General features: G+C 68.2%; 100 protein-coding genes and 1 pseudogene (1 of these 101 running past the window's edge). 72 read left to right on the forward strand and 29 right to left on the reverse strand.

Translation table 11 applies throughout. The annotated features are described in order from the left end of the window. From kdpA to VF592_RS00830, 5 genes are all read left to right on the forward strand, one after another. Nucleotides 1–1,431: potassium-transporting ATPase subunit KdpA (kdpA, locus tag VF592_RS00810; RefSeq protein ID WP_331003694.1), on the forward strand; the 1,431-nt coding region annotated here is incomplete at its 5' end. 16 nt (nt 1,432–1,447) lie between these two features. Continuing rightward, entirely contained in the window at nt 1,448–3,475 is a 2,028-nt protein-coding gene (gene kdpB / locus VF592_RS00815; protein ID WP_331003695.1) for a potassium-transporting ATPase subunit KdpB, read from the forward strand. A 12-nt stretch (nt 3,476–3,487) separates the two neighbouring features. Next, entirely contained in the window at nt 3,488–4,093 is a 606-nt protein-coding gene (gene kdpC / locus VF592_RS00820) for a potassium-transporting ATPase subunit KdpC (RefSeq protein ID WP_331003696.1), read from the forward strand. Next, complete coding sequence (locus VF592_RS00825; protein ID WP_331003697.1) at nt 4,090–6,768, forward strand: sensor histidine kinase KdpD; 2,679 nt, start codon at nt 4,090–4,092, stop codon at nt 6,766–6,768. The genes kdpC and VF592_RS00825 overlap by 4 nt, the downstream gene beginning before the upstream one ends. Then, nucleotides 6,765–7,454, forward strand: coding sequence for a response regulator (locus VF592_RS00830; protein ID WP_331003698.1), 690 nt, complete (start codon nt 6,765–6,767; stop codon nt 7,452–7,454). The genes VF592_RS00825 and VF592_RS00830 overlap by 4 nt, the downstream gene beginning before the upstream one ends. Nucleotides 7,455–7,458: 4 nt before the next feature. Here the strand turns inward: VF592_RS00830 and VF592_RS00835 are convergent, their stop codons facing one another. The 3 genes from VF592_RS00835 to VF592_RS00845 form a co-directional block, all read right to left on the reverse strand. Then, the gene (locus tag VF592_RS00835) at nt 7,459–7,926 is read right to left on the reverse strand and encodes a hypothetical protein (RefSeq protein ID WP_331003699.1); all 468 of its coding nucleotides are present in this window, start codon (nt 7,924–7,926) and stop codon (nt 7,459–7,461) included. Nucleotides 7,927–8,545: 619 nt separating this feature from the next. Next, on the reverse strand, nt 8,546–9,808 hold the full coding sequence (locus tag VF592_RS00840) for an McrC family protein (protein ID WP_331003700.1): 1,263 nt from the start codon (nt 9,806–9,808) through the stop codon (nt 8,546–8,548). 7 nt (nt 9,809–9,815) lie between these two features. Then, on the reverse strand, nt 9,816–11,930 hold the full coding sequence (locus tag VF592_RS00845; protein ID WP_331003701.1) for an McrB family protein: 2,115 nt from the start codon (nt 11,928–11,930) through the stop codon (nt 9,816–9,818). A 336-nt stretch (nt 11,931–12,266) separates the two neighbouring features. Between VF592_RS00845 and VF592_RS00850 the strand changes: the two genes are divergently transcribed. Beyond that, nucleotides 12,267–13,433: a DNA cytosine methyltransferase gene (locus tag VF592_RS00850; RefSeq protein ID WP_331003702.1), complete on the forward strand. Its 1,167-nt coding sequence runs from the start codon at nt 12,267–12,269 to the stop codon at nt 13,431–13,433. Further along, the gene (locus VF592_RS00855) at nt 13,405–13,860 is read left to right on the forward strand and encodes a very short patch repair endonuclease (protein WP_331003703.1); all 456 of its coding nucleotides are present in this window, start codon (nt 13,405–13,407) and stop codon (nt 13,858–13,860) included. Before VF592_RS00850 ends, VF592_RS00855 begins: the two co-directional genes overlap by 29 nt. On the opposite strand, the gene VF592_RS00860 is transcribed toward VF592_RS00855, so the two are convergent. The 5 genes from VF592_RS00860 to VF592_RS00880 all read right to left on the reverse strand — a co-directional run bounded on the left by VF592_RS00860 (nt 13,857) and on the right by VF592_RS00880 (nt 19,326). Continuing rightward, a complete protein-coding gene (locus VF592_RS00860; RefSeq protein ID WP_331003704.1) occupies nt 13,857–14,810 on the reverse strand; it encodes an O-methyltransferase in 954 nt (317 codons plus the stop codon). The two genes, VF592_RS00855 and VF592_RS00860, sit on opposite strands and share 4 nt — an antisense overlap. Then, nucleotides 14,807–16,162 (reverse strand): ATP-binding protein, encoded by a 1,356-nt coding sequence (locus VF592_RS00865; RefSeq protein WP_331003705.1) that lies wholly within the window; start codon nt 16,160–16,162, stop codon nt 14,807–14,809. The genes VF592_RS00860 and VF592_RS00865 overlap by 4 nt, the downstream gene beginning before the upstream one ends. 35 nt (nt 16,163–16,197) lie before the next feature. Continuing rightward, entirely contained in the window at nt 16,198–16,719 is a 522-nt protein-coding gene (locus tag VF592_RS00870) for a hypothetical protein (RefSeq protein WP_331003706.1), read from the reverse strand. A gap of 127 nt (nt 16,720–16,846) precedes the next feature. Continuing rightward, complete coding sequence (locus VF592_RS00875; protein WP_331003707.1) at nt 16,847–18,049, reverse strand: site-specific integrase; 1,203 nt, start codon at nt 18,047–18,049, stop codon at nt 16,847–16,849. Beyond that, complete coding sequence (locus tag VF592_RS00880; protein ID WP_331003828.1) at nt 18,046–19,326, reverse strand: tyrosine-type recombinase/integrase; 1,281 nt, start codon at nt 19,324–19,326, stop codon at nt 18,046–18,048. The genes VF592_RS00875 and VF592_RS00880 overlap by 4 nt, the downstream gene beginning before the upstream one ends. Nucleotides 19,327–19,481: 155 nt before the next feature. Between VF592_RS00880 and VF592_RS00885 the strand changes: the two genes are divergently transcribed. From VF592_RS00885 to VF592_RS00970, 18 genes are all read left to right on the forward strand, one after another. Continuing rightward, the gene (locus VF592_RS00885; RefSeq protein WP_331003708.1) at nt 19,482–20,471 is read left to right on the forward strand and encodes a quinone oxidoreductase; all 990 of its coding nucleotides are present in this window, start codon (nt 19,482–19,484) and stop codon (nt 20,469–20,471) included. Nucleotides 20,472–20,607: 136 nt separating this feature from the next. After that, the gene (locus VF592_RS00890) at nt 20,608–21,600 is read left to right on the forward strand and encodes a LacI family DNA-binding transcriptional regulator (protein WP_331003709.1); all 993 of its coding nucleotides are present in this window, start codon (nt 20,608–20,610) and stop codon (nt 21,598–21,600) included. Nucleotides 21,601–21,677: 77 nt separating this feature from the next. After that, entirely contained in the window at nt 21,678–24,173 is a 2,496-nt protein-coding gene (locus tag VF592_RS00895; protein ID WP_331003710.1) for a glycoside hydrolase family 3 protein, read from the forward strand. A 29-nt stretch (nt 24,174–24,202) separates the two neighbouring features. Next, entirely contained in the window at nt 24,203–26,878 is a 2,676-nt protein-coding gene (locus VF592_RS00900) for a TonB-dependent receptor (protein WP_331003711.1), read from the forward strand. 148 nt (nt 26,879–27,026) lie between these two features. Beyond that, complete coding sequence (locus tag VF592_RS00905; protein ID WP_331003712.1) at nt 27,027–28,013, forward strand: glucokinase; 987 nt, start codon at nt 27,027–27,029, stop codon at nt 28,011–28,013. 246 nt (nt 28,014–28,259) lie between these two features. After that, nucleotides 28,260–30,140, forward strand: coding sequence for a TonB-dependent receptor plug domain-containing protein (locus VF592_RS00910; RefSeq protein WP_331003713.1), 1,881 nt, complete (start codon nt 28,260–28,262; stop codon nt 30,138–30,140). After that, the gene (locus tag VF592_RS00915; RefSeq protein WP_331003714.1) at nt 30,140–30,682 is read left to right on the forward strand and encodes a YfiR family protein; all 543 of its coding nucleotides are present in this window, start codon (nt 30,140–30,142) and stop codon (nt 30,680–30,682) included. The genes VF592_RS00910 and VF592_RS00915 overlap by 1 nt, the downstream gene beginning before the upstream one ends. A gap of 11 nt (nt 30,683–30,693) precedes the next feature. Beyond that, complete coding sequence (locus VF592_RS00920) at nt 30,694–32,436, forward strand: ATP-binding protein (protein ID WP_331003715.1); 1,743 nt, start codon at nt 30,694–30,696, stop codon at nt 32,434–32,436. 164 nt (nt 32,437–32,600) lie between these two features. Further along, nucleotides 32,601–34,112, forward strand: a complete 1,512-nt coding sequence (locus tag VF592_RS00925) for an EAL domain-containing protein (protein ID WP_331003716.1) — start codon at nt 32,601–32,603, stop codon at nt 34,110–34,112. Continuing rightward, nucleotides 34,109–34,876, forward strand: a complete 768-nt coding sequence (locus tag VF592_RS00930; RefSeq protein ID WP_331003717.1) for a LysM domain-containing protein — start codon at nt 34,109–34,111, stop codon at nt 34,874–34,876. The genes VF592_RS00925 and VF592_RS00930 overlap by 4 nt, the downstream gene beginning before the upstream one ends. A 62-nt stretch (nt 34,877–34,938) precedes the next feature. Next, nucleotides 34,939–36,615 carry a serine/threonine-protein kinase gene (locus tag VF592_RS00935; RefSeq protein ID WP_331003718.1) on the forward strand — a complete coding sequence of 559 codons (1,677 nt, stop codon included), beginning with the start codon at nt 34,939–34,941 and terminating at the stop codon, nt 36,613–36,615. A gap of 8 nt (nt 36,616–36,623) precedes the next feature. Next, nucleotides 36,624–37,634, forward strand: coding sequence for a type VI secretion system-associated FHA domain protein (locus VF592_RS00940; RefSeq protein ID WP_331003719.1), 1,011 nt, complete (start codon nt 36,624–36,626; stop codon nt 37,632–37,634). After that, nucleotides 37,631–38,404 (forward strand): PP2C family protein-serine/threonine phosphatase, encoded by a 774-nt coding sequence (locus VF592_RS00945; RefSeq protein WP_331003720.1) that lies wholly within the window; start codon nt 37,631–37,633, stop codon nt 38,402–38,404. The genes VF592_RS00940 and VF592_RS00945 overlap by 4 nt, the downstream gene beginning before the upstream one ends. 71 nt (nt 38,405–38,475) lie before the next feature. Beyond that, on the forward strand, nt 38,476–39,789 hold the full coding sequence (locus VF592_RS00950; protein WP_331003721.1) for a glycoside hydrolase family 172 protein: 1,314 nt from the start codon (nt 38,476–38,478) through the stop codon (nt 39,787–39,789). A gap of 177 nt (nt 39,790–39,966) precedes the next feature. Continuing rightward, nucleotides 39,967–41,763, forward strand: a complete 1,797-nt coding sequence (locus VF592_RS00955; RefSeq protein WP_331003722.1) for an IlvD/Edd family dehydratase — start codon at nt 39,967–39,969, stop codon at nt 41,761–41,763. Between the two features lie 49 nt (nt 41,764–41,812). Further along, nucleotides 41,813–42,949, forward strand: a complete 1,137-nt coding sequence (locus VF592_RS00960) for an aldose epimerase family protein (RefSeq protein WP_331003723.1) — start codon at nt 41,813–41,815, stop codon at nt 42,947–42,949. Nucleotides 42,950–42,978: 29 nt separating this feature from the next. Then, a complete protein-coding gene (locus VF592_RS00965; protein ID WP_331003724.1) occupies nt 42,979–44,142 on the forward strand; it encodes an endo-1,4-beta-xylanase in 1,164 nt (387 codons plus the stop codon). A gap of 171 nt (nt 44,143–44,313) precedes the next feature. Beyond that, entirely contained in the window at nt 44,314–45,855 is a 1,542-nt protein-coding gene (locus VF592_RS00970; RefSeq protein ID WP_331003725.1) for a serine hydrolase domain-containing protein, read from the forward strand. A gap of 35 nt (nt 45,856–45,890) precedes the next feature. Here VF592_RS00970 and VF592_RS00975 read toward each other — a convergent pair whose 3' ends face one another. Beyond that, entirely contained in the window at nt 45,891–46,628 is a 738-nt protein-coding gene (locus VF592_RS00975) for a FadR/GntR family transcriptional regulator (RefSeq protein WP_331003726.1), read from the reverse strand. A 140-nt stretch (nt 46,629–46,768) separates the two neighbouring features. On the opposite strand from VF592_RS00975, the gene VF592_RS00980 reads away from it, so the two are divergent. From VF592_RS00980 to VF592_RS00990, 3 genes are all read left to right on the forward strand, one after another. Continuing rightward, complete coding sequence (locus VF592_RS00980; protein WP_331003727.1) at nt 46,769–47,764, forward strand: family 43 glycosylhydrolase; 996 nt, start codon at nt 46,769–46,771, stop codon at nt 47,762–47,764. Nucleotides 47,765–47,915: 151 nt separating this feature from the next. Continuing rightward, complete coding sequence (locus VF592_RS00985; RefSeq protein ID WP_331003728.1) at nt 47,916–50,711, forward strand: TonB-dependent receptor; 2,796 nt, start codon at nt 47,916–47,918, stop codon at nt 50,709–50,711. A 3-nt stretch (nt 50,712–50,714) separates the two neighbouring features. Next, entirely contained in the window at nt 50,715–51,578 is an 864-nt protein-coding gene (locus tag VF592_RS00990) for an SMP-30/gluconolactonase/LRE family protein (protein WP_331003729.1), read from the forward strand. Here VF592_RS00990 and VF592_RS00995 read toward each other — a convergent pair. Then, a complete protein-coding gene (locus tag VF592_RS00995) occupies nt 51,575–53,983 on the reverse strand; it encodes a glycoside hydrolase family 127 protein (protein WP_331003730.1) in 2,409 nt (802 codons plus the stop codon). The two genes, VF592_RS00990 and VF592_RS00995, sit on opposite strands and share 4 nt — an antisense overlap. Nucleotides 53,984–54,128: 145 nt before the next feature. On the opposite strand from VF592_RS00995, the gene VF592_RS01000 reads away from it, so the two are divergent. From VF592_RS01000 to VF592_RS01020, 5 genes are all read left to right on the forward strand, one after another. Next, nucleotides 54,129–55,442, forward strand: coding sequence for a sugar MFS transporter (locus VF592_RS01000; RefSeq protein ID WP_331003731.1), 1,314 nt, complete (start codon nt 54,129–54,131; stop codon nt 55,440–55,442). Between the two features lie 77 nt (nt 55,443–55,519). Then, entirely contained in the window at nt 55,520–57,061 is a 1,542-nt protein-coding gene (locus VF592_RS01005; RefSeq protein WP_331003732.1) for an aldehyde dehydrogenase (NADP(+)), read from the forward strand. A gap of 48 nt (nt 57,062–57,109) precedes the next feature. Further along, entirely contained in the window at nt 57,110–58,102 is a 993-nt protein-coding gene (gene araD1 / locus VF592_RS01010) for an AraD1 family protein (RefSeq protein WP_331003733.1), read from the forward strand. Between the two features lie 24 nt (nt 58,103–58,126). Further along, a complete protein-coding gene (locus tag VF592_RS01015) occupies nt 58,127–59,683 on the forward strand; it encodes an alpha-N-arabinofuranosidase (RefSeq protein WP_331003829.1) in 1,557 nt (518 codons plus the stop codon). Next, nucleotides 59,683–60,702: an arabinan endo-1,5-alpha-L-arabinosidase gene (locus tag VF592_RS01020; protein WP_414714118.1), complete on the forward strand. Its 1,020-nt coding sequence runs from the start codon at nt 59,683–59,685 to the stop codon at nt 60,700–60,702. Before VF592_RS01015 ends, VF592_RS01020 begins: the two co-directional genes overlap by 1 nt. Nucleotides 60,703–60,755: 53 nt before the next feature. Here the strand turns inward: VF592_RS01020 and VF592_RS01025 are convergent, their stop codons facing one another. The 3 genes from VF592_RS01025 to VF592_RS01035 all read right to left on the reverse strand — a co-directional run bounded on the left by VF592_RS01025 (nt 60,756) and on the right by VF592_RS01035 (nt 63,749). Next, complete coding sequence (locus tag VF592_RS01025; RefSeq protein WP_331003734.1) at nt 60,756–61,100, reverse strand: hypothetical protein; 345 nt, start codon at nt 61,098–61,100, stop codon at nt 60,756–60,758. An 11-nt stretch (nt 61,101–61,111) separates the two neighbouring features. After that, nucleotides 61,112–62,539 (reverse strand): L,D-transpeptidase family protein, encoded by a 1,428-nt coding sequence (locus VF592_RS01030; protein ID WP_414714121.1) that lies wholly within the window; start codon nt 62,537–62,539, stop codon nt 61,112–61,114. 139 nt (nt 62,540–62,678) lie between these two features. Next, nucleotides 62,679–63,749 (reverse strand): serine hydrolase, encoded by a 1,071-nt coding sequence (locus tag VF592_RS01035; protein ID WP_331003736.1) that lies wholly within the window; start codon nt 63,747–63,749, stop codon nt 62,679–62,681. Between the two features lie 127 nt (nt 63,750–63,876). On the opposite strand from VF592_RS01035, the gene VF592_RS01040 reads away from it, so the two are divergent. Both VF592_RS01040 and VF592_RS01045 read left to right on the forward strand, forming a co-directional pair. Next, a complete protein-coding gene (locus VF592_RS01040) occupies nt 63,877–65,070 on the forward strand; it encodes a CoA transferase (protein ID WP_331003737.1) in 1,194 nt (397 codons plus the stop codon). After that, nucleotides 65,067–66,575 (forward strand): acetyl-CoA acetyltransferase, encoded by a 1,509-nt coding sequence (locus VF592_RS01045; RefSeq protein ID WP_331003738.1) that lies wholly within the window; start codon nt 65,067–65,069, stop codon nt 66,573–66,575. The genes VF592_RS01040 and VF592_RS01045 overlap by 4 nt, the downstream gene beginning before the upstream one ends. Before the next feature lie 33 nt (nt 66,576–66,608). Here the strand turns inward: VF592_RS01045 and VF592_RS01050 are convergent, their stop codons facing one another. From VF592_RS01050 to VF592_RS01065, 4 genes and pseudogenes are all read right to left on the reverse strand, one after another. Then, nucleotides 66,609–67,844, reverse strand: coding sequence for an NAD(P)/FAD-dependent oxidoreductase (locus tag VF592_RS01050; protein ID WP_331003739.1), 1,236 nt, complete (start codon nt 67,842–67,844; stop codon nt 66,609–66,611). Nucleotides 67,845–67,858: 14 nt separating this feature from the next. Then, nucleotides 67,859–67,999, reverse strand: a pseudogene (locus VF592_RS01055) (ferredoxin); the annotation flags it as partial. A gap of 19 nt (nt 68,000–68,018) precedes the next feature. Continuing rightward, nucleotides 68,019–69,128 (reverse strand): S-(hydroxymethyl)glutathione dehydrogenase/class III alcohol dehydrogenase, encoded by a 1,110-nt coding sequence (locus VF592_RS01060; protein WP_331003740.1) that lies wholly within the window; start codon nt 69,126–69,128, stop codon nt 68,019–68,021. A 549-nt stretch (nt 69,129–69,677) separates the two neighbouring features. After that, nucleotides 69,678–70,337: a TetR/AcrR family transcriptional regulator gene (locus tag VF592_RS01065; protein WP_331003741.1), complete on the reverse strand. Its 660-nt coding sequence runs from the start codon at nt 70,335–70,337 to the stop codon at nt 69,678–69,680. Nucleotides 70,338–70,575: 238 nt separating this feature from the next. Here VF592_RS01065 and VF592_RS01070 point away from each other — a divergent pair, with 238 nt between their 5' ends. Genes VF592_RS01070 through VF592_RS01085 form a run of 4 tightly spaced genes read left to right on the forward strand, consistent with a single transcriptional unit; the run spans nt 70,576 to nt 76,627 of the window. Then, the gene (locus VF592_RS01070; protein WP_414714122.1) at nt 70,576–71,649 is read left to right on the forward strand and encodes an efflux RND transporter periplasmic adaptor subunit; all 1,074 of its coding nucleotides are present in this window, start codon (nt 70,576–70,578) and stop codon (nt 71,647–71,649) included. A gap of 5 nt (nt 71,650–71,654) precedes the next feature. Next, nucleotides 71,655–74,825: an efflux RND transporter permease subunit gene (locus tag VF592_RS01075; protein WP_331003743.1), complete on the forward strand. Its 3,171-nt coding sequence runs from the start codon at nt 71,655–71,657 to the stop codon at nt 74,823–74,825. Nucleotides 74,826–74,829: 4 nt separating this feature from the next. Beyond that, a complete protein-coding gene (locus tag VF592_RS01080; protein ID WP_331003744.1) occupies nt 74,830–76,296 on the forward strand; it encodes an efflux transporter outer membrane subunit in 1,467 nt (488 codons plus the stop codon). Between the two features lie 58 nt (nt 76,297–76,354). Beyond that, nucleotides 76,355–76,627 carry a hypothetical protein gene (locus VF592_RS01085; protein WP_331003745.1) on the forward strand — a complete coding sequence of 91 codons (273 nt, stop codon included), beginning with the start codon at nt 76,355–76,357 and terminating at the stop codon, nt 76,625–76,627. 12 nt (nt 76,628–76,639) lie between these two features. Here VF592_RS01085 and VF592_RS01090 read toward each other — a convergent pair whose 3' ends face one another. From VF592_RS01090 to VF592_RS01105, 4 genes are all read right to left on the reverse strand, one after another. Next, nucleotides 76,640–77,392, reverse strand: coding sequence for a sulfite exporter TauE/SafE family protein (locus VF592_RS01090; protein ID WP_331003746.1), 753 nt, complete (start codon nt 77,390–77,392; stop codon nt 76,640–76,642). A 37-nt stretch (nt 77,393–77,429) separates the two neighbouring features. Further along, nucleotides 77,430–79,097 carry an MFS transporter gene (locus tag VF592_RS01095; protein ID WP_331003747.1) on the reverse strand — a complete coding sequence of 556 codons (1,668 nt, stop codon included), beginning with the start codon at nt 79,095–79,097 and terminating at the stop codon, nt 77,430–77,432. Nucleotides 79,098–79,151: 54 nt separating this feature from the next. Beyond that, complete coding sequence (locus VF592_RS01100) at nt 79,152–80,315, reverse strand: PHB depolymerase family esterase (protein WP_331003748.1); 1,164 nt, start codon at nt 80,313–80,315, stop codon at nt 79,152–79,154. Nucleotides 80,316–80,607: 292 nt separating this feature from the next. After that, the gene (locus VF592_RS01105) at nt 80,608–81,534 is read right to left on the reverse strand and encodes a Gfo/Idh/MocA family oxidoreductase (protein ID WP_331003749.1); all 927 of its coding nucleotides are present in this window, start codon (nt 81,532–81,534) and stop codon (nt 80,608–80,610) included. A 202-nt stretch (nt 81,535–81,736) separates the two neighbouring features. Here VF592_RS01105 and VF592_RS01110 point away from each other — a divergent pair, with 202 nt between their 5' ends. From VF592_RS01110 to VF592_RS01135, 6 genes are all read left to right on the forward strand, one after another. After that, entirely contained in the window at nt 81,737–82,606 is an 870-nt protein-coding gene (locus VF592_RS01110) for a 2-dehydro-3-deoxygalactonokinase (protein ID WP_331003750.1), read from the forward strand. Beyond that, nucleotides 82,603–83,244, forward strand: a complete 642-nt coding sequence (locus VF592_RS01115) for a 2-dehydro-3-deoxy-6-phosphogalactonate aldolase (protein WP_331003751.1) — start codon at nt 82,603–82,605, stop codon at nt 83,242–83,244. Before VF592_RS01110 ends, VF592_RS01115 begins: the two co-directional genes overlap by 4 nt. Nucleotides 83,245–83,386: 142 nt before the next feature. Continuing rightward, nucleotides 83,387–83,791: a YsnF/AvaK domain-containing protein gene (locus VF592_RS01120; protein ID WP_331003752.1), complete on the forward strand. Its 405-nt coding sequence runs from the start codon at nt 83,387–83,389 to the stop codon at nt 83,789–83,791. Beyond that, nucleotides 83,788–84,654, forward strand: coding sequence for a YsnF/AvaK domain-containing protein (locus VF592_RS01125; RefSeq protein ID WP_331003753.1), 867 nt, complete (start codon nt 83,788–83,790; stop codon nt 84,652–84,654). The genes VF592_RS01120 and VF592_RS01125 overlap by 4 nt, the downstream gene beginning before the upstream one ends. A gap of 80 nt (nt 84,655–84,734) precedes the next feature. Continuing rightward, nucleotides 84,735–85,406 carry an OmpA family protein gene (locus tag VF592_RS01130; RefSeq protein ID WP_331003754.1) on the forward strand — a complete coding sequence of 224 codons (672 nt, stop codon included), beginning with the start codon at nt 84,735–84,737 and terminating at the stop codon, nt 85,404–85,406. Between the two features lie 115 nt (nt 85,407–85,521). After that, nucleotides 85,522–86,079: a DNA-3-methyladenine glycosylase gene (locus VF592_RS01135; RefSeq protein WP_331003755.1), complete on the forward strand. Its 558-nt coding sequence runs from the start codon at nt 85,522–85,524 to the stop codon at nt 86,077–86,079. On the opposite strand, the gene VF592_RS01140 is transcribed toward VF592_RS01135, so the two are convergent. Further along, on the reverse strand, nt 86,054–87,124 hold the full coding sequence (locus tag VF592_RS01140; RefSeq protein ID WP_331003756.1) for a patatin-like phospholipase family protein: 1,071 nt from the start codon (nt 87,122–87,124) through the stop codon (nt 86,054–86,056). The genes VF592_RS01135 and VF592_RS01140 overlap by 26 nt on opposite strands. Before the next feature lie 137 nt (nt 87,125–87,261). Between VF592_RS01140 and VF592_RS01145 the strand changes: the two genes are divergently transcribed. The 13 genes from VF592_RS01145 (at nt 87,262) to VF592_RS01205 (ending at nt 100,431) form a co-directional block, all read left to right on the forward strand. Beyond that, nucleotides 87,262–87,705 (forward strand): HIT family protein, encoded by a 444-nt coding sequence (locus VF592_RS01145; protein ID WP_331003757.1) that lies wholly within the window; start codon nt 87,262–87,264, stop codon nt 87,703–87,705. Next, on the forward strand, nt 87,702–88,118 hold the full coding sequence (locus VF592_RS01150) for an adenylyltransferase/cytidyltransferase family protein (RefSeq protein ID WP_331003758.1): 417 nt from the start codon (nt 87,702–87,704) through the stop codon (nt 88,116–88,118). The genes VF592_RS01145 and VF592_RS01150 overlap by 4 nt, the downstream gene beginning before the upstream one ends. A gap of 59 nt (nt 88,119–88,177) precedes the next feature. Next, a complete protein-coding gene (locus VF592_RS01155) occupies nt 88,178–89,308 on the forward strand; it encodes a CDP-alcohol phosphatidyltransferase family protein (RefSeq protein WP_331003759.1) in 1,131 nt (376 codons plus the stop codon). A 42-nt stretch (nt 89,309–89,350) separates the two neighbouring features. Beyond that, the gene (locus VF592_RS01160; protein ID WP_331003760.1) at nt 89,351–90,676 is read left to right on the forward strand and encodes a lipopolysaccharide biosynthesis protein; all 1,326 of its coding nucleotides are present in this window, start codon (nt 89,351–89,353) and stop codon (nt 90,674–90,676) included. Nucleotides 90,677–90,715: 39 nt separating this feature from the next. After that, nucleotides 90,716–91,177 (forward strand): DUF2141 domain-containing protein, encoded by a 462-nt coding sequence (locus VF592_RS01165; protein WP_331003761.1) that lies wholly within the window; start codon nt 90,716–90,718, stop codon nt 91,175–91,177. Between the two features lie 92 nt (nt 91,178–91,269). Continuing rightward, the gene (locus VF592_RS01170) at nt 91,270–92,316 is read left to right on the forward strand and encodes a diacylglycerol/lipid kinase family protein (protein WP_331003762.1); all 1,047 of its coding nucleotides are present in this window, start codon (nt 91,270–91,272) and stop codon (nt 92,314–92,316) included. Continuing rightward, nucleotides 92,313–93,206, forward strand: coding sequence for a hypothetical protein (locus VF592_RS01175; RefSeq protein WP_331003763.1), 894 nt, complete (start codon nt 92,313–92,315; stop codon nt 93,204–93,206). Before VF592_RS01170 ends, VF592_RS01175 begins: the two co-directional genes overlap by 4 nt. Nucleotides 93,207–93,219: 13 nt before the next feature. Next, nucleotides 93,220–93,960, forward strand: a complete 741-nt coding sequence (locus tag VF592_RS01180) for a nucleotidyltransferase family protein (RefSeq protein ID WP_331003764.1) — start codon at nt 93,220–93,222, stop codon at nt 93,958–93,960. A 32-nt stretch (nt 93,961–93,992) separates the two neighbouring features. Continuing rightward, nucleotides 93,993–94,895 carry an alpha-L-glutamate ligase gene (locus tag VF592_RS01185; protein WP_331003765.1) on the forward strand — a complete coding sequence of 301 codons (903 nt, stop codon included), beginning with the start codon at nt 93,993–93,995 and terminating at the stop codon, nt 94,893–94,895. Beyond that, nucleotides 94,895–95,926, forward strand: a complete 1,032-nt coding sequence (locus tag VF592_RS01190) for an LLM class flavin-dependent oxidoreductase (protein WP_331003766.1) — start codon at nt 94,895–94,897, stop codon at nt 95,924–95,926. Before VF592_RS01185 ends, VF592_RS01190 begins: the two co-directional genes overlap by 1 nt. Nucleotides 95,927–96,220: 294 nt before the next feature. Further along, nucleotides 96,221–96,658 carry a hypothetical protein gene (locus VF592_RS01195; protein WP_331003767.1) on the forward strand — a complete coding sequence of 146 codons (438 nt, stop codon included), beginning with the start codon at nt 96,221–96,223 and terminating at the stop codon, nt 96,656–96,658. A 468-nt stretch (nt 96,659–97,126) separates the two neighbouring features. Next, complete coding sequence (locus tag VF592_RS01200) at nt 97,127–98,473, forward strand: alginate export family protein (protein WP_331003768.1); 1,347 nt, start codon at nt 97,127–97,129, stop codon at nt 98,471–98,473. A gap of 350 nt (nt 98,474–98,823) precedes the next feature. Then, nucleotides 98,824–100,431, forward strand: a complete 1,608-nt coding sequence (locus VF592_RS01205; RefSeq protein WP_331003769.1) for a choline dehydrogenase — start codon at nt 98,824–98,826, stop codon at nt 100,429–100,431. 25 nt (nt 100,432–100,456) lie between these two features. On the opposite strand, the gene VF592_RS01210 is transcribed toward VF592_RS01205, so the two are convergent. The 5 genes from VF592_RS01210 to VF592_RS01230 all read right to left on the reverse strand — a co-directional run bounded on the left by VF592_RS01210 (nt 100,457) and on the right by VF592_RS01230 (nt 105,045). Next, the gene (locus tag VF592_RS01210; protein ID WP_331003770.1) at nt 100,457–101,542 is read right to left on the reverse strand and encodes a 5-(carboxyamino)imidazole ribonucleotide synthase; all 1,086 of its coding nucleotides are present in this window, start codon (nt 101,540–101,542) and stop codon (nt 100,457–100,459) included. After that, nucleotides 101,539–102,015 carry a 5-(carboxyamino)imidazole ribonucleotide mutase gene (gene purE / locus VF592_RS01215; protein ID WP_331003771.1) on the reverse strand — a complete coding sequence of 159 codons (477 nt, stop codon included), beginning with the start codon at nt 102,013–102,015 and terminating at the stop codon, nt 101,539–101,541. Before purE ends, VF592_RS01210 begins: the two co-directional genes overlap by 4 nt. A gap of 264 nt (nt 102,016–102,279) precedes the next feature. Continuing rightward, the gene (gpmA, locus tag VF592_RS01220; RefSeq protein ID WP_331003772.1) at nt 102,280–102,966 is read right to left on the reverse strand and encodes a 2,3-diphosphoglycerate-dependent phosphoglycerate mutase; all 687 of its coding nucleotides are present in this window, start codon (nt 102,964–102,966) and stop codon (nt 102,280–102,282) included. Between the two features lie 340 nt (nt 102,967–103,306). Further along, a complete protein-coding gene (locus VF592_RS01225) occupies nt 103,307–104,425 on the reverse strand; it encodes a M14 family metallopeptidase (protein WP_331003773.1) in 1,119 nt (372 codons plus the stop codon). Next, nucleotides 104,422–105,045, reverse strand: coding sequence for a DUF4136 domain-containing protein (locus VF592_RS01230; protein WP_331003774.1), 624 nt, complete (start codon nt 105,043–105,045; stop codon nt 104,422–104,424). The genes VF592_RS01225 and VF592_RS01230 overlap by 4 nt, the downstream gene beginning before the upstream one ends. 145 nt (nt 105,046–105,190) lie before the next feature. Between VF592_RS01230 and ykgO the strand changes: the two genes are divergently transcribed. The 4 genes from ykgO to VF592_RS01250 are packed head-to-tail and all read left to right on the forward strand — an operon-like array spanning nt 105,191 to nt 106,685. Then, entirely contained in the window at nt 105,191–105,316 is a 126-nt protein-coding gene (ykgO, locus tag VF592_RS01235; protein WP_003046794.1) for a type B 50S ribosomal protein L36, read from the forward strand. Nucleotides 105,317–105,355: 39 nt separating this feature from the next. Continuing rightward, entirely contained in the window at nt 105,356–105,979 is a 624-nt protein-coding gene (locus VF592_RS01240; RefSeq protein WP_331003775.1) for an HAD family phosphatase, read from the forward strand. Nucleotides 105,980–106,017: 38 nt separating this feature from the next. Continuing rightward, nucleotides 106,018–106,299 carry a type II toxin-antitoxin system prevent-host-death family antitoxin gene (locus VF592_RS01245; RefSeq protein WP_331003776.1) on the forward strand — a complete coding sequence of 94 codons (282 nt, stop codon included), beginning with the start codon at nt 106,018–106,020 and terminating at the stop codon, nt 106,297–106,299. Continuing rightward, a complete protein-coding gene (locus VF592_RS01250) occupies nt 106,299–106,685 on the forward strand; it encodes a type II toxin-antitoxin system VapC family toxin (protein WP_331003777.1) in 387 nt (128 codons plus the stop codon). Before VF592_RS01245 ends, VF592_RS01250 begins: the two co-directional genes overlap by 1 nt. Here the strand turns inward: VF592_RS01250 and pyk are convergent. Then, nucleotides 106,661–108,130 carry a pyruvate kinase gene (pyk, locus tag VF592_RS01255; RefSeq protein WP_331003778.1) on the reverse strand — a complete coding sequence of 490 codons (1,470 nt, stop codon included), beginning with the start codon at nt 108,128–108,130 and terminating at the stop codon, nt 106,661–106,663. The two genes, VF592_RS01250 and pyk, sit on opposite strands and share 25 nt — an antisense overlap. A gap of 77 nt (nt 108,131–108,207) precedes the next feature. On the opposite strand from pyk, the gene VF592_RS01260 reads away from it, so the two are divergent. The 4 genes from VF592_RS01260 to VF592_RS01275 all read left to right on the forward strand — a co-directional run bounded on the left by VF592_RS01260 (nt 108,208) and on the right by VF592_RS01275 (nt 110,927). After that, on the forward strand, nt 108,208–108,501 hold the full coding sequence (locus VF592_RS01260; RefSeq protein ID WP_331003779.1) for a DUF1244 domain-containing protein: 294 nt from the start codon (nt 108,208–108,210) through the stop codon (nt 108,499–108,501). A gap of 50 nt (nt 108,502–108,551) precedes the next feature. Further along, nucleotides 108,552–109,895: a metal-dependent hydrolase family protein gene (locus tag VF592_RS01265; RefSeq protein WP_331003780.1), complete on the forward strand. Its 1,344-nt coding sequence runs from the start codon at nt 108,552–108,554 to the stop codon at nt 109,893–109,895. A 132-nt stretch (nt 109,896–110,027) separates the two neighbouring features. Continuing rightward, nucleotides 110,028–110,309 (forward strand): DUF2312 domain-containing protein, encoded by a 282-nt coding sequence (locus VF592_RS01270; protein ID WP_331003781.1) that lies wholly within the window; start codon nt 110,028–110,030, stop codon nt 110,307–110,309. A 204-nt stretch (nt 110,310–110,513) separates the two neighbouring features. Further along, on the forward strand, nt 110,514–110,927 hold the full coding sequence (locus tag VF592_RS01275) for a type II toxin-antitoxin system death-on-curing family toxin (RefSeq protein WP_331003782.1): 414 nt from the start codon (nt 110,514–110,516) through the stop codon (nt 110,925–110,927). Nucleotides 110,928–110,934: 7 nt separating this feature from the next. On the opposite strand, the gene VF592_RS01280 is transcribed toward VF592_RS01275, so the two are convergent. Continuing rightward, entirely contained in the window at nt 110,935–112,389 is a 1,455-nt protein-coding gene (locus VF592_RS01280) for an ATP-binding protein (RefSeq protein WP_331003783.1), read from the reverse strand. Nucleotides 112,390–112,482: 93 nt separating this feature from the next. Here VF592_RS01280 and VF592_RS01285 point away from each other — a divergent pair, with 93 nt between their 5' ends. The 6 genes from VF592_RS01285 to ruvB all read left to right on the forward strand — a co-directional run. Next, nucleotides 112,483–113,226, forward strand: a complete 744-nt coding sequence (locus VF592_RS01285; protein WP_331003784.1) for a YebC/PmpR family DNA-binding transcriptional regulator — start codon at nt 112,483–112,485, stop codon at nt 113,224–113,226. Between the two features lie 240 nt (nt 113,227–113,466). Beyond that, nucleotides 113,467–113,952 (forward strand): crossover junction endodeoxyribonuclease RuvC, encoded by a 486-nt coding sequence (ruvC, locus tag VF592_RS01290; RefSeq protein WP_331003785.1) that lies wholly within the window; start codon nt 113,467–113,469, stop codon nt 113,950–113,952. A gap of 31 nt (nt 113,953–113,983) precedes the next feature. Next, complete coding sequence (gene ruvA / locus VF592_RS01295) at nt 113,984–114,580, forward strand: Holliday junction branch migration protein RuvA (RefSeq protein ID WP_331003786.1); 597 nt, start codon at nt 113,984–113,986, stop codon at nt 114,578–114,580. Between the two features lie 21 nt (nt 114,581–114,601). Then, nucleotides 114,602–114,790, forward strand: a complete 189-nt coding sequence (locus tag VF592_RS01300; RefSeq protein ID WP_331003787.1) for a DUF5397 family protein — start codon at nt 114,602–114,604, stop codon at nt 114,788–114,790. After that, nucleotides 114,759–115,067, forward strand: coding sequence for a virulence factor (locus VF592_RS01305; RefSeq protein ID WP_331003788.1), 309 nt, complete (start codon nt 114,759–114,761; stop codon nt 115,065–115,067). The genes VF592_RS01300 and VF592_RS01305 overlap by 32 nt, the downstream gene beginning before the upstream one ends. 153 nt (nt 115,068–115,220) lie before the next feature. Beyond that, nucleotides 115,221–115,343, forward strand: the 5' end (the start) of a protein-coding gene (ruvB, locus tag VF592_RS01310) for a Holliday junction branch migration DNA helicase RuvB (RefSeq protein WP_331003789.1). The gene runs 900 nt beyond the window's last position; only the first 123 of its 1,023 coding nucleotides appear in the window; it begins with the start codon at nt 115,221–115,223; the stop codon falls past the right edge of the window.

Genomic DNA, 115,343 nt, shown 5'->3' on the forward strand with positions numbered 1-115,343 from the left:
CTGCCGTTCAACCCCGGCGGCGCGACGGGCCAGGACGCGCACCTCGCCTTCAACACGGCGGTGAGCTTTACGACGAACACCAACTGGCAGAGCTATTCGGGCGAGACGCTGTCGAACTTCGCGCAGATGTTCGGCCTCACCATCCACAACTTCCTGTCGTCGGCGACCGGGATCGCCATCGCGTTCGCGCTTTTCCGCGGGTTTTCGAGACGGCAGGTCGCAGGCATCGGCAACTTCTGGGCGGACGTGACCCGCGTCACCCTCTATCTGCTGCTTCCGATCTGCATCGTCTATGCGATGTTCCTGATCGCCAACGGCGTGCCGCAGACGCTCGCCGCTGCAGTCGACGTCCAGACGCTCGAAGGCGGCACCCAGTCGATCGGCCTCGGCCCGGTCGCTTCGCAGGAAGCGATCAAGATGCTGGGGACAAATGGCGGCGGCTTCTTCAATGCCAACTCCGCCCATCCGCTCGAAAATCCGAACGCGTTGACCAACTTCGTCCAGATGCTCTCGATCTTCCTGATCGGCGTCGGCTTGACCTGGACCTTCGGCAAGGCAGTGGGCGACACGCGTCAGGGCTGGGCGATCCTGGCCGCGATGGCGGTGCTGTTCCTCGCCGGGGTGGGAGTCACTTACTGGCAGGAGGCGGGCGGCAACCCGAACCTCGCCGCGCTCAGCGTCGAAGGCGCGAACATGGAGGGCAAGGAGGTGCGCTTCGGCGCTGCAGCCTCCGCCCTGTTCGCTGTCGTCACGACGGCGGCCTCTTGCGGTGCGGTCAACTCGATGCACGACAGCTTCACCGCGCTTGGCGGGATGATCCCGCTGTTCAATATTCAGTTGGGCGAGATCATCGTCGGCGGGGTCGGGGCCGGCATCTACGGCTTCCTGCTGTTCGCCATCCTCGCCGTGTTCGTCGCCGGGCTGATGGTCGGCCGCACCCCCGAATATGTCGGCAAGAAGATCGAGGCACGGGAGGTGAAGCTTGCCGTGCTTGCGATCGCCGTGCTGCCGCTGTGCATTCTGGGCTTCACGGCGCTGAGCGCGGTCACGGAAGCAGGCCTGGCGGGACCGCTTAACAAGGGCACGCACGGCTTTTCCGAAATCCTCTACGCATTCAGCTCGGGGACCGGAAACAACGGCTCGGCCTTTGCGGGCCTCACCGCCAACTCGCCCTGGTATAACGGCCTGCTCGGCGTGGCGATGTGGATCGGGCGGTTCTTCATCATCCTGCCCGTGCTGGCGATCGCCGGCAGCCTGGCGGCCAAGAAGTACACGCCGGCGACGTCGGGCTCGTTCCCGACCACGGGACCACTCTGGGTCGGCTTGCTCGTCGGGATCATCCTGATCCTGGGCGGACTGACTTTCCTGCCGAGCCTCGCGCTCGGTCCGATCGCTGATCATCTCGCGATGATCAACGGCCAGCTTTCCTGATCTCGGAGCGCCAATCATGGCCCAAGCCGCAAAGTCCCTGTTCACGGCCGCGCTGATCGGCCCCGCGATCGGCGACGCCTTCAAGAAGCTCGATCCGCGTCAGCTGATCCGCAATCCTGTCATGTTCGTGACCGCGGTGGTCGCGGTCCTGCTCACCGTCCTGCTGGTCGTCGGGCAAGATTCGCTCTCGACCGGATTCAAACTCCAGCTCGTCATCTGGCTGTGGCTGACCGTGCTGTTCGGTACGTTTGCCGAGGCGTTGGCCGAGGGTCGCGGCAAGGCGCAGGCGGCCTCGCTCCGCGCCACCAAGGCCGAGCTGACGGCCAAGCGCCTGAAGAATGGCAATACCGAGCAGGTCGCAGCAAGCCAGCTTCGGGCGGGGGACGTGGTGCTGGTGCAGACCGGCGAGCTGATTCCGGCCGACGGCGAGGTGGTCGAGGGTGTCGCCTCGGTCAACGAAGCGGCGATTACCGGCGAGTCCGCGCCGGTGATCCGCGAGGCGGGCGGCGACCGCTCGGCGGTGACGGCGGGCACGCGGGTCATTTCCGACGAGATCAAGGTGCGGGTGACGGCCGATCCCGGCCAAGGCTTTCTCGACCGGATGATCGCGCTCGTCGAAGGCGCCGAGCGGCAGAAGACGCCGAACGAGATCGCGCTGACCATATTGCTGGTCGGGCTGACGATCATCTTCCTGATCGCAGTCGCGACCGTTCCAGGGTTCGCCAGCTATGCCGGGGGCAGCATTCCGGTCGCTATTCTGGCGGCGCTGCTGATCACGCTCATTCCCACCACCATCGCGGCCTTGCTGTCGGCGATCGGGATTGCGGGCATGGACCGGCTGGTCCGGTTCAACGTGCTCGCCAAGTCGGGGCGCGCGGTCGAGGCGGCGGGCGATGTGGACGTGCTGCTGCTCGACAAGACGGGCACGATCACGATCGGCGACCGGCAGGCGAGCGAGTTCCGCGCGGTCGCGGGCGTGTCGCCCAACATGCTCGCCGAGGCGGCGCTGCTCGCCAGCCTCGCCGACGAGACGCCGGAGGGCCGCTCGATCGTGGTGCTGGCGCGGGAGAAGTTCGGGGTCGCCGCCTCCACGCTACCGGCGGATGCCGAAGTGGTCCCGTTCACCGCGCAGACCCGCATCTCGGGCGTGCGGACCGGCGGCGTGCTGATCCAGAAGGGCGCGGTCGACTCCGTCCTCCGCGCGCATCCCGGGCTGGGCGAGACGGCGGGTGCGACCGAACTCCGCCGCATCACCGACGAGATCGCGCGCGCGGGCGGCACCCCGCTGGCGGTCGCGCGCGACGGCCGGCTGCTCGGCGCCATCTTCCTGAAGGACGTGGTCAAGGCGGGCATCCGCGAACGCTTCGGCGAGCTCCGCCAGATGGGTATCCGCACGGTGATGATCACCGGCGACAACCCGCTGACCGCCGCCGCCATCGCCGCGGAAGCAGGCGTCGACGACTTCCTTGCCCAGGCCACCCCTGAGGACAAGCTGGCGCTGATCCGTAAGGAACAGGCGGGCGGCAAGCTGGTCGCGATGTGCGGCGACGGCACCAATGACGCGCCGGCGCTGGCGCAGGCGGACGTAGGCGTGGCGATGAACACCGGCACCCAGGCCGCGCGCGAAGCGGGGAACATGGTCGACCTCGACTCCGATCCGACCAAGCTGATCGAGGTCGTCGGGCTCGGCAAGCAGCTCCTGATGACGCGCGGGTCGCTCACCACTTTCTCGGTCGCAAACGACGTGGCCAAATATTTCGCGATCATCCCGGCGATGTTCGCGGCGCTTTATCCGTCGCTCGGTGTCCTCAACGTCATGGGGCTGGGCACGCCGGAGAGCGCGATCCTGTCGGCGATCATCTTCAACGCGCTGATCATCCCGCTGCTCGTGCCGCTGGCGCTCAAGGGCGTCGCATACAAGCCGATGGGGGCGGGGGCACTTCTTCGCCGCAACCTCACCGTCTACGGGCTGGGCGGGCTCGTGGCGCCGTTCGTCGGCATCAAACTGATCGACCTGGCCGTCAGCGGCTTCGGTCTTGCCTAAGGAATATCCGGCATGGGCAATGATTTCACGAGCGGCCTGCGTCCCGCATTGGTGCTCACCCTCCTGTTCGCCATCCTGCTCGGGATCGGCTATCCGTTGGCGATGACCGGCTTGGCGCAGGCGATCTTCCCGTCACAGGCGAGCGGCAGCCTCGTGCGCGAGAACGCCGATGGCACTGGGCGCGTGATCGGCTCGACCGTGCTGGGCCAGGCGTTCACGAGCGAGCGCTACTTCCAGACCCGACCGTCGGCGGCAGGCAAAGGCTATGACGCGCTCGCCTCGGCGGGGTCGAACCTTGGCCCGACCGACACGCGGCTTGTCGATCGGGTCAGGACCGATCTGGCGACCCGCCGCGCCGATGGTGTCACCGGCCCGGTCCCGGGCGACCTCGTCACCGCGTCGGGATCGGGGCTCGATCCCGACCTGTCCCCGGCGGCGGCGCTGGCCCAGGCACCGCGTATCGCGCGCGCGCGTGGGCTGCCCGAAGCGGCCGTCCGCGACCTCGTGACGCGCCACACCGACGCCCCCACGCTCGGCTTTCTCGGCGAGGCGCACGTCAACGTGCTGGCGTTGAACCGCGACCTCGACCGGCTTGGCGGCGGCACGGCCCCGCGTTGACGTCCGAGCGCGACCGCCCTTCGCCCGAGTCCTTCCTGCGCCAGGCGGCGCAGGAAGGCCGGGGCAGGCTCAAGATATTCCTCGGCGCGGCCCCCGGCGTCGGCAAGACGTTCGAAATGCTGTCGGAAGGCGCGGCGCGCACCAAGGCCGGGTTCGACGTCGTGGTGGGTGTGGTCGAGACGCACGGCCGCCGCGAGACGGAGGCACTCACCGCAGGCCTCGACCTCCTGCCCCGGCGCGAGGTCGAGTATCAGGGCCGGACCCTACGCGAGATGGACCTCGACGCGCTGTTGGAGCGACGCCCGCAACTCGCATTGGTCGACGAACTCGCCCACACCAACGCGCCCGGATCGCGCCACCCGAAGCGATGGCAGGACGTCGAGGAGCTGATCGCCGCCGGGATCGACGTCTATTCGACCGTCAACATCCAGCACGTCGAAAGCCTCAACGACGTGGTCGCTTCGTTCACGCGCGTTCGGGTGCGCGAAACGGTGCCCGACAGCGTCTTCGAATCCGCCGAGATCGAGGTCGTCGACATCCCGCCCGATGAGCTGATCGAGCGGCTGAAGGAAGGAAAGGTCTATGTTCCCGAGGAAGCGACACGGGCGCTCGGCAGTTTCTTCTCCAAATCCAACCTGTCGGCCCTCCGCGAGCTGGCGCTACGCCGTGCGGCGCAGGCGGTGGACGCGCAGATGCTGGAGCATCTGCGGGCGGGCGGCGTCGGCGGTACTTGGGCGGGCTCCGAACGCATCGTGGTCGCGGTCAGCGAGCTACCCGGCGCCGCCGGTCTGGTACGTGCGACCAAGCGCATCGCGGATGCACAGCACGCGCCCTGGACCGCCGTCCATATCGAAACGCCGCGGAGCCGCACCTTCGGCCCCGACGAGCACCGCCGTCTCTCCGACGTGCTGGCGCTCGCGACCCAGCTCGGCGCGCAGGTGGCGAGCGTTCCGGCGACGTCTGCGGTGGAGGGGTTGAAGCAGTTCACGGTCGACGCGCGCGCGACGCAGCTAGTCGTCGGCAAGTCCGCCCGGTCGCGCTGGTTCGAGCTGCGCCACGGCTCCGTCGTCGACCGGCTGGTGCGCGAGACGCCGGGTGTCGCGGTCCATGTCCTTCCCTTCGACGAAGTGACCCCCAACAGAAGCACCGCGCGGCCAAGAGCCGGCGCACGCCGGAACGAGGAGCCCTGGAGCGGTTACGCCTGGACCGCGCTCATGGTCGCAGGAATGACTGCGGGCGCTAGCGCACTGTTCCGAGTGATCGACCTCGGCAACGTCGCACTGCTCTTCCTCCTGCCCGTGATGGTGGCGGCCAGCCTGTTCGGGCTCAGGACCGGCCTGTTCGCGGGCGTGACCTCCAGCCTCGCCTATAACTTCTTCTTCATCCCGCCGACCGGCACGTTCACGATCCGCGATCCGGAGAACGTCGTCTCCTTCTTCGTACTGCTCGGCATCGCGGTCGCGACCAGCCAGCTCGCCTCACGTGTCCGCGCCCAGGCCGATCTGGCGGCGGCGAGCGCGCGCACCAACGCGACGCTGGCGGGGTTCCTGCGCCAGCTCACCGCGCTCGGCGACCGCGACGAGATCGCGAAGACGGTCGCCGGCGAGATCGCCCGATTGTTCGACCTGCGCGCCGTCGTGTTAAAACATGACGGCTCCAGGCTCACGACCCTCGCGGCGAGCGAACCCGGCGGTCGCCTCGATATAATGGAATGGGCGGCCGCACAGTGGGCGTTCGACACCGGCAAGCCCGCAGGCCGGGGATCGGGGACGCTCGCCGCTTCCGAATGGTATTTCCAGCCGCTCACCTCGGGCGAGCGGACGCTTGCGGTGCTCGGCCTGACGCGAGACGACGGCGGGGAGCCGGTGCGGTCCGACCAGTGGCCGCTCCTGATGAGCTTGGTCGACCAGGCGTCGCTGGCGCTCGAACGTATGCGCCTTCAAGACGACATGCGCGACGTCGACCGCCTGCGCGAGCGCGATCGCCTTAGAACCGCTCTGCTATCGTCGGTCAGCCACGACCTGCGCACGCCGCTAACCTCGGTGATGGCGGCCGCCGCCGAACTTCGGCGCGGCTGCACGCCCGAGCTGATCGACACGATCGAGGCCGAGGCGGCGCGACTGAACCGGTTCGTCGCCAACCTGCTCGACATGGCGCGCGTCGAGGCCGGGGCGCTCCGCCTGGCGATCGAGCCGGTCGACCTGACCGACGCGGTGGCCGGCGCCGTCCATGATACGCGCCGGTCGCTAGAGGGTCACCCGCTCCAGCTGGAGGTGCCTCCGAACCTGCCCCTGGTCCGCGTCGACCCGCAGCTTTTCCATCATTGTCTGCTCAACCTCCTCGACAATGCTGGCCGATACGGCACGCCCGGCACCCCGATCACGATACGGGGTGACCGTCGCCCGGGCTCGCTGGAGCTGTCGCTCCTGGATGAGGGGCCCGGGATCCCGCCCGGGCGGGAGGGCGAGGTGTTCGAGACGTTCAGACGGCTGGAAGGGTCAGACCGCGCGGTGGGCGGCACGGGGCTGGGGCTCGCGATCGTCAAGGGCTTTGCGGAAGCGATGGGGCTGACTATCGCCGCGTCGAACCGTGTCGACCGCGACGGCGCGTGCTTCAGCCTGACCTTTTCCGAAGACCTGCTGGTGAGGGACGTGGGTCAGGAGCGCGACCTGTGAACGAGCGGTCAGTGCTGATCGTCGACGACGAGCTGTACATCCGCCGGCTGCTCCACGGCACGTTGCAGCGCGCGGGTTACCGGACGCTGGAGGCGGGCACCGCGCGCGCGGCGTTGGATGCGGCGGCCGCGTCCGCTCCCGCGGCGATCTTGCTGGACCTGGGGCTGCCCGACCGCGACGGCTTGGAACTCGTCCCGCTGCTCAAGAAGTCGGGCAAGGCGGCGATCATCGTCGTGTCCGCGCGCGAGTCGACGGACGATAAGGTCGCCGCCCTCGATCTCGGCGCGGACGATTACGTCACCAAGCCGTTCGACACCGAAGAGCTGCTGGCCCGCCTCCGCGCGGCGCTGCGGCACAAGCTCGACGAGCGGGGCTCCACGCCGCTCGTCCGGGCTGGAGAGGTCGAAATCGACCTGGTCGACCGGCGGATCAGCAAGGCGGGGGAGGCGGTGCACCTCACCCGCAAGGAATATGAGGTGCTCGCGGTGCTGGCGGCGGCGCCGGGCCGTGTGGTCACGCACCAGACGATCCTCCAGGCCGCCTGGCCGTACGAGCACGACCGCCGGGTGGAGTATTTACGCATCGTGATCCGCAACCTTCGACAGAAGATCGAACCCTCGCCGGCCGCGCCATCGATCATCAGGAACGAGCTCGGCATCGGCTATCGCCTCATGGCCGACGCCTGATCGATCAGGCCATCTTCGCTGCCAGGATCCATCCCCACACGGCCAGCGTCGCGACACCACCCGCCAGGGTCCATTGGACGGCGCTGCGAACCAAGCGGCTTTGCGCATCGATCGACCGCACGAAGGCGGCGAACAGACGTTGGCGCAACGCGTCTTCGTCCTCCAAACCCTCGCTGTCGAACTCCTCGCCGATCAGGAGCGCTCGCAGACAGAACCAGCTTGAGATGATGACCGGCGCGATGCCGACCAGGCTCGCGACCGTCAGCAACGGCTGGCTCGCCGCGTCCAGGCTGAGCGGCGCGCCTGGCGACGCCGAGATCGGATGCGTGCCGATCGTGATCACCAGCGCGTTGAACGCCAGCATCGCGCCCAGCCGCACCGAAAGGTCGAGATCGCGATTCTCCAGAAACTCGAGATCGGCGACGAAGCCCCGGTCGGGCGGGTGGCCGCGCATGGCCTGGAACGCACGCAATCTTGTTCGGTAGGAGGCCTCTCTCATTCGGCCGAACTATCTTCCGATCGCGCCGCGCGCCATAGTCCGGCTACTCAACGCCCGGCGACCGGGCTTTCCCCGGTTTGGGATCATAAGGCCATCGTGCATAGCCGAACCGGGGTCGGAAGTCGTAGGAATCTGCGGATTTGTTGAGACCACATACCCATCAAGAGCGCCGGGGCCGCGAAGCGTGGCCAGCATCTTCTGCACTGATCTTACTGCACTTTCCCCATTCTTCTGCGGTCCGCCGCATAGGGTGTGCTTGGCAAGAGCTAAGATTCGGGATCGATGGCGTCGGGAAAGGATACAATCATCACGGATGTAAAACCGTTACCGGCGGGACACTTAGGCGCGATTGGACCGCGAAAGGGCATCGACTTTCCAGTCTGTCTGGCACCGTCGTGTTCACCCATTGGACCTGATTGGGGACCAACTAGCAAACTTGAAGGTGGCGTCTTAGACGTTGGTTACCGCCCCGCGTGCCGAACGAATGTGCGGGATGGCACGGCCCCACAAGCGCTCGTTGAGTCCACGATCTCCGACTTCTTCGGGTGCTAAATGGCTAAACGTATCGTTCTTGCGCTTCTCTGCCCCCGAGCTATCCCGCCTGCGGGAAGGTGCCATTCGAGAGAAACGAATAGTCGGCACTGCGTGTCGTGAGATCGAACGGCAAAACGTGAAGTTTCAGACCCTCGGATAGCGAAAACGGGGGAAGGGGTCCGCCGAACGCGGTCGTTTGCGGGTAGACAAGAAACATGTCTCCGGCGCCCTCAAGGTAGCTTTGGCCGTACGCATGCAACTGATAGAAGTCGGCCTGATTGAGGCCGTAGCCGGCGCTGCGATCGCCATTTAGCAGCTTCCACTTCGCGTCGATAATCCATCGGCATACACCATGTTGAACTAAGATATCGGGTCGCATCCGGAACCAGTTGCTGCCCTGGTGACGGCACAAATGAAGATCGCCGGCCTGCGCCCGAATCTCAAATCCGGGTGGGGCAACCCGGCGCAACGACGCCACCACGTATGTCTCAAATAGGCGTTCCATCGGGAACAGCATGCTCAAGCCGCTGTCTCGGCCGGCGATTGCGAAAGGAGCCTGTCGCAGAAGAAGCAGCTCGCATAGCGGCCTGATTGGCGCGTAATCGGCCATCAAGCGGTCTTCCCCCCAGCGGACGAAATCCGCGGCGATCTCTCGACTTTCAGGTACATCGTCTAGGATCGCCGACAGCTCGCGAGCGGCACGCCAGGTGTCGCTTGATCGGGTCGATCTTAGGACCAGCTCAACGGACGACCGGATCAAGCGGTTCTCCGGTCGGTTAAACGTGAAAACGTCCTGGCGGAAATTGAAAAGGTGCGCTGTGCCAGGGCCGGATCGGACTTGACGCGCTACATCAAGCGATCCGCGAAGAAACGGTTCGCGCGCATCAATTTGCCGGTAAGCCTGTCGGAGACCTCGCCTGATCAGTTCGGACGCTTCCTCCAGAAAGCGCGCTGCAAGCCATTCGGGGAGCGGTAACTTGAACCTCGCAATCTGGGAAATGGTGCCGGTTCGCGGCTTTAGCCGCAGCGCCTCTATGACCATGCTGACGAGGAGGCCGCGTGCGTCGCCTATGCTGCCGGCCTCCTCCGTGTGCTTCGGAAGAATCTCAATCCGAGTGCCGCAGGGCGTGTCAATAACGCCCACATAGTTGAGCACCCGAAGCACTCGTGAGGTCTCAAGGCTGATGATCGCGGCTCCGGCCTCGCGACGCGTGGCATGCTCCGCGAGCCAGTGAAATGCACTTGCCGAGATCGACGCCTGATCGAGAGACGGCGAGACTGGTTCGGTGGTTAACCTCCCGAACTCTCGGATGATCGGCACCCGTCGCCTAGCCGATAATCGCGCGGTAGGCAGACGGGCGGCTAAGTGCCTCCGGATTGAGGCGCCAGGCTTTGCTGGTCGGCACTTCCAAGTCACCGGAACCGAACAACTGCTCGACGCCTTCGGCACGCTCGATCACAAAGTGGTCTGCAACGTCGCTCTTCCGATGATCATTGAGGACGAGGCGCACGCGATTCCAGTCGTCGAAAAAGTATTCCTGCAGCAGCGGAATAACCTGGGTCGCGAACACCTGACGCAGGGGCTCAAGGTCGTCAGACGCCTCTAGGCGGAGGAAGTATGCATGACCCAGGCGATGGTCGCGATCAAGCAGCGCCTCGATCCGCGCGTTCATCGCTTCGAGCAGCTTTGCAAGGTCAACTCCAGCGACCTCCACGCCCTCAAGAGCGGAGGGATCCGGTTCGACTTCCTCGAACACGAAACGACGGCGAAGCGCCATATCAATCGTCGCCAACGAGCGGTCGGCCGTGTTCATCGTGCCAATGATGTGAAGCCCGCTCGGTACGCTGAACGGCTGTTTGGAATAGGGCAGGATGACACGCAGCGCCTCGCTGGCGCCCGCGCGTTTTGACGGCTCAATGAGCGTGATCAACTCGCCGAAAATCTTCGACACATTGCCCCGGTTGATCTCGTCGATGATCAAAACGCGTCGCGTGCTAGGTGGAAGCGGGTTAGCTTGCGCTGGGCCGATCGCGTCGAGGATCAGCGGTAAAACGTTGGCATAGCCATTGACGATGTATTTTTCCAAGCGGCTGTCTGGCACCTTCTCGAAGATCTTGCTGCGGCGTACATCATCGACGACAATCTTGCCGTCGGCGATCATCCCAGCGAGCGCGTCTATGATCGCCCAAGGCATAGGAAGGCTTGAGCCGTTAGGCTTGTCGAGCCAAAGAATTTCCGCGGTGGATCGGGTCACGACATAGCCGCTTCCAAGCCGCGTCCCGGCAACAAGACGGTAGCTGGGGAGCGACTCGATGCAGAACGATTTTAGTAGGCCGTCGGCCACATGATAGTGGATGGATCCGTCCGGTAGGGCCTCCGCTCGGAGTCCCTCTACGAAGTCCTCGTAGCTGAAACTTTGATGAAAAGTGACGAACCGGATCAACCCGGCTTCAGCCAGGTCGTCGAACCGACCTTTCATCGCTTCGCGGTCCCCGTCGTTCTCGCTGACGAACCGAGGGTCAAGGATCTGGAGAGCGCGGTCGATCGTGCGGTAAGTCTTGCCAGTTCCGGGTGGTCCATAAAGTATTTGGTTGAGGGGTTGAGCGCTAATTTCGCCGATGAAGGTGGATAGCTTCCCTCCGTCTTGCTCTACGGGTTCTCCGGCCTGTGGGGGATCGGCAGACCAAATCTTCTTGAATGCATGTTGATAGAAGTCGATCGGGCCGCCTTCTGTCGTTTCATGCCGATTCCGCAAAGCAAGCAACGCCCTATCCTGATCAACCTTGGGCAGTCGTTTGACCTGCTCTAAGGTAAGCCCGCCAAGCGTAGTGAGGATCCGCCGGATATCGCCGGGGCTCGCCATGCGTTCGAAATCGTCAGGAAACAGCAAGAAGGGCAGGATGTGCTTCAACTGCCTATATCCGTCATCGGGCACATCTTGAAGCCACTGGGCGAAAGCCCAAGCGTCGCCGCAAAGCGCTTTCCGCTCTTCTACTGGATACTCCTTAAGTGCTCGCGTGGCGTTGATGAGAAAGCGCAATTCGCGCTGTCGATGGGCAAGGAACCCGGGTCCCGCCGAGCCGACGCCGCGCAAGAGGCTTTGGTCGAGCATTGGGTGGTCCGAGGGTAATTGCGCTCCTGACCAGCTCCAAGCGGTCATCACCTGACGGCGCTTGGAGTCGGGTCCGATGTTGCTGGGGAATAGGCACATCGCCCATAGCATCTCTGCCACTAGCTGGCATGCGGGAGCCGACGCCTCCGCAAACTGGCGCTGCAACTTGTTCTGGAAGCTGTCCTTCCCGCTATCCGGGTGTCCGTTGAAACACCGGTCTACCTCGTCGATCGTTTCGTGCTTCCAAAGCGACCCCTCGCTGAGCACCGATCCATCATCGATCAAACACCTATCCTGCCACGTTTTTGCGGCTCTTAAGGTGACCTCCATGTTGTCGTGGTGGGGATTGTATCGCGACAATCGTGGTCCCTCGTTTCGAGTTTCAGCGGCCTTGGGCGCGATGGTAGCTGCGAGATCGGGGACGGCAAGCGTTAGAGTTAGAAGCGCGGCTGTTGCGCCCAGGTTGCGGGCTGAGGGAGGCGCAGGCCGGATCTCACCATCCGGCGATCGATCGAAAGCCCTTGAGGAGGCGGGTGGAACCAGTGTATCAGTGAGATCTCCCCGCCGGACCAGCTCCCTCGGTCTTCGGCGGCACCTCTTTTTGGGGTGTCTTCCCGCCTTGGTATGCTAGGGTCGCCGCGAAAGGTAGTGGGGGCCGGCAGTGCGATGACGTTGATCGAGTTGTTTTGCGGTACGGGTGGATTTTCCCGTGGCGCGCATGCGGCAGGATTTCAGGTCGCCGTTGCTTACGACATCGATAAGATTCTGACATCGTCCTATCGAAGAAATTTTCCTGCTACTCAGCTTTACCACCGCGATGTTGCTGCTCTGACCGGCCGCGAGATCCGTGCGCACGCTGGCGCAGAAATTGATGGCGTTTTCGGCGGCCCACCCTGTCAGGGATTCAGTGAGGTCGGCAAGCGCGACCCGTCTGATCCACGCCGGAGCCTCCTCGACCACTTCTTCCGTATTGTTGCTGAGATCCAGCCTAAGTTCTTCGTCATGGAGAACGTTCGAGGGCTCAACTTTCCCCGTAACCGGCCCGTTCTGGACGCGGCATTGTCCCGGGTTAACGACCAGTATGACGTGCTCACACCGCATATTCGCGATGCTGCGGAGTTTGGAGCGGCCACTAGCCGGCCCCGTCTTGTCGTCATCGGCATTCGCAAGAATTTGCGGCGCCCGCTGGCGATGAGCGATTTAGACGCAATGCGCTCGCCGGGCCGGGCTACCGTGCGGCAGGCTATAAACGATCTGTGGAAAGCGATAGCTATTGAAGACCACGCTGACCTCCCGGGCTTTGATCGGTGGAAGGCGGCCGGGCGAGGTCGGCCTACAAACTACGTTGCGCAACTCCGATCGAAGGATCGGTCTTTCACAGGCCATCGGGTCACTGTTCATACACCCGCCGTCATCGCGCGATTCGCGAAGGTCCCGCCTGGCAAAATGGAGAAAGTTGGCCGCCACCCCCGACTTAAGCTCGATGGACTATGCCCCACATTGCGCGCGGGAACCGGTTCCGAATTGGGCTCCTTTCAGTCAGTAAGACCAATCCATCCTTATCAAAACCGCGTCATCACCGTTCGCGAGGCCGCGAGACTACAAGGATTTCCAGACGAGCACGTCTTTCACCCGACCGTTTGGCATAGCTTCCGCATGATCGGGAACAGTGTGTCTCCTATGATGGCCCGAGGCATCTTCGAAGCAATTCGCGATCGTTTGTCTCGCCCGGAGGAGGCGACCATCGCCACGAGCAGCCCGGCGAAACAGGCCTTCGTCTCGGTAAAGCGAACTGCACGTGGAGATGCTCGCATGGCTGAAGCGGCGGAGTAAGCAGCTGGTCGACGGACTTACGCCTGAACGTCGCTCCTGGCTTATGTCCCAGGTGCGAGGAAAGAACACGACACCCGAGATGCGGGTCCGCCGGACTGCTCATGCTCTTGGCCTTCGCTTCAGGTTGCATCGTGGCGATCTGCCGGGAACGCCAGACCTCGTATTTCCAAAGCACCGCACCGCTCTGTTCGTTCATGGCTGCTTCTGGCACCGACATCAGAATTGCCCGAAATCATCTTTACCCAAGTCGCGAGTTGAATATTGGGAATGTAAGTTCCAAAGAAATGTATTGCGAGACTCAGAAGTTGAAGAGGCACTCCGCAAGGACGGCTGGCGTGTAGCTTTGGTTTGGGAATGCGAGACCAAGAATGCCGCTCAGCTGCGAGAGGCTTTGTTCAATATGTTCTGCATCGCTCCTGGCTCTTAGCTTACGATTTGCGCGTAGACAGGGTAATGGCGATAGAAGGTCTCGAAAGCTCGGATCTGCTCATCTTCAAGATCGAAACCAAGCTCCTGTACCGCATCACGGTTTAAGCCCGGACGTCGGGGTAAGTTCGCCTGAAGAACGGCGGCTTCAAGCAGGGTCAAATGCGGAGCGATAATCGGATCATCTACAAACCCGGGCCAGCGCGGTGATCGGACGGTGCTACGAACAAATGCGCGTAGTTCTTGAGATGGAAAGATTGCACCCACTGTAATCATCGTTGCCTTGTCGCGGTAGGAGATATTAAAAGCCGGAACGCAACTGTTTACCTTCCGAATCTTGGTGCTTGTTGATACCATCGCGTCCTGAACTAAGCCGGCCAACGTTTGAGCAAGTCCGAAGCCGCGTACTGATCTCCGCCGGAGCGTGTCTGGTGCCAACCTTCCGAATAGTGTCTTCACACGTTCTAGTCTCTGTGAATCGTCGGCACCATAATGCCGCTCTCCAGCATTGAGCGTTACGAGCAGCACGCTGTTCGGCGCCGCATTCTCCACGTTGAACCGAAGCTCGTCCAGTTTGTCCTCGTCAAGCCCTTCGTCGTAGTCCAACCACATAATCGACGGATGAGTTGGAAAGCGTGCCTCATCGTACAATGCCGGTATTACATCCGAGGAAACCCCCTGCTTCATTCTTATGAAGCGATATGGCTTGTTAAAAACTGCACGTCGATAGCCGACATCGTTGCTTTCGATAGAAACCATGCGTGAAATCCGAAGGATCTTGTGTGCTAAGAGGAAATCCGTGAACCAGATGGAGCCAAAACCCACATAAGAGGCCCTGCTCCAATCGAGCTGGTCTTGAAGTTGCCTTAGCCCCTCGAAGATAAGACCGCGCTGGATGGTTTTGCTAGGGCGAAGGCTGTAGTTCACCCCATTGAAGGACGCGTCGCTCATTCGCCTTGCACTAGCTCGTCGTAGGCATAATCGAAGGCCGCAATGCCGACGTCCTTATTGCTCATGTTCACGTTTCCGAGAGCCTTGGCCAGCTCAACGATCCGGGTCTTGAGTGCCATAAACTGAATGCTGGACTCTCGCTGCCTTGTTTTCTGAACCGACGGCAAGGCCACTTGAGCACGAGGCTTGATTGCAAATATCGACGTGCGTCCAGCCTCCTTTTCGACGCGATCAGCCGTCTGCTGGTCCGCTTTTCGTTCGTGAGTGTACGTAATCCACGCCCGAGTAGACTCTCTCATTTTGGCGCGCGCGCGGCGGTATACAACGGAAGACAAATCGACACTACGTTTCGTAGTTGTCAGTGGAAGAAGTTCTGTATCGTCCGCTGTGAAAACGATGAGTCCAAAAAAGCCCGTATATTGCGGATGCCAGGATGGGAAATCATCTCCCCATACTGATAGGTATGTTTTATCAGCCGCCATGACGATGCGGCCGTTGCACGCCACATACCACCCGGACCTGTCCTCTCGATTGCCCTTGTCGCTCGGTTCATTGTCTGATGGAGGCGGAAAAGCAAAGCCGGCGGCCATTTCCACGAAGACATCGCTCCCGCCCACCACTTCTTTCCACTTAAGGTACTGCGGAGCAAACTGGTCGCTTGCGATCAACTTGAAGTCCTCGCCGACGACCTTTTCACCGTTAACGCGTATCGTCAGACCGCGGCGAATATGTAATGCGTAGTCGCGACCTATTGTGCGCTTGAGACTTCGTTGAAACTCTGGGTCGGCAAACGTCAGGGCGGCCAGGTCCGTCAAACCTCCAACCTCGATCATGAGGCCATCTTCCCTCATCGGATCGGCAGACTCGATCGGGAAATCCCAGTTTGTACTTGTTCCTTCCACCCACCGCTTAACATTTATCGGGACAACAAAGGCGTCCCTAACGCCATCTGCCGTATGGGTGCTCCGAACACTTATCTTTGTGCCAATTTTGAATACCGCCCGTTTAAGTCCGATGCCGTAAACGCCAATGCTAAACTCGGCGTTGTCTTCTGGATCTCTTGCTTGCCTGCCGAAAGTGAAAGCATACTTAGTAGCGCTGTCGAGAGACATGCCGCCACCGTTGTCCACGATCTCGAAACTTTCGTCGTCGAATTTGAGATTGATCGCTGTCTTAGAGAAGTCCGGCCCGTCGCTTATCGTCAAGGGCTTCTTTCCTAAGGCCTTCCAAGCGCTATCGACGCTATTATCTACTAAGTCGAGGATGCAATCCTCAACGGAGATATCGCGCGTAAGCATTCGAACGAAAAACGCTCGGCTGGCATTTGCGTTGGCCTTACCGATATTAGACATGCATTCCCTTTCGGAAGAAAGCGGCGGCTACGGTACTAGAGGCGCTTCATCGACATATCGTCTGCCTGGACGCGGCCTGCGTTGGAGAAGCCGGCCCACGCCCCGTCCCCGTGCTTCAATCCGGCGTGAAGCTTAAGTTGAAAAACGCCGTAGTAGCCGCGGTTCTGGTCTTCGGGGTTGTACCATCGTCCAGTGAGATTCCTCTCGTGCAGCTTACCGATGAAGACGCAATCCTCGCGGTCTCCTCCTACCAGTGTTGCCGACGTCCGGAACGTGACGTTCGTGAACAAGCGGCGGACCTTTACCCGATCAACGTTTTGGGGCGGGAATCGCGTGCTTTGAACTTTCCAGACAACCTCCCATTCTCCGTGGAACGGCGACTGGGGCGATATCCACCAAAAGGCTCTGATGAACCGCGCATCGCGCCCGATTGCCTTTAGGGGCTCCCGCATGATCAGCCGCGCAGCAAGGCCAAGGGTGGCCAGAGCGGCTCCGGAGAGCAACGTCAGCCAATCGACCGCTAGCAACCAGCGCCAAATCTCCGCAACCACGTCCATGCAGCCCCCCCGTTTGAATGAGCCTAGTCAGGGCATGGATGGCGAGCAAGCGGCGCCTGAACCTCGCGGCGGAGGAGCCACTTTTTGGCGTGGTATCAAGCGGGTTGCTGATCGGGCGGGTTGGCTCTCAGGGGCAATCCAACATGGCGTAAATCGCTGATCCGATCTGCTCCGCAGCCTTCAGCACATGCTCGTCATCGAGGTGAGCATAGCGCGCGGTCGACGCCGTTTTCGCGTGCCCCAAGAGCCGGCCGATCATCGGCAGCGTTTCTTTGTTCATGGCCGCGTGACTCGCGAAGGTATGCCGCAGGTCGTGCAACCGCACGCCTGTTAAGGCTGCGTGCTCAAGGAGTCCGTACCATTGGTGATGGATGTTTCGGATCGGCTTGCGGAGCGCTGCATTCCAGAACAGCCAAGGCACGTCCTTGCGCTTGGGCAAGGTGGCAATGAGTGCTCGCGCCTCGTTGCCCAGCCAGACAGTCCGCGGCCCGGTCTTGCTGTCGCGCAGCAAGAGCCGATTGCCCTTTACGTCCTGCCATTGCAGCCCGAGCACCTCGCCCAATCGGCAGCCGGTGAGCAGCAGTAGGGTAACCGCTGTCGCTGCGCTGGCCCTCACGCTGTCCTCGGCGACGCGCTCCTCCGCCAGCACTTGCCCCAGCCGCTCCAACTCCGCGCGGCTGAGAAAACGCTCGCATTCCCTGCGGCGGTTCGGGCGTACCGAGCGGCAAGGATTGGTGTTCTCCAGGCGGTAGCCCCAGCTCTCCGCCTTGTTCAGCATTGCGGCGAGTATGCCGAGCGTCCGGTTGGCAGCGCCGGGGCCGGTGCGGTTGTTCAGGTCGGCGAACCAACTCGTGACGTGCGCCTCATTCAACTCGTCGATGAACACGCCGGAGAAGGCGCGATCGAGATAGAGCGCGCGGTACTGCGTCTGCGTCTCGTAGGTCGAAGGCTTCCACTTCGGCGACCAGCGATCCCAATATTCCTTGAGGAAGTCGTCGAAGCGCGGCGCGGACCGGATGCGCTTACGATCCGCGGCGGGATCGAGCCCTACCTGCGCGTAGGCGAGCACGCGCCGGGCGACCATCGTTGCCTGATGGCGCGTGATCACGGCGGCAGACCCGATCGTCACTGTCCGCATCCGCCCGGCCATCCGGGTCTGGACGATGTAGACGTTGCGGCCCGTAGCATAGTGACGGATGCCGAACCCGTGCTCGATGCCGAGCCAAGTCGTCGTGCGCGGCTTGCCTCGTGGCATTCGCAGGTGAACAACGCTGGCGCCTACCTCCGCGAGCGCGTCGGCAACGACCTGCCTGAGCGCAAGCGCGGTCACAGTCGCAGCCCTATCGCCTGAGCGAGCGAGCCTGATATCCTCTGTGCCGCGTCCCCGATCACGTCATCGGACAAGTGGGCATATTTGGCCGTGGTTTCCGGAAGCGCATGACCGAGCAGCTTGCCGATAGTGGCGAGCGGCACGTTGTCCATAATCGCCGTAGACGCGAAGCTGTGGCGCAGATCATGCACGCGCACGTCGGGTAAGGCGCAGGTGCGGCGGAACCGCTCCCACCAGCTTTGAAAGGCGAGTGACCCCGTGCCGCGCTTGTTCGGGAAGACGAGCGAGCAACCCTCGTGCCTTGGCACCGCTTCGAGCACCGCCAGCGCCTGGCTGTTCAACCAGACGGTTTTCTGCCCGGTCTTGCTGTCGGGGAGGGCGAGATGCGGCGGCTTGACCCATTCCCATCTGAGATCGCGTATCTCGCTGATCCGCGCGCCTGTGTAGAGCAGCAGCCGAACTATCGCGACCTCGCCGGGGCTGGACGCCTCCGCGTCGCGGAGCGCAGCTCCGACGCGGCGATACTCAAGCGGTGTCAGATAGCGTTCGCACGGCGGGCGCTTGTAACGCGACATGCCCCGGCAAGGGTTGGAGCCTTTGCGGCGAAGGCGAAGCTGTTCGGCATACTTCAATAGGGACGCCAGCACCGGGAGGGTCCGATTGAACGTGACTTCCCTTCCGCCCGCCAAGCTGTCTCGCCAGCGGAGCACGTCTGCCGGAATGATGTCGGCAACTCGGATCGCGCCGAAGATGGGCAGCAATTCGCGTTCCCAAGCGCCAAGGTTCCGCTTCTGCGTCGAAGGCTTCCAATAGCGGGCGATGTCTCCCCAGTAGGTTTCGACAAAGTCGCTGAGGATCGGCGTCGCCTTCACGACCGTTCGCTTCGGCAGGCCGTCGAGCGCTACCTCGGCTAGAAGCCGCCGCGCCTGCGTCCGCGCAAGCACGGCGTCGACATCGTCGGTGCAGCCGAGCGTGATCCGACGATGCTTCCCGCGATGCCGGAGGCGGACGAACCAATAGTAGCGCCCGGTCGGCCGCACTCTCAAGCCGAACCCTGGCAGCTCGGTATCCCAGATGCAGTATTCCGAGACCGCGAGCGGCAGCTTTCGCCGTGCGAAGTTTCCGTCAAGGAAGGCCCGGCGACCGGGCTTGTGCCGGCGGGGGACCATAAGGCCATCATCATTAGCAGGACTGGGACCGAAAGTTGCGGAATCCTGCTGATTTTGTGGGACCGGGTGGCCATCGGCAGCACGCGATCCGCTGAGCGTCGCCAGCATCTCACGCACTGATTTTACAGCACTTTTTCCCATAAACTGCGGCTTAGCCGCGTAAGGTGTGCTATGTGCTATGTTCCGCAGGCGCGGTTCGGCGGGAATAGCTTGGGGCGGCGGATCGACCTAAATTGCCGAGCACAGCGATCGAGGAGATCCGAGTGGCCGATTTCAGGATGATGATGCGGGCACCGGGTGGCCCGGAGGTGATCGAGCGGGAGGACATCTCGCCTTCCGCGCCGGGCGCCGGTCGAGTGTTGGTGCGCCACCGCGCGATCGGGCTGAACTTCATCGACACCTATCGGCGCTCCGGCCTTTACCCGGTGGATCTTCCCGCCGGTCTCGGCACCGAAGCGGCGGGCATCGTCGAGGCGGTCGGCGCCGATGTACACGACTTCGCGCCGGGCGACCGCGTGGCCTATGCGACCGGGCCGGTCGGCGCCTATGCGACGGCTCGCGACATCGCCGCCGAGCATCTTCTGCGGCTACCCGACGCCGTCGATGACGAGACGGCGGCGGCGGCCACGCTCAAGGGCATGACCGCTTGTTTCCTGATCGAGGATTGCGCCAAGATCCGGGCCGGACAGGCCGCCTTGGTGTTCGCGGCCGCGGGTGGCGTCGGCTCCATCATCGTCCAATGGCTGGCCCGGATCGGCGTCACGACGATCGCGCATACCGGGTCGCCCGAAAAGGCGGACCTGGCAGGGGCGCTGGGCGCCACCCACGCGCTTTCCTGCCCCATGGACGGACTTGCGGCGGCGGTACGCGACCTGACCGCCGGCCGCGGCGTGGATTGCGTGTTCGACGGCGTGGGCGCGGACAGCTGGCAAGCGTCGCTCGCATCGGTGGCGCGTCGCGGACTGTTGATCACCTATGGCAATGCGAGCGGCCCGGTGCCTGCCTTTGACGCATTGGCGTTGATGCGTGCGGGCTCGATCTTCGTCACGCGGCCGACGCTGGGCGATTATGCGGCGACCGCGGATGATCTGCGACGCCTCGCCGCGCGGCTTTACGGACATATCGAGAAACAGGGGCTCGTCGTTCCGATCGGACAACGTTTCGCGCTGGGCGACGCCGCCGAAGCGCATCGCCGCCTCGAAGCCCGCGCTACCCATGGTTCGTCCATCCTGACCGTTGCTTCGGGCGACTGACGACACCTTGACCCTCCCCCGTCGCGATCGGCATGGCCGCTTTCCACGGTGCAACTTGGCGGTGGCGAAGAACGGACGGACTCGCTAACCCGCCCGCAGCGTCCGCGCGTGATGGCACGACGGTGGAGAGCAGTTCTTGCGAACGACGATCAAGCAAGTATCCGCCGTGGCGGGGGTTTCGGTAACCACCGTATCGCGTGTTCTCAACAAAGAACCCTATGTGAAGGCGGACACGCGGCGCAAGGTCGAGGCCGCGGTGGCGGCGCTCAACTTTCGTCCCAGTACCGCCGCGCGGGCGCTGGCCGGGCAGCGTGCGCATCAGATCGCGCTGATCTACAACAATCCCAGTCCCTATTACATCTACAACATTCAGGCAGGCGCACGGGCGCATTGTCTGGAGCGCGGTTTTCGCGTGATTTTCCAGGAATGCGACGCGGCCGCGCCGGAACTGCTGGAAGATGTGCTGGGCCTTATCGAGGAGACGCATCTCGACGGGCTTATCCTCTCGCCGCCGGTGTCGGACGCGCGTGACGTGATCGCGGAACTCACGCGGCGTGGAGTCCCGTTCGTGCGGATCGCGCCGGGGCGCGATCTGTCCGTCTCGCCCTTTGTCCATATGGACGACATAGCGGCGGCGGAGCAGATGACCGATCATCTGGTCTCGCTGGGCCACCGCGACATCGGCTTCGTCATCGGCCATCCCGACCATGTCGCCAGCGCGCAACGCCTGAAAGGATATAGGCGATCGCTTCGGCGGCACGGGATCGCGGTCGATCCCGACCGCGTCGTGCAAGGTAGTTTCGATTTCCCGTCGGGGCAGAAGGCCGGACGCGCGATGTTGTCGGGCGCGGACCGGCCGAGCGCGATCTTCGCGAGTAACGACGACATGGCCGCGGGGGTGCTGGCGGCCGCGCACGAGCACGGACTGTCGGTGCCCGACGACGTGGCGATCGCCGGCTTCGACGATAGCGATCTGGCGCGCGCGGTCTGGCCGTCGCTCACCACCATCCGCCAGCCGGTCCGCGAGCTCGCCCATGCCGCCGCCAAGCTGCTGATCGACAAGGGCGGCCATACCGGCCAGCTCCTGCGCCATGAGCTGATCATACGGGGCTCGACCCAGAAGCGTTGAACGTCCGACTTGACAGAAGCCCGCTCTTTCTGGATGTTTCTGGAAACGCTTCCATAGACGGGGCGGATGGAGAGGGCATGAAAGTGGAACTGAACGCGCGCCGGCTATCGGTGCGCTGTATCGTCGCTGCGGCGGCGCTGCTGACCACGACGTCGCTGTCGGCGCAATCGGTCATGGGGCGCGGCCCGGGGGTGGCCACGCCGGGCTCCTGGCCCGCTGCGGTTGCGCCGACGGCGCGCGACGCCGGGGTCGAAGCGCGCATCGACGGACTGTTGCGGCGCATGTCCCCCGAGCAGAAGCTCGGCCAGATCGTCCAGGCCGACATCGCCAGCGTCACCCCCGACGATGTCCATCGTTATCATCTGGGATCGGTGCTGAACGGCGGCAATTCCGATCCGGGCGGCAGATATGATGCTCCGGCGCGCGACTGGCTGGCCGCGGCCGACGCCTTCCACGCGGCGTCGATGCGCCCGTCGGGCAGGCTGCCCCGCATCCCCGTGATCTGGGGTAGCGACGCGGTTCACGGCCACAACAATGTCGTCGGCGCGACGCTGTTTCCGCACAACATCGGCCTCGGCGCGACGCGGAACCCCGAACTGATCCGCCGCATCGGCGAGATCACCGCGATCGAACTGCGCGTCACCGGCCTCGACTGGACCTTCGCACCGACCTTGGCGGTGGTGCGCGACGACCGTTGGGGCCGGACCTATGAAGGATTCGGCGAGCATCCGGAGATCGCGACCGCCTATGCGGGGCCGCTGGTCGAGGGACTTCAGGGCAAGATCGGCGCCCGCGACTGGCTGCGCGGACCACACGTCATCGCCACCGCGAAGCATTTCCTGGGCGATGGGGGCACCTATGGCGGCAAGGACCAGGGCGACGCGCGCATCGACGAAGCGGGGCTGCGCGCCCTGTTCGGCGCCCCCTACATCCCCGCGCTCCGGGCCGGCGTCCAGTCGGTGATGGCATCCTTTTCGAGCTGGAACGGGTCCAAACTCCACGGCAACCGGTCGCTGCTGACGGGCGTGCTCAAGGAACGGATGGGGTTTGACGGCTTTCTGGTGGGGGATTGGAACGCGCACGGACAGGTGGACGGCTGCACCAACACCGATTGTCCCGCTTCGATCATCGCCGGGCTCGACATGTTCATGGCGCCCGATAGCTGGAAGGCGCTGTATGCGACGACGCTGGCCCATGTGAAGGCGGGGACGCTGCCGGTGGCGCGGCTCGACGATGCGGTCCGGCGCGTGCTCCGCGTCAAGCTGCGCGCCGGGCTGTTCGAGACCGGCAAGCCGTCGTCGCGACCGTTCGCCGGCCGCTATGATCTGCTGGGCTCGCCGGCGCACCGCGCGGTCGCGCGCCAGGCCGTGCGGGAGTCGCTGGTGCTGCTGAAGAACAGGGCCGGGCTGCTGCCGCTCAGGGCCGGCGCGCGGGTGCTGGTGGCGGGCGACGGCGCGGACAATATCGGCAAGCAGGCGGGCGGCTGGACGCTGAGCTGGCAAGGCACCGATACCAAGCCCGCCGACTTCCCCAACGCCCAATCGATCTGGGCGGGCATCGCGGAGGCGGTCGCGGCGGGAGGCGGCACCGCGTCGCTGTCGCCCGACGGCGCGTTCACCACAAAACCGGACGTGGCGATCGTCGTGTTCGGCGAGGATCCTTATGCCGAATTCCAAGGCGACCGGCCCGATATCGCCTTTGACGATGGCCGGAACTCGCTCGCGATCCTGCAACGCCTGAAAAAGGCGGACGTGCCCACCGTGGCGGTGTTCCTGTCGGGGCGGCCGATGTGGGTGAACCCCTATCTCAACGCCGCCGACGCCTTTGTCGCCGCCTGGCTGCCGGGATCGGAGGGCGGCGGGGTCGCCGACGTGCTGTTCGGCAAATCCGACTTCAAGGGCAAGCTGCCCTATAGCTGGCCGAAGCGCAGCGACCAGACCGCGGTCAATATCGGTGACGCCAATTATGATCCGCTCTTCGCTTATGGTCATGGCCTGACCTTCGCCGATCGAGGCGACGTGCCGCTCCTGTCCGAAGCGCGCGCGACCGGGCCGGCGGCGACGTCCGGCGTGCTGTTCGCGGCGGGCAAGGTGGTGGCGGGTGGAAAGCTGCTGCTCGGCTCGCCGGGCGCGCTGTCGACCAATCCGGGGCCCGACCTGATCGCCGCGCGCGCGGCCGATCGCCGGGCGCAGGAGGATTCGGTCCGTATCGCCTGGACCGGCCGCGCCGAGGCGGTGGCGGCGATCGCGACCGCGGAGCCGGCGGACCTGACCCGTCAATCCAATGGCGACCTGGTGCTCGAGATCGACCTGAAGGTCGACGGAGCGCCATCCGCGCCGGTGACGCTGGCGATGGACGGAGGTCGCTATCCCATCACCGCGCAACTGGCCGAGGCCGCGCGGGGACGGGACTGGACCCGCATCGCGGTGCCGCTGCGCTGCTTCGCCGGGGCGGGCGCGGATATGAGCCGCATCGGGACACCGCTGGCGATCACCACCGCCGGGACGCTCGACCTGACGATGTCGGGCGCGCGGATCGCCTCGGCGGCCGGTCCGAAATCGAACTGCAACTAGAACAAGACGAAATCCAGGGGAGAATGATCATGATCACGAGGACGTTCGCGGTTCGCGCCGTCGCCATGTTGCTCGCGGGGGCGGCTCTGCCTGCCGGGGCTCAGACCATCTCCGGATCGGATCGGCAGCCGGAGGAGGTGCGCGACGGCACCGACGAGGACATCGTCGTCACCGCCAATCGGCGCGAGGAGAATCTGCAGGACGTGTCCGGGGTCGTCCAGGCGTTCACCGCCGATTCGCTGCGCCAGGACGGCATCACCGAACTCCGCCAGCTCCAGATCGCGGTGCCCGGGCTCAGCATCGCCAACCAGGAAGGCAATGTCGAGATCTTCATCCGCGGCGTCGGGTCGGCGAACAACACCGAGCTGGGTGATCCGGGCGCGGCCCCGCATCTGAACGGCACCTATATCCCGCGTCCGCGCGGGTTGGGACTGATGTTCTACGATCTCGAGCGGGTGGAGGTGAACAAGGGACCGCAAGGCACCCTTTATGGCCGTAACGCGCTGGCGGGCACGCTCAACATCATCACCGCCAAGCCCCGGCTGGGGGAGTGGGGCGGCTATATCCAAGGCGAATATTCGAACCGCTCCTCCTATGCGGCCGAAGGCGCGATCAACATTCCGCTGGGCGAGACCGTCGCCGCACGCATCGCGGGTACATATGTCAATCGCGACTATGGCTTTCGCAACGTGTCGACGGATCCGCAGGCCCGCCGGCTCAAGCCCGCGGGATTGGAAGAGAATTACGCCGCTCGTGGTTCGCTGCTTTGGGAGCCCAGCGATCGGCTGACGATGTCGGTGATCGGCGATTACGGCAAGGAGACCGGCACCGGCTATCCCGGGTCGAGCATCTTCAACGCCGTGATCCAGTCGGGCCTGCGCGCCGAGGATCTGCCGCTGCGCGATGTCGCCTATCGCGGCGGGCAGGGCGACATGAGGAACGAGCTCTGGGGCGTCCAGGGCAAGATCAACTATGATTTCGGCACCTTCCAGGGCGAGGTGAGCGGCAGTTATCGGTCGATCGATTATTTTCAGGTCAATGCCAGCGCCGACGGAATCGACTTTCCCGGCCGCGACCTGAGCGCGATCCAGTACGACAATTTTTCGACCAATTTCTGGCAGACCCGCTCCAAGAGCCAGGTCTACGAAGCGCGGCTGTTCGCCAACAGCGATCAGGCGCTGCGTTGGAACGTGGGTGGCTTCTACTTCAAGGAGAAGCAGGGCGTCGGCTTCTTCGCGCTCGCCGATCGTGGCTATTGCTGCTATTCGGGAACCGAATTCACCATGCCCGATGTGCGGGGCGAGAGCTTCGCCTTTTATGCCGACGGCACTTACGACGTCACCGACCGGGTACGGGTGCTCGGTGGCATCCGCTATACCGAGGAAAAGAAGTCGCGCTTCGGCATCGGCGGCAATTGGGCGCTGACGCTTGGCGGGGCGGACTCCCTCTGCTGCTTCGCGACCCGGCTGGGAACGGAGGGTTTCCGTCCGGCCCTGCTCGGCCGCCCCAATTTCGACCTGTCGGAAAGCGAAGCGATCGGCGCCCGCATCCGCGCGGGCACCGCAACCCCGCAGGACTCGGCGCGGCTGACGCAGCTCAACGCCCAGTTCCTCATCCAAGGGATCGCGACGCCGGGTCTGCGCGACACCTTGGTGCAGCAGATCCAGACGATCGCCGGCGGCACCAACCCCAACGGCACCTGCATCGACCGGCCCGACATCGACAATGGCTTCGTCAACTGCCCCGCCAACGGGTCCTTCTCGTTCGCCAATGTCGGAGCACCGACGCAGCAGGTCGGCCGCTCGAAATTCGACTTCATCGATTGGCGCGCGGGCGCCGAGCTCGACATCACCGACGACAACATGCTCTACGCCAAGGCGTCGACCGGCCACAAATCGGGCGGGTTCAACGACAGCTTCAACGGGTCGACCATTCCGGAGGAGTTCAGTCCCGAGGACGTCCTCGTCTATGAGATCGGGACGCGCAACGTCTTCCAGTTCGGCGGTCGGCGCGCGGTCTTCAACCTGACCGGCTTCTATTATGACTATAATAATCAGGTTTTCCAGGACCTGACCTGCATCAATCTCGACCAGGCACAGACCCCGCCGGTCTGCAACGGCTTCTCGCTGGTCAACCGCAACATCGGTTCCTCGCGCATCTATGGCGCGGAGGCGGAAGCGAAGTTCCGCCTTCCCGGTAATTTCGGGCTCGACCTTAATATCGCCTATCTCGATACCAGGATCACCAGCGGGACCGTGGCCGATGCGCGGGCGCAGGATTTCGGCGCGGGCGGCAATTCGCCGCTGATCAGCCTGGTCGGCAACCGCTTGCCGCTCGCCTCCAAGTTCAACGTCGCGGCCCGGCTGAGCCAGGACTTCGCCGCTGGCCCGGGCCGGATCGACTGGCAGGCGCTGCTCAACTACCGCTCGTCCTTCTTCCTGTCCCAGTTCAACGAGGACGACATCGTCTTCCTCGACGGCGACAGCCAGAGCGCCCTGGAAGCGGGATTCCCGGATCGACAAAAGGGCTTCGTCACGCTCAATCTGGGAATCGGCTATACGCTGGGCAATTACCGTCTCGAAGCATGGGCGGCGAACTTCCTGGCGGAGGAGGCCTCGCAAAAGGCGCTGGTGGGCTCCTCGCTCAACATCCGCTTCCTCAACGACGCGCGCAGCTACGGCCTGCGCGCCCGCGTCAACTTCTAGGCGACACCGCGTGGCCGGAACCTCTCGGGGTTCCGGCCCGCCCCGGAGAATCCTGTCCAATGCCGACCGACCCCATCGTGCTCGCGCCGCGGGCGCCTTTGCCGCGTGCGCGTGACTTGATCCGCGGGCCCTTGCGGCCCGGCAAACGATGAACGCCGCGCCCGCCGACGAGCTGGTGGTGGCCGATATCGGCGGCACCCATGTCCGCTTCGCGGTCGCGCGGATGGACATGGACGTTCCGTGTCTCGACCGGGCCTTGGTCCTCCGCGTCGACGAGCATCCCGATCTGCACGATGCGTGGCGGCGATATCGCGACTGGGTGGGCGGGTCGTTGCCGCGCGATGCGGCGATCGCGGTCGCCGCGCCCGTCAACGCCGAACCGCTGGTCCTCGCCAACAACCCCTGGGTCATCCGTTCGTCGCGCCTGGCGGTCGAACTCGGGCTCGACCGGTTGGCGATCGTCAACGATTTCGGCGCGGTCGGCCATCTCGTTCCCGCGCTCGGTATCGATGCCTTTGCCCCGGTCGCGGGACCGAGGCACGACGCGCGGAGCGACGGGGTTACCACGATCATCGGGCTGGGCACCGGTCTGGGCGTCGCGCTGGTGCACCGCGCAGGCGACCGGATAACCGTCGTCGAGACCGAGGCGGGCCATGCCGGCTTCGCGCCGGTCGACGATCTCGACGATCGCATCTACCGGCTCGCGCGGCACGCGCACGGCCGGGCCTCGGCGGAGCGTGTTCTGTCCGGGCCCGGTTTGGGCTGCGTCCACCAGGCGGTCTGCGAGGCGGCGGGCGTAGCTCCGGCGTCCTTCACCGTGTCGGAACTCTGGACCGCGGCGATCGACGGCACGGACGCGAATGCTTCGGCGGCCCTCGACAAGCTGATCGGCTGCCTGGGCGTATTCGCGGGCGACATGGCGCTGGCGCATGGCGCGAGCCGGGTCGTCCTCTCGGGTACGCTCGTCGGGCGCATCGCGGACCGGCTCGCGACACCGCTCTTCGCCACGCCCTTCACCGCCAAAGGACGGTTCGCGGCTCATATGGGCACCGTCGCCGTGCAACGACTCTCGGTGTCGGAGCCCGGACTGGTCGGCGCCGCCCTGGCGTTTCGCAAGGTGATGAGCCGTAGATAGCCCAGGATTCCTTCACCTTCGCTCGAGCGGATTCGCCGGATGCAGCGGGCTGCCTCGACCCCGAGATGGCCGTCTCCTCGCTTCCCCTACTCAGGGTGACGGTCCGGTCCGGCGCATGGTCCTCGACCGGCCGAGCGAAAGCGGTTGCGTGATGGCGGTGGAGTCGTCAGTTCACCCGCTGTCGTAACGATCTACCGCCATTGAGGATTTGTCCGCGACACCGGCCCGAGGCAACAAGGCGAGTCGATGAGTACGGGGTGTTTCAGATCGGCCGTCGGCGCTGCCACCACGCTGGGGGCTTGCCTGCTTTCGGCGGCTGCCGCGGCGCAGTCGGTCGACGATCTGCGCAACCTGTCGATCGATCAGCTCGCCGAGATCGAGGTCACCTCCGCCTCCAAACGCCCCGAGCCGGTCAGCGCGGCGCCGGCCGCGATCTATGTGATCACGGGGGACGATGTCGTCCGTTCGGGCGCCCCCAGCCTGGCCGAGGCGCTGCGGCTGGCACCCAATCTGCAGGTGCAGCGCGTCGACGCGCGCCAATATGCGGTCAGCGCGCGCGGATTTGCGGGCTATGAAACGTCGAACAAGCTGCTGGTTCTGGTCGACGGGCGCAGCATCTATTCGACGCTGTTTTCCGGCGTGCTGTGGGACCTGCGCCAGATTCCGACCGAGGACCTGGACCGGATCGAGGTGATCAGCGGCCCGGGCGGATCCTTGTGGGGCGCGAATGCGGTCAACGGCGTCATCAACGTCACCAGCAAGTCGGCGCTCGACACGATGGGCGCGCGGGTCGCGGCCGCGGCGGGCCCGCTGGAGCGCAACGGCTATGCCCGGTTCGGCGGCGCGCTGGGCGAGGCCGGCGCCTACCGCGTCTATGCCGGCGGCTACGACCGGTCGGGGATGCCCGCCGGCAATGGCGGTCCGTTCGAGGATGGCGGGCGGGGATTGCGCGGCGGGTTCCGCACCGACTGGTCGGCGGGCGCCGGCAATATCACCGTCCAGGGCGACCTATTCCGGCAACGCGGCGATTCGGGCAGCCGCGACAAGGGTCACAACCTGCTCGCCCGCTGGACGACCCCCGTCGGCCAGGCTGGCGGGCTGCAGGTCCAGGCCTATTACGACAGGTTCAGCCGGGATTTCTCCGGAGTGTTCGATGCGCTCGCCACCTATGACTTGGCGGTCCAGCATGACTGGACGACCGGGCGGCACAAGATCGTCTGGGGCGGCGGCATCCGCGCGACCCGCGACAGGTTCGTCAACGGGGCGAACGCCTTCGGGCTCGATCCGATCAGCCGCACCCTGTGGATCGGCAACATATTCGCGCAGGACAGCATCGCGCTCACGCCGACCCTGACGGTGACTGCGGGCGCCAAGGCGGAACAGCAATCCTATACCGGCCTTCAGATCCTACCCAGCGTCCGCCTGGCCTGGCAGCCGGTGGAGGGGACGTTACTGTGGAGCGCGGTGTCGCGCGCGATCCGGGCGCCGTCGCGCATCGATCGCGAGCTCGTCTTCCCCGGCGTGCTGGAGGCGGGCGGATTCCGGTCGGAGAAGCTGACCGCGATCGAGGCGGGGTATCGCGGGCAACCGACCGCCGACACGTCGTTGTCGGTATCGGTCTTCTACAATCTGTACGACGACCTGCGCACGACGAGCACCGACCCTGTCACCGGCTTCCTGCCGGTGCGCCTGGCCAACGACCTGCGCGGCCATGAATATGGTGTCGAGGCCTGGGCCACCGCCGCGTTGACCCCGTGGTGGCGGCTGAGCGCGGGGCTGTCGACGCTTCACAAGGACTTCAGGCTCCGGCCGGGCGCGACCGATCTGGAGAACGGGATTTCGCTGGGGAACGACCCGGATTTCCAGCTGCTGCTGCGGTCGCGCTTCGACGTGACGCGCGACATCGATCTGGACGTGGCGCTGCGCGGGGTGGACAGCCTGCCCGACCCGCGCGTTCCGACCTATGTCGAGGCGAATGCGCGGATCGCCTGGCGGGCGCGGCCGGGAGTCGAGCTGTTCGCGGCGGGCGAGAACCTGCTCCACGACCGCCATGACGAAAGCGCCGATACCGACCGCGGGCAGCTGATCCGGCGCAGCGTCGTCGCCGGCGTCAGGCTGGACTTCTGATGCCCCCATCCTGGCCCATCATCCTGTCGCTGGTCGGCCTGGGCGCGTCGGCGGCCCGGGCCCAGTCGCCGCAGCTCGAACCGGCGGTGAAGGCGGCGTATCTGGCGAAGTTCGGCGCCTATGTCGCCTGGCCGCCCTCGGCGTTGCCGGGCGATGCCAGGCCGCTCCACCTGTGCATCCTGGGCCGCGATCCGTTCGGCGCGATGCTGGACAGGACCCTGTTCGGGCAGCGGATCGACCAGCATCCGATCCTGGTACGGCGCCTGTCGGCCGGGGCCGCGAGTTCGGGATGCCATATCGCCTATCTGGGCGGCCTGCCGGGCGCGCAGGTCGGCGCGGCGATGGCGCGGTTCGGCCCCGCGCCGGTGCTGACGGTCACCGATGCCCGGTCCTCCCCCGTGCGCGGCATCGTCCATTTCGCGGTCGCGAACGGGCGCGTGCGCTTCCATATCGATGAGGCGCTGGCGGCGCGCAGCAACATAGCGATCAGTTCCAAGCTGCTCGGCCTGGCCCTGTCGGTGAAGCAGCGGGGAAGCCCGTGACGGAGCCGATGATGAGACGGCGCTGGATCATCTTTCCGCGCGCCGCGGCGCTCGCGGTCGGCGTTCTGCTGCTGCTCGGGCTGCTCGTCGTCTCGCAGGCCGAGCGCAACTACCGCGAGCAGAAGAACGCGGAGATCGCCGTCCAGGCGCAGATATTGGCCGCCAACGTCACCGCGGCGCTCGATTTCGACGACCGCGCCGCCGGCCGCGAAGCGGTGCTGTCGCTTCGCGCCAATCCGCAGATACGAAGCGCGGTCGTGCGCGATCGGAACGGCGCCGTGTTCGCCGGATATGGTCAGGACGGCGCGGCGATCGCCTCCGCCCCGCCCGCGACCGGGAAATCCGGGCTGGTCGTGCAGATGGCCCCGGTGATGCGGCAGGCGGCGCAGATCGGGTCGGTTCGCCTGACCGCCGATGTCGAACCCTTCTCCCGCCGCCTCACCCGCTACGGGCTGATCGGGCTGCTCGCGACGATGGCGTCGCTGGCCGTCGCGGTTTTGGGCGTGACCCAGGGCGTCCTTCGCCGTGCCAACAAGGACCTGGCCGACAGCAATGCGGAGCTCAAGCGCCAGATCGAGGAGCGCGAGCGGGTCGAGGCACAGATGCGCCAGGTCCAGAAGATGGAGTCGATCGGGCAACTGACCGGCGGGATCGCGCACGACTTCAACAACATGCTGGCGATCGTCATCGGCAATCTGGAAATGGCCAGCCGCCGTTTCGACAATGCCCCCGAAAAGGCCAGGGCGGCGATCGGTCATGCGAACGAGGGCGCGACGCGCGCGGCCGCGCTGACGCGGCGCCTGCTCGCCTTTTCGCGCCAGCAGCCGCTCGAGCCGCGCATCGTCGATCTCAACAAACTGGTCGGCGGCATGTCCGACCTGCTCCGCCGTACGCTGGGGGAGCAAATCCGGATCGAGACGGTGCTGTCGGGCGGTTTGTGGCGGACCTTCGCCGATGTCAGTCAGGTCGAGAATGCGGTGCTCAACCTGTGCGTTAATGCGCGCGACGCGATGGAGGATGGCGGCAATCTGACGGTCGAGACGGCAAACGCCTATCTGGACGACGATTATTGCCGGGGAACCGACGGGGTCCGGCCGGGCCAATATGTCGCGATCGCGGTGTCGGACACGGGACCGGGGATGCCGCCCGAGGTGATCGAGCGCGCCTTTGATCCCTTTTTCACGACCAAGGATGTCGGCAAGGGCACGGGGCTGGGCCTCAGCCAGGTCTACGGCTTCATCCGTCAATCGGGCGGCCATGTGCGGATCTATTCGGAGATCGGCCAGGGCACGACCGTCAAGATCTACCTTCCCCGCCATGTGGGCGAGGACCAGGACGACGGCACGCCCGCCCCCGACGCCGCCACGCTCCCGCGTGCGCGCGGCGAGGAGACGATCCTGGTCGTCGAGGACGAGGCGGAGGTCCGTCGCATGTCGACCGATGCGCTCACCGAGCTGGGATATGGGGTGATCCAGGCCGCCAACGCCGCCGAGGCGCTGCAGGCTTTGTCCCGCCATCCGGAGATCGCGTTGCTGTTCACCGACGTCGTCATGCCCGACCTGAACGGGCGCCAACTGGCCGAGGTCGCGCGGCAGCAGCGTCCCGACCTGCCCGTCGTCTACACGACCGGCTATACCCGCAACGCCATCGTCCATAACGGCACGCTCGACCACGACGTAGCGCTCGTGCCCAAGCCGTTCACCATCGAGCAGCTCGCCCGCAAGATCCGCTCGGTGCTCGACGGCAAAGCGTGATCGAATGCTCTGACCCACAGGGGGTTCCGGTCGTCCGGCGGGATGCGCGGCTCCTGAACTTTCGGCCCTAAACTTTCAGCAAGGACTCGGCGCTAGAACGATGCGGTGAGCGCCCGCGCGTCCTTGCCGATGACCATGCCGACGGGCGGACGCCGGGGCCTGCCATGATGGTGGTGTTTCCCTGGGCGGTCGCGGTCGTCTGCCTGCTCGGCTGGGCGGCGAACGCGCTGGTCGTCAGGCGACGCATGGCGCAACTGGTCGGGGTCGCCGAGCGGACCACCGGCGGAGCCGTAGCGGGGTCGATGGCGCAGCGGCTGTCCAGGAGCGTGAAGGTCCTGGTCGATCGCAATTCCAGCTTCAGCCCGCGCCTGGCGCAGCTTCATTCGATCACGGGACTGCCGACGCGCGAGCCGCTCTTCGCGCGCATGGCGACGGACGGAGAAGGCCTGCTCGCCTTGCTCGCGTTCAAGGATTATGACCGGCTTTGCGGATTCGATCCACATCTGGGCGACCGTATGCTGGTCCGCCTCGTCGAGCGGGTCCAGGCGATGCTCTCCTCCGGGCGTTTCCTGGCGCATGTCGACCGGGCGCATCTGGCGATCTGGACGGCGGGGCCTCCCGTCGACGTAACCGGCGCCGAACTGGACGCACTTTTCTACGCGCTCGGCGATCGCCTGGTGGACGAGGGGTACGAAATCCTGCCCGAGATCGTGCTTCGCCGCATCGGCTTCGATGCGGGTGCGTCGACGCCGCCATCGGCGCTGACCCGCGCGCTGGCGTCGTTCGGCGCCGGCGAGCCCGATCTCGAGGCGGTCGACCCGCAGGCGGTCGCCCGTGACCGCTTCGCGCTCGAACAGGATCTGCGCCAGGCGGTAGCGCGTGGCGAACTGCTGCTCCACTTCCAGCCGCTGGTCGACGCATCGGAACATCGGGTCTGCGGCGCGGAGGCGCTGATCCGCTGGGAGCACCCGGCGCGCGGGCTGGTGCCGCCGTCGCGTTTCGTGCCGGTCATGGAAGAGGTCGGGCTGTCCGACGAGATCGGGCTGTGGACGCTCAACGCCGCGGTCCGCGAGACGCGCTTGTGGGCGAGCGCGGGGCTGGGTGCCCTGCGCGTCGCGGTGAACGTGTCGGGACACCAGCTCGAACGCCAGGATCTGGCGCTGCTGGTCGAGCGCACCCTGGCCCGTCACTCCGCGGGCGCCGACGCGCTGGAGATCGAACTGACCGAAAGCGTGGCGATGGGCGACGGCGCCAGCGCCGCGCGGCTGTTCGGCGCGCTGCACGAGCTGGGCGTGAAGATCGCGATCGACGATTTCGGCACGGGCTTCTCCAGCCTCAGCACGTTGCGCACCCTGTCGTTCGACAAGATCAAGATCGACCGCGAGTTCGTGACGGGCGTTCATGTCCGCCGCGACAGCCAGGCGATCTGCCAGAGCGTGCTCGCGCTCGGCCGGGGTCTGGGCATCCAGGTGCTGGCCGAAGGCGTCGAGCACCGCGCCGAATATGCCTGGCTGCGCCGCCACGGCTGCCATTTGTTTCAGGGCTTCTATTTCTCGCCGCCGCTTCCGCGCGGCGAGTTCACCGAGTTCCTCCGCGACGGGGAGCGGCTGGCCTGCCTGCTCGCCCTCGACCCGGACGATCCGGACCGGCGGTTCAACGAAAGGCGACAGGCGTGAACGACAGGACGAAACGGTGGCGGGCAGGCGGCTTTCTGGTCCTGGGATTGGGGCTGGCCGCGTGCGGCGGCAAGGGCGCTCCCCCGCCGCGCGCGATCGCGATTCCCGCGCCCTCCCCGGCGAGCGAGGTGGATGCGATCCTCGCGCTGCTCGACCAGGGCGACGGCGAGACGGCGCGCAAGCGGGTCGCGGCGGCGCTGAAGAGGGACCCGATGGATGCGTCGCTGCAGGTGCTGCGCGACTCGCTCGACCGCGATCCCGTCGACCTGCTCGGGCCGACCAACTATTCCTATACCGTGCGCCCCGGCGACACGATGACCGGGCTCGCCGAGCGGCTGCTGGGCAACAGGCTCAAATCCTATCAGCTCGCGCGGTATAACGGCGTCGAGAAGCCGGCGGAGCTCGCGCCCGGCCGGGTGCTGCGGATTCCCGGCAACGCGCCCGTCGCCCGGAAGGCGGACGCCGCCGAACCGCGCCGCGACGCGAAGCGGCGGCCCGACGCGCCGGCCAGGCCCGCGCTGGCGACCCCCAAGGCGCGGTCGACGCCCGGTCCGGCCGCGACCGTCGCGAAATCGCGCGCCGCCGATCCCGGTGGCGCCAGGGCCGCGCGCGCGGCGGGGCTGGCCGCGCTCAACCAGGGCCAGGTGAGCCGCGCGGTCGGGCTGCTCCGCCGCGCCGCGACGCTCGATCCCGCCAATCCGCTGGTCGGCCGCGATCTCGCCCGCGCGGAGCGGATCGCGTCCACCGTGCGTGCGCGGCGGTAAGGCGGTGGTTACGATCGCCGCCTATACCGTCCGACGATGACGATGCGGAGGATAGCCGGCGCATGACGATGATCGGCCGCTACGAGGTGCAGGGCCGCCTGGGCGAGGGCGCGATGGCCGACGTCTACCGCGCGCACGATCCCGGAATCGGGCGTGTGGTCGCGATCAAGGTGCTGAAACCCGAATATGCGCGCAATGCCGAGATCGGCCAGCGCTTCCTGCGCGAGGCGCGGGCGGCGGGGGCGCTCAACCATCCCAACATCGCCACTGTTCACGATGTCGGCGAGGCGGACGGCGTCGCCTATCTGGCGATGGAGCTGATCGAGGGGCGCCCGCTCGACACGGTCATCCAGGCGCAGGGGCGGCTACCCTATGAACGCGTGCTGCTGCTCGCCCGCCAGCTCGCCGACGCGCTCGCCTATGCCCACCGCGCGGGAGTGGTCCACCGCGACGTGAAACCGTCCAACATCCTGCTGTCGGAGGATGGTCGCACCGCCAAGCTGCTCGATTTCGGAGTCGCGCGGCTGGGCGGGGCCGGCGGTTGGGGCGATGCCGACGGCCTGGCCCGGACCCAGGTGGGCCAGTTGATCGGTACGCCGCGCTATATGAGTCCCGAACAGGCGCTGGGACTTCCGGTCGACGGGCGGGCGGACCTGTTCTCGCTGGGTGTCGTCCTGTACGAGATGGTGACGGGCAAGGTCGCCTTTCCGGGCACCAGCCTCGCCACGCTCGCGATCCAGATCGCGCAGGATCGGGTGGAGCCGATCGATCGGTCCGCGCTGGGCTGCCCGCCCGGCCTGCGGTTCATCATCGACAAGCTGCTCGCCAAAAAGCCCGACGCGCGCTTTGCCGACGGCGAGGCGCTGGTCGCGGCACTCGATCGCGAGATCGTCGCGGGCAAGGATGTCGAGCCCACCCGCCCCGGCCTCCCGCTCCGCCTGAAACTGCCGCTCGCGCTGATGGGCGTCACCGCGCTCGCGCTGTTCGGCAGCGTCTACTCGATCCAGGGGCGCGAACGCGTGGCGCTGGAACATATGGCGGTGCTGTCGGGGGAGACGATCGCCACCTTCGTCACCGGCAATGCCGCGGTGACGGCGGCCGACAATGCCAGTCTGCCTGCCGATCAGCAGGACTGGTCCGCGCTCCAGGCCTTCGCCGTCACCGCCGCCAGGGATCGCGGCGTCCGCGAGATCGTCGTCGCCGACGGGGCAGGCATCGTGCGCGCCTCGAACCGCCCCGCGCTGCTGGGTCGCCGCTATTCGCCGCCCGCGCGGGAGCGGCACGTGGAGGGCACGCAGGCGCCCGTCACGACCGCGCCCGACCGGGGCGAGGGCGCGGGGCTGCGTTTCGTGCGGCCGATCCGCTATGCCGGCGCGAATTTCGGCACGGTCGATCTGGTGCTCCGGCGCACGGCGCTCGATGCGGCACTCGCCAATTCGCGCGCGCTGCTTATCGCCCTGTCGGCCGCGGTGATGGGGGCGGTGATGCTGGTGGGTTATCTAAGCGGCGCCTTCGTCGCCCGCCCGCTCCGGCGGCTGCGCGAGGCGCTGGACGCGGCGCCGGAGGCGGGCTTCGCGCTGCGCATCTCGCACGGGCGGCGCGACGAGTTCGGCGCGGCGTTCGACGCCTTCAACCGCGCCGCCGCGGCTGTGGAGCCGCAGCTCGGTGGCGCCGGCGTCGAGGGGGAGGCGGCCGTGCTCGCCACCCGCATCGCGTCCGTCCCCAGATTGGCCGCCTGACCATGTACATGCTCCAGCTCTTCGACGCCGCCGACGCGATCCAGCCGCTCGACGCGCGCCTGATCCGCGACGGCGTGCTCAGGATCGGGCGCGATGCCGCCGCCGACTGGCCGATCGTCGACCCCGATTGCGCGCTGTCCCGCTCGCATCTGGAGATCAGCGCCGACGGGACGGGGCTTCGGCTCCGCTCGCTGGGCGCGAACGGGGTGTTCGACGACCTGTCCGGCGCGCGCTTCCCGGATGGCGAGGAAGTGGACGTGCCGTTGCCCGGCGCTTTCCGGCTCGGCCGCTTCCGCATCGTCGCCACCCATGCCCCGCATGGCGAGATCGACGTGACGGGTGGCCGCACCCTGATCCTGACCCCGCCTCTGGGGTCGTCGACCGAGGTGCCGAGCGACTGGACCGACGGCACGGGTCCCGTCGCCTTTGCGGAAGGATCGTTGCTGGAGGCCTTTTGCCAGGGCGCCGGCATCGACGCGTCGACGCTGTCGGGCGAGGACTCGGAGGAGGTCATGCGCCGGGCCGGCGCGGTGTATCGCCAGATGGTGCTCGGCGTCGGCGACCTGATGGCCGAGCGCGACCGGGCACGCGGGCGTTATCAGCTGACCCGCACCACCATCCGCAGCGCGAACAACAACCCGTTCAAATGGGCCCCCTCACAGCGGCTGGCGATCGACCTGCTGCTCGCGGGATCGTCGGGGTTCCTGTCGGGTCCGGCGGCGCTCCAGGCATCGTTCCGCGACCTGAAACGGCATCTGGTCGCGACCTTTGCCGGCCTGCAGGGCAGCCTGCGCTCGGCGGTCGACGCGTTCGATCCCGTCGGCATCGACGCGGCCATGGCCGACCGAAGCTCGCTGCTGAAGAGCCGCGCGGCGTTGCAGATGGCGGAGGTCGGCGAACGCCATGCCGACCTGAAGCGCCAGCTTGAACAGGGGATCGAGGGATCGCTCGATCGCGCCTTTGTCGGCGCCTATGACGTCACCGACGCGACGCTTCAGCGCGAAACCGGACGCGAGTGATCGCGCTGCTTCGACGGATGCGCCGCCGGGATGCAAGTCCCGGTCGCCCCGTGTCGGCGCGCACGGCCCCGGCCTCCGCGATCGCCGTCCGCTCGGTCCACCGGACGCATGTCGGGCGGGTGCGTCAGATCAACGAGGACCGGGTGCTCGACCGCCCCGACCGGATGCTGTGGGCGGTCGCCGACGGCATGGGTGGGCATAGCGCGGGCGACCGCGCCGCCACCGCCGCGATCGAAGCGCTTGACGCGCTGTCCGACCCTATCACTTCGTCCGCGATCCTGGGAGCGCTCGACGCGGCCAATCGTCGCATCGCCGCCCAGGCGGTACGCGGCGGCAGCGGCACCACGGTCGTCGTGGCCTGGCTCGACGGCCCACGTCTTCACCTGTTCTGGGTCGGCGACAGCCGCGCCTATCGCGTCCGGGCGGGAGCCAACATGCTGCTGACGCGCGATCACAGCCTGGTGCAGGAGATGGTCGATGCCGGTGTGCTGAGCCCGTCCGAAGCCGCGCGGCACCCCCAGGCCAACGTCATCACACGCGCGCTGGGCATCGCGCCCAGCGTCCAGATCGACACGGTCGTGGTCGACCTGGTCGCGGGCGACACCATCCTGCTTTGTACGGACGGCCTTTCGCGATCACTCGACGCGCGCGACTTCGCGCTGGGGCTGGAGTCGGACGAGCAGGCCGATCGCTTGCTCGGCAACGCGCTCCAGCGCGACGGCAGCGACAACAGCTCGCTGGTCCTGATCGCCGCCGGCGCCGCGGCCTGATCGGTCGGTGCGGCGGGCTGTCCCCGCCAAGTGCGAGCGTGTAGGCAGGTCTCGATATCAGGGAGGTCGGAATGGGCGTCGTCGCCGGGGTCATGCATGAACGCGCTTGGCTCACGGCCGCTATACTGGCGGTCGGGCTGGTCGCCGGCCCCGGAACGGCATCGGCGCAGTCGACCGAGCGCGGATCGCTGCACCGCTTCGACCCGTCGGGCCGTCCCGCCTGGACCAGCCCGGAAAACCCGACCGGCGCCAAGGGCGCGGGCGGGCGCGAGAACCGCGGCGGCAAGGGCCATGCCTTTGAAACGATCGCCGCCGGCGCGAGCCATGTCCTCGCCGACATCAGGGATGCGGGCATCATCGACCGGATGTGGATGACGATCGACGACCGTTCCCCCGAACGGCTGCGCGCCTTGGTCCTCGACATTTACTGGGATGGGGCCGCCACCCCCGCCGTGTCGGTCCCGCTCGGCGACTTCTTCCTCCACGGCGCGGGCGAGATGAGGCCGATGGAGACCGACCTGCTGTCGAGCGCCGAGGGCCGCTCCTTCATATCATACATCCCCATGCCGTTCCGGCGCGGCGCGCGGGTCGTGATGCGCAACGAGTCGGACAAGCAGCTCAACCTCCTGTTCTTCGACATCAACCACCGCCGGGTGGCGGTTCAGCCCGCCGACGCGATGTATTTCCACGCCTGGTGGACCCGCGACCGGGCGACCAGGATCGGCGATGCGCACGACGTGCTGCCGCGTCTGAGCGGGCGTGGGCGCTTCGTCGGCGCGAGTTTCACCGTGCTGACCAACCCCGTCTACGAGAAGAGCTGGTGGGGCGAGGGCGAGGTGAAGATCGCGCTCGACGGGGATGGCGATACCTCCTCGCTCATCGGCACGGGCGCGGAGGACTATATCGGGACGGCCTGGGGGCAGGGCGCCTTTATCAATCGCTATCAGGGCGCCCCCGTATCCGACGAAGCCGCAGGGCGCTGGACCTTCTACCGATTCCACGTCCCGGACCCGATCTTCTTCGACCGTGACGTGAAGGTCGAACTGCAACAGATCGGCGGCTGGCCCAAAGGGGAAGTGATGCGCCTGCAGCGTCAGGGGGCGCCGATGCTGCCGGTCACGATCGATCCGGGCTCGCGCGTCGACTTCCGGCGATTGCTCGACGGCGCGGCGCCGGTGCCGCTGACCACCCCCGGCCTGCCCGAGGGCTGGACCAACTTCTACCGAAGCGACGATGTGGCGTCCGTCGCCTATTTCTACCTCGACCGGCCGGAGAACGGCCTGCCGCGCATCGCGCCCGTCGCGCAACGGCTGGCCGGCCTCCGCAAACCCGCGCCTACCGGGGCGCCGACGGCGGTTCAGGCCTATACGCCGCCTGCACCTTGACCCTGCCGGCCGGTCGTCTCCTCCCTCGCGCGCCTTTTATGTGATATATAGGCTTTGTCTCGACGAGGGTGGCTGCTATCGTTGCCCCATGTTCGAGAATGACGGCCGGGATCACCGGCAGGGGAGCGATATGTCGGCGAAACTTCGGTGCGACGCGACGCGTCCGGGGCGTCACGCATGAGCGGCGAAACGCCGAGCGGCCTGCGTTCGCGGGCATGGTTCAACAACCCGCACAACACCGACATGACGGCGCTTTATCTCGAGCGCTATCTCAACTTCGGCTTGTCGCTGGAGGAGCTGCAGGGCGATCGCCCGATCATCGGCATCGCCCAGTCGGGCAGCGATCTGGTGCCGTGCAACCGCCATCACCTGGTCCTGTCCGAACGCGTCAAGGCGGGCATCATCGAAGCGGGCGGGGTCCCGATCGAGTTTCCGACGCATCCCCTTCAGGAAACGGGCAAGCGTCCCACCGCCGGCCTCGACCGCAATCTCGCCTATCTGGGGCTGGTCGAAGTGCTGTTCGGCTATCCGCTCGACGGGGTGGTGCTGACGATCGGCTGCGACAAGACGACCCCCTCGGCGCTGATGGCGGCCGCGACGGTCAATATCCCGGCGATCGCGCTGTCGGTCGGGCCGATGCTCAACGGCTGGCACAAGGGCGAGCGTACCGGGTCGGGCACCATCGTCTGGAAGGCGCGCGAGCTGCTCGCGGCGGGCGAGATCGATTACAAGGGCTTCATCGACCTGGTCGCGACCTCGTCGCCGTCCACCGGCTATTGCAACACCATGGGCACCGCGACGACGATGAACTCGCTTGCCGAGGCGCTGGGCATGTCGCTGCCCGGTTCGGCGGCCATCCCCGCGCCGTACCGCGACCGTCAACAGAATGCTTGGGAGACGGGACGCCGCATCGTCGAGATGGTGCGCGCCGACCGCAAGCCCTCCGACATCCTGACGCGCGAGGCGTTCCTGAACGCGGTGCGCGTCAACTCCGCGATCGGCGGATCGACCAACGCGCCCATCCACCTGAACGCCATGGCGCGGCACGTCGGCGTCGAACTGACGCTGGAGGATTGGGAAGGGCACGGCGCCGACGTGCCGCTGCTCGTCAATCTGCAGCCCGCGGGCAAGTATCTGGGCGAGGATTACTACCGCGCGGGCGGCGTTCCCGCCGTGATGGGCGCGCTGATCGACCAGGGGCTGATCTTCGGCGACGCGCTGACCGCCAACGGGCTGACCGTCGCCGAGAACTACACGGGCAAGCACAGCCTGGACGAGGACGTGATCCTGCCCTTCGACCGGCCGCTCAAGACGGGGGCGGGGCTCACCGTGCTGCGCGGCAATCTGTTCGACGCGGCGGTGATGAAGCTGAGCGTCGTCTCCCCCGAATTCCGCGCGCGTTATCTGTCCGATCCGGCCAGCCCCGACGCGTTCGAGGGCAAGGTCGTCGTGTTCGACGGCCCGGAGGACTATCATCACCGCATCGACAGCCCGGAACTGGGCATCGACGAGCGCACCATCCTGGTGATCCGCGGGGCCGGGCCGATCGGCTATCCGGGCGGCGCGGAGGTGGTCAACATGCGCCCGCCCGCCGCGCTGATCCAGGCGGGCGTCCATGCGCTGCCCTGCATCGGCGACGGACGCCAGTCGGGGACCAGCGGGTCGCCCTCCATCCTCAACGCCTCGCCCGAGGCGGCGGTCGATGGCGGCCTGGCGCTGCTGGTGACGGGCGACCGGGTGCGGATCGACCTGAATACGCGCCGGGTCGACCTGCTCGTCGACGATGCCGAGATCGCGCGTCGCCGCGCCGCGCTCAGCGAGGCGGGAGGCTACCGGTCGCCCGCGTCGCAGACGCCGTGGCAGGAGATCCAGCGATCGCTGGTCGGCCAGTTCGAGACGGGCGCCGTGCTCGAGAACGCGGTCAAATATCAGCGCATCGCCCAGACCAAGGGGCTACCGCGCGACAGTCATTGATGCGGCACGGGCGGATCACGCCCGGCCGAACGATTTGGGAGAGAATGGAATGGCGCGCAGGTTCCTGGGACTGCTGATGGGAGTGGGGGCGATGATCGCGACTCCGGTGATGGCGGCGACCGCCAAGAAGGGGAGCTTCGGCCGGCTGCCCGACGGGCGCGACGTGGCGTCGGTGACCCTGTCCAACGGTCGCGGCATGTCGGCGACGCTGATCGCGTACGGCGCGGCGATCCAGTCGGTCATGCTCCCCGACCGGAGCGGCAAGACCGCCGATATCGCGATCGGCCACCGGACGATCGGCGAATATGTCGCCAAGCCGCAATTCTTCGGCTCGACGGTCGGCCGCTTCGCCAACCGCCTCGCCAAGGGGCGGTTCACGCTCGACGGGCGCAGCTACCAGACGCCGATCAACAATGGCGAGAACGCGCTCCACGGCGGCACTCAGGGTTTCGACAAGGTGTTGTGGGAGGTCCGCGAGGTGAAGTCGGGGCCGACCGCTTCGGTCACGATGCGCTATGTCAGCCCGGACGGCGACCAGGGCTATCCCGGCCAGATGACGGTGGACGCGACCTACAGCCTGGACGAGCGGAACCAGCTCACCATCGAATATCGCGCGACCACGACCAAGCCGACCATCGCCAACATCACCAACCACGCTTATTGGAACCTGGCCGGCGAAGGCGCCGAGGCGGGCGCCATGGGGCATGTCGTGACTATTCCCGCCGACACCTTCCTCCCCACCGATGTGGGCGCGATCCCGACGGGCGAGCGCCGGTCGGTCGCGGGCACGGTGTTCGATTTCCGCCGGCCCACCGCGATCGGCGCGCGCGTGCGCGACGCGTCCGACCGGCAGATCGAATTCGGCCGCGGATACGACCATAATTGGATCATCGGCCGCGAGGTGACCCCCGGCCTGCACCTGATGGCCCGCGTCGCCGATCCCGTCTCGGGCCGCGCCTATGAGCTGCATTCCAATCAGCCCGGGCTGCAATTCTATTCGGGCAATTTCTTCGACGCGACGAGCATCGGCAAGAACGGGCGCATCCACCGCATGGGCGACGCGATCGTGATGGAGCCGCAGCTCTTTCCCGACACGCCCAACCAGAAGGGCTTCCCCTCCGCGCGGCTGGATCCGGGCCAGACCTATCGCAACATCATGGTCTATCGTTTCTCGACCGGCGGCTGAGCCGACCCGACCTTCAGGAGCCCGAGCGCATGACGTTCAAGCTGTCCATCCTTTTCGCCGCCTCCGCGCTGACGATCGTCGCCGCGCCGGCGCAGGCGCGCGAGCAATGGTCCAAGGCGTCCGCCAATGGCTGGTACGAGCGCCAGCCCTGGCTTGTCGGTGCCAACTACAACCCCGCCACCGCGATCAACCAGTTCGAGATGTGGCAGGCGGACAGCTTCGATCCGGTGACCATCGACCGCGAGCTGGCGCTGGCGCGGTCGATCGGCATGAACACCATGCGCGTCTACCTCCACAACATGCTGTGGGAGAATGACGCCGAAGGCCTCAAGCGTCGGATGGATCAGTTCCTGACGATCGCGGCAAAACACAATATCCGCCCGATGTTCGTGCTGTTCGACAGCTGCTGGGACCCGAACCCGGTCGCCGGCCCTCAGCGCCCGCCCATCCCAGGCGTCCATAATTCGGGCTGGGTGCAGGCGCCCGGTGCCGCACGCCTCGCCGATCGCAGCGGATACGCCAAGCTGGAGGCGTATGTGAAGGACGTGGTCGGCCATTTCCGCAACGACCGGCGGATCATCGCCTGGGACGTGTGGAACGAGCCCAACAACGAGGGCGGCGGCAACTACAAGCCGACCCCCGACAAGAAGCGTCTGGTCGCGGCGCTGCTCGGCCGCATGTTCGACGCGGCGCAGGGCGTCGACCCGATCCAGCCTCTGACCAGCGGCCTATGGATCGGCGAGACCTGGGACAAGCAGGCCAGCCTCGACGCCGTGGAGCGCATTCAGGTCGCGCGCTCCGACGTGATGTCGTTCCACGATTACAACTGGCCCGAACAGTTCGAGCGCCGCGCGCTCCAGATGCTCAGCTATGGCCGGCCCGTCCTGTGCACCGAATATATGGCGCGCGGCAACGGATCGACCTTCGACGGATCGCTCCCGATCGGCAAGCGGCTGAACATCGCGATGATCAACTGGGGGTTCGTCGACGGTAAGTCGCAGACCCGGATGCCCTGGGACAGCTGGGAAAAGCCCTATACCCTCAAGGAGCCGACCATCTGGTTCCACGAGGTCTTCCGCGCCGACGGAACCCCCTACCGCACCGCCGAAACCGACCTCATCCGCCGCCTGAGCGCCGCCCCCAAGGGGGTCGTGCCCCCGGCGCCGACGCTGGCCGTGGCGGCGCGGCGGTGAGCCGGAGCGGCGCTTAGGCGGTGCGGCGCGGCGTTCGGTCGCCGCGCTACCGTTGACGCCCATCTCCTGAATGCCGGCGATCCAGGCGGCCCTGGAAAGTGCGGACTCCGGGCGCCGTATACCGGCGAGCATTGTCCGCGGCACGTCCACCTGCTCGCCTGGGAGCCCTTGATGCTCATCAAAGCCGCACATCGCCGCGCGCTTGCCGGTTTCGCCGCTCTGGCGCTGTCGAGCCTTGCAGTATGGCCCGTCCGTGCCGCCGCGCAGCAGATGCCGCCGACGCTGGCCTCCACGACCTATGAACGGCTCGATCCGATCTTTGCGGAGTTCCAGCGCGAGAACCACATTCCCGGCCTCGTATACGGGATCGTGGCCGACGGGCGGCTGGTGCATGTGCGCGCGTTCGGCGTCCAGGATGTAAAGGCGCGGCGGCCGGTCACGCCCGACAGCCTGTTCCGCATCGCCTCGATGACCAAGGCGTTCACCGCGCTCGCGATATTGTCGCTGCGCGATCGGGGCCGGCTCTCGCTCGACATGCCGGTCGACGCCTATGTCCCCGAGCTGAAGGACTGGCGCTATCCGACGAGCGATTCGCCGCGGATCCGCGTACGCGATCTCCTCAACCACAGTGCCGGTTTCGTCACCGACGACCCCTGGGGTGACCGGCAGACCCCGATGCCCGAGGCCGCGTTCACGACGCTGCTCCGCACCGGCGTGCCGTTCACGCGCGCGCCGGGGCTGCAGATGGAATATAGCAATTTCGGCTATGCGCTGCTCGGCCGCGTCGTCGCCAATGTTTCCGGTCAGCCCTATCGCACCTATGTCGAGCGCACGCTGCTCCGGCCCCTGGATATGCGGTCGAGCGGGTTCGAAGTGACCGAATGGCCGATCGAGCGGCGCGCGATCGGTTATCGTTGGGAGAACGACGCCTGGACGGAAGAGCCGACCATGCGCCACGGCGCGTTCGGGGCGATGGGCGGGCTCCAGGTCAGCGCGAACGATTATGCCCGCTATGTCGCCTGGCTACTCTCCGCCTGGCCGTCGCGCGACGGGGCGGACGTCGGCCCCGTCAAGCGGGCGACCGTGCGCGAGCTGACTCAGGGCTCGAACTTCGCCGGACGGCAAGAACGCATCCTCGACGGGCGGCCGTGCCCGCAAGCCGTGGCCTATGGGATGGGCATGCGCGTGTTCACCGACTGCGAACTGGGCACCGCGCTCAATCACGGTGGGGGCTATCCGGGCTATGGGTCGGGCGTGCTGCTGCTGCCCGACCATGGCGTGGGTCTGTTCGTGTTCAGCAACCGCACCTATGCTGGTGGTAGCGACGCGCTGTGGCGCGCGGCGTCGATGCTGAACGAGGCGGGGCTGCTTCACGAGCGGGCGCTGCCGGTGAGCGCCGCGTTGAACGAGGCCTATGCCGCCGCCCGCGCCATATACCGGGACGGCGACGCGCTGGCGTTCCGGGAAAAGCTCGCGGGCAACTTCCTCCTGGACCGCTCGGCCGCGAACTGGCGCCGCGAGCTCGCGGCGATCAAGGGCCGGGTCGGCGCGTGCGAGCGTGACAGGCCGATCTACGCCCGCGGGGCGCTGTCGGCGAATTTCCGCTGGCTATGCGACCGCGGCATGGTCGACGGCTATCTCCTGCTCGCGCCGACCACGCCGATCACGATCCAGCAGCTTCGACTGACGGTCGCACCGCCACCGCCGAGCTGATCCGACGATCCAGCCCGGTCGTCGAGCCTGCTCGGCTAGCCTATCGCCTCCGCGCGTTCCATCAGGACCAGCACGTCGCCGATGATCTTGCGCATCGCCCGGCGCGCGGCGTCGGGGTCGCGGGCGGCGATGGCGTCGAGGACCGCCTTGTGGTCGGCGATGCTCGCGGAATGGCCGATCAGCCGGTTGGTGAAGCGGATCGAGGTGCGCAGCGCCGTCGTCACCACGTCGCGGAACTGGACATAGAAGGGGTTGCGCGACGCGCGCAGGATGGCGACGTGGAAGTCGATATCGGCCTCCAATATGTCGTCCTGCCCCTGGTCGGCGGCGGTCATCCGCTCCAGCCCGCCCCCGATATCGGCGAGATCGCCCGCATCGGCATGGCGCGCGGCGAGCGCCGCGGCCTCGGGTTCGATGGCGATGCGCAATTCGTTGAAATGCTGGAGCAACTCGAGCGAGAATTTCCGCTCCAGCAGCCAGCGCAGCACATCGGTGTCGAACAGGTTCCACGAGGTCCGCGCCTGAACGACGGTGCCCTGGCGCGGTCGCGCGCTGAGCAGGCCCTTGGCGGTCAACATCTTAACCGCCTCGCGCGTGACGGAGCGGCTGACGCCGTGCTGCCGCGACAGCTCGCCCTCGGTCAGGAAACCCCGCCCGTCGAAGCGGCCATGGACGATCGCGCGGCCCAGGCTGTCGAGCAGCCCGTAAGTCAGGTTGCGCCCGAGCTGGGTGCGCACCCCGTCGGGATCGGCCCGATATTCTTCCTCGCCCATGGTCCTCCGATTAGATGGTCAAGCGTCGGGGCGCGTGGAAGGCGTGTACCACGCGCCGTCGGTCCGGCAAGCCGCCTGGCGCGCGGGCGGTTGCGCGGCGTCGATCGGTCGGGCTAGCGCGAGCCCCGGAGGACCCGTCCATGATCGCGCGCACCCTGCTTCTCCTGTCCGCCCTGCCGTTGCTCGCCGCCCGGCCGCAGGTCGAGCCCGAACCGCGCAATCCGGTGATCGTCGGCGCCGACCCGCATCTGGCGGTCGTGTGCGACCGGTACTGGCTGTACCCGACCAACGCGACCGATCCGGCCGACGGGTTCCAGGCGATACGCTTTTATGGCTATTCCTCCCCCGACCTGCGCCGTTGGACGCGCTCGGCGCCGCTCCTCGACATGGCCGCGATCGACTGGATCGACGATGACGGCGCGGACAAGCATTATCTCTGGGCGCCTGCGCTCGCCCGGGCGAACGGGCGCTTCTACCTTTATTATTCGGTCGGACCGCAGAATCCGACGCCCAGCCGTATCGGCGTGGCGGTGTCCGACCGCCCCGGCGGCCCGTTTCGCGACACCGGACGGCCGCTTCTGACGGGCGGGCAGGGGTTCGAGGCGATCGATCCGATGGTGTTCGTCGACCCGGCTACGGCCAAGCCCTATCTCTACGCCGGCGGCAGCGCGGGCGCGACGCTGCGCGTGTTCGAACTGAAGCCGACCATGACGGAGATCGCGCGCGAGATACGCGTGGCGACGCCCCCGCTGTTCACCGAGGGGCCGTTCGTGCACCGGCGCGACGGCATCTATTACCTGTCCTACAGCCATGGTCGGTGGGACGGGCCGAGCTATTCGGTGCATTACGCGACCGGTCGCTCGCCCGAGGGGCCCTGGACCTATCGCGGGCGCATCCTGAGCAGCGACGGCAGCCGCAAGGGTCCCGGCCACCATTCGATCGCGCGCAATCCGACCACGGGCGAATGGTTCATCGCCTATCATCGCTGGGACCGGACCGACGCGACGCGACCGTTCAGGGGCGTGCGCGTGACGGCGATCCAGCCGCTGGTCCATGACCGGCATGGTCGGCTTCGTACCATTCGCATGACGAACGCAGCCCCGCCCGCCGCACCGATCGACGCGCCGTCCTGCTGACGCGCGGAGCGTTGCGGGAAGGTTACACTTCCCGCAATTGTGCGATAAATAATTCGTCTTCGCTTGCCGCCGCCGTCCGAGCGGCCCTACACCGCCCGCCATTATGGCGAGCGGGGGTTCGACCCCGTCGCCGATCAGCAGGGGGGATGACATGAACGCCAAGACGCAGCTCCGCGCCACTACCTCGGTCGTGGCCTTGCTCCTGAGCGCCACGCCGGCCTTTGCACAGACTACCACGGCCCCGACGGACACCCAGGCAGCGGGTGCGGTCGACGGCGATATACCGGTTGCGGACCCGGCCGTAACGGCGGAGACGCCGGCGGCCCAGGCCGGTACCCCGGTCGCGGCCGGTGAGGAAGAGGCCGTCACCGGCGACGATATCGTCGTCACCGGCCTGCGCCGCAGCCTTGAATCGGCGCAGAACATCAAGCGTAATTCCGAGCAGTTCGTGGACGCGATCGTCGCCCAGGATATCGGCAAGTTGCCCGACATCACGGCGTCCGCGGCGCTGGCGCGCGTGACCGGCGTTCAGGTCAACCGCGCGGCCGGCGAAGCGGCCCAGGTCCAGATTCGCGGCCTGCCCGACATTTCGACCACCTATAACGGTCGCGAGATTTTCACCGCCGAGACCCGCAATGTCGCGATCCAGGATTTCCCCGCCGGCGCGGTCGGCGCGCTGGAGGTGTTCAAGTCCAGCACCGCCAATCTGATCGAGAGCGGCATCGGCGGCCAGGTCAATGTCCGCTCGCGGCGCCCGTTCGACTTCACGGGCTTTCACCTGTCCGGTTCGGCCAACGGCGTGCATTTCGAGCAGAGCCAGGACGTGACCTGGAACGGTAACCTGCTCATCAGCAATCGCTGGGACACGGGCATCGGCGAGATCGGCATCCTCGTGAACGCCGCCATGACCAACATCCAGTATCTCGACGCGACCCGCGAGAATGATCGCTTCATCACGCCCGACCCCAACGTAACGCCTGGTGCGGGTGATTTCGTACGCCCGAACGGGCAGGGTGTCTTCTACAGCCGCGGCGATCGCTGGCGTCCTTCGGTCAACGGCGCCATCCAGTGGCGCCCGACTCCGGATCTCGAATTCTATGCCGAAGGGCTGTTTCAGGGTTATCGGGGAAAAGACAGCAATCATTGGCTGTTCGTGCCGACATTCGGGGCCAGCCAGTTCAGCAACGTCGTGCTGCGTGATGGCAGCAATTCGGTCGAGAGCTTCACGGTCGCCAACGCTGCGAATCCCGACGGTTATGACGAGTTCCGCGACTCCAAGACCGATACCTATCAGGCCGCGGCCGGGTTCAACTACACGGGCGGTTCTCTGAAGGTCAGTGGCGACGTTGCCTATACCGACAGCACCTTTACCGAGAACCAGGCCAATATCGACTATGCGTTCAGGAGCTCGCCGGTTCGCAACGTCAATTTTGATGTGCAGCAGGGACGTGGCGGCGGCACGTTCGACTTCCTGAACTTCAACGCGGCGGATCCCGCTAATTATCTGTGGCGCGGCCTGTTCGATCGCTCGTTCCGGGCGTCGGGCGACGACATCCAGGGGCGGATCGACGCGCAGTACGAGACGGGCTTTGAATTCCTGTCGCGCATCGACCTGGGCGTGCGATACAATGATCGCAATGCGACGCGGAGCAATGGCGGGCGTTATATCCCGACCCTCGATCGCGGTATCGGCATCGCCGAGCTGCCCGTGGATATCAGGCAATATCCGCGCGGTTTCCGTTTCGACGACCTCCAGGCCGAAACCCAGTTTCCCGCGCCGACATTCGGCAGCGTGTTCCGCAACATCAACACGCTACGCACGCTCACCGGCTTTCCGACCGGGCCGACGCCGTTCAACCCGGACGAGACGTTCACGGCGAACGAGAAGGCCTATGCCGGCTACGCGCAGGTCCGGTACGGCTTCGACATCGGCATCCCCGTCGACGGCACGATCGGTCTCCGCGCGGTCCATACCGAGACCACGCTGAACGGAACCTCGCGACAGAATCCGGGTACCGGAGGGGAAGTCACGTCGCCGATCGTCCGCACGAACAAATATTGGGATTACCTGCCGAATGCGAGCATCCGCTTCGCGCTCACCGATCAGCTTCAGCTTCGCCTCGCTTATACCGAGACTCGCACCCGGCCCAATTTCGACCAGTTGAACCCCGGTGGTTTCCTGGGAACGCCGCCCGCCATCTGCAGCACCAACGTCGATGCGCAGAACTGCTTTGTGGATTATGGTGGGGGCAACGCCGATCTCCAGCCGCTGGAGTCCACGAACTACGACGTTTCGCTCGAATATTATTTCTCGCGGACGGGCCTCTTAGCCCTGTCGGGTTTCCGCCGTGACACGAGCAACTTCATCTTCCGCGACACGACGACCCTGGTCATCCCCAACGCGCCCGACGTCAGGGGCAATTTGCCCGTCAATGGCGGCGAAGGCCGCATTCAGGGTATCGAGGCCCAGTTCACCTCGTTCCTGGACGTCGACTTCGTGCCCGAATGGGCGCGGGGCTTCGGGCTGCAGGCGAATTACACCTATATCGACGGCGGCACGGAGCTTTCGCCCACCCAGGCCCTGCAATTGCCCGGGCAGCAGCTGGTGCCGTTCGTGTCCAAGCACGCCTATAACTTGGTCGGCATCTATGAGCGCGGCCCGATTTCGGCGCGGCTCGCCTATAACTGGCGGTCCGACTTCGTGGTCGAGTATCAGAACCTCCAGGCGAATTTCCTGGCGCCGCTCTTTCAGGACTCGATCGGTACGTTGGACCTTTCGCTGTCGGTGAATCCCACCGATAACATCACGGTGGCGTTCGACATGCTCAACATCCTGGCCGAGCCGGTCGAGACCTACCGTGTCTATAACAGCGCCGGTGACACCTATCGTTTCCAGACCAGATATATCGAGCGCGTCTACTCGCTGGGCGTGCGCTTCCGGTTCTGACCGGTGACGGCGCAGGTCCGCATCGTTCCCCGCGGCGGCCAGCGCGACCAGCTGGGCGAGGGGCTGTTCTGGTCGGCGCGCGAGGGGGCGATCTATTGGACCGACATCCTCGCGCCCGCGCTCAACCGGCTGTCGCTCGCCGACGGGCGGGTGACGCGGTGGCCGATGCCCGAGATGATCGGCTGGGTGATCGAGCGCCGCGACGCACCCGGCTTCGTCGCCGGCTTCCGGAGCGGGTTCGCCGAGCTGACGCTCGACCCCGTGCGGGTCGTGCCGATCGCCGATCCCGAGCCCGACCTGCCCGACAACCGCCTGAACGACGCCAAGGCGGACCGCCGGGGGCGGATCTGGGCGGGCACGATGCCGATCACCGCCGATCGCCCGAGCGGCAGCCTCTACCGGCTCGATCCCGACCGCCGGGTCGCGCGGGTCGACACCGGCTATACCGTCGCCAACGGCCCCGCGATCAGCCCCGGGGGCGAATGGCTCTACCACACCGACACCGTGCCCGGCCGCGTGTACCGCTTCGCACTTGACGAGGACGGGATACGCGACCGTGGCCTGTTCATCCAGTTCCAGCCCGGCTGGGGCAAGCCCGACGGCATGACCGTCGACGCCGAGGGCGGGTTGTGGATCGCGCATTGGGGCGGGGGGCGCATCAGCCGCTTCACCCCCGACGGCGCGCTCGACCGGTCGATCGCGCTGCCGGCGTCGCAGATCACCAATATCTGCTTCGCGGGCGAGGCGCTCGACCGCATGTTCGTCACCTCGGCCGCGACCGGGCTGGAGGGCGAGGCGGAAGCGGGGGCGCTGTTCGAGGTCGATGCCGGCGTGCGCGGGCTGCCGCCGGGACGGTTCGCGGGCTAGACCGCCCGGCCCGGCCGCTCGCCCGACAGCGTCCGCACCTCATAGATGAAGGCGTCGGTGCCGCGGGTCTCGAACCGCACCCGCACCGACTTCCTGCCCGCGACCAGGGCAGGGGGAAGCGGATAGTCGATTCCGACGAAGCGCTTTTCCGGTTCGGTCGCGCGGCGCTCGGTCGCGACGCGTACGCCCTCGACGATCACGTCGAACCGCTTGTCCACCTCCTCGCCCCAATAAAGTACGCGCAGCGCGGTCGCGTCCTCGCGCACCGCCAGCGTGACCTCCAGCCAATGCCCCTCGCCCCAAGGTAGCTGGCGCGCGCTGCGCCCGGCGAAGGAGAACAGGTCCGAATGATTCGCGGCGAAGCGGTGGTCCTGTTCGGGCTGCTGCTCGCCCAGCGCGACCACGTCGATCGTGCGCGCGGCGAGCGCCGCCTGTTCGGCCGCGACCGCCAGATAGGCGGCCTCCTCGGTCCGCCACCGCTCGGGCGTGAACAGCGGGAAGTAGACGGCGGTGCGCCGGTCATATTGGGTGAAGAAAGGCCGTAGCGTCAGCGCCCCCGGCGCGGCATCGGCCATGCGGAACAGGTGCGCGCGGGCGTCGACCGGCGTCAGTGCGCCCGTCGCGTTCGCCGCGATCAGCGCGGGCGGCGGTCCGGCGAAGCGGGTATCCGCCGGCCCCAGATCAGCGGCGAGCACCACCGGCCCATGGACGAAGGCGGTCAGGCGGGGATCGTCGGGCGTCGGCTCCGCGCGCACCGTCATGGGCAGGGTCAGCGCGATGCGGTCCCCCGGGCGCCAGCGCCGCGTCACGACCGCATAGCCGCGCCGCCGCTCGAACGCCGCCGGCTGGCCGTTGACGCGCAGCGACGGCGCGTCGCACCAGCCGGGCAGCCGCATGGCGATCGCCAGTTTCCTGGCCCCGGTCGCACGGACCGTCACCGTCACCTCGTCGCCGAACGGATAATCGGTGTCGAGGTCGAGCCTGAGCCCGCGCCAGTCGAGCGTCGACGGAATGAACAGCGCGACGTGCAGCGTGTCCGCCCCGCCCTCATTCCCGTCCCCATTCTCGCCGACCCACCAGATCGAATCGCCATGCTTGCTGTGGCTTTCCAGCCCCGACCCGACGCAGCACCAGAAACTGTCCTCGGCGGTCGAATAGGTCCGGCGCGCGCCCGAGCTCAGCGGCATGAAATACACGAACCGCCCGGTTTTCGGGTGCTGGTGCGCCATGATGTGGTTCAGATGGGTGCGCTCATAATCGTCGAACAGCGCGCCGTCGGGCTCCCAGCCATGGAGATGGCGGGTGAGCTTGAGCATGTTGTAGCTGTTGCACGCCTCGCAGGTCCGCTCGCTGATCGCGCCCGCGATACGGCCCGGCCGGCCGAAATGCTCGCGCTCCGAATTGCCGCCGATCACATAGCTGTGCCGCTCCGTCACGGTGCGGTGGAAAAAGCGCGCGGCGGCCGCGTGGCGCGGATCGCCCGTCAGCTCGTGAAGCCGGGCCAGCCCGATCACCGTCGGAATCTGCGTGTTGGCGTGAAGCCCGGGCAGGATGTCGCGCCCCTGCGACAGCGGGTCGAGCACGCGGCGGTGGCGGATACGCTCCGCCACGCGCAGCCAGCGCGGGTCGCCGGTCAGCGCATGGGTCTCGGCATAGCTGTCGTTCAGCCCGCCATGCTCGGCGGCGAGCAGCAGCTGCAGCTTCGCGTCGTCCAGCCCCTCGACGATGTCGGCCAGATAGCCGGCCATCGGGAGCATCACGGGCAGCGCGTCGGGTATGTCGGCCAGTCGGTACGCGTCGATCAGCCCCGCATGGACCTTGTGCCAGACATAGAGCGGCACCCAGCCGCCATTGACGTCGAAGCCCCCGCTGCGGACCTCGCCGCGCCTCAGTTCCTCGAAGACGATCTTGCCGTCGACGGGCCTGCCGTCGCGCTCGACGGTGGTGCCACCCACATAGCCGTCGCCCTGCGCGCGCTGGATGCGCGCCAGTTCCGCGACGGTATAGGCCAGCCGTTCGCGAACACCCGCGTCGCCCGTCTGCGCCCACATGAGCGCGCAGGCGGACAGGAAATGACCGAGCGTGTGACCCGCGATGCCCCGCGCTTCCCAACCGCCGTAGATCTTGCCCTTCACCGGTAATCCGGCGCTCAGGTGGAAATTGTGCAGCAACCGGTCGGGATCGAGCGCGAGGAGCGCGCGGCGATTGGTCTCCACCGCGTCGGCATAGAAGGAAGGTTTCAGGCGGACCGCGGAGAGCGGCGCGGGGCTGGTCCTGATCCGCGCGCCCGGTGCCGGCGCGAAGGCGAGGCCGGGGCTCGCGAACAGCAGCGTGCTCGCCGAGGCGAGGAACGTGCGGCGCCCCATGTTCCCGGCCATGTTCCCGGCCATGTTCCCGGCCATCATCTCGACCTCTCGACCCGTGCGCGTCGCGACGCCGTTGACGCGCGATATCGGGCTACGTAGTCTGACAAATCAGGCAAGGGCAAGCCCGGCGGTCCGATACGCATCGGCCGCGACGAAGCGGTGCCCGGCAAGGGAGATGGACTATATGGCGACCCCGATCCGAACGGCGGCCCCCACTGTTGGCGACAGTTCGGCCTCGGTCGCGGGCAGTTATCGCCCCGCGCTCACGCTGCTCGCCAGCCTGTTCTTCATGTGGGGTTTCATCACCGTCATCAACAACACGCTGCTGCCGCATCTGCGCAGCGTGTTCGAGCTGAACTACACCCAGACGACCCTGATCGAGTCGGTCTGGTTCATCGCCTATTTCTTCGCGTCCATCCCCTCGGCCAAGCTGATCGAGCGGATCGGCTATCAGCGGTCGCTGGTGGTGGGGCTGACGGTCATGGCGGTCGGCGCGGTGATGATGGTGCCCGCCGCGCGCCTCCCCTCCTACGTCGTCACGCTGGTCGCCTTGTTCGTGATCGCCAGCGGCATCACGCTGCTCCAGGTCGCGGCCAACCCCTATGTCGCCGTGGTCGGTCCGCCCGAGACATCATCGGCGCGGCTCAACCTCGTTCAGGCTTTCAACTCGCTCGGCACGATGCTGGCACCTGCCTTCGGGGCCTATCTGATCCTCGGCCGGTCGGTCGGCGGCACCTCCAAGGCGGGAACGGTGCTGACCCCGGCCGAGCGGCTGGCGGACGCGCAGTCTGTGGTGCTGCCTTATGTATTGGTCGCGATCGTGCTCGTCGTGCTGGCCGTGATCATCGCGCGTTTCCCGCTGCCCGCCATGGGATCGGCCACCAACCGGCTGGCGCGCGAGGACCGCAAGCGGCTGTCGCTTTGGAACCATCGCAACCTCGTGTTCGGCATTCCGGCGATCTTCATCTACCTGATCGCGGAGATCGGCGTCGCCAATTTGTTCGTCAACTTCGTCACCCAGCCCGACATCGCCGATCTGACGCCCGAAGCGGCGGGCCATTACCTGACCTTCCTGTGGGCGGGAATGATGATCGGCCGCTTCGCGGGCGCGTTCGTGATGCAGCGGATCGCGCCGGAGAAGGTGCTGGCCTGGTTCTCGATCGGGGCGTTCGTCGTGATGATGGTGACGACCTTCGCCAGCGGGCCGCTCGCCATGTGGTCGCTGATCCTCGTGGGGCTGTTCCACTCGATCATGTTCCCGACCATCTTCACCCTGGGCATTCGCGGCCTGGGACCCTTGACGGAGGAAGGGTCCGGGCTGCTGATCATGGCGATCGCGGGCGGCGCGTTGGTCGTGGCGCAGGGCTGGCTCGCCGACCGCTACGGCCTGCAATGGTCGTTTCTGCTCACCGCGGCTTGCGAAGTGTATATCCTGTTCTACGCGGTATGGGGATCGCGTCCGACCCACGCGCTGCCCGATCCGGAGGTCGTCGGCTGAGCCGCCGCCGGCCGGGCGCGATCGATGTTGCTCTATGGGCCTAGTCTGAATATGTCGGACTAATAGGAGCAATCACGATGACCGACGACATGGCGACCTTCCGCTCGATCACCGCCGCCACGGGCGAGGCGGTCGGTGGGCCTTTCGCGACGCACGGGGCCGCTGATGTGGAGGCGGCTTGCTTTGCCGCTGCGGCTGCGTTCGACGCGTACCGCGCGACGGACAACGAGGCGCGCGCGGCCTTTCTGGAGCGTATAGGCGAGGAGATCGTCGCGATCGGGGACGATCTGATCGCGACCGCCTGCCGCGAGAGCGGGCTGCCGCGCGCGCGGATCGAGGGCGAGCGCGGGCGCACCGTGGGCCAGCTCAAGCTGTTCGCGGGCGTCGTGCGCCGGGGCGGCTGGATGGGGTTGCGGGTCGACCCGGCCCAGCCCGACCGCGCGCCACTGCCGCGCCCCGACCTCCGGCTGCGCACCGTTCCGCTGGGACCGGTCGCGGTGTTCGGCGCGTCCAACTTCCCGCTCGCCTTCTCGACGGCGGGGGGCGACACCGCGTCCGCGCTCGCGGCGGGGTGCCCGGTGGTGGTCAAGGGTCATCCCGCCCATCCCGCGACCGGCGCGCTGGTCGCGGGCGCGATCCGCGCGGCCGTGTCGGCGTGCGGGATGCCCGAGGGGGTGTTCGGTCACCTGGTCGGCCCGGGCAACGAGCTCGGCTCCGCCCTGGTCCGGGACCCGCGCATCGCGGCGGTCGGCTTCACCGGGTCGCGGGCGGGCGGGCTGGCGCTGGTTCGGCTGGCCCAGGCGCGCGAGGTGCCCGTGCCCGTCTATGCCGAGATGTCGAGCATCAACCCCGTGCTGCTCCTGCCCGAAGCGCTCGCCGCGCGCGGCGCCGCGCTCGGCACCGCGTTCGTCGGGTCGCTGACCATGGGGGCGGGGCAGTTCTGCACCAACCCCGGACTGGTGCTCGCGATCGAAGGCGAGGGGCTGGACGCGTTCGTCGAGGCGGCGAGTACGGCGATGCGCGCCGCGGCGCCCGCGACCATGCTGACCGGCGGCATCCACGCGGCCTATGAGCAGGGCGTGGCGGCGCTCGACGCGCACCAGGACGTCGAGCCGATCGCGCGGGGCTGCGCGGGCGAGGGCGTGGCGCAGGGCCAGGCGGCGCTGTTCGCGACCACCGCCGGGCGTTTCCTCGCCGACCGCGCGCTCGGGCACGAGATCTTCGGGGCGGCGTCGCTGTTGGTCCGCTGCCGCGACGAGGCGGAGATGCGCGCCGTGCTGCTCGCCGCCGAGGGGCAGCTGACCGCGACGATCCAGATGGACGCGGGCGACACCGCGCTCGCCGCGCGGCTGGTGCCGCTGCTCGAGCGCAAGGCGGGCCGCATTCTGGCAAACGGCTGGCCGACGGGGGTCGAGGTCGCCCATGCCATGGTCCATGGCGGTCCCTATCCGGCGACGTCGGACGGGCGCACCACCTCGGTCGGGAGCCTCGCGATCGATCGGTTCCTGCGGCCCGTGTCGTACCAGAACCTGCCCGCCGAGCTGTTGCCGCCCGTTCTGCGCGACGGCGGCGCGGGCGACGCGCCGGTGCTGCTCGACGGGGCGATCGTCACGCATTGAGTTGATGCGACGACCGCCGGAGCGGCGTCGGGATTTGGGAGAAACGGATTGACCCTGCGCCTGCTGCAGCACCGCGATGACCATGGAGCGCGATCGGTGATCGCCGCCGACGAGCATGGGGCCGCTTTCGTCATGGCCATCGAGAGCGTCCGCGAGCTCGCCATGCGCGCGATCGCGGGCGGCACCGACCTGGCCGGGGTGGTCGCGGCGTGCGGGCGCGGCGCGGCGGTCGACCTCGCGGCCGAGCTCGCCGCCGGTCGCCTGCTCTCGCCGATCGACCATGACGACCCTGCGCATCTGATCATGACGGGCACCGGGCTGACGCATCTCGGATCGGCGGAGGGGCGCGACAAGATGCACCGCGACGCGGCGGCCGCGGCGACCCAGACCGATTCGATGCGCATGTTCCTGGAGGGGGTCGAGGGCGGCAAGCCCGCGCCCGGCGCGACGGGGCAGCAGCCCGAATGGTTCTACAAGGGCGACGGCACCGGGCTGGTCGCGCCGGGCGCCCCGCTGACGATGCCGCATTTCGCGCGGGACGGCGGCGAGGAGCCCGAGCTGGCGGGCGTGTACCTGATCGGCCCCGACGGAACGCCGTTCCGGCTGGGCCTGTGCCTCGCCAACGAGTTCAGCGACCATGTGACCGAGCGGCACAATTATCTGTGGCTCGCCCATTCCAAGCTGCGCGAGGCCGCGCTCGGCCCCGAGCTGCTGGTCGGGCCGCCCCCCGCGCATGTCGAGGGCGCGAGCCGGATCCTGCGGGACGGCGCGACCTTGTGGGAGAAACCCTTTCTGTCGGGGGAGGCGAACATGTCGCACAGCCTCGCCAATCTGGAGGCGCACCACTTCAAATATCCGCAGTTCCGCCGGCCCGGCGACGTCCATGTCCATTTCTTCGGCACCGCGACCCTGTCCTTCGCCGACGGGGTGCGGACCGAGCCCGGCGACGTGTTCGAGATCGAGGCCGCGCCCTTCACCTTGCCGCTCCGCAACCCGCTCGCGCGCGCCGAAACGGACGCGGTCGTCGTCCACACGCTCTGACCAGAGACCGACCGGGGAACCATGATGCTCAAATCACTTCAAGCCGCGGCCGCGCTCCTCCTGGCCGCCGCGACCGGAGCAGGCGCGCAGACCGGTCCCGCCCCCCAGACCGCCGAGATCGCGATCCGCGCCGATCGGCCGGGCCCGACCTATGACCGGCGCATCTTCACCCAGTTCGCCGAGCATCTGGGCACCGGCATCTATGGCGGGCTGTGGGTCGGGAACGACAAGCGCATCCCCAACACGCGCGGCTTTCGCAACGACGTGATCGCAGCGCTCAAGGGGCTGGCCGTGCCAGTGGTCCGCTGGCCGGGCGGTTGCTTCGCCGACGAATATCACTGGCGCGAGGGCATCGGCCCTCGCGCCAAGCGTCCCACCAAGATCAACACCCATTGGGGCGGCGTCACCGAGCCCAATATCGTGGGCACGCACGAATTCTTCGACTTGGTCGGCCAGCTGGGCGCCGAGGCCTATGTCGCGGGCAATGTGGGGAACGGCACCCCGCAGGAGATGGCGGAGTGGGTCGAGTATATGACTGCGCCTGCCGGCACGCTCGCCGAGGAGCGTGCGCGCAACGGACGCAAGGAGCCCTGGGCGGTTCCCTATTTCGGGGTGGGTAACGAGTTGTGGGGCTGTGGCGGTAACATGCGTGCCGAATATGCCGCTGACCTGACGCGTCGCTACGCGACCTTCATCAAGGCGCCGGCGGGCACGCGCATCCTGAAGATCGCGGCCGGTGCCAATGTCGACGACTATAAATGGACGGAGACGCTGATCCGGGAAGCCGCCGGCCAGATCGACGCCATGTCGCTGCATTACTACACGGTGCCGGGCGGGTGGCCGCCGCGCGCCCCCTCTACCGAGTTCGACGAGGCGGGCTGGGCGGAGACGCTGTCCGAGACACTTCGCATGGACGATCTGATCACCCGCCACACCGCGGTCATGGACAAATACGACCCGCAGAAGCGCATCTGGCTGGCGGTGGACGAATGGGGCACCTGGTATGCGGGCGATCCGGGCACCAATCCGGGTTTCCTGCGCCAGGGCAATACGTTGCGCGACGCGCTGGTCGCCGCGGTCAACCTCAACATCTTCGCGCGCCATGCCGACCGGGTGAAGATGACCGCGATCGCGCAGATGGTGAACGTGCTCCAGGCGATGGTGCTGACCGACGGGCCGCGCATGGTGCTGACGCCGACCTATCACGTGTTCGAGATGTACAAGCCCTATATGGACGGGACCGTCCTGCCGGTGGAGATCAAGTCGCCCTGGTACAATAAGGACCGCTGGGTGATGCCCGCCGTAAGCGCCTCGGCGGTGCGCGGCAAGGACGGGCGGGTCCATGTCGGGCTCGCCAATCTCGACCCTAACCGCGCCGTCACCGTGTCGACGACGGTGACGGGCGCGATGGCGACCGGGGTGACGGGCCGCGTCCTGACCGGGGCGGCGATCAACGCCCGCAACGATTTCGGCGCGGCGCCCGCGGTTGCGCCGGCCGCGTTCACCGGCGCGAGCATCGCCGGCGGGCGGCTGACCGTGACACTGCCCGCCAAATCCGTCGTCATGCTGGAGCTGCGCTGATGATCACCCGTTCGGTGCTGACGCTGGTCGCGGCGACGCTCGCCACCGCGGCGATTGCCCAGTCCACCCCGCCCACGACCGAAAAGGGCGCGCTCAACGCCAGGCTGACCGGCGATTTGACCCCGACCCACGACCCGGTGATCGCGCGCGAGGGCGACACCTTCTACGTATTCCACACCGGCACTCCCGTCCGGCTCCGCACCTCCAGGGACCTGGTGACCTGGAAGGATGCGGGCCCGTTGCCCGTGACCCTGCCCGGCTGGGCGAACAAGGCGGTGCCGGGGTCGGAGGGCATGTGGGCGCCCGACATCTCCTTCGTGAACGGGCGCTGGCGGTTATATTATTCGGTGTCGACCTTCGGGTCGAACCGGTCGGCGATCGGGCTGTTCACCAGTCCGACGCTCGATCCCAAGGCGCCCGGCTATGGGTGGCGGGACGAGGGGCTGGTCGTCGCCTCGACCGAGCGCGACGACTTCAACGCGATCGATCCCAACTTCGTGCGCGACCGAGACGGCCGGCATTGGCTGGCGCTGGGCAGCTTCTGGACGGGGATCAAGCTGTTCGCGCTCGACCCCAGGACAGGCAAGGTCGCCGACCTCAAGGCGCGGCCCCATGCGATCGCGCGCCGTCCCGCGCCCGCCGGCGGTCCGGCGCCGGTCGAGGCGCCGTTCATCGTCGATCACGGCGGCTATTACTACCAATTCGTTTCGTACGACTATTGCTGCAAGGGCGCGAACAGCACCTATTACACCGTCGTCGGCCGGTCCAAGGCGATCACCGGGCCGTATCTCGGCAAGGACGGCAGCACGCTGATGAACGGGGGCGGAAGCATCTTCCTGCGCGCCGACCTGCAAGAAAAGCAGCGCTTCCGGGGTCCCGGCCATCCCGGCTTCCTGCGCGACGGAGGCAAGGATTACGTCGTCTATCACGCATACGATAAGCAGAACCGGGGCGTCCCCACGTTGCGCGTCGCGCCGGTGAGCTGGGGCGCGGATGGCTGGCCCGTGGCGGATTACTGACGCCGACGCGTGACCGGTCAGCGACGGCGCGCTGACCGGCCGATCGGTTCACCTCACTCGGCTTCGGCGTTGGCGACCGGGGCTTCGTCGGGCGCGGCCTCCTCGCCGCGCGACGCGCGCGCCGTCATGCCGGTCGCGGACGCGTCGTCGAGCATCTGTTCGTCGGGCAAGGTGGCCGTCTCGGGCGGAACTTCGGCCGCGGCATTGCCGTCCGTCTCGGCGGGCAGCGGAGTCGCGGGAGCGGACGGTTCCACGCCGGGCAGATTCATGGTCACGCCCGAGTCACGTTCGGTCTCGGGAGCGAATTCAGGTTCGGGCTCCGATCGCGAGCAGGCACCGAGTCCCCCGATCGCGAGCATGGCGGCGAGTATCAGGCGGGGCGGATAATTGTTCTTCATCGTCATTCCCTTCACTTGACGGCGACCAGCTGGCGCGCGGATCGCGCCTCGACCTTGCTCGCCAGCGTTTCGTCCCAGCGATACGGATCGTCGCGGAAACCGACCTGCCCGTTCGCCCCCGCAAAGGCGGTCCAGTAGAGCAGATAAACCGCGACCGGGTCGGCCAGCTTGGCACGCACCGTCTTGCCCGCCGCCACGGTCGCGTCGATCGCCTCGGGCGTCCATTCCGGCGTGGTCTTCATGAGCAGCTTGGCGAGGTCGCCGGGCTTTTCCAGCCGGACGCAGCCATGGCTGGCAAGCCGGTCGAAGCGCGAAAAGCCGGCCTGGGCGGGCGTGTCGTGGAGATAGACGGCGAAGTCGTTGGCGAAATCGAACTTGTACCGGCCCAGCGCGCTGCGTTCGGATGATTGCTGGAGCCGCTTGCCGCCACCACCAGTGTCGATCACGCGGAATCCGTTGCGTTTCAGATAGCCCGGGCTGGCGCGCTCCTTGGGCCAGAGCTCGCCATTGGCGATCGAGGAGGGGACGTTCCAGGGCGGGTTCAGGACGACGCTGTGGATGCTCGACACCAGCATCGGCGTCTCGTTGGCGGGACGGCCGGTCACCGCCTTCATCGACATGACGGGGGCGTCGCCGTCGAACACCGTCAGCACGGCGGCGGCGATGTTCACCTGGACGCGCCGCTGTTCCAGCCGCGCGGGCAGCCAGCGCCAGCGCTCCATATTGGCCATGATCTGGCGGACGCGCGCGCCGACCGGCACATTGAGCGCGGCGGCGGTCTGCGGGCCGACCAGGCCGGTGGGGTTGAGGCCGTAGCGGCGTTGCGCGCGGCGTACCGCCTCGACGAGCGCCAGGTCGTAGCGATCGCCGGGGGCGACTTGCGCGTCCTCGATCGCCAGCCGTCGGCGTATCGCCGCCACCGCGGGGCCGCTCGCGCCGAATTTGAGCTCCCCGGCGCCCGACAGCGTCGGCCATCCGCCCGCCGTCGCGATCGTGCGATAGCGGGCGAGCCCGGCGACGAGCGCGTCATAGCCCGCATAGGGCGGCGGCAGCGAGGCGGCCCAGGCGGTCAGCCGGTCGCGCTTCACCGCGTCAGCAAAGGCGGGAAGGGGGTCATAGGGCTGCGGCTTGATGCCCCAGCCGCGCTGGAAATCGGCGACGTCCAGCCGCCCGGCATGAACCGCATGCGCATGGTCGAGCGCCGCGCGGACCAGCGCGTCATTGTCGAGAATCGCCGGCTGCGGAGCGGCATCCTCGCGCAACCCTTGGGTCAGCGCGTCGGCGGCGAGCAGGTCGGCCAATTGCCGGGCCTGCGCCTCGGACAGGCGCGGCAGGGCGACCGGCGGCGCGAGCCTGGGCTCCGCGACCGGCGCGACGGCGGGCGCCGGGACGAACTGCTGCGCCCCCGCCGGAGCGCCGATCAACAACGCGCCCAGCATCCAAGGGGCCACGCGATAACGGGTCGGATTGCGCCGGTGGTCGGTGGTCTTCATTCGATGGGGCCCTGTTCGCGCGTGAGATCGCTTCCTGCCTTACCCGATCCTGCCCCAGGATGAACGGGCTATCGTAGTCGCCGCGTTATCGAGGAGCGGGCGGCCCGCCCTTTTTCGCCGCGGGGACGATCCCGTCGGCCAGCAACGCGTGGAGCGCGGCGATGTGGCCCGTGTCGCGCGCGCCGGTCGCGTCGGAGGTCATCACCACGGTGAGGCGAAGATCGGGAACGACATAGAGCATCTGTCCGCCATAGCCCCAGGCGAAACGCACCGGATGCCCGCGCGCGTCGCCGATGAACCAGCCATAGCCGTAATTGCCCCCGCTCCAGGACGATACGGTGCGCGGCGTCCAGCTGGCCGCGATCCACGACGCCGGCAATATGCGCCGACCGTCCACGACGCCGCCCGACCGGTAGAGCTCGCCGAACCGGGCGAGCGCGCGCGGGCTCATCAGCATGTCGTTGCCGCCGAAATACACGCCCTGCGGATCGCGCGGCCAAGGCGGAATGGCGATGCCCAGCGGCTGCGCCAGCCAGTCCTGCGCCAGCGCATGGGTGCTCCGCCCCGACGCGCGGGTCAGCATCGCCGACAACAGATGCGTGCTGCCGGTCGAATAGAGCATCGCCCCGCCGGGCTCGCTGGCAAAAGGACGCGACAGGGCGAAGCGGACCCAATTGGGGCTCGACACCCAGCGCCCGTAATTCTCGCCCGATGTCCGCTCCAGCCCAGCCTGCATCGACAGCAGATTGCCCACCGTGACCCGCGCCAGCCGCGGATCGGCGCGCGCGGGCGCGTCCGGGCCGAGCACCGACAGGATCGGCTGGTCGACACCCTTCAGCACTCCGCGTTCGATGGCGATGCCGACCAGAGCGGAGATGACGGATTTCGACGCGGACTTGATGTTCACCGGCCGGTCGAGCGCGGGCCCGCCGTTGAAGCGATGTTCGGCCAGGGTCCGGCCGTCGCGCATTACCACCAGCGAGCGCAGGCGCGGGAGCCGCGACGCGGCGGCGACGGTGCCCGCCATGGCCGCCGAATTCAGCCCGGTCGTCGCGACGGGTGTCTGGGCTCCGACTTGGGTGGCCTCCCGCCCGGCGGGTGCCTGACCGCAGGCGAGCAGCGCGAAGGGAAGGATGAGCAGGCCGCGCGATGTCATGCGCCCGATATGGGCGCGCGCTTGCCCAGACCAAGCGCGGCGGGGCGCACCGACCCTGTACAGCGCGGTCGCGGCACGGCTAACAGGACGCGACCGGCATCATCGCCGCGCAGGGGACAGGAACGGCATGAAGCCACTCGACGGCGTCCGCGTGCTCGATTTCGGGCGCTACATCGCCGGCCCGTACTGCGCCGCCCTGCTCGGCGATTACGGCGCGGAGGTGATCCGGGTGGAGCGGATCGGCGGCAACGAGGATCGGTTCCCGGTGCCCGTCGCGGAGGACGGCGCGGGTGCCGGGTTCCTGCAGATGAACCGCAACAAGAAGTCGCTGGCCTTGTCGCTGGGGAGCGAGGGCGGCCGCGCAATCGTTCGCCGGCTGGTCGCGACCGCCGATATCGTCGTCGCCAACATGCCCGCCGACGCGCTCGCCAAGGCGGGGCTCGACTTGGCCTCGCTGCGGGCGATCAAGCCCAACATCATCCTGGTCACGGCGACCGCGTTCGGCGAGGCGGGGCCGATGGCGGGGCGGGTCGGCTTCGACGCGGTGGGGCAGGCGATGTCGGGTGTTCCGTGGCTGACGGGCACGCCCGACCAGCCCTATCGCGCGCAGGTCAATTACGTCGATTTCGGCACCGCGCTTCACTGCGCGTTTGGGGCGATGCTGGCGCTGCGCGAACGCGACCGGACGGGGCGGGGGCAGCAGGTGTCGGGATCGCTGCTGGGCACCGCGACCGCGATGGCGAACGCCTTGAGCATCGATCACGCGCTCAACGGCGTGGAACGGACGCCGATGGGCAATCGCAGCTTCGGCTCCGGCCCGACCGACATGTTCCGCACCAGCGATGGGTGGATCATCACCCAGATCGTCAGCAATCCGATCTTCGCGCGCTGGGCGAAGCTGGTGGGCGCCCCTGAGTTGATCGACGATCCGCTTTACGCCGACGACATGGCGCGCGGCGACAATGGCGTGGCGCTGAGCGAGCGGATGGCGGCCTGGTGCCTGGGTCGCACGACAGAGGCGGCGATGGAGGCGCTGGGCGCGGCGCGGATACCGGCGGGGCCGGTGCTCGCGCCGTCACAGGTCATGGCGCATCCCCAGGTCCAGGCGTCGGGCTTTGTCGAGCAGGTGCGCTATCCCGGCACCGCCGCGCCCGCGCCGATTGTCGGGGCGCCGCTGACCCTGAGCGACAGCCCGCGCGACCCGATGGTCCGCGCGCCCCAGGCGGGCGAGCACAGCGCGTCGATCCTGGCGGGGATAGGCTTTGCGGCCGACGAGATCGCCGCGCTGGTCGCGGCGGGCGCGATGCAGACGGGCGAATGACGGACCCCGCGCGCACGCCCGTTATCATCGGGGTGGGTCAGGTCGAGGACCGGACGGCGGACCCGTTCGCCGCGCTCGACCCGGTGGCGCTGATGGCGGACGCCCTGCGCGCGGCCGACGCCGATGGCGGGGGCGGATGGCTAGGCGCGCTCGACTCGCTGGCGGTCGTTGACCAGCTGTCGTTCCGCGCGCTCAATCCCGTGGTCGACGCGCTGGCGGCGATGCTCGGCACCGCGCCCGCGCACCGGTTCCAGACCGCGATGCCGATGGGCGACAGCCCGGTGCTGCTGCTGAACCAGGCCGCCAACCGCATCGGCGCGGGCGAGTCGGCCGTCGCGGCGGTGGTCGGCGGCGAAGCGCTCCGCACTGCCGCCAGGCGTGCGGCGGCGGGCGCGGGCGGAGGCGAGGCGGATCACAATGCGATGCGCACGCGCCACCGCGGGCGCGCGCCGGACTACCGCCAGCGTTACGGGCTGACCGCGCCGGTGGACGTGTATCCGCTCTACGAGAATGCGACGCGCGCGGCCTGGGGCCAGACGCTCGCCGACGCGCAAGGAGAGAGCGGCCGCATCTGGTCGCTCTTCTCCGAGGTGGCGGCCGACAATCCGAACGCCTGGCTCCGCACGCCGCGCAGCCCCGCCGAGATCGTCACACCGTCGGCGGACAACCGGCCGATCGCCTTTCCCTACACCAAGCTGATGGTCGCCAATTCCTCCGTCAACCAGGGCGCGGGGTTTATCGTCACCAGCCTCGAGCGCGCGCGGGCGCGACGCATGATGGCGGAGGACCGGATGGTCTTCGTCGGCCATGGCGCGGCGGCGCACGAGCCCGACGACGTGTTGGCGCGCGACGGCTATACCGCCTCGGCCGGGATGCGCGTGTCGCTCGAGCGGACGCTCGCGGGTAACGGGCTGACGGTGGAGGATCTGGACTGGGCCGAGCTCTACTCCTGCTTTCCCTGCGTGCCCAAAATGGCACGGCGGGTGATCGGCTGGCCGGAGGATCGCGCGGCGAGCGTCGTCGGCGGGCTGACCTTCGGGGGCGGGCCGATCGGCAATTATATGAGCCACGCGGTCGCCGCGATGGTGGAGCGGCTGCGTGGGGGCGGGGGGCACGGGCTGTTGTTCGGCAATGGCGGCTTCGCGACGCATAATCACGCCATCATCCTGTCGCGCGCGCCGCTGCCGGGCACGGGTTTCCCGCGCACCTTCGACGTCCAGGCGCGGGCCGACGCGCTGCGCGGGCCGGTGCCGCCCGTCGACGAGGATTATGCAGGACCGGGGACGATCGAAACCTATACCGTCCTCTACGACCGGACGGGTGCGCCCAGCGCGGGCGCGATCGTCGCGCGCAATCCGGCCGGCGCCCGCTTTCTGGCGCGGGTGCCGCCCGAGGACGCGGCCACGATCGCTTGGCTGACCGACGGGCGGAGTGAGCCGGTCGGCTCGGCCGGAACGGGAAGGCGGGGCGAGGGCGGCCTGCTGGTCTGGCACCCCGAAAGCTGAACGCGCGGGCGGCGGTGAACGGCCGCCGCTTCTTCAGCCCGCCGCCACTTCCTTGAGCGGCACCGACGCGTCGGCGAGCCGGGCGGGATCGAGGACGCGGCGGCCGACCACGAGCGCGCGGCCTTGGACATAGTCGCGCGTCGCGTTGACGCAGTCGAGCGCGCGCACGGCGCCGTCCTTCAGGTACAGGACCGAAAAGCTGCGCGTCGCGGGATCGCCGCGCAGGACGATCCGATCATGGCCGGTGGACAGCCCGACCGTCTGGAGCTTCAGGTCATATTGGTTCGACCAGAACCAGGGCACCGCGTCATAGGGCTCGGGCGTGCCGGTCAGCGCCTTGGCGACGACATTGGCCTGGTCGTTGGCGTTCTGCACGGATTCCAGGCGAATGGTCGCGCCATCGGCGAAGGCGTTGACGTGCGCGGCGCAGTCACCGATCGCATAGATGTCGGGCAGGCTGGTCCGGCACAGCGCATCGACCGCGACGCCGTTGCCCCCCGCCGCCCCCGCCGTGATCAGCGGATCGGTGGCGGGGATGATGCCGATGCCGACGATCACCATCTCGCACGGCAGCACGCCGCCATCCGCCAGGCGTACGCCGCATGCCGCGCCGTCGCGCGCCTCGATGCACTCGACCGCCACCCCGGTGCGCAGGTCGACTCCCCGCGCCCGGTGTTCGCCTTCGAAGAAGCGCGACAGCGGCTCGCCCGCGACGCGCGCGAGGACGCGGTCCTGTGCCTCCAGCACCGTCACCGCCTTGCCGAGCTTCGTCAGCACTGCCGCCGCCTCCAGCCCGATATAGCCGCCGCCGATCACGACCACGCGGGTGACGCCCGGCAGTTCGGCGATCATGCGATCGACATCGGCGCGGTTGCGGACGCCGTGGACCCCGCGCAGGTCGTGCCCCGAACAGGCGAGCCGCCGGGGGCTGCCGCCCGTCGCCCAGACCAGCGCGCCATAGCCGATGCGATCGCCGTCAAGGTGCGTCACGGCGCGACCGGCGGGATCGACCGCGACCACCGTGCGTCCGGGCAGGAGCGCGATGTCGCGGTCCGTCCAGAAGCTGGGCGGACGGATCAGCAGCCGCTCGAACGGCTTGTCGCCCGCCAGATATTCCTTGGAAAGGGGCGGGCGTTCATAGGGCAGCTCGGCTTCGTCGCCGAGCAGCGCGATGCTGCCCGCATGACCACGCTGGCGCAGCGCCACCGCCGCCTGCGCGCCGGCATGGCCGGCGCCGACGATCAGGATGTCATATCGTGCTTCGGTCATGCCGTTGTTTCCGCCTAGTCCTCGGGCGCGATCGTCACGCGCAGGCCGTCGCTAGCAGCTCCGGCCGCCAATTGGCACGACAGCCTGGATGTCGCGGTGCGATGGCCGGAGCCGCCGGGCAGGTCGTTCTCGTCGAACGATAATCGGGGCAGGGCGCCACCACGATCCGCGCCATCAATAGACCACGACGCTGCGGATGCTCTCACCGGCGTGCATCAGGTCGAAGCCTTTGTTGATCTCGTCGAGCGAGAGGACATGGGTGATCATCGGGTCGATCTCGATTTTGCCGGTCATGTACCAGTCCACGATCTTCGGCACGTCGGTGCGGCCCTTGGCGCCCCCGAACGCGGTGCCGCGCCAGTTGCGCCCGGTGACGAGCTGGAACGGGCGCGTCGCGATCTCCCGGCCCGCTTCGGCGACGCCGATGATGATCGACGTGCCCCAGCCCCGGTGGCAGGCCTCCAGCGCTTGGCGCATCACGTCGGTGTTGCCGGTGCAGTCGAACGTATAGTCCGCGCCGCCATCGGTCAGCGCCACCAGATGCTCGACGATGTCGCCGGCGACGGTCTTGGGATCGACGAAGTGCGTCATCCCGAAACGCTTGCCCCATACCTCGCGGTCGGGATTGATGTCGACGCCCACGATCATACCCGCGCCCGCCAGCCGCGCGCCCTGGAGGACGTTCAGGCCAATGCCGCCCAGTCCGAACACGATCACCGTGTCGCCGACCGCGACCTTAGCGGTGTTGACCACCGCGCCGACCCCCGTCGTCACCCCGCAACCGATATAGCAGCTCGTCTTGAACGGCGCGTCGGGGCGGATCTTCGCCACCGCGATCTCGGGGAGGACGGTGAAGTTCGAGAAGGTCGAGCAGCCCATATAATGGAAGATCGGCTGACCCTTGTGGCTGAACCGCGTGGTGCCGTCGGGCATCAGCCCTTTCCCCTGCGTCGCGCGGATCGCGGTGCACAGGTTCGTCTTGCCGCTCAGGCACGACCTGCATTGGCGGCATTCTGGGGTGTAGAGCGGGATCACATGGTCGCCGACCGCGACCGAGGTCACGCCCGTGCCGACCTCCCGCACCACGCCGGCGCCTTCATGGCCCAGGACGCTGGGGAACAGCCCCTCGGAGTCGAGCCCGTCCAGCGTGTACGCGTCCGTATGGCAGATGCCCGTCGCCATGATCTCGACGAGCACCTCGCCTGCCCGCGGGCCCTCCAAGTCGAGCTCGACGACCTCCAGCGGGCGCTTGGCCTCGAACGCGACGGCGGCGCGGGTCTTCATGAACGGGGCTCCAGCGAATCAGATAGTGGCGGGGCGGGCTGCGACACGTCGCTACCCCGGTATATGCGTTTCGCGGACGCGCAAAAGGACCATGCGTCGCAATTCCCGCCTGCCTATGCCCATCGGCCGGATCTCCTGGCTGTCGTGGGTACGCGCGACGGAGCCCGCCAGGTCCGGCGCGATCCCGTCCGCGACAACGATAGGGAGATGGTTTTGCGGCGTCCGGTCGGCCAGCGCCCGCCATCATGCTAAGAAGCCTGCGACCATGCGTCGGACCCGGTTTAGGGAAAAGAACGACCCGCAAATCCTGCGAGATGATGAGCAATTCGGTCGCCGAGGCGGGGTATAGGCACTCGGTTATGCCTTCGCGAAACGACCGGGTGAGCGCGGCGGCGGTCGTGTCCACCGCGCGGCTGATCGTGAAGGCACCGAACCCCTGGATCGCCTATGTCCCGACCAGCCGGGCGACACTGGACGGGTCGCGCGCGACCGCACGGCGCTCGATCGGGCGAAAGGTCGGGGCGCCGCGACGAAGAAGCCCTCCGCCGTTCAGCCGATCCGGTCGCCGGGGACAATGGCGGCCGGGTCTTCCGCGGCGTTGAGCGCGGCGATCTGCTCGTCGATGATGTTGCGCAGGGCCAGGATGAGCGGGGCGAGGTCCATGTCGGGTCGCATCAACTGATGATGAAGCATTCCGAGCGAGACGGTCATGATCCCGTCCGCCACCACCGCTCGCCGTTCGGCCCGTGCCTCGCCGGGCGCGAGCAGCGTGAGCGCGACCAGCAGGTTCGCGCGCAATCGGTCGTGGATCGACGCGAAGATCGCCGCGACCCGCTCGTTGCGCGACGACTCGGCGACAATCTCGGCGAATAATCGGCCCCCGCTCGGATCGTCGTCGGGTTCGACGAAATGGTGGAGCCACGCGAAGACCCGCTCCCGGTCGCCGTCGCGAATCGCCGCGTCCAGCGCCTCGGCGGCCATGAAATGCCTGCAATCCTCCTCGACCAGAGCCGCGACGATTTCTTCCTTGGAGGAGAAATCGCGATAGATTTGCCCCACCGCGATGCCGGATTCACGCGCGATCTGGGCGATGCCGGTCGCGTGAAAACCATTTTCCACGAACAGTTTACGCGCGGTCTCGATCAGCTTGCGCCGCCGCAGATCGGCGCGACTGGGCGGTTCGGCGCCGCATTTCTCGTCCTGCTTCATTCAGTGTTCCCTGACGGACAACGCTTGACGATGCTCCTCACTTCGCAGTAGCAGCAATTGTGAGTGATCGTTCACTCACAATTCTCGCTTATCGGAAGCAGGCATGACGTTCAAGAGATTGGGCAAGGGACCGGGCAAACGGGTCGGCACGCGCGCGGGCTTGGCCTTGCTCCTGCTGGCGCTCGCCGCCTGCGGCCAGGGTAGCGAGCAGGCGCAGCAGAAAGGACCGCCCGGGCCGATGCCCGTCGGTTTCGTGACCTTGCGCGAGGAGCCGGTCACGCTGACGACCGAGCTGCCCGGCCGCACCGCCGCGTTCGAGACGTCGGAGGTGCGCCCGCAGGTCAACGGGCTGGTCCGCGCGCGCTTGTTTACCGAGGGCGATTTCGTGCGCCAGGGCCAGCCGCTCTACCGCATCGACCCCGCGCCGTACGAGGCGCAGGTGGCGAGCGCGCGCGCCGCGCTCGCGCGTGCCCGCGCCGGCATCGCGTCCAACGCGGCGCTGGCGCGGCGTTATGGCGAGCTCGTAAAGCTGAACGCCATCTCGCGTCAGGAATATGAGAACGCGCTCACCGCGTCGAATCAGGCGCAGGCCGATGTCGCGGCCCAGAATGCGGCGCTGCGGACCGCGCAGATCGACCTCGCCCGCACCACCGTCACCGCGCCCATCTCCGGGCGGATCGGGCGATCCACCTTCACCACCGGCGCGCTCGTCAGCGCCGCGCAGGCCGAGCCGCTGGCGACGATCCAGCGCCTCGACCCGGTCTATGTCGACATCCAGCAGTCTAGCGCCGACCTGCTGCGCCTCCGCGAGCAGATCGTGGCGGGTAGCCTGTCGCGCGGCGGCGGCGCGGCGCGCGTTCGGCTGCGGCTCGAGACCGGTTCCGTCTACCCCCAGGAAGGAATGCTCCGCTTCGCCGACGTGACGGTCGACCCCGCGACGGGATCGCAGACGATCCGCGCGCTGTTCACCAATCCCAACGGCCTGTTGCTGCCCGGCATGTTCGTCCGTGCCGAGCTGGTCGAGGGCGTCCAGGGTCGCGCCATCCTGGTGCCGCAACGTGCGGTGACCCGCGACGAGCGCGGGCGCGCGACCGTGATGGTGATCGGCCGGGGCGATCGGGCCGAGCCGCGCGTGATCCAGACGAACCGCACCCAAGGCGCGAACTGGATCGTGACCGGGGGGGTACTGCCCGGCGACCGCGTGATCGTCGAAGGCGCGATGATGCTGCGCCCGGGAATGCCCGTGCGCGGTCGGCCCTGGTCGGACAAGCCCGCGGCCACGGCTCCGGCCCCCGCCGGCCAGGCGAAGTAACCCCCATGGCCCGCTATTTCATCGACCGTCCGATCTTCGCCTGGGTGCTGGCGATCTTCCTGATGCTGGCCGGCGTGCTGGCGATCCGGTCGCTGCCGATCGCGCAGTTCCCCGCCATCGCCTCGCCCGCCGTCGCGATCACCGCCACCTATCCGGGCGCCGACGCCGAGACGCTGGCGACCACGACGACGCAGATCATCGAGCAGCAGCTCAAGGGCATCGACAACCTTCGCTATTTCTCGTCCTCGTCCAGCTCGGCGGGACAGGTGACGATCACCGTCACCTTCGAACAGGGCACCGATCCCGACATTGCCCAGGTGCAGGTGCAGAACAAGCTGCAGGCGGCGACCCCGCTGCTTCCCCAGGAAGTGCAGCAGCAGGGGCTGCTGGTCACCAAATCCTCGGCCAATTTTCTGGTGATCGTGGGCCTGTACTCCGAGGACGGCAGCCACGACGGCACCGACCTGGCCGATTATGTCGCGTCGCGGCTCCAGGACCCGCTCAGCCGCGTCAATGGCGTGGGCAACATCCAGCTCTTCGGCGCGCAATATGCCATGCGCATCTGGGTCGATCCGGTGAAGCTGAGCAGCTTCCAGCTCGCCATGTCGGATATCAGCGGGGCGGTGCTCGCGCAGAATGCACAGGTCTCCGCGGGCCAGCTTGGCGCGCTGCCCGCGCCCGGCGAGCAGATGCTCAACGCCACCGTATCGGTCCAGTCGCGGCTGCAGACGCCCGAGCAGTTCGGCGCGATCCGGCTGAAATCCGCGGCCGACGGCTCGATCGTCCGCCTGCGCGACGTCGCGCGCGTCGAGATCGGCGCGGAGAATTACGGCTCCGAATCGCGCTGGAACGGCAAGCCCGCCAGCGGCATCGCGCTCTACCTCGCACCGGGCGCCAACGCGCTGACGACCGTAGAGGCGGTCAAGGCACGCGTCGACCAGATCGCCGCCACCTTTCCCCCCGATGTGAAGGTCGTCTACCCCTACGACACCGCGCCCTTCGTGCGGCTGTCGGTCGAACAGGTGGTGGAGACGCTGGTCGAGGCGGTGATCCTCGTCTTCCTGGTGATGTTCCTGTTCCTCCAGAATTGGCGCGCGACGCTGATTCCGACGATCGCGGTGCCCGTCGTCATCCTGGGCACCTTCGCGATCCTGTCGATGGCCGGTTTCTCGATCAACACGCTGACCCTGTTCGGGCTGGTGCTGGCGATCGGGCTGCTCGTCGACGATGCGATCGTGGTGGTCGAGAATGTCGAGCGGCTGATCGTCACCGAGGGACTCAGTCCCAAGGACGCGGCGCGCAAGTCGATGGACGAGATCACCGGCGCCCTGATCGGCATCGCGGTGGTGCTGATCGCGGTGTTCCTGCCCATGGCCTTCTTCGCCGGGTCGACCGGGGTCATCTATCGCCAATTCTCGATCACCATCGCATCGGCCATGGCGCTGTCGGTCGCGGTGGCGATCATCCTGACGCCGGCCCTGTGCGCGACGATCCTGAAACCGCACCGGGCCGACAAGCCCGAGGGCACCGGCCCGCTCGCGCGGTTCTTTCGCTGGTTCAACCGCAAGTTCGACGCCGGCCAGCGTCGCTACGAGCGCGGCGTACGGGCGACCGCGCGCAACTGGAAACGGTCGCTGGTACTCTACGCGCTGATCGTGGGCGTCATGGGCGTGATGTTCTACCGCCTGCCGTCCAGCTTCCTGCCCGACGAGGATCAGGGCTATGTGATCGCGCTCGTCCAGGGCCCGTCGGGCTCGACCGCCACCCGCACCGAGCGCGGTTTGCAGATCGTCCGCGACCATTTCCTGAAGACCGAGGCGGCCAATGTCCGCGGCGTGTTCACCGTCAACGGCTTCAGCTTCGCGGGCCAGGGGCAGAATAGCGGCATCGCCTTCGTGCCCCTCAAGGACTGGGAGGAACGCGACGGCGCCGAGAACCGCGCGCCCGGCATCGTCGGCCGCGCCATGGGGGTGTTCAGCCAATATACCGACGGGCTGATCTTCGCGATCGTGCCGCCGGCCGTCGCCGAGCTGGGCAACGCCACCGGCTTCGACCTCCAGATCGTCGACGAGACCGGGATCGGCTATCAGCGACTGCTCGCCGCGCGCAACCAGATGCTCGGCATGTCGCAGGGCGAGCCGCGCGTGGCGCAGGTCCGGCCCAACGCGCTCGACGACGCGCCCCAGCTCAAGGTCGAGATTGACCAGGACAAGGCGCGCGCGCTCGGGGTCGATCTGGCCCAGGTGAACCAGACCATCTCCACCGCCTGGGGCGGCGCGTACGTCAACGACTTCATCGACCGGGGTCGCGTGAAGCGCGTCTATCTCCAGGCGGACCAGTCCTATCGCCAGAAACCCGAGGATATCGGCAGCCTGTTCGTGCGCGGCCAGGGCGGCGCGATGGTGCCCTTCACCGCCTTCGCCACGATGCGCTGGGAGAATGCGCCAGTGCAGATCACGCGCTATAACGGCTCGCCCGCGATGGAGCTGCTCGGCATCCCCGGACCCGGCTATTCGTCGGGCGACGCGCTGCGCGCGATGGAGGAGCTTCACACCAAGCTGCCGCCGGGCACGAACCTGGAATGGACCGGGCTCAGTTTCGAGGAAGTATTGTCGGGCGGGCAGGCGCCGGCGCTCTATGCCCTGTCGCTGGTGCTCGTGTTCCTCTGCCTGGCCGCGCTGTACGAGAGCTGGTCGGTGCCCGTGTCGGTGCTGCTGGTGGTGCCGCTGGGCATCCTCGGCGCGGTGCTCGCGGCGACGCTGACGGGGCTCAACAACGACATCTACCTCCAGGTCGGGCTCATCACGACGATCGGCGTGTCCGCCAAGAACGCGATCCTGATCGTCGAATTCGCCGAGGAGCGGATGCGCGAAGGCATGAACGCCTTTGACGCCGCGGTGGAGGCCGCCAAGCTCCGGCTCCGGCCGATCCTGATGACCAGCCTCGCCTTCGTTTTCGGGGTGCTGCCGCTCGCGCTCTCGACGGGCGCCGGCGCGGGCGGGCAGAACGCCATCGGCCGCGCGGTCGTGGGCGGGATGCTGTCCGCGACCGTGCTCGCCATCTTCTTCGTGCCGATGTTCTTCGTGGTGGTGATGCGGCTGTTCGGCCGGGGCGGAAAGGCCGATCCCGCGCTGCCCGACGATCCGCATGGGCGCCCCGCGCCGCAAGGGGCCTGATCCGATGACCCGTTCCTCCCTCCTCCTCGCGCTGGCAGGCACGACCCTGCTCGCCGGCTGCAACCTAGCGCCCACCTATGTCCGTCCGGCGGGCGCGGTGCCCGCGACGCTGCCCCAAGGCGGCATCTATCCGCCGGCCGCGACCGACGCGCCCGACGTGTCGGCGATCGGCTGGCGCGACTTCTTCACCGAGGATCGTCTGCGCCAGGTGATCGCGCGCGGGCTGGAGAATAATCGCGACTTGCGGGTCGCCGCCGCCAACGTCCTCCAGGCCCGCGAACGCTATCGCATCCAGCGTGCCGAGCAGGTGCCCAGCACCGGGCTGAGCGGATCGGCGACCTACACCAACAACGCGTTCGGCGCCGGCGGCGCGGGGGGCGCCGGGGGAGCGGCCGGTGGGGTCGGGACCGGGGTAGGTGCCGGCGTCGGAACCACGTCCTCCAACCTCGAATTCTATTCGCTGACCGCGGGCTTCTCGGCGTTCGAACTCGACCTGTTCGGCCGCGTCCGCAATCTGAGCCGCGCCGCGCTCCAGCAATATTTCGCCACGGAGGAGGCCCGCCGCGCCACCCGCATCAGCCTGATCGCCGAGATCGCGACCGCCTGGCTGACGCTCGCCTCCGACCAGGACCAGCTCCGCCTGTCGCGCGACACGCTCCGCGCCTTCGAGCAGACGCGCACCCTGACCCAGGCGCAGTTCCGCGTCGGCGTCGCGTCCGAGCTGGAGGCCCGCCAAGCCGATACCAACTACCAGGCGGCCCGCAACGACATCGCGGTGGCGGAGACGCGGATCGCGCGGGACCGCAACGCGCTGGACCTGCTGGTCGGGGCGCCGGTCCCGGTCGAACTGCTGCCGGCCGGACTGGGCGAAGGACAGGCCACGCTGACGGCGCTTCCGACGGGGCTCTCATCGGCGGTGCTGCTGCGCCGTCCCGACGTGCTCCAGGCGGAGCATCGGCTGATCGCGGAAAACGCCAATATCGGCGCGGCACGCGCGGCATTGTTTCCCAACATCTCGCTCACCGCCAGCCTGGGTACGATCAGCAGCGCGCTGACCGGGCTGTTCGGCGCGGGCGGGTTCATCTATTCGGCGGCGCCCGGCATCACGCTGCCCTTGTTCGACGGCGGCGCGGCCCGCTCCAACGTGCGTTTGTCCGAGGCGACGCGCCAAGGCGCCGTGGCCACCTATGAACGCACGATCCAGGTGGCCTTTCGCGAGGTCGCCGACGCGCTCGCCCAGCGCGGCACGATCGCGGAGCAGGTGGCGGCCCAGTCCGCGCGCGCCGAATCCGCGCTGGTCGCGTCGCGGCTGTCGGACGCGCGCTACCGCGTCGGCGTTACCAACTTCATTACCGCGCTCGACGCGCAGCGGACGGCTTATGCGGCGCAGCAGCAGCTCGTCACCACCAGGCTGACGCGCGCCAACAATCTGGTCGAGCTCTACCGCTCGCTGGGAGGCGGGTTGAACTGACGGCTTGCGGACGCCGCGAATCGGCGTAGTTTCTCCTTAAGATATAAGGAGAGCGATCATGGCATCCGCCCACCAACCCGCCGTCGACTCCGGCGACGAGAGCCTCATCATCCTGCAGAGCCTGCTCTGCCTGCTGCGCGAGAAGAACGTGCTCAGCCGCGCCGATCTCGAGGAGTTGAGCCGCAAGGTCGAGCTGCGCGCGACCGGCGCGGCCGACGGCCCGCTGCCCTGCTGCCCCGACACCGCGCTCGCGGCGTCGCAAGACATGCAGCGCGTCACCAGCTATCTGGGCCGGCTCTACGGTGGAAAGCATGCCCGCACCGCCTCCTGATCCGCTCGCGACTCAGGCCAGCCCGTCATAGGTCAGCTTGAGGCCGATCAGCAGCATCAGCACGTAGATCGCCGTGTAGAAGCGCGCGGGGTCGACGCGGCGGACCAGCCACACCCCGGCGAAGGTGGCGGCCACCGCCAGCGGCAGCAGCACCAGGCTGGCCGTCAGATGCGCAGGCGTGAACTGGCCCAGCGCGAGATAGGCCGGCAGCTTGATCCAGTTGAGCGACGCGAAATAGATGGCGGTCGTGCCCACCAGCGTGTCGCGCGGCAGTCGCTTGGGGAGCACGTAAATCTGGAAGGGCGGCTGGCCCGCATGGGCGATCTGGCTCGTCACCCCCGACGCGACACCCATCACGAAGCCGAAGCCGCGCGGCGGATCGGCGGGGGCGGGCACCCGTCCGCCGCGCTGTATCCACAGGCTGCGCGCGGCGAAGGTGACGGAGATCAGCCCCAGCATCAGCCGCATCGCCGATTCGGGCAGCTCGGCGGCGAACCACCAGGCGATCAAGATGCCGATCGCCGCGCCGGGCACCATCAGCGCGATGATGCCCCGATCCCAGCTGTGCCGGAACGCCCAGACGCTCACCATGTCCTGGACGACCAGGATCGGCAGGACGATCGCCGCCGCTTCGACAGGGCCGATCACCAGCGCGAGCAGCGGGGTGGCGAGCGCCCCCACGCCGACGAAGCCGCCCTTGCTCAACCCCAGGATGATCACCGCCACGCAGCCGACCAGCAGGAACAAGGGGTCGAACCCAAACATCAGCCGCCCGTCCGCGCAGTTTCGCGAAGCGCCGCCGTCACGACTGGCGCAACGGGTCGGTCAACGGCTGCCCAAAGGCCGCGACGCCGTCATCCTCGTCGAGCACGGTATCCAGATCGCGCACGATCATGCGGCGGACATGCAGGCGCTCGTCGCGGTTCAACGCGCGCAGCCGGTCGCCGATATCCGCCTCCGCCTTGGTGGCGCGTTCGTTATGGCGGACATTCTCCGTCCAGGTCGGCGTGTCGTAGCGCTCGACCCAGAGATCGGGTTCGGCGAGATCGCGGAGCAGCGACCAGTGTCGCGCGCCGTCGCGCCGCCGGATCCGCCGCCGCTCGGTCATCAGCTTCAGGAATTCGGGCAGGCGGTCCTCGGCGATGCGATATTCGATGGTCGTGACCACGGGGCCGCTGCGTCCCTCGATCGCCAGCGCCAGCTTGGGCTCCTTCCACCGGCCGAGCGGATCGAGGTCGAGCTTCTCGGCGGCGGGCAGCGGAAAGCGCAGGCCGAGGAGCAGGCAGGCGACCAGCACCCCCGTCGATCCCAGCAGCGCGGCCGACACGTCGAAGCGCTCGGTCGCCCAACCCCACAGCCAGCTCCCCAGCGCCATGCCGCCGAACGCGGCCATCTGGTACAGGGCCAGCGCGCGCCCGACGACCCAGCGCGGCGTCGCCATCTGCACCGTGACGTTGAAGGTCGACAGAGCGAGGACCCAGCCCGCGCCGCCCACGAGCAGCGCGATCATGGTCAGCGCGGTCGAGCCGCTGACCGCGGTGGCCGCCGCCGCCGCGGCGAGCGCGACCATCGACCCGCGCACGAACAGCTCGGCCGACAGTCGCCGGCGCCAGCCGCTCGCGAAATAGGCGCCCGCCACCGCGCCGACGCCGAACGCGCCGAGCAGCAGCCCGAAGGTGAGGGGGCCGCCGTCGACGAGATCGCGCGCGACGAGCGGCATCAGCGCCGGGATCGCGCTCGCCCCCACCCCGAACACCAGGCTGCGCACCAGCACCGCGACGATGCGCGGGGACAGCGCGGCATAGCGTATCCCGGCGATCATCGCGCGGCCCAGCGTCTCGCGCTCCAGCCGCTCGCCTCGCACGGGAGAGCGCCAGCGCAGCAACACGACCAGCAACCCCAGATAGCTGACCGTGTTGACCGCGAACGCCGCCGCCGCGCCCGCCCCCGCGACGATCAGCCCGCCCACCGCCGGGCCGGTGCTGCGCGCGACGTTGAATCCCATGCCGTTCAGCGCGACCGCCGCGGGGAGTTCGGCGCGGGGCACCATGTCGCCGACCGACGCCTGCCAGGCCGGCCCGTTGAGCGCCGCCCCCGCCCCGATCAGGAAGGTGAACAGCAGCAGCAGCCAGGGCGTCAGCACGTCGAACCACGCGGCGGCGGACAGCAGCACCGATACCAGGATCATGAACAACTGCGCGACCAGCATCAGCATCCGGCGGTCGAACGTGTCCGCCAGGGCGCCCGCGATCAGCGAGAAGAGCATCACGGGCAGCGTGGTCGACGCCTGGACCAGCGTCACCATCATCGCCGACGCGCCCAGCGAGATCATCAGCCATGATGCCCCGACCGACTGGATCAACCCCCCGAACCGCGTCACCAGCGTGGCGATCCACACGTCGCGGAACACGGGATAGCGGAACGGCGACAGGGGCGACGTGCGCGCGGCGGGATCGGCTGGGGTAGTCATGGCGTCGCTCATGCGGGCCTATGCCGGTTCCGACGCATGCGCTTCAAGGGCGGATCACCGCATCAGGCCGGCCGATCGGAGCGCGGCCTCGATCGTGTCCTGGACCGCGCTCGCGCGGCCGGGAGGAGGCGGCGGCATCGTCCAGCCCTGCTTCGCGGGCCCGGCCTGGCGCGGCGCCGCGGGCGGAACCGGCGCGAGCCGCGGCGTTGCAGCCTCTTCCGCCGCGTCCTGCCGCTTCGTCATCAGCCCCCAGGAATGCGCGATCGCGGCGGTGCTCGAAAGACCGACGTCGAGCATGTAGGCGCCCGCCTGTCCCAGGCGCGCGGGCCCGGAGGGGTCGATCGGCACGCCGTGACCCATGCCCGTCACGCTCCATTCCTCGACGACGTCGCGCCCGTCCGCATCGCGCCACACGCTATGGGTCCAATTGGGCCCGGCCTCGACGGCCGGGACGCTCGCCTCTACGCCGTGAACGCCGCGCCATTGGCGTCCAAGGCCGTCCATGTTGGCGGCGGCGACGGTCGCGTCCGCGCTGCCATGCCATATGGACACGCTGGGCCAGCGTCCGCGGTGCTGGAACGAACCATGCCGGACCGCACTCGCCAGTCCGGCGTCGTCGGCCCCGCCCTGGCCGCGCATCCGAGTCAGCGCCTCAGACACGGTCGACGCCGAGCCATAGGGAAGGCCGCCGATGATCGCGCCGCCCGCGAACAATTCGGGATAGGCGGCGAGCATCACCGCCGTCATCGCCCCGCCCGCCGACAGCCCGGTGACGAAGACGCGTGCGGGATCCAGGTGGTGCGCCGCGATCATCGCCGTCGTCATCCGCGCGATCGACTCGGCCTCGCCGCCGGTGCGGCCGATATCGGCGGGCTCGAACCAGTTGAAGCAGAGATTGGCGTTGTTGCCGCGCACCTGTTCCGGAAAGAGCAGCGCGAAGCCTTGTTCGTCCGCCAGGGTCGACCAGCCCGTACCGGCGTCATAGCCGGCCGCGGTCTGCGTGCAGCCATGGAGCACGACCACCAGCGGCGCCCCCGGCGCGAGCCCGGCCGGAAGGTGGCTCCACCCTCGCAAGGCGCCGGGATTGGGCGACGGGGCAGGCACTTCGGTCAAACGGGTCGCGGTGGTCCGGGACGTGGGCATGGCGCCCTTCATGGCGGCGAGCTGGGCGATGGTCTTCGACAGGGATGTCACGGGCGCGGCCTTCCATTCGGTCATCAGCAACGCGGGCCGATCGCGTCAAAGAACGCAAACGGCCGGGATTCGTTGCTGCACTGCACAAATATGCGTTCGGTTTCGGTTCGGCGCAACCGGCGCTGGACGCGGCCGATCGACGGACGACAGCAAGGCGCCGTTCAGCCGATCATGCTAGAAGGGAGCATGGGCATCGACACCAAAAGCCGCCTCGGCCTCGCCGCGGTGATCATCTTCGCGCCGGGCGGGTTCATCCTGGGCGCGGCGCTGGGTTTGGACTATCGCGCCGCCGCTACGCCGCGAGCCGCGCCCGCCTCTAAAAGGCGAACGCCTCGGCGCGCTCGTGCCGGGCGATGAGCATCGCGTCGGCGACCAGCTGGAGCGGCCGGACATCCACGTCCGACGTCCTGCCCGCGACCAGTTCGGCGAAGCGGGCATAAAGGTTGGGATATTCGCGGTTGGCGCCCACATCGGGCGTCTCATGCGGAAGCTCGAGCCGGCTGCCGCCGTCGTGAAGCTTGAGCGTGCCTCCATCGGTGTCGACGATGATGTCCCAGCTCTGCGGGCCGGTCTGGAGGAAGTCCAGCTCCGCCGATCCCGCCGCCTCGCCCGTGCGCAGGTTCAGCGACGCGGCGATCGGCGCGTCGCGATTCTCGGGAACGCGCAGCGTCGCCGCCTCGACGAACAGGCGCTGGGGCAGGATCGCGGTCACGATCGACAGGGCATTGATTCCCGGGTCGAACACGCCGAAGCCGCCGGGACCCAGGACCCACTCCTGCCCCGGATGCCAGCGGCGTATGTCCTCCTTCCAGATGATCCGCAGGCCGGTGACGCGCTTGTCGGCGAGCCAGGCGCGGGCGGGTTCGACCCCGGCGGCGGCGCGCGAATGCCAGCTCGTGAACAGGGTCACCCCCGCCGCCTTCGCGCGCGCGGCGAGGTCGTCGATCTCGGACAAGGTGGCCGCGGGCGGCTTTTCCAGCATGACGTGCAGCCCCGCCGCGATCGCGTTGGCGGCCAATGCGCGGCGCCCCGCCGGCGGGGTCGACAGCGACACCGCCTCGACGCCCAGCCCCGCCGCGACGAGCGCGTCGATCGTGGGAAATACCGGCAGCCTCTCGACCCCGCCCTTGCGGTCGACACTGGCCACCAGGGCGAAGCGATCGTCGCCGGCGATCGCGGGCAGATGCTGGTCGCGCGCGATCTTGCCGATTCCCACCTGAGCCAGCCGGATTGGTTGCGTCACCTTTTTTCTCCTCGCGACATCGACGAACGGCGTTCGCGCGTCTCCTGACGGGCGGCGGCGGACATGGCAAGCGGTGGACAGCGCCGCCGAACCGCAGCATTCAGGCGGGCACCGAATAGTTGCGAGGTCGATAAGTGTCGAAGCCGATGAACCCCGTCGCGGAGAGCCCGGTCCGCGTCCGCGCGATGGCTGGAGCCCGGCAGTGAGCGACGCCTTCATCGCGATCGACTGGGGCACCAGCAACCGCCGCGAATACCGGATCGAGGACGGCGTCGTGCGCGCCACCGGGCGCGACGATCGCGGCATCCTGGAGATGGCGGGGGCCGGCTACGAAGACGCGATCGCGGGGATACGGGCCGCGCTCGGCGACCTGCCGGTGCTGATCGCCGGGATGGCGGGATCGAACCGCGGCTGGCGCGAGGCACCCTATGTCGATGCGCCCGCCCGCGCCGAGGATCTAGCCCAGCGCCTTCTCTGGATCGAACCCGCGCGAACCGCCATCGTTCCCGGCATCGCCTGGCGCGACCCGGCGGCGCCCAGCGTCATGCGGGGCGAGGAGGTGCAATTGTTCGGCGCGGTCGCGGCAGGGCTCGTGCCGCCGACCGCGCTGCTCGCGCAGCCGGGCACGCATAATAAATGGGTCGAGATGGAGGACGGCGCGATCGGCCGATTCTCGACCGCGATGACCGGCGAGCTGTTCGCCCTCCTGCGCGACCACAGCATCCTGTCTTCCCAGCTCGGCGGGGAAATCGCGGATGGTCCCGCGTTCCGCGAGGGGGTACGCGACGCGCAATCCCGGCCCCTGCTGTCCGCGCTGTTCGGCACGCGCGCGGCGGGGCTCCTCGGCTACCGGGCCGATGCGGACGGGGCCGATTACGTCAGCGGGCTGCTGATCGGCGCCGATGTCGGCGGTGCCGCGGTCGCGGGGCGGGAGGCGTTCATCCTGTCCGACGCGACGCTGGGCGGCTTGTACGTGGCGGCGGTGGAGGAACTGGGCGGGACGCCGAAGCTGATCGACACCGTGACGGCGTTCGTCGCGGGCACCACCCTGATCCGGAGCTTGACGCGATGAGCAACCTGTCCACTTTCGATGCCGCTTTCGCGCGGCTCCCGCTGGTCGCGATCCTGCGCGGGTTGCGGCCCGAAGAAGCGGAAGGCGTGGGCGAGGCGCTGGTCGAGGCGGGGTTCTCGCTGATCGAGGTGCCGCTGAACTCCCCCGAACCGTTCAACAGCATCGCCCGGCTCGCGGAACGGCTCGGCGGCCGCGCGGAGGTGGGCGCGGGCACCGTGCTGACGACCGATGCCGTCGCGCGGGTCGAGGCGGCGGGTGGAACGATGATTATCTCGCCCAATGCCGACGGGCGGGTGATCGCCGCGGCCGCCGAGCGCGGGCTGGTGTCGGTGCCCGGCATCGCGACCGCCAGCGAGGCGTTCACGGCGCTCGACGCGGGCGCTACCGCGCTCAAGCTGTTTCCCGCCGAAGGGTCGAGCCCGACGGTGCTGAAGGCGATGCGCGCGGTGCTGCCGGCCGATCTGCGCGTGTTGCCCGTGGGCGGGATCGCACCCGACGGCATGGCGCCCTGGCTTGCGGCGGGCGCTGCCGGGTTCGGGCTCGGCTCGGCGTTGTACAAGCCGGGCATGAGCGCTGGCCAGGTGGGCGCGACTGCACGAGCCTTTGTGCAGGCGTGGAAGGCCATGCGACCGGGCTGATGCGAGACAGATCCGTGTTTGGCCGCGTCCAAACTCTGTTCGTCGCAAAATTGCCCGTTTTCGACCCCGAATCTCCCCCAATTGGAACATGCGTTCGCCCCCCCCGTTAGGCCGGCTCCACGCCGTTTGTTTCGAGGGCAGGATGAACGAGCAAGACACCCAAGTAATTCCGCTCGTTCAGGAGGAACTGATCGTCTCCAAGGAAGTAGTGGAGACGGGCAGGGTGCGAGTACGGACCGAAGTGCAGTGGCACACCGGTCATGCGCGCGCCGACCTCTTTCGCGATCATGTCGAAGTCGAACGTGTGCCCATCGGGCGCGAGGTCGATTCGGTGCCGCCCGTTCGCGAGGACGGCGACACGGTGGTGATCCCGGTCGTCGAGGAAATCCTCGTGGTCGAGAAGCGCCTGGTGCTCAAGGAGGAGGTGCATCTGAAGCGCATCCGGTCCGTCGAGCATCTGGACGAAGCCGTTCGCCTGCGCGTCATGCAGGCGGTCGTGGAACGCGAACCCTCAAATCCCCCATCCCCCAAGGAGAGTTCCCTATGAGCCGTACCCTTACCGCCCTGTTCGACAGCCGGGCCGACGCCGAGGCCGCCAAGGCCCGCCTTGAAGCCGCATCGATCGATATCAGCAAAGTCCATGTCCACGACCAGGCGAGCACCGGCTATTCCGAGTCGAGCGCCTATTCGACCCATGAGAATCGCGGTTTCTGGTCCAACCTGAAGGGTGCGTTCCTCCCCGACGAGGATCGTCATACCTATGAGGAAGGCATCAAACGCGGCGGTGCCCTGCTGACCGCCGAAGTCGACGAGGACAATGCGGACGAAGCCGTTCGCATTCTGGAGAGCGCGAACACGATCGATCTTGACGATCGTACGTCCAGCTGGCGCCAGAGCGGCTGGGATTACGAGTCGAACCGCGGCACGACGACCGGTGCCGGTATCGGCTCCGCGCTCGGCCTGGGTGCCTCGCGCGATTCCGACATGACCGATCGCCTGACGACCGGCAACGAGGAGCGCCTCGAGGTCGTCCAGGAAGAGCTGGTCGTCGGCAAGCGCGAAGTCGACCGGGGCGGCGTGCGCGTTCGCTCCTATGTCGTCGAGACGCCCGTCAGCGAGCAGGTCCGCCTCCATGAGGAGCATGTGCAGGTTGAGCGTCGCCCCGTCGATCGCGCGATCGGGACGACCGACACCGACGCGTTTCGCGAGCGGGAGATCTCGATGACCGAAACCGCCGAGGAGGCCGTGGTCGGCAAGACCGCGCGCGTCGTCGAGGAGGTGGTCGTCCGCAAGGAGGGTTCGGATCGCACCGAGACCGTGTCCGACACCGTGCGCCGCACGGAAGTCGATGTCGACAACGAGACGACGCGTACCGGCTTCTCGTCGACCGACAAGACCGACCGCTACTGAGCGATCGGGTCCGATGGGGGCGTGCGCGCGGGAAAACGTGCGCGCCCCTATTCGTATTATCCTAGGCGAGGATCACACGCATGGCGAATAACGACGACCATCGGCCGGGCGAGCCCAGCCACGTCCATCTCGGGCCGAGTCACGAAAAGAAGTTCAACTGGCTGCCCTGGCTGCTGCTCGCGCTCGGGCTGCTGGCATTGCTGTTCGCGCTGAGCCGCTGCGATCGCGACGAGACGGCGGTCGCGCCGGTCGTGACTAACGAGACCGAGGCGGTGACCAACACCACCACGACCACGACGACCACATCGACGGGCAACGTCAATCTGCCGGGCGGCCGCGTTCTCGCGGTGACGGCGGGCGGGCTGAACGAGCAGGTCGGAAACTTCCTGGCGGGCACCGAGCCCACGCCCCGGACCTTCCAGTTCGACAAGCTCAATTTCGACACGGCCAAGAGCGACATCCGCCCCGTCGATCAGGAGGACCTGAACCAGATGGGCGAGATCCTCCAGGCCTATCCGAACTCGCGCATCCGCGTGGTCGGCTATGCCGATGCGCGCGGGTCGGCACCCGCCAATGCGGAACTGGGTCTTGCCCGCGCCAATGCCGTGAAGGCGGCGCTGGCCGCCAAGGGCGTGTCCGCCGACCGTGTCGAGACCGCGTCGGGCGGCGAGAGCGATCCCGTCGAAACCAACGCCACCACCGGCGGCCAGGCGGAAAACCGCCGTACCGAGGTGGTGATCGTGTCGCGCTGAGCCGAAGCCGTACGGACCTGATGCGGCGGCGGGGGCATGACCTCCGCCGCCCTTTTCTTTTCGGGAGAACGGGCATGTCGCCGATCGGTGTGACCGGCCGGGATCGTCCGTTCTGATGCCCCCCGGCTTTTTCACCCAGCCGATCATCGATTTGTCGCGCGCGCTGATCGGTTGCGAACTGCTGGTCGACGGCGTCGGCGGGCCGATCGTCGAGACCGAGGCTTATGAGGCGAGCGATCCCGCATCGCACAGCTTCGCCGGCCCGACCGCGCGCAACCGCGCGATGTGGGGCCCGGGTGGCCAGGTCTATGTGTACCGCATCTACGGGATGCATTGGTGCCTGAATATCGTCGGCGGCGTCGAGCCCGGCGCGGCGGTGCTCCTGCGCGCGATCGAACCGGTGCGCGGGCCCGACATCATGGCCGCGCGCCGCGGCACCGATGATCCACGCAGGCTGTGCGCCGGACCGGGCCGTTTATGCCAGGCGCTCGGGGTGGACGCGCGGCAGGACGGGCTGAGGCTCGACACGCCGCCCTTCGCGCTCCTGCCGCGCAGCGGGGAGCCACCCATCGTCACCGGCCCGCGCATCGGCATCACCAAGGCTGCCGAGCGGCCCTGGCGCTTCGGCCTGGCGGGCTCGCGCTTTCTCAGCCGCCCATTTCCAGGCGCCTGATCCGAAACGCTCCCTGGTCGAGCGCCGCCTCGCCCATGGCGTCGAGGACGGTGAGCCCGGGACGGCCCATCGGAACCGCGCCGGCCGCCAGCCGATCCAGAAACGCGGTCATCGCCGCCTCCCCCGCCGCCCAGCGCTCACCGGCGGATTCGGGCGAGAAGTCGAAGGCCTTGCCGGCGACTTCGCGCGACTGGTCGGCATAGGCCAGTCGCGCCAGCGTCACGACGGGGGCAGCGGCGCCGTGGAGTCGATAGACCTCGCTCCAGGCGTCGACCGCGCGGCGCGATTGGGCAGCAAAGATCAGATCCTGCATTCGCCCCACGGCCTCCCCGATCGTGCGCGGGACCGGGCTCGACAGCGGCAGCAGGTCCAGGACGATGCACAGCAACGGTTCGGCGGGCGGCCCGGCCAGCACGGCGTCGACGGGCAGATTGGCGGACAGGCCCGCGTCGACATAATGACGCCCGCCGATCTCGACGGCGGGAAAGGCGGGCAGGAGCGCGCTGCTGGCGCGCACATGGTCGGGACCCAGCCGCTCGCGCGCCGAGTCGAACACGACGTCGACCCCCGATGCCAGATCCACCGCGGCGATCGACAGCCTTGTCGGGCCGCTCGCCACCCGGTCCCAGTCCACCGATCGCCTGAGCATCGCGGCCATCGGCGCCGTATCGAACACGCTTGCCACGCCCTCGCCGGCCGACGCCCAGGGTTCGCCGAAGAACGGTCGGGGCGAAAAGGCGTCGAAACGCCCGATCGCCAAGCCCGCCGAGACCGCCGCCGTCCGACGCCAGGCGTCGATTTCGGCGGGCCACCACGCCGCGCCGCCATTGGGGGCGGGGGTCCAGAATTCGCGCAGCCGCCCGACCGCCTGCTCGGCCGTGTTGCCGGCGATCATCGCGGCATTGATCGAACCCGCCGACGCCCCCGACACCCAGTCGGGCGCGATCCCGCGCGTCGCCAGCGCGGCGAAGGCGCCCGCCTGCCAACTGCCCAGCGCGTTGCCGCCACTGAGGACAAGGGCGATCCGGTACGGTCGGTCGGTCATGGGCGGCCTTCATGGAGATGGGCGTACCGCGTCCCAACGCACGATGCGGCGTGAAAGCGCCGACCGCGCTTGCCCGGCCGGCGGGGATCGCTACTTCCCTGCGTGCAACAGGACACCGAGCCGTTGGAGAAAAGCCGATGCCGCAAACGCTGGCGGAGTTCCGGGACAAGTTCCGCGTCGAGGAGCTGTCGCTCTTCCGCACCCAAGGCTGGACGGTGTCGCTGCGTCCTGGCGCCTGCACCTTGGGCGCATGCGTGATCAGCGCCAACCGCTTTCACGCGTCGCTTGGCGGGATCGACGCGGCCGAGGCGGCGGCGCTGGTGGAGGCGGTCGCCTGGTTCGAACGTCGGGCGCGCGCCGCGTTCGGGGCGGACAAGTTCAACCACCTGGCGCTGATGATGGTCGACGATCACCTGCATTTTCACGCCCTGCCGCGTTATGCCGATGCGCGCGAGATGGGCGGGGTGACCTGGACCGATCCCGGCTGGCCGAAGCAGCCCGATCTCGGCTTCGTCAACACCATGGACGCCGACGCGCTGGCGGCGGTCAGGGCCGCGCTGATGCAAGGGGCCGACGCATGACGCTCGTCTACACCGCCGGCACGTTCGACCTGCTCCATCTCGGCCATGTGCGCATCATCCGTGCGGCGCAGGGCTTCGGGGACAAGCTGATCGTCGCGGTCTCCACCGACGAGCTGGTCGCGTCCTACAAGGGCAAGAAGCCCGTCGTGCCCTTTGACGAGCGGATGGAGATGGTGCGTGCGTTGCGCGGCGTCGACGCGGTCGTGGCGCAGCACGACCAGGACAAGTTCGCGGCCTGGGAGCGGATGCGCTTCGACGTGTGGCTGGTCGGCGACGACTGGTTCGGCAGTCCCAAATATGAGGAATATCGCCGCAAGCTGGAGGCGGTGGGCGTCCACTGCGCCTTTGTGCCCTATACATCGGGCGTGTCGTCGACGAGCCGCAAAAAGGACTCGGCGCTGGCCTCCTCCTGACCCGAGCGGCGGGCCCGCCCCTCGACGTACGGTGTCGGTCGTGTAGGGGCGGGAGCGACATGACGACGACGATCGAACGCCCGCGCCTGGTCCCGGTAGGCGACAATGCCACCCGGATCTGGGGCATGACCAACGCCGAGCGTCTCCGCCGCATCGCGCGCGCGCAGAAGCTGGACGGCGCGGAACGACCTGCGGAGCCGGCGGGGGCGGTGTTGCTCGCCAATCTCGATTACGCGTTCGATCCGAACTGGACGACGCACCTCGCGCGGCTTCCGGATACGATGGTCACGCGGGGCGATGTGCCGGTGCTGGCCCATGTGATCGACCCGGCGACGCGCCGAGCGGTCGAGGACGCGATGCTGGCCGGCACCGCATCGCCCGCGACCGGGCTTCGCGTGATCGCCGCCGAGGACGAAGCCGGCATTCTCAACGAGGCGCTCCGCAAGCGCGAGCGTCCCTTCGCCGAGCGGCTCGTTCCCGAGAATATCCAGTCGATCGAGCGCGCGAGCTACCAGGGCGCATATAAGGGCGTGACCGACCTCCTCACCAAATATCTTTGGCCCGAATGGGCGTTCGCGCTCACCCGGCTGGCCGCGCGGATCGGGGTCACGCCCAACGGGGTCACCGCGCTGGGCACATTGGGCTGCGTGCTGGCGACGGTGGCGTTCTGGTACGGCTGGTTCTGGACGGGACTGGCGGTCGGGCTCGCCTTCATGGTGCTCGACACGGTGGACGGGAAGCTTGCGCGGTGCACGATCACTTCCTCGGCGATCGGCAACATCTGGGATCATGGGATCGACCTTGTCCACCCGCCCTTCTGGTGGTGGGCCTGGGCGGTGGGCTGCGCACCCTATGGCCGTCCGCTGGACGACGGGACCTTCTGGATCGTCATGGCCACCATGATCGCGGGCTATGTCGCGCAACGCGTGATCGAGGGGGCGTTCATGCGGCTCTACGGGATGCACATCCATGTCTGGGAACGGTTCGACAGCCGTTTCCGGCTCGTCACGGCCCGGCGCAATCCCAACATGGTGATCCTGTTCGCGTCGCTGCTGATCGGGCGCCCGGACTGGGGCATCGTCGCGGTGGCGGGGTGGACATTGCTGTCGTTGATCGTTCATTTCGTCCGCCTCCTGCAGGCCTTCGCGGTCCGCGCGCGCGGCGGCGCGATCCTGAGCTGGCTCGTCTGACGCTTGCCGGGCGCGTTCCGGCGGCCTAGCGTTCCCGGAACGATGGTGAGCGCACCCCTGACCCAGAACGGCTTCGGCCTCGGGCGAGCCGGGCGCGCGGTCGCCCGCAATCTCGGCTGGCTGCTGGCGAGCAAGGGCGTGCTCGCGATATTGTCGCTCTTCTATCTCGGCTTCGCGGCCCGCGCGCTCGGCGTCACCGGTTTCGGCCGCTTCGCGCTGATCACCGGCGCGGCACAGGCGCTCGCGACGTTGGTCGCGTTCCAGAGCTGGAAGGTGATCGTCCAATACGGCGTCGGACTGGCGTGCGCCGAGGACGATAGCGGACTCGCCCGGCTGTTCAAGGGTGCCGCCATCCTCGACCTCGCCAGCGCGGTGGTCGGCTCGGTCGTCGCGGTGATCATCCTCGAGCTGTGGAGCGAGCAGCTCGGCATAGGCCCCACGCTCAAGCGCGCGACGCTGATCTTCGCGGTCATCCAGGTGATCACGATCCGCTCGACGCCGCTGGGCATATTGCGGTTGCGCGACCAGTTCCCGATGGCGGCGATGGCGGACAGCGCGACGGCGGTGACCCGCTTTCTGGGGGCGGGGATCGTCATGCTCGTCCACCCTACGGTGCAGGGCTTCATGGTGGTCTGGGCGTTGGCGGAGATCGTCACGGCCGCCATCTACTGGACGATCGTCGCGCGGTCGGGCGACCTAGGATTGCTATGGCGGGGCGGGAATGTCGGGCGGCTGCTTCGCGACCATCCGGGGATCATCGGCTTCGCGCTCAGCACCAACGCCAGCGCGACGCTCGCCTTGTCGAGCAAGCAGGTGCCGCTGCTCGCGGTCGGCGCGGTGCTCGGGCCCGCGGCGGCGGGCGTGTTCCGCCTCGCGGGCCAGCTCGCCCAGGGGCTGGCCAAGGTATCGCAGCTGGTCGCGCGCGCCGCCTTTTCGGAGGTGGTGCGCGCGGTGCAGGGCAGCGACCGGCGCGGGGTACGCCGGCTCCTGCTCCGCGCGGTGGGCGCCAGTTCGCTGGGCGGGTTGCTCATCCTCGCCGTCGTGGTGGCAGTCGGCGAACCGGTGCTGGCCCTGGTCGCCGGGCGCAGGGTCGTTGGGGGCTATCCCATCCTGGTCGCGATGGCCGCGGCGGGGTGCGTCGAGTTCGCCGCGACCGCCTTCGACACGGTGATGACCGCGCGCGGGGAGGCGGGGATCGTGTTCGCGATCCGCTGCGCGAGCGTCGCAGTCCTGGCCGCGGTCGCGGTAATCGCGGTGCCGATCTTCGGCGCGACGGGCATGGCGGTGGCGGTGCTGATCGGCTCGCTCGCCGCGGTGCTGTTGATGGCGGTCACCTGCTGGTGGCGGTTGCGGCCCGAGGCGGCGTAGCAAGGCGACGTTCAGGGCGACACACTAGAAAGCATGTCCATGCGCCTTTCATCGATCTTCCTGGCCGCCCTGGCCGCAGCATCGCCCGTCGCGGTATCCGCCCAGGCCTGTGTGGGACCCGCCACGCCCCGCACGACCCGCCTTGTCGTGGAGGCGACCGACCTTCGCAACGCGAATGGCGAGGTCGCGTTCACCGTATACCCGGACAGTCGCTCGCGCTTTCTAGCGAAGGGCGGCAAGCTGCTGCGCGCGCGCGTTCCGGCCCGGGCACCCGTGACGCGGGCCTGCTTCCATCTGCCGCCCGGTTCCTATGCGGTCGCGCAATATCACGACGCCAACCGCGACCATGATTTCAACCGTACGCTGATCGCGCCCAGCGAGGGTTTCGGCTTCTCGAACGACGCGCCGACCAGCATCGGCCTGCCCTCGCTGTCGGCGGCGCGGTTCGCGTTGCCGGCGGGCGGACGGACGCTTCGGATGCGGATGCGCTATCGCCGCTGATCGTCGTCGGGGCCTCCGATCGGCCACAATTGTCTGGCCTAGTGGTAACATATCTGTAGCAACCGGCTAAACCACGCCTACATGGTCGAGACGTGAACGGAACCATCTACGATTTCGCCGGGCTTCCCCGGCTCGCCGCCTTCGGGCCCGATAGCCGGGTCCGCGCGGACGCGCGTCGCCTTGCCGCGACGGCCGGGGCGCCCGCGCGGATCGCGATGGTCAGCAATCCGCGCAGCCGCCGCAACAAGCTGGCGGGCGGGGTGCCTGCCGCGCGACCCGGCGTGATCGCCGCGGCGCCGCGATCACGCGCCGAGCTGCGCGACGTGATGATCCGCTTCGCCGCCGAGGGCGTGGATCTGGTGATCGTCGATGGTGGCGACGGCACGGTGCGCGACGTGCTCACCTGTTCGGGCGATGTCTGGGGCGCCCGCTGGCCGCGCTTCGCGGTGCTCCCCTCGGGTAAGACCAACGCGCTCGCGCTTGATCTCGGGGTGCCGGCCGACTGGACGCTGGATCAGCTGCTCGACGCGGCGCGCGCCGGTCGCACGGCGACGCGCTCGCCCATAGCGGTCGAGCGGCGCGACCAGCCGGGCGGGCCGGTGCGCGGTTTCCTGTTCGGCACCGGCGCCTTCGTGGCGGCGACCGCGCTGGCGCAGCGGACCCATCGCGCCGGCGCGTTCAACGGCGTAGCGGTGGGGCTGGCGCTGTCCTGGGCGGTCGCGCAGACCTTGTTCGGATCGGCGACGGGCAGCTGGCGACGGGGCGAGCGCCTGGGACTGCGCCACGACACCCGGTCGGTCGCGATGCACGGCGCCGAGCTCGCCGTCGACCGCAACCAATATCTGATGCTGGCTTCGACGCTGGAGCGGTTGCCGCTCAACATCCGCCCCTTCGGCGCCGCGCGTCCGGGTCTCAAGACGCTGACGATCGACGCGCCGCCGCGCCGTATCCTGTCGGCGGTCGGCCCGCTCCTCGCCGGGTCGGAGGCGGCATGGCTGGAGCGCGCCGGGTTCCACCGCGTCGACGCGCCCGCGCTCGATCTCGACCTGGAGGGCGCGTTCACGCTCGACGGCGAGAATTTTCCCGGCGGCGCCTATCGCCTGACCGAAGCCGCCCCGATCGGCTTCGTCGTTCCGTGACCGAGGACCTGGCCGCGTTCGTCGAACGCTCGCTGGACCGGCCCGTCCCTGACTTCGTACGTGCCGCCGCCGCGGCGCTGGCGGCGCGCGACGGCGGGGCAATGGCGGTGCTGTTCTACGGGTCGAACCTGCGGACGGGGTCGCTCGACGGGGTGCTCGACTTCTACGTGCTGCGGGACGGGCCGGTCGAGCGCGGTATCTGGCCGCGGGTCGGCTATGCCGAGCTGCCGCATGACGGCGCGCTGCTCCGCATCAAGGTCGCGACGATGACGCTCGCGACCTTCGCCCGCGCCGCCGCCGCGCGGACGCTGGATACGACGATCTGGGCGCGCTTCGTCCAACCCAGCGCGCTGGTCTGGAGCCGCGACCGGAAGGCGGCGGAGCAGGCGAGGGCGGCGGTCGCGGCAGCGTCCATATCCGCCGCACGCTTCGCGGCCGCGCTCGGGCCGGCGCGGGGGCGGGCGGAGGACTATTGGCGGGCGTTGTTTCAGGCCACCTATGCCGCCGAGTTCCGGGTCGAGCGGCGGGGCCGGGGCGACGAGATCATAGCGCATGACCGCGACCGGTACGCGCGACTGCTCCCCCTCGCCTGGGCGGCGGGGGGCGTCGCATTTGCCGTCGAGGGGGAGACGCTCGCGCCCTCGATCCAGGCGCAGGAGCGCGCGGCGCTGCGGCGCGGCTGGGCACGTCGGCGGCGCGCGGGCAAGCCGCTCAATCTGCTCCGCCTCGCCAGGGCGGCGTCGACCTTCGACGGCGCGGCGCGCTACGGGGCGTGGAAGATCGAGCGGCATACGGGCGTGCCGGTGCCGCTGACCCCCTGGCGCGAGCGTCATCCGATCCTGGCGGCGCCGGGCGTGCTGTGGCGCGTGTGGCGGGCCGGAAGGTCGTGAAGGCAGGGCGCGCGTGAACGCCCTAATCCTGGCGGGATCGCGCGGCGGGATCGATCCGGTCGCGGCCTATGCCGGCGTGACGCACAAGGCGTTGATCGAGTTAGGAGGCGAGACGCTGCTCGCCCGCGTCGCGCGCGCGCTGGACGAGGCGGGGTGCACCGCCACCGTTTCCACCAGCGACCCGGAGGTCGCCGCCGAGGCGGGGCGGCTGGGCTGTCGGGTGCTCCCTGCCGCCCCCGGCCCCAGCGCGAGCGTGGGGCAGGCTGTCCAGGCGCTCGGCACGCCGCTGCTGGTGACCACCGCCGATCATGCGCTGCTGGAGGCGGAGTGGGTGCGCCGCTTCGTCGCCGAGACGCCCCCGGATGCGGATGTCGCGGTGCTGCTCGCGCGACGCGAGGTGATCGAGGCGGCGTTGCCGGGGACGCGGCGCACCTATCTGCGCTTCGCCGATGGCGACTGGTCGGGGTGCAATCTGTTCCACCTCGCCACCCCGCGCGCGGCGGGGGCGATCGACCTGTGGCGGCTGGTCGAGGCGGATCGCAAGCGGCCCTGGCGGATCGTCCGGCGTTTCGGGCCACGCACCCTGCTCAGCTACCTGCTCGGCCGGCTGACGCTAGCGCGCGCGGTGGCGCGGCTGGGGGCATTGGCGGGGGTGCGCGCCGCCGTCGTGGCGAGCCCGGCGGGGCTGGCGGCGGTCGATGTCGACAAGCCCGCCGATCTCGACGCGGTCCGCGCGGTGCTGGCGGCGCGCTAGCCGTCGGCGATCGAAGCTGGCAGAGCGGGCGGATGCACGACCTCCTGATCCTGTACGAGCATCCCGAGTGGTTCCGGCCGCTCTTCGCCGCGCTCGACGCGCGGGGCGTCGATTACCGCGCGGTCCGTCCCGATGGCGGGTGGGACCCCGCCGACCTCTCCGCACCCGCCCGCGTGGTGTTCAACCGGGTGGCCATGTCGAGCTTCCTGCGGTCGGCCGAGCATCCGATCTTCCATGCGACCGCCTTGCTCGATCATTGGCGCCGGGCCGGCGCGCGGGTGGTCAACGGGGCCGAGGTGCTGAGCGTCGACGCGTCCAAGGCGCGTCAGCTCTCGCTGCTCGCAGGCCTGGGCCTGGCCATTCCGGCGACGCGGGTCGTCCACCGCGCGGCCGATGTGGAGGCGGCGGCGGTCGCGATCGGCTTTCCGCTCGTGGTCAAGGCCAATATCGGCGGGTCGGGGGCGGGGATCGTGCGCTTCGACACCCTGCCCGAGCTGCGCGCGGTCGTGGCGGCGGGGGAGCTGCCGCACAGCATCGACGGGGTGCTGCTGGTGCAGGATTATGTGCCCGCGCGCGACGGCGTCATCACGCGGATCGAGACGCTCGACCGCCGCTTTCTGTACGCGATCGAGGTCGCGGGCGGGGGGGCGTTCGACCTGTGCCCCGCCGACGCCTGTGTCGAGGGATCGGGCATATCGATGACCGCGGTCGACCCCGCCCCCGCGCTGCGCGGCGCGGCGGAGGCGGTGGCCCGCGCGCTCGACCTAGATGTCGGCGGGGTCGAGGTGATGATCGACGACCGCGACGACACCGCCCGCTTCTACGACATCAATGCCTTGTCCAACTTCGTCGCGCGGCCGATCGAGGTGCTGGGCTGGGACCCGCATGAGCGGTTGGTGGATTACCTGCTCAGCCAGATCGAGGAGGCCCGCTGATGCGCTATGGTTACTGGATGCCCGTGTTCGGCGGCTGGCTGCGCAACGTCCCCGACGAGGGGATGGAGGCGAGCTGGGATTATGCCAAGCGGCTGACCCAGGCGTCGGAGCGCTGGGGCTATTCACTCAGCCTGATCGCCGAGCTGAACCTCAACGACATCAAGGGCGTCGACCGGCCCGCGCTCGACGCCTGGTCGACCGCGGCGGCGCTGGCGGCGGTCACCGAGAGCCTGGAGCTGATGGTCGCGGTGCGCCCCAATTTCCACCATCCCGCGCTCTTCGCCAAGGCGGCGGCGAATATCGACCGGATCGCGGGCGGGCGCCTCGCGCTCAACGTCGTGTCGAGCTGGTGGGCGGACGAGGCCAAGCAGTATGGGCTGCAATTCGACCGGCATGACGATCGCTATGCGCGCACGGCCGAGTGGCTCCAGGTCGTCGAGGGGCTGTGGACCCAGGAGCGGTTCAGCTTCGACGGTGATTTCTACCAGCTCCAGGACGCGATCTGCGCGCCCAAGCCCGCCGGGCGCCCGGTGATCTATGCCGGGGGCGAGAGCGACAAGGCCAAGAGCATGATCGCCGCCCAGTGCGACGCCTATGTCATGCACGGCGACCCGGCCGACGCGATCGCCCCCAAGATCGCCGACATGACGGCGCGGCGCGCGGCCTTGGGCAAGCCGGCGATGCGGTACGGCATGGCCGCCTATGCGATCGTTCGCGATACCGAAGCCGAGGCGAAGCGCGAGCTGGAGCGGATCACGACGGTCGCGGAGCTGCCCGCGGGCTATGCCAATTTCGACCAATGGCTGTCGGGCACCCAGCTGGAGCGCGAACTCAAGGTGCAGGAGTACAGCGTGTCGAACCGCGGCCTGCGCCCGAACCTGGTCGGCACCCCCGAGCAATTGCGCGCGCGGATCGAGGAATATGAGGCGGCGGGGCTCGACCTGCTCCTGCTCCAGATGAGCCCGCAGGCGGAGGAGATGGAACGCTTCGCGGCGCAGGTGATGGGAACGGTGCCGGCGGAAGTTCACTAAAGGTCACGCCCGGACGCGGTTCGGCGCGGTGGAAGTTCAATGGAAGTTCAGGCCTGCACGCGTTTTAGGTGGGGCTCTCGCCTTTCGTATCCATGTCAAAGAACGGGCGAACCGGCGCCGGTGTCGAGTCGTGGGGAGCATGGCACGGATCGGGCGCTGTAGGACAGCGGTCGCGCGGCCGCGTCGCGGGGAGTTGGGTGATCCGACGACCCGCTTGGATCGAGAAGGGTGGAGCGGTGTTATGTCGGGACCATCAATCGACCGGGATGACCAATGCGCGCAACGATGACGGCGATGACGCTCCTGCTCCTGGCGGCCTGTTCGGGTGGCGTGGGCGAAGAGCCGACGGGCGAGGGGAATGCGGTGGCGTTGCGTGATCTGGTCGAGACCGAGGTCGCCGCCCCCGCCAAGGCGGGCTATACGCTGCAAGGCGACCTGATCCCGACGCCGTCCGATCCCCGGTCGCGGTACTTCCTGCTGCGCCAGCGCCGCGCGATCGGCGGGAACATCGTCGCGATCCTGCGCCAGGAGCGCGGCGACCGCATCGCCTATGCCCGCACCGAGACCGATTGCGCCCAGCGTCGCTTCCATATCCTCGGCGTCGGCGGCTCGCGCGGCGACGCCGAGGTCGACCGGACGGTGGACGGCCCGCTCCGCCCGATCGCGGGCCTGCCGCTGCGCGAGGAACTGGCGCGCTATGTCTGCGAGCGCGCGGGAACGCCGCTGGCCTAGGGTGCCGGGACTCAGAGCCGACACCCGACAAAGTGGTCGGAGAAGGGTCCGCGATCGGTCCGGCATGGGCGTCGGTCGGCACTGACGGGCGGAACGGTACGGCTTGGGAAGTGGCCGGCCCCTTTGGGGACGATCGCTCATTGGCCAGGTGGTGTAGGCGGGGTGGAATGAGCCGACGCCGAAGTCAATGCGTGGCGAGCATGGCACCGGACGCGGGGTGCGGCTCGGCGGCAGATGGATTATGACCGGCGTCTTCAATACCCGGAGACGCGCTGAAATGCTTCAAGCGGTAGAGGGCGTCAGAACCGACCGTTTGTGACACCCTGCGGCGGCGACATCAGGCAGCCGATGTTTGCGCCTCGGGCATTCGTTATGAAGTCCAGCTTCGGCGGCCTGCACCTTTTCGCGGGTGGACCGGCATCGCGCTGGGTTCATAACCCCGGTCCGGACAGGCGGAAGGGGGCGTGAATGCGGGTGGTGGCGCTGCTGCTAGGCGGGCTGAATTGCTGCGCAACCGCTGCAAGCGCGCAGACCGCGACGGACGCCCCGAGCCGCCTCCGGCTGAGCGCGACCGAGCGCGTGCGCTACGAGCTGATCGACGGTCAGGCGCGCGCCGGGTTCAACAAGAGCGACGACCTGCTCAACTTCCGCACGACGGTGCTCGCAGAGTACGACGCAAAATCCGTGAGGTTTGCGGCAGAGCTGTGGGACAGCCGCGTCTATCGCGCCGATCGGGGCACGCCGGTCACGATCAACGAGGTCAACGCATTGGAGCTGGTGCAGGTCTTCGCGGAAGCGAGGCTGGGCGCGGTCGCCGGGCCGGGCTCCACGGCGACCATGCAGGCGGGCCGTTTCCTGCTCAATCTGGGATCGCGGCGCCTGGTCGCGGCCGACGATTACCGCAACACGACCAACGGTTATACCGGGTTGCACGCGAACCTGACGGCCAAGCCGGGCTGGCGCGCGACCGCGATCTACACGCTGCCGCAACAGCGTCGACCGGACGACCTCGACGCGCTGCTCGACAACGAGGAAGCCGTCGACCGTGAGAGTTTTGACCTGGTGCTGTGGGGCGGACTTGTCAGCCGCGCCCGCGCGATCGGCCCGGCGACTGTGGAGACGTCATTCTTTCATCTAGGCGAGCGTGATCGGCCCGGACGACCGACCCGCGACCGGTCGCTCAACACTGTGGCGCTCCGGATCATCCGCGATCCCGCGCCGGGTCGTTTCGACTTGGAGCTCGAAGGCATCGTCCAGCGCGGTCGCGCTTCGGCTGGCACGGCGACCGCCGCAATACGCCAGCCGGTCGCCGCCTGGTTCCTCCATGCCGACGCGGGATATGGCTTTGGCGGCGGATGGAAGCCGCGCGTGTCGATCGAGTATGATCATGCGAGCGGAGACGGTCGCGGCGGCCGGTTCGGCCGGTTCGACACGCTGCTTGGAATGCGCCGCGCCGACTTGGCCCCGGCCGGACTCTACAACGCCATAGCGCGCACCAACATCGCCAGTCCCGGGGTGCGGGTCGAAGCGACTCCCGACCGGAAAACCGATCTGTTCGTGAGCTACCGGCCGATGTGGCTGGCGTCGCGGTTCGACGCCTTCTCGTCGACGGGCGTGCGAGACGCGTCGGGGCGGTCGGGGAACTTCGCCGGACACCAGGTCGATGGGCGCATCCGGCATCGGCTCTCGCGCGCGCTGATGCTGGAACTGGACGCGGTGCTGCTCGCCAAGGGTCGCTTTCTACGCGACGCCCCGAACGCGCCGCCGGGGCGCTGGACCCGGTATGTGTCGTTCAATGTGGCCGCGAGCTTTTAACTCGCGTTCTCCCGCGATCCGGCAAGCTGAATAAGTCGTGGTGTCAAAACCGAACGGTTGTGACACCGGTTGGCCGATCCGGTCCTCTGCACGCGATTGGCAAGTGAACGGCCGATCGATCGCCGGTGGCGGCACGGTTTTCGTCGCCCCTTTATCGCCACGGGGTCGGAGGTGCGCGCCGGGTCCGGCGATGATGGGTCATCATGCCTGTCCATCCGCTGCCCACCCGCAGGCGGATGTTGCAACTGGCGCGGCTTCTCATATCATCGCGCGCGTCGGCACGCGCGGGTCGAGGAAATGATCGTCGTCGGCGCCGAGCGATAGCGGTGCGGCGATGCCGGGGAGCGGGCATGGAGTCCTTCGATTATATCATCGTCGGCGCGGGGAGCGCGGGGTGCGTGCTGGCGAACCGGTTGACCGAGGACGGCCGGTCGACCGTGCTGCTGCTGGAGGCGGGCGGGCGGGATCGGTCGCCGATGATCCATATCCCGGTCGGCTATGCGAAGACGCTGAAGGACCCCAGGGTCAACTGGCTGTACGCGACCGAGGTCGATCCGAGCTCGGGCGACCGCGCGCATGTGTGGCCGCGCGGCAAGGTGCTGGGCGGGTCGAGCTCGATCAACGGGCTGCTCTATGTCCGGGGGCAGGCGGCGGATTACGACAATTGGGCGCAATCGGGGTGCACCGGGTGGAGCTATGGCGACGTGCTGCCCTATTTCCGCAAGTCGGAGGCGAACGAGCGGCTGTCGGAGGAACTGCACGGGACCGACGGGCCGCTCAACGTCTCCGACCCCGGCGACCGGCACGTCGTGTCGGACGCGGCGATCGCGGCGGGGATGGAGGCGGGGCTGCCCTTCAACGACGACGTCAACGGCGCGTCGCAGGAGGGGATCAGCTATTTCCAGCTGACGGTGAAGAACGGGCGGCGCTGGTCGGCGGCGATGGCCTATCTGCGCCCGGCGCTGCGCCGGGCGAACCTGAAGGTCGAGACGCTGGCCCAGGCCGAACGCGTGCTGTTCGAGGGCAGGCGCGCGACGGGCGTGCGCTATCGCCGGGGCGGGCGGCGCGTGGAGGCGAGCGCGCGGCGCGAGGTGATCCTGTCGGGCGGGGCGGTCAACACGCCGCAATTGCTGGAGCTGTCGGGGATCGGCGACCCGGCGGTGCTGCGCGCCCATGGGATCGAAATGCTCCAGGCGTTGCCGGGCGTGGGCGCCAACCTGCAGGACCATTATGTGGTCAGCCTGCAATATCGGCTGCGGGACGTGGTCTCGATCAACGAGATGAGCCGGGGCTGGCGGCTGGTGCGCGAGGCGATCCGCTATGCCCGGACGCGGAAAGGGCTGCTGGCGCTGTCGGCGGCGCACGTCCAGGCCTATGTGAGCACGCGGCCGGGGCTGAGCGGCCCCGATGTGCAGTTCCATATCCTGCCGGCGACGGTCGACGTGCCGCGCTTCGTCGCGAAGCAGGAATGGGAGCTGGAGCGCCTGCCCGGCCTGACACTGGCGGCGTGCCAGCTGCGTCCCGAAAGCCGGGGGACGATCCATATCCGATCGAACGATCCGTTCGCGCCGCCGGCGATCCGACCCAATTACCTGGCCGACCCGCTGGACCAGCGCACCATCGTCGCGGGACTCGAATGGGGGCGCCGGATCGCGGCGCAGCCGGCGCTGGCGCCCTTCGTTTCGGGCGAGATCCTGCCCGGATCGGCCGCCGCGACGCCCGACGACCTGCTCGCCTATGCGCGGACGAGCGGGTCGACCATCTATCACCCGGTCGGAACGGCGCGGATGGGGCGCGCGGACGATCCGGGGGCGGTGGTGGACAGCGCGCTCCGGGTGTTCGGGGTCGAGGGGCTGCGCGTGATCGACGCGTCGGTGATGCCGCGGCTGGTGTCGGGCAACACCAACGCGCCCACCATCATGATCGCGGAAAAGGCGGCGGACATGATCCGGGGGTGAGGGGCCAGGTCGGGGTGGGTCGGCGCTACCGCTCCACCCGGGTGACATGGCCCATCTTGCGGCCGGGCTGGGCGTCGCGCTTGCCGTAGAGGTGGAGATGCGCGCCGGGTTCGGCGAGGAGGGCGGGCCAGCGATCGGCGTCGGCGCCGAGCAGATTCTCCATCGTCACGCGCCCGCCGGTCCGCGTCGTCGCGCCGAGCGGCAGGCCGCAAATGGCGCGGATGTGGTTCTCGAACTGCGAGCATTCCGCGCCCTCGATCGTCCAATGGCCGCTATTGTGGACGCGGGGCGCCATCTCGTTGAATATGGGACCGTTCGCGGTGGCGAAGAACTCGCAGGTCAGGACGCCGACATGGCCCAGCCGGTCGGCGACCGCGCGGGCGAGGGCGATGGCCTCGGGCGCCTGTTCCAGCACTTGGGGCGAGGCGGGGACGGTCGAGGTGGCGAGGATGCCGTCGCGGTGGACGTTCTCGGGCGTGTCGTAGACCGCGACCGTGCCGTCAGCGGCGCGGGCGAGGATGACCGAGAATTCGGCGGCGAAGGACACGCGGTGCTCGACGATCGCGGGGACGCCCCGGCGCAGCGCGTGGGGGCGGCCGATCGCGTCCCAGGCGGCCTCGGCCTCCTCGGCCGTGTCGATCCGCGCCTGGCCCTTGCCGTCATAGCCGAACAGGGTGGTCTTCAGGATGGCGGGGGCGCCGATCCCGCCCAGCGCGGCGGCGAGGGCGGGAAGCGAGTCGACCGGGCGCCAGTCGGCGGTGCGCCCGCCCAGCTCGGCCACCAGTTCCTTTTCGTTGGGGCGGTAGCGCGACACTTCGAGCGACAGGGCGGAGGGGGCGACGGGGACGCGCCCCGCCAGCAGCGCGACCGCGTGGGGATCGACATTCTCGAACTCGTAGGTGGCGATGTCGACACGCGCGGCGAAGCGCTTCATCGCGTCGCCGTCCTCGAAGCGCCCTTGCGTCCATTCGGCGGCCACCTCGGTGGCGGGGCCGCTCGCCTCGGGCGCGAAGACATGGGAGCGGTAGCCGAGCCGGGCCGCGGCGACCGCCAGCATCCGCCCGAGCTGGCCGCCGCCCAGGATGCCGATCGTCGAGCCGGGCGGGATCACGCGGGGAACTCGGCGACGGCCTCGGTCTGCGTCGCGCGCCAGGCGATCAGGCGGGCGGCGAGCGCGTCGTCGGCGGTCGCGAGGATGGCGGCGGCGAGCAGTCCCGCGTTGATCGCGCCCGGCTTGCCGATCGCCAGCGTGGCGACGGGGACGCCGCCCGGCATCTGCACGATGGACAGCAGGCTATCCATGCCCTTGAGCGCGGCGCTTTCGACGGGGACGCCCAGCACGGGCAGATGCGTCATCGCCGCCGTCATGCCGGGCAGATGCGCCGCGCCGCCCGCGCCGGCGATGACGACCTTCAGCCCGCGCCCGGCCGCGCTGGTCGCATAATCGTAGAGGCGTTTGGGGGTGCGGTGGGCGGAGACGACCCGTGTCTCGTGCGCGACGCCAAGCGCGTCCAGGATCGCGGCGGCATGGCGCATCGTCTCCCAGTCGGAGGTGGAGCCCATGATGATCCCGACCAGCGCCATGCGCGGGGGTTAGCGGGGGCGGGCGGGACTGGCAATCGGGAGGGGTCGCTGAGGCGGGTCGGGTCACGCGAAGGCGCGAAGACGCCAAGAACTAAGAGGTTCACGCGGAGGCGCGGAGGCGCGGAGGCGCGGAGGCGCGGAGAAGAGAAGTTCGACGCTCATCACCGCCGCGCCAGCGGCGCTGATAAGCAGCGTACCGGTGCGGGAGAAAGCCGCTGACGCGGCGAGCATGACTACTCCGCGCCTCCGCGTGAACCGCTCTCCTCAGCGTTCGCTCAGATAATAGCGGTCCGTCGCGTTCAGGCCGTCGTCGAGTTCGTAGACGATGGGCTGGCCGGTCGGAATCTCCAGATGCGCGATCTCCGCGTCGGAGATGCCGGACAGGTGCTTGACCAGCGCGCGGAGCGAGTTGCCGTGGGCGGAGATGAGGACGCGCTCGCCGTCCCGGAGGGCGGGGGCGATGCGTTCCTCCCAATAAGGAAGCACGCGGTCGATCGTGTCCTTCAGGCTTTCGGACGCGGGGACGGGGATGCCGGCGTAGCGGCGGTCGTTCGTCAGGTCATAGGCGCCGCCGGCATCGGCGACGGGCGGTGGAATGTCGAAGCTGCGGCGCCAGATCCTGACCTGATCCTCGCCATGCGCGGCCGCCGTCTGCGCCTTGTCGAGCCCGGTCAGGCCGCCATAATGACGCTCGTTCAGCCGCCAATGCTTCTCGGTCGGCAGCCACAGGCGGCCCATCGCCTCGAGCGCGAGGTTGAGGGTCTTGATCGCGCGCGTCTGGAGCGAGGTGAAGGTGCGGTCGAAGTCGAGCCCGCGCGCCGCCATCAACTCGCCCGCCGCCCTGGCCTCGGCCGCGCCCTTTTCCGTGACGTCGACGTCCCACCAGCCGGTGAAGCGGTTTTCGAGGTTCCAGGCCGACTGGCCGTGGCGGATCAGGACGAGGGTCGGCATGGAAACTCCTTGGACGCCGGGGTCTTGCGGGCGTCGTTAGCGGGACGGGCGGGGGGCGTCCATTTGGTTCCTGGGGGGGGGGGGGGCGGGAGGAGGTTCGCGCCGCGGCGCCGAGAAGGACCGGGTTCACGCGGAGGCGCGGAGGCGCGGAGAAGGATGAGGTTCACGCGAAGGCGCGGTGACGCGAAGTAGGTCGGGGCGTGCATGAGGCTCGGGCTCGCCGCGCCGACGGCAGTATCTGCGAAACCGTTGCTGTTTGGCTGCCGCTTGCGCGGCGGGTGCTCGGGCTGTGGTGGAACACCCTCCGCGCCTCCGCGCCTCCGCGTGAACCGACAAGCCGTCACAGATCGTCGATCATCCCCGCCAGCGTCTCCAGGCAGGCATGGGCGAGCCGCTTGGAGCGATCCGGCGACCAGCCGAACTCGGGATCGGGGTTCGGGTCGTGATCCTTGAACGGCATCTCCAGCGTGCAGGCGACCGCGCCGAAGCGCTGGGCGAGCTGGTTGGTGGACATGGACAGGTTCGCCTTGCCCGCCTGCGCCTTGGGATAGCCGAGCGCCGTCTGGAAATCGGGAGTGTCGGCGGCGAGACGGCGGCCGAACTCATAGAAGTGCGCGCCCCGATCGTCGGTCCAGCCGGGGATGCCCTCAAACCCGGCGATGAAATTGGCGGGGATCGCCTCGTCGCCGTGCACGTCGATCGCGAAGGTGACCCCGGTCGCGTCCATCGCGTCGCGGACGCAGAGCACTTCGGGGCTGCGCTCCAGCGTGGGGGCGTGCCATTCGCGGTTGAGGTTCACGCCCGCCGCGTTGGTGCGCAGATGGCCGCGCCGCGTGCCGTCGGGGTTCATGTTGGGGACGCAGTGGACGGTCGCCTTGGCGAGCAGGTCGCGCACCTGCGGGTCCGTGTGGTCGGTCAGGCGGTCGAGCAGCCCTTCCATGAACCATTCGCACATCGATTCGCCGGGGTGCTGGCGCGCATAGATCCAGACGGGCTTGGCCCCCGAACCGATCGTCAGACAATCGATCGCCTGGCCGTCGAGGCTGTGGCCGAGCTCGCGGTGCGTGACGCCCGGGCGGGCCGCGATCCGCGCGACGAGGGCGTCGTGCTGCTCCATCGTATAGGGGGCGAAATAGGCGAACCATCCGAGTTCCGTGTCGGCGGTCCATGTCCATTCGAGTACGCCCTCCGCATAGGTCGCGGGCGTCATCCGCCAGGCGACCCGGTCGGTCGAGCCGCGCACCTTGTACCCCGGCCAGCCGAACGGATAGGCCGATTTCCCGGCGTTGAGGATGCGGAAGCGCAGGGTCCGCCCGCGCGCGCCGGCGACGCGGAAATAGAACCATTGATAGAAATCGGACTGGTGGTCGGCGACGATCTCCAGGTCGACCAAGTCGCCGTCGATCGCCACGACGCGGATATTGCCGCCGTCGAAGGCGGCGTTGATGCTGATGCTCATCGCACTTCGATAGTGCGTCCCGACTCTCCCGGAAAGTCCGTGAACAGCGTGCGCGCGAGCCGCCGGGCGAGCGCGTCGGTCTGCGCGTCCGAGCTGCGGACATCGGCGGCGGCGCGGGCATTGCCTTCCCAGATCGGCGACTGGTCGGCACGGCGCTTGATCGTCACCGACAGTTCCGACACGACGATCTGCTGCCGCCCGCCGCCGCCGATCGGAATGCCCAGGCCCCCGCCCAACCCGATACCGCCGCCGCGACGGCCGCCGCCGAAGCTCCCGCCGCCGATCCCGATGGAGAAGGGCGAGGGACGCGGGGCGCCCAGTTCGGTGCCGCGCCGAAAGGCGACGACGGCGACGTAATCGGGGGTGGCGCCGACGCCCGCGCGGGAATAGCCGTTGCGGAGCAGCTCCGCCTCGACCGCGGTCGCATAGGTCTGATATTCCAGGCTGGGGGGAATGCCGGCCGTGGTCTGGAGCGGTTCCACGGCGACGGTGCCGCGCGCGATCGGGGCCCCCAGGTGATAGCGGATCGCCTCGGCGGGCGGTTGGCGCATCGTCGTCGCGCATCCCGTCAGCGCCGTTCCCGCCACCAAGGCGCCCAGCAATTTGCCGCGAATATCCATGTTCTGACACCTTATCCGGTCGTTACAGCCCTGTAACGCACGGAACCCCGGCGCGGGTTCCCGAACCTTGACTTGGGATCGCGGCGATTATAGGCCGCGCGCTTTCCCGTACACCAACGCAAGTCACCGGAAGCGAACGCCCGCCATGAAGATCCGCAACTCCCTGAAGTCGCTCAAGGACCGTCATCGCGACAATCGCGTGATCCGCCGTCGCGGGCGCACCTATGTGATCAACAAGACCAACCGCCGCTTCAAGGCCCGCCAGGGCTGAGGACCGCCCCACAAAGCGATATTTTGTGGGGACCCCGAGATGGCTAACCCGCATGCCACGGCCGTCATCTTCGATGTCGGCCGCGTCCTGTACGACTGGGATCCCCGATTCCTTTACGAGCGCCTGATCGACGACGATCGGGCGCTCGACGCGTTCCTGCGCGAGGTCGTCACGTCCGACTGGCATTTCCAGCACGATGCCGGACGCGACTTCGCCCATACCTCGGCCGAGCTGACCATGCTCCACCCGCATCATGCCGAGCTGATCGCCGCCTGGGGACCGCGCTTCCTCGAATCGATCGGTGACCCCGTGCCGGGGATGCACGCGCTGGTCGACGAGTTGGCGGCGCGCGGGGTGCCGCTCTACGCGATCACCAACTTCTCCCATGAATTCTGGCCGCCCTTCCGCGCGCGCGAGGCGGCGATGTTCGACCGGTTCCGGGGCGTGGTCGTGTCGGGCGACGAGAAGCTGGTGAAGCCCGATCCCGCCATCTACCGCCTGGCGCTCGACCGTTTCGGGCTGGCGGCGGGCGAGACGGTGTTCATCGACGACAATGCCGCGAACGTCGAAGGCGCGCGCGCGGTGGGCCTGATCGCGCTGCACTTTACGGGCGAGCCGACGCTCCGGCGGGAGCTGGTGGAGTTGGGATTGCTTGACGCATAGCAAATGCTTGTGTACCTTGTGTACACAGGAGGTGGCTCATGAAGATGTCGGTTCGTGACGCACGCGCCCAGTTCGCCGCGGCCATTGCCGCAGCCGAGCGGGGGGAGCGGGTGCTGATTACCCGTAACGGCCAAGCCGTCGCGGAGCTGGGACCACCTAGCCCAGAATCAGGATTGGACTGGGCCGCCCTCGAAGCATTTCGGCGGGCCAAGGGTTGGGCCGAGGTCGACGCGGAACAGGTCTGGCCCAGCGAGTTCGACGACCCGGATTTCAGCCGGCGGGCGCTCATGCTGGATCGCGAGCAGGCCGACTCGGTCTGATGCTCCTGCTGGATACGCACATCGCGGCCTGGCTCGTCCGCGCGCCAGCGGTGTTGCGGCAGGCCGAAGTGCGCGCGATTCGCTCGAATGCGCTGGCGGTGTCCGTGATCTCACTGTGGGAACTGCGGATCAAGTGGCAGCTGTTCACTTCGACCGGTGAACGAAAGGGTCCGGCTGATCCGCTGGAAGTGCTGGAGGGACTTCGTATCTTCGGAGTCGAAATCCTGCCGTTGAACGTCGAGCAGGCCGTCTCCGACCTCGACTCGCCTCCGCTTCATAAGGACCCGTTCGACGAATTGTTGCTGGCGGTCTGTCAACAACTAGGCGCGCGCCTCTTAACCCGCGACGCCAAGCTGCGCGATCACCCGCTGGCGTTCGTGCCGTAGTTCTTCAGCTCGTCGCCGCGGATGCGGACGACGTGGATGACGTTGGTGGAGCCCGGCGTGCGGAAGGGGACGCCGGCCATGACGATCACCTGGTCGCCCGGTCCGGCGATGCCGTGGCGCAGCGCCATGCGCTTGGCCTTGGCGACCATGGCCTCGAAATTCTCGACGTCGCGGGTCAGCACGGCATGGGTGCCCCACAGCAGGCCCAGCCGGCGCGCGGTGGCCTGGCTGGGGGTCAGGACCAGGATGGGCACCGCCGGGCGCTCGCGCGCGACCCGCCTGGCGGTCGAGCCGCTGGTGGTGAAGCAGATAATAGCCTTGGCGCTGACGGTGTCGGCGATGTTCTTGGCGGCCTCGGCCAGCGCGTCGGCGGTGGTGGGATCGGGCTTGGTGACGGTGAAGTGGACGCGGTCGCCATGGCCGGGATCGCGTTCGACCGCTTCGCCGATCGCGTTCATCATCGCCACCGCCTCGACCGGCCAGTCGCCCGCTGCCGATTCGGCCGACAACATGATCGCGTCGGCGCCGTCATAGATGGCAGTCGCCACGTCCGACACCTCGGCGCGGGTGGGCGAGGGCGAGGTGATCATCGATTCGAGCATCTGCGTCGCCACGACCACCGGGCGACCGAGCCGCCGCGAGACCTCGACGATACGTTTCTGGAGCGCGGGCACGGTCTGGGGCGGGAGTTCGACGCCCAGATCGCCGCGCGCGACCATCACCGCGTCGCACTGCTCGACGATCTCCTCCAGCCGCTCGATCGCCGACGGCTTCTCGATCTTGGCGAGCAGCGCGGCCTTGCCCTCGAGCAGGCGCCGGGCCTCCATCAGGTCCTCCGGGCGCTGGACGAAGGACAGGGCGATCCAGTCGACGCCCTGGCCGACCGCCCAGGCGAGGTCGGACCGGTCCTTTTCGGTCAGCGCCGCCATCGGCACCACGACGTCGGGGACGTTCAGCCCCTTGTTGTTGGACAGCTTGCCGCCGACCTCGACGCGGGTCGCGATGCGGTCGGCACCGTGGTCGACGACGCGCAGCACCAGTTTGCCGTCGTCGAGGAGCAGGCGGGCGCCCGGCTCGATCGCGGCGAAGATCTCGCGGTGGGGCAGCTCGACGCGGCGTTCGTCGCCGGGCGCGTCGGAACGGTCGAAGGTGAAATCCTGGCCGGTGCGAAGCGTGATGCTGCCCTCGGCGAAGCGGCCGACGCGCAGCTTCGGCCCCTGAAGGTCCGCCAGGATCGTGCTGGGGCGGCCGAAGCGCTTTTCCAGCCCGCGGATCGCCTGGACGATCGCCGCCTTGGACGCCTGGTCGCCGTGCGACATGTTGATGCGGAACGCGTCGGCGCCCGCTTGGAACAGCGTGCCGATCATCTCGGGGCTGCTGCTCGCCGGGCCCAGCGTGGCGAGCACGCGGACCTTGCGGAGGCGGGGCGGCATGGATTTGGTCATGATGGTAAACGCTCCGGCACTTTGCGCGAGCCGCCTCTAGGGCGTAATCGCGTTCGATCAAAGGAAAGGCGTTGCCGATGGACGGGTTGGACGAGATCGACGATCGCATAGCGGCCGAGGCCTTCCGTCGGCTGGCGCGGCATCTGCGGCACCGGAGCGACGCGCAGAACATCGACCTGATGGGGCTGGCGGGGTTCTGCCGCAACTGCCTGGGCGATTGGGTGGCGGAAGCCGGCGGGATGCCCAAGGAGCAGGCGCGCGAAGCCGTGTACGGGATGCCGCCCGCCGAGTGGAAGGCGCGGCACGGAGGCGAGGCGACGCCCGAACAACTCGCGCGGATGGCGGCAAGCATGGCCAAGAACGCGGCTTGACCCCGGCCGGGCCGCCGCCCAACGATCCTCGCAAAACGGGGAGGATCACCATGAAGCCTATCGCCTTTGCACTCGCGCTGCTCACGGGCACCGCGGCCGCGGCCCAGACCGCGCCGCCCGCCGCCGCTCCGGTCGCGTCCGTCGTCACCTATATCCATGCCGGCCGTCTGCTCGATCAGCCCGGCCAGGCGGCGCGGGGGGCGTCGACGATCGTGGTGCGCGACGGCAAGATCGTCGAGGTGCGCGACGGCCACGTCGCTCCGCCGGCCGGCGCCACGCTGGTCGACCTGCGCGACCGCTACGTGCTGCCTGGGCTGATCGACATGCACGTCCATCTCTATTCGACGGGCTATCCGCTCCAGGCGCGGCTGGAGGCGACGACGCGCGACCTGGAGGACGAACTGCTCACCGCCGTCGCCAATGCCCGGCGGACGCTGGAAGCCGGGGTGACGACGGTGCGCGACCTGGGCGGCGAGCCGCGCGGCATCCGCGCGCTGCGCGACGCGATCGCGCGTGGCGAGGTGGCGGGACCGACCGTGGTCAATGCCGGGCGCATGGTGTCGGTGACCGCCGGGCACGGCGACGCCAACGGCCTGAAGCGCGAATATGCGCATGTCGAGCGCGAGGCCTCGCCCGAGATCTGCAACGGACCCGACGATTGCCGGCGGGCGACGCGCGAGCAGATCTTCTCGGGCGCGGAGGTGATCAAGTTCGCGGCGACCGGCGGGGTCGGATCGAACATCGCGGGCGGGCTGGAGGCGCAGATGACCTTCGACGAGATGAAAGCGATCGTCGACACGGCGCACGCGTTCGGACGCAAGGCCGCGGCGCACGCGCACGGCAAGTCGGGCATCGACCTGGCACTCAGGGCGGGGGTCGATTCGATCGATCACGGATCCTATCTGGACGACGAGACGATCCGGTTGTTCAAGACGACGGGCGCCTATCTGGTGCCCACCATGCACGCCTTCGAGAGCGTGATCCGCCAGGGGCGCGCGGGCGAGCGCCCCGCCGCCTCCGCCGCGAAGGCCGAGCAGGTGTCGCTCGTCGTCAAGCAGTCCCACGCCCGCGCGTTCAAGGCGGGGGTCAAGGTCGCGATGGGCACCGACTCGGGCGTCGGCCCGCACGGCACCAACGCGTTGGAGTTCGGTTACATGGTCGCGGCCGGCATGGCGCCGATGGAGGCGATCCGGTCCGCTACGGTCGGCGCCGCCGACCTGCTCGGCCGCGCCGACCGCATCGGCGGCATCCAGCCCGGCATGGACGCCGACATCATCGCGGTGGTGGGCGATCCGGTGGCGGACGTGGCGCGGCTTACCCAGGTCGATTTCGTGATGCGGCGCGGCGTCGTCCACAAACAGGGCGGCGCGCGGCAGGCGTTTCCGATCAGATGACGCCTCGCCGCATCGGGGTTGAGGGCGGGGTGGTTAACGCCTAAGCCCCCCTTCATCGGCGCGGGCGGTTTCCGCCGGCCGACCAGCATCATCAACATCGAGGGACGCGGGCTGCTCCAGGAGGCGCCCGCCATGGGGGATTTCATGGTCGAGGAACTGGGCGAGGCGGGCCGTACCGGCGGGCATGTCGCGGCGGACGAACTGAAGCTGCTCATCGAGCGCGCCGAGCGGCTGGAGGAGGAGAAGAAGGGCATCTCCGACGACATCAAGGACGTTATGGGGGAAGCCAAGTCGCGCGGTTACGACCCCAAGGCGATCCGCAAGATACTTTCGATCCGCAAGAAGAAGAAGGAGGAATATCAGGAGGAGGAGGCGATCCTGGAGGTGTACATGCAGGCGCTGGGGATGATCTGACCTTAGGCGAGGCGGGCTCGATTTTTCTCCGTCTCGCTGTTACGGAACGTACATGTCCGCATAGAGAAGAGGTCCCGATGGCTACCGCTAGCCGCCCTCCCGAGGAGGAGCGCGAGGTTCTCAAGGCTAACCCGCGTCGCGAAGCCGATCGTAAGGCGTTGCGAGCCGAGATCAACGCGCGATTTGAGAACACGCTACGCTATCTTGGACGATGAGCCATTATGGCTGACGTTCGAGGATGTCGCTGAAATCCACGATGAGCAGATCCGACTCTATGGTGGCCTGGCGGGCATAAAGGACGTCAATCTCGTTCACGGCGCGATCGCCGCGCCCGGTAATCTGTTCCTCTATGAAGGCCAGGAGGATGTTCTCGCGCTGGCGGTGAAGCTCTGCCTTGCGCTGGCGAAGAATCACGGATTCGCGGACGGGAACAAGCGGACCGCTACAGCGGCGATGATCGAGTTCCTCCTTATCGACGGCTATGACATCGTGGTCGCCGACGAGGACCCGGAAGCGCCCACTCTCGGTAGGTGGGTCGAGATGCTGGTGCGGCACGACATTACGGCCGAGCAGCTGCGATCGTATCTGCGACCGTTCGGCATCAGGCGAACAGCGTGAGGCTGCTCTAGGCCGCCTCCGCCGGCTCGGTGGTCCAGCCCAGTCGGGGGATGGCGATGGAGCGTTTGCCCGACAGGTCGACGCGGGTGACGAACAGGTCGCGGGTCTCGATATAGCCGATCAGGCGGCGGACGCGGCCGATCGAGCTGGTGCCGTAGGTGCGGGCGAGCTCGGCGTCGGAGGGGCAGGCCCGGCGCTCGCGTGCGGCCTTGGCGACCAGCAGGAAGGCGCCCAGCATGTCGTCGGGAAGCGTGGCGCCGAGCGCCAGCGCGTCCTGCCAGTCGGGATCGGTCACGTTGAACACGCCCGCGCGCGCGCAGGCCAGGCGGCGGGTGAAGGCGGGCAGGTCGAGCGCGGGCCTGGGCAGGCCCGCCATGCGGCACCGCACCTGGAAATCCTGGAACAGCTCGGCCGTCGGCCGGAACGCCGAATCGGCGTCGGCGACCACCGCACGCAGCACGGCGGTGTAGATCGCCTCCTCCTCCTCGTCCGACCGGGTCGGGAGCGGGGCGAGCGTCGCCACGGGTTCCGGACGACCGATCCGCCGGTCCAGCTCGTCGACGGGCACGGGGCGCGGGCGCGGGTCGAAGCTCATCGGGAGCTGGGGCGCGTCGGGCTCGGCGAGCAGGCCAGCCAGGTCCATCGGCCTGGCCTGGGGAAGCGGGGTGAGCTTGGGGCTGGCGCTGCGGGCGGAGGTCTCGACCGCGCCGATGCGCACGGTGATCGGCCGCCGCGAGACGGCCGGGCCCAGCCCCAGGAAGCTGCCGCGCGGCAGGTCGCGGATCGCCTCCGCCTGGCGGCGCTCCATGCCGAGCAGGTCGGCGGCGCGCGCCATGTCGATGTCGAGAAAGGTGCGGCCCATCAGGAAGTTCGACGCCTCGGCCGCGACGTTCTTGGCGAGCTTGGCGAGGCGCTGCGTCGCGATCACCCCGGCCAGGCCGCGCTTGCGGCCGCGGCACATGAGATTGGTCATCGCGCCCAGCGACGCGCGGCGCACCTCTTCGGACACCTCGCCCCCGGTCGTCGGCGCGAAGAGCTGCGCCTCGTCGACGACGACGAGCGCGGGATACCAATGCTCGCGCGGGGCGTCGAACAGCGCCGCCAGGAACTGCGCGGCGCAGCGCATCTGGCCCTCCGCTTCCAACCCTTCGAGCGACAGCACCACGGAGGTGCGGTGCTCGCGGATGCGTTGGGCGAAGCGCGCGATCTCGCGTTCCGAATAATCGGCCGCCTCGATCACCACATGGCCGTGCGGCCCCGCCAGCGTGACGAAGTCGCCTTCCGGGTCGACCACGACCTGCTGGACCTGGCCGGCCGAGCGTTCGAGCAGGCGGCGCAGCAGGTGCGACTTGCCCGAGCCCGAATTGCCCTGGACGAGCAGGCGGGTCGCCATCAATTCTTCCAGGTCCACCGTGACCGAGCCGCCCCGCTCGTCCACCCCTAAATCCACAGCTACCGTCATCCCGCCCGCGTTTGGCGGAAGCGGACGCGACGGGCAATTGCCGTGTCGCTCGGTTCGGCGTTAAAGGGCCGCGATCCCCGATAGAGGCACCCAATGGCAGGCCATTCCAAGTTCAAGAACATCATGCACCGCAAGGGTGCGCAGGATAAGAAGCGCTCCGCTTCCTTTTCCAAGATGAGCCGCGAGATCACGGTGGCCGCGAAGATGGGGCTGCCCGATCCCGACATGAACCCGCGGCTGCGCGCCGCCGTCAACGCCGCCAAGGCGGCCTCGGTGCCCAAGGACAATATTCAGCGTTCGATCGACAAGGCGAGCCGGGGCGACGCGGAGAATTACGAGGAGGTGCGCTATGAGGGGTTCGGCCCCGGCGGCGTGTCGCTGATCATCGAGGCGCTGACCGACAACCGCAACCGCACCGCGACCAACGTCCGCACCGCGGTCGCGAAGAATGGCGGCAATCTGGGGGCGAGCGGGTCGGTGAGCCACGGTTTCGACCGGGTCGGGCTGATCAACTATCCGGCGTCGGCGGGCGATGCGGAGAAGGTGTTCGAAGCCGCGTTGGAGGCGGGGGCGGAGGACGTCACCTCGTCCGACGAGGGCCATGAGATCTGGACCGCGCAGGGCGACCTGCACGAGGTCGCCCGCGCGCTGGAGCCGGTGCTGGGCCAGGCGGAGGGCGCCAAGCTCGCCTGGCGACCGCAGGTCAGCGTGGCGGTGGGCGAGGACGACGCGGCGACCCTGTTCAAGCTGATCGACACCCTCGACGACGACGATGACGTGCAGACGGTGTGGGGGAATTACGAGGTGTCCGACGAGGTGATGGAGCGGTTGGGGTAGGGCGATGATCGGTTCGCGCGAAGGCGCGAAGGCGCGAAGAGGATTTGGTCGCGCGGAGGCGCGGAGGCGCGGAGAGGATGCGCGGGTCGGCCGCCGCACCCTTCCCGCGCCAGCGGCATCGTCGAATCGCGTCCGGTGTGTTCGAAAGCCGCTTGCGCGGCAAGCAACCTTCTCCGCGCCTCCGCGCCTCCGCGCGAACCCCTTCTCCTTCGCGTCTTCGCGTCTTCGCGCGAACCGGGCATGATCATCCTCGGCCTCGACCCCGGACTCGGCACCACGGGCTGGGGGCTGATCCGGGCGGAGGGGAACCGGCTCGCCCATCTGGGCAATGGCCGGCTCAAGACGGACAGCACCGCCGCGCTGCCCGCGCGGCTGTCGCATCTGGACAGCCAGATCGCGGCGCTGCTCGCGGACCATGATCCGCAGGGCGCGGCGGTCGAGGAGGTGTTCGTCAACACCAACCCGCAATCGACCCTGAAGCTCGCCCATGCGCGCGGCGTCGCGCTCTGCGCGCTCGCGCGGTTCGGGCTGGCGGTGGGGGAATATGCGCCCCGGCTGGTGAAAAAGGCGCTGGTGGGCACGGGCAACGCCGACAAGGCGCAGGTCCAGGCGATGGTCGCGCGGCTGCTGCCCGGCGCGAGGATCGACGGCCCCGACGCGGCCGACGCGCTGGCGGTGGCGATCACCCATGCGCATCACGCGGCGACCGCGCGGCGGATGGGGTGACGGGCGCGGGCCGATCCCCTAACCCGCCGGCATGATCGCACATCTGAAAGGGCGCCTGGACGCCACCGGGATCGACCATGCCGTGATCGACGTGGGCGGCGTCGGCTATCTGGTCGGCGCGTCGGCGCGGACGCTGGCGGCGCTGGGGCGGACCGGCGAGGCCGCGACGCTGTTCACCGAGATGCTGGTCACGGAGGATTCCATCCGCCTGGTTGGGTTCGCCCATGCCGCCGAGCGCGACTGGTTCCGGCTGCTGACCGGCGTCCAGGGCGTCGGGGCGCGCGTCGCGCTCGCCATCCTGTCGGCGCTGGAGCCCGCCGATCTGAGCCGCGCGGTGCTGGCGCAGGACAAGGCGACGGTGGCGCGCGCGAACGGGGTCGGCCCCAAATTGGCCGAGCGGATCGTCCGCGAGCTCAAGGACCGGATCGGCGGCGTCGCGCTCGGTCCCGCCGCCGCCGCGCAGGCGATGCCGTCGGGGGCGGGAGCGGACGCGGTCTCTGCGCTGCTCAACCTGGGCTTCCGCCCCGCCGAGGCGGCGGGCGCGGTGGCGCAGGCGGAGGAGGAACTGGGGCCGGGTTCCACCCTGGACGCGTTGGTCCGGCTGGCGCTGCGCAAGGCGTCGCGCTAGGAACCGCTGAAGGAGGCGCGGATGGTCGACATGGGCGTTTTGATGGGAACGATTCGCCGCTTCGGCCTGGTGGGTCCCGCCTATGAGATCGTCGCGCCGGCCGAGGCGGCGGCATCGGGCGAACCGCAGATGCGCATCCATGTTCTCGAATCCGACGAACATCTGGACTATCCGGTCAGTGCGATCCTGGCTGATCCGACGGACGATTGATGTTCGCGATCGGCTTGATCTCCTTCTCCACCAGACCAGGGCGACGCATCCAAAGGGCGTCAGCCAGGCTTATGCGGATATCGGCGCGGTCCTGAACCGCTATGGCTTTGCGCGCGTGCAAGGCAGCGTCTACGTGTCGCAAGGCGACAGCCTAGTCGCGGTGACCCTGGCGATGAACGCTCTCAAGGCGCTACCGTGGTTTCCGATCTGCGTACGCGATATCCGCGCATTCAAGGTCGAGCATTGGAGCGACTTCACCGATTTCATGAAATCGTGAACCGTCGACCATAGCTCCGCGACCGAGTGGCCGCCCGCTTCGGCCATCGCTGTCGCGGTTGGTGCGGCCCGACCTATGTTTCGTCCGGTGCACGGGTGACGTCACCGCCCACGTCCTCGACAGCGCGAGTCTTCGTCCGCTACGGACGGCGGCGTGACCGATGCCGATCGCCTGCTGACCCCCGCCCGCCGCCCCGAAGATGTCGACGCCGCGCTGCGTCCCAAGTCGCTCGACGATTTCGTGGGGCAAAAGGCGGCGCGCGAGAATCTGCGGGTG

The organism is Sphingomonas sp., assembly GCF_036388435.1.
GTDB lineage: Bacteria > Pseudomonadota > Alphaproteobacteria > Sphingomonadales > Sphingomonadaceae > Sphingomonas.

Coding starts and splice junctions, on each gene's coding strand:
- pyk (WP_331003778.1), bottom strand. CDS start 108,130: ATGACCAAATCCATGCCGCCCCGCCTCCGCAAGGTCCGCGTGCTCGCC.
- VF592_RS01015 (WP_331003829.1), top strand. CDS start 58,127: ATGCTCAAATCACTTCAAGCCGCGGCCGCGCTCCTCCTGGCCGCCGCG.
- kdpB (WP_331003695.1), top strand. CDS start 1,448: ATGGCCCAAGCCGCAAAGTCCCTGTTCACGGCCGCGCTGATCGGCCCC.
- VF592_RS01125 (WP_331003753.1), top strand. CDS start 83,788: ATGAGCCGTACCCTTACCGCCCTGTTCGACAGCCGGGCCGACGCCGAG.
- VF592_RS00960 (WP_331003723.1), top strand. CDS start 41,813: ATGGCGCGCAGGTTCCTGGGACTGCTGATGGGAGTGGGGGCGATGATC.
- VF592_RS00855 (WP_331003703.1), top strand. CDS start 13,405: ATGCTCGCATGGCTGAAGCGGCGGAGTAAGCAGCTGGTCGACGGACTT.
- VF592_RS01095 (WP_331003747.1), bottom strand. CDS start 79,097: ATGACTACCCCAGCCGATCCCGCCGCGCGCACGTCGCCCCTGTCGCCG.
- VF592_RS01200 (WP_331003768.1), top strand. CDS start 97,127: ATGCGGGTGGTGGCGCTGCTGCTAGGCGGGCTGAATTGCTGCGCAACC.
- VF592_RS00910 (WP_331003713.1), top strand. CDS start 28,260: ATGAGTACGGGGTGTTTCAGATCGGCCGTCGGCGCTGCCACCACGCTG.
- VF592_RS01085 (WP_331003745.1), top strand. CDS start 76,355: ATGGCATCCGCCCACCAACCCGCCGTCGACTCCGGCGACGAGAGCCTC.
- VF592_RS00900 (WP_331003711.1), top strand. CDS start 24,203: ATGATCACGAGGACGTTCGCGGTTCGCGCCGTCGCCATGTTGCTCGCG.
- VF592_RS00845 (WP_331003701.1), bottom strand. CDS start 11,930: ATGGAGGTCACCTTAAGAGCCGCAAAAACGTGGCAGGATAGGTGTTTG.
- VF592_RS00920 (WP_331003715.1), top strand. CDS start 30,694: ATGAGACGGCGCTGGATCATCTTTCCGCGCGCCGCGGCGCTCGCGGTC.
- VF592_RS00935 (WP_331003718.1), top strand. CDS start 34,939: ATGACGATGATCGGCCGCTACGAGGTGCAGGGCCGCCTGGGCGAGGGC.
- VF592_RS00950 (WP_331003721.1), top strand. CDS start 38,476: ATGGGCGTCGTCGCCGGGGTCATGCATGAACGCGCTTGGCTCACGGCC.
- VF592_RS01045 (WP_331003738.1), top strand. CDS start 65,067: ATGACGGACCCCGCGCGCACGCCCGTTATCATCGGGGTGGGTCAGGTC.
- VF592_RS01030 (WP_414714121.1), bottom strand. CDS start 62,539: ATGCTGGGCGCGTTGTTGATCGGCGCTCCGGCGGGGGCGCAGCAGTTC.
- VF592_RS01230 (WP_331003774.1), bottom strand. CDS start 105,045: ATGGATATTCGCGGCAAATTGCTGGGCGCCTTGGTGGCGGGAACGGCG.
- VF592_RS00865 (WP_331003705.1), bottom strand. CDS start 16,162: ATGTCTAATATCGGTAAGGCCAACGCAAATGCCAGCCGAGCGTTTTTC.
- VF592_RS01265 (WP_331003780.1), top strand. CDS start 108,552: ATGAAGCCTATCGCCTTTGCACTCGCGCTGCTCACGGGCACCGCGGCC.
- ruvA (WP_331003786.1), top strand. CDS start 113,984: ATGATCGCACATCTGAAAGGGCGCCTGGACGCCACCGGGATCGACCAT.
- VF592_RS01000 (WP_331003731.1), top strand. CDS start 54,129: ATGGCGACCCCGATCCGAACGGCGGCCCCCACTGTTGGCGACAGTTCG.
- VF592_RS01160 (WP_331003760.1), top strand. CDS start 89,351: ATGGTGAGCGCACCCCTGACCCAGAACGGCTTCGGCCTCGGGCGAGCC.
- VF592_RS00995 (WP_331003730.1), bottom strand. CDS start 53,983: ATGATGGCCGGGAACATGGCCGGGAACATGGCCGGGAACATGGGGCGC.
- VF592_RS01155 (WP_331003759.1), top strand. CDS start 88,178: ATGACGACGACGATCGAACGCCCGCGCCTGGTCCCGGTAGGCGACAAT.
- VF592_RS00870 (WP_331003706.1), bottom strand. CDS start 16,719: ATGGACGTGGTTGCGGAGATTTGGCGCTGGTTGCTAGCGGTCGATTGG.
- VF592_RS00980 (WP_331003727.1), top strand. CDS start 46,769: ATGATCGCGCGCACCCTGCTTCTCCTGTCCGCCCTGCCGTTGCTCGCC.
- VF592_RS01060 (WP_331003740.1), bottom strand. CDS start 69,128: ATGAAGACCCGCGCCGCCGTCGCGTTCGAGGCCAAGCGCCCGCTGGAG.
- VF592_RS01185 (WP_331003765.1), top strand. CDS start 93,993: ATGCACGACCTCCTGATCCTGTACGAGCATCCCGAGTGGTTCCGGCCG.
- VF592_RS01115 (WP_331003751.1), top strand. CDS start 82,603: ATGAGCAACCTGTCCACTTTCGATGCCGCTTTCGCGCGGCTCCCGCTG.
- VF592_RS01040 (WP_331003737.1), top strand. CDS start 63,877: ATGAAGCCACTCGACGGCGTCCGCGTGCTCGATTTCGGGCGCTACATC.
- VF592_RS00925 (WP_331003716.1), top strand. CDS start 32,601: ATGATGGTGGTGTTTCCCTGGGCGGTCGCGGTCGTCTGCCTGCTCGGC.
- VF592_RS00975 (WP_331003726.1), bottom strand. CDS start 46,628: ATGGGCGAGGAAGAATATCGGGCCGATCCCGACGGGGTGCGCACCCAG.
- VF592_RS01300 (WP_331003787.1), top strand. CDS start 114,602: ATGGTCGACATGGGCGTTTTGATGGGAACGATTCGCCGCTTCGGCCTG.
- VF592_RS01100 (WP_331003748.1), bottom strand. CDS start 80,315: ATGACCGAATGGAAGGCCGCGCCCGTGACATCCCTGTCGAAGACCATC.
- VF592_RS01140 (WP_331003756.1), bottom strand. CDS start 87,124: ATGACCGACCGACCGTACCGGATCGCCCTTGTCCTCAGTGGCGGCAAC.
- VF592_RS01195 (WP_331003767.1), top strand. CDS start 96,221: ATGACGCTCCTGCTCCTGGCGGCCTGTTCGGGTGGCGTGGGCGAAGAG.
- VF592_RS00915 (WP_331003714.1), top strand. CDS start 30,140: ATGCCCCCATCCTGGCCCATCATCCTGTCGCTGGTCGGCCTGGGCGCG.
- ykgO (WP_003046794.1), top strand. CDS start 105,191: ATGAAGATCCGCAACTCCCTGAAGTCGCTCAAGGACCGTCATCGCGAC.
- VF592_RS01025 (WP_331003734.1), bottom strand. CDS start 61,100: ATGAAGAACAATTATCCGCCCCGCCTGATACTCGCCGCCATGCTCGCG.
- gpmA (WP_331003772.1), bottom strand. CDS start 102,966: ATGCCGACCCTCGTCCTGATCCGCCACGGCCAGTCGGCCTGGAACCTC.
- VF592_RS01020 (WP_414714118.1), top strand. CDS start 59,683: ATGATCACCCGTTCGGTGCTGACGCTGGTCGCGGCGACGCTCGCCACC.
- VF592_RS01080 (WP_331003744.1), top strand. CDS start 74,830: ATGACCCGTTCCTCCCTCCTCCTCGCGCTGGCAGGCACGACCCTGCTC.
- VF592_RS01145 (WP_331003757.1), top strand. CDS start 87,262: ATGCCGCAAACGCTGGCGGAGTTCCGGGACAAGTTCCGCGTCGAGGAG.
- purE (WP_331003771.1), bottom strand. CDS start 102,015: ATGGCGCTGGTCGGGATCATCATGGGCTCCACCTCCGACTGGGAGACG.
- VF592_RS01120 (WP_331003752.1), top strand. CDS start 83,387: ATGAACGAGCAAGACACCCAAGTAATTCCGCTCGTTCAGGAGGAACTG.
- VF592_RS00895 (WP_331003710.1), top strand. CDS start 21,678: ATGAAAGTGGAACTGAACGCGCGCCGGCTATCGGTGCGCTGTATCGTC.
- VF592_RS00940 (WP_331003719.1), top strand. CDS start 36,624: ATGCTCCAGCTCTTCGACGCCGCCGACGCGATCCAGCCGCTCGACGCG.
- VF592_RS01245 (WP_331003776.1), top strand. CDS start 106,018: ATGAAGATGTCGGTTCGTGACGCACGCGCCCAGTTCGCCGCGGCCATT.
- kdpC (WP_331003696.1), top strand. CDS start 3,488: ATGGGCAATGATTTCACGAGCGGCCTGCGTCCCGCATTGGTGCTCACC.
- VF592_RS01130 (WP_331003754.1), top strand. CDS start 84,735: ATGGCGAATAACGACGACCATCGGCCGGGCGAGCCCAGCCACGTCCAT.
- VF592_RS01190 (WP_331003766.1), top strand. CDS start 94,895: ATGCGCTATGGTTACTGGATGCCCGTGTTCGGCGGCTGGCTGCGCAAC.
- VF592_RS01260 (WP_331003779.1), top strand. CDS start 108,208: ATGGACGGGTTGGACGAGATCGACGATCGCATAGCGGCCGAGGCCTTC.
- VF592_RS01250 (WP_331003777.1), top strand. CDS start 106,299: ATGCTCCTGCTGGATACGCACATCGCGGCCTGGCTCGTCCGCGCGCCA.
- VF592_RS01165 (WP_331003761.1), top strand. CDS start 90,716: ATGCGCCTTTCATCGATCTTCCTGGCCGCCCTGGCCGCAGCATCGCCC.
- VF592_RS01005 (WP_331003732.1), top strand. CDS start 55,520: ATGACCGACGACATGGCGACCTTCCGCTCGATCACCGCCGCCACGGGC.
- VF592_RS00970 (WP_331003725.1), top strand. CDS start 44,314: ATGCTCATCAAAGCCGCACATCGCCGCGCGCTTGCCGGTTTCGCCGCT.
- ruvC (WP_331003785.1), top strand. CDS start 113,467: ATGATCATCCTCGGCCTCGACCCCGGACTCGGCACCACGGGCTGGGGG.
- VF592_RS01240 (WP_331003775.1), top strand. CDS start 105,356: ATGGCTAACCCGCATGCCACGGCCGTCATCTTCGATGTCGGCCGCGTC.
- VF592_RS01285 (WP_331003784.1), top strand. CDS start 112,483: ATGGCAGGCCATTCCAAGTTCAAGAACATCATGCACCGCAAGGGTGCG.
- VF592_RS01070 (WP_414714122.1), top strand. CDS start 70,576: ATGCCCGTCGGTTTCGTGACCTTGCGCGAGGAGCCGGTCACGCTGACG.
- VF592_RS00985 (WP_331003728.1), top strand. CDS start 47,916: ATGAACGCCAAGACGCAGCTCCGCGCCACTACCTCGGTCGTGGCCTTG.
- VF592_RS00955 (WP_331003722.1), top strand. CDS start 39,967: ATGAGCGGCGAAACGCCGAGCGGCCTGCGTTCGCGGGCATGGTTCAAC.
- VF592_RS01050 (WP_331003739.1), bottom strand. CDS start 67,844: ATGACCGAAGCACGATATGACATCCTGATCGTCGGCGCCGGCCATGCC.
- VF592_RS00860 (WP_331003704.1), bottom strand. CDS start 14,810: ATGAGCGACGCGTCCTTCAATGGGGTGAACTACAGCCTTCGCCCTAGC.
- VF592_RS01135 (WP_331003755.1), top strand. CDS start 85,522: ATGCCCCCCGGCTTTTTCACCCAGCCGATCATCGATTTGTCGCGCGCG.
- VF592_RS01280 (WP_331003783.1), bottom strand. CDS start 112,389: ATGACGGTAGCTGTGGATTTAGGGGTGGACGAGCGGGGCGGCTCGGTC.
- VF592_RS01225 (WP_331003773.1), bottom strand. CDS start 104,425: ATGAGCATCAGCATCAACGCCGCCTTCGACGGCGGCAATATCCGCGTC.
- VF592_RS01035 (WP_331003736.1), bottom strand. CDS start 63,749: ATGACATCGCGCGGCCTGCTCATCCTTCCCTTCGCGCTGCTCGCCTGC.
- VF592_RS01075 (WP_331003743.1), top strand. CDS start 71,655: ATGGCCCGCTATTTCATCGACCGTCCGATCTTCGCCTGGGTGCTGGCG.
- VF592_RS01150 (WP_331003758.1), top strand. CDS start 87,702: ATGACGCTCGTCTACACCGCCGGCACGTTCGACCTGCTCCATCTCGGC.
- VF592_RS00880 (WP_331003828.1), bottom strand. CDS start 19,326: ATGCTGGCGACGCTCAGCGGATCGCGTGCTGCCGATGGCCACCCGGTC.
- VF592_RS00905 (WP_331003712.1), top strand. CDS start 27,027: ATGAACGCCGCGCCCGCCGACGAGCTGGTGGTGGCCGATATCGGCGGC.
- VF592_RS01205 (WP_331003769.1), top strand. CDS start 98,824: ATGGAGTCCTTCGATTATATCATCGTCGGCGCGGGGAGCGCGGGGTGC.
- VF592_RS00850 (WP_331003702.1), top strand. CDS start 12,267: ATGACGTTGATCGAGTTGTTTTGCGGTACGGGTGGATTTTCCCGTGGC.
- VF592_RS01065 (WP_331003741.1), bottom strand. CDS start 70,337: ATGAAGCAGGACGAGAAATGCGGCGCCGAACCGCCCAGTCGCGCCGAT.
- VF592_RS01090 (WP_331003746.1), bottom strand. CDS start 77,392: ATGTTTGGGTTCGACCCCTTGTTCCTGCTGGTCGGCTGCGTGGCGGTG.
- VF592_RS01270 (WP_331003781.1), top strand. CDS start 110,028: ATGGGGGATTTCATGGTCGAGGAACTGGGCGAGGCGGGCCGTACCGGC.
- VF592_RS00965 (WP_331003724.1), top strand. CDS start 42,979: ATGACGTTCAAGCTGTCCATCCTTTTCGCCGCCTCCGCGCTGACGATC.